Source organism: Streptomyces sp. NBC_01176 (assembly GCF_045039825.1).
Lineage (GTDB): Bacteria > Actinomycetota > Actinomycetes > Streptomycetales > Streptomycetaceae > Streptomyces.
Genome location: NZ_CP108600.1, coordinates 9,536,776 through 9,652,118, shown reverse-complemented (window position 1 = coordinate 9,652,118; position 115,343 = coordinate 9,536,776). Strand labels below are relative to the sequence as shown.

Annotated in this window: 93 protein-coding genes, 1 tRNA gene and 14 pseudogenes (1 of these 108 running past the window's edge); 63 read left to right on the top strand and 45 right to left on the bottom strand. The window is 69.2% G+C overall.

Annotated elements, in window-relative coordinates:
* Positions 1 to 32 precede the first annotated feature (32 nt).
* Positions 33 to 698, top strand: a complete 666-nt coding sequence (locus tag OG199_RS42060; RefSeq protein WP_356801594.1) for a winged helix-turn-helix domain-containing protein — start codon at positions 33 to 35, stop codon at positions 696 to 698.
* Positions 695 to 2,032: an MFS transporter gene (locus OG199_RS42055; RefSeq protein ID WP_405834205.1), complete on the top strand. Its 1,338-nt coding sequence runs from the start codon at positions 695 to 697 to the stop codon at positions 2,030 to 2,032. The genes OG199_RS42060 and OG199_RS42055 overlap by 4 nt, the downstream gene beginning before the upstream one ends.
* A gap of 144 nt (positions 2,033 to 2,176) precedes the next feature.
* Here the strand turns inward: OG199_RS42055 and OG199_RS42050 are convergent, their stop codons facing one another.
* Complete coding sequence (locus OG199_RS42050; protein WP_405834203.1) at positions 2,177 to 3,199, bottom strand: aldo/keto reductase; 1,023 nt, start codon at positions 3,197 to 3,199, stop codon at positions 2,177 to 2,179.
* 299 nt (positions 3,200 to 3,498) lie between these two features.
* Here OG199_RS42050 and OG199_RS42045 point away from each other — a divergent pair, with 299 nt between their 5' ends.
* Entirely contained in the window at positions 3,499 to 4,341 is an 843-nt protein-coding gene (locus tag OG199_RS42045) for a helix-turn-helix transcriptional regulator (RefSeq protein ID WP_405834201.1), read from the top strand.
* 296 nt (positions 4,342 to 4,637) lie between these two features.
* Here OG199_RS42045 and OG199_RS42040 read toward each other — a convergent pair whose 3' ends face one another.
* Both OG199_RS42040 and OG199_RS42035 read right to left on the bottom strand, forming a co-directional pair.
* Positions 4,638 to 5,000 carry a PASTA domain-containing protein gene (locus tag OG199_RS42040; protein ID WP_405834199.1) on the bottom strand — a complete coding sequence of 121 codons (363 nt, stop codon included), beginning with the start codon at positions 4,998 to 5,000 and terminating at the stop codon, positions 4,638 to 4,640.
* A 288-nt stretch (positions 5,001 to 5,288) separates the two neighbouring features.
* The gene (locus OG199_RS42035; protein WP_405834198.1) at positions 5,289 to 9,563 is read right to left on the bottom strand and encodes a discoidin domain-containing protein; all 4,275 of its coding nucleotides are present in this window, start codon (positions 9,561 to 9,563) and stop codon (positions 5,289 to 5,291) included.
* A 1,104-nt stretch (positions 9,564 to 10,667) separates the two neighbouring features.
* Here OG199_RS42035 and ctaD point away from each other — a divergent pair.
* A complete protein-coding gene (gene ctaD / locus OG199_RS42030) occupies positions 10,668 to 12,395 on the top strand; it encodes a cytochrome c oxidase subunit I (protein ID WP_401808264.1) in 1,728 nt (575 codons plus the stop codon).
* The gene (locus OG199_RS42025) at positions 12,392 to 12,736 is read left to right on the top strand and encodes a cytochrome C oxidase subunit I (protein ID WP_356800677.1); all 345 of its coding nucleotides are present in this window, start codon (positions 12,392 to 12,394) and stop codon (positions 12,734 to 12,736) included. Before ctaD ends, OG199_RS42025 begins: the two co-directional genes overlap by 4 nt.
* 86 nt (positions 12,737 to 12,822) lie before the next feature.
* On the opposite strand, the gene OG199_RS42020 is transcribed toward OG199_RS42025, so the two are convergent.
* The 5 genes from OG199_RS42020 to OG199_RS42000 form a co-directional block, all read right to left on the bottom strand.
* Positions 12,823 to 14,235 (bottom strand): PucR family transcriptional regulator, encoded by a 1,413-nt coding sequence (locus OG199_RS42020; RefSeq protein ID WP_401808268.1) that lies wholly within the window; start codon positions 14,233 to 14,235, stop codon positions 12,823 to 12,825.
* A 120-nt stretch (positions 14,236 to 14,355) separates the two neighbouring features.
* Positions 14,356 to 16,116: a LuxR C-terminal-related transcriptional regulator gene (locus tag OG199_RS42015; protein ID WP_405834195.1), complete on the bottom strand. Its 1,761-nt coding sequence runs from the start codon at positions 16,114 to 16,116 to the stop codon at positions 14,356 to 14,358.
* A 464-nt stretch (positions 16,117 to 16,580) separates the two neighbouring features.
* Positions 16,581 to 17,474, bottom strand: coding sequence for an alpha/beta hydrolase family protein (locus OG199_RS42010; protein WP_401808336.1), 894 nt, complete (start codon positions 17,472 to 17,474; stop codon positions 16,581 to 16,583).
* A 412-nt stretch (positions 17,475 to 17,886) separates the two neighbouring features.
* On the bottom strand, positions 17,887 to 18,234 hold the full coding sequence (locus tag OG199_RS42005) for a cupin domain-containing protein (protein WP_356800674.1): 348 nt from the start codon (positions 18,232 to 18,234) through the stop codon (positions 17,887 to 17,889).
* Between the two features lie 527 nt (positions 18,235 to 18,761).
* Entirely contained in the window at positions 18,762 to 19,748 is a 987-nt protein-coding gene (locus OG199_RS42000; protein WP_401808274.1) for an NAD(P)H-dependent flavin oxidoreductase, read from the bottom strand.
* A 337-nt stretch (positions 19,749 to 20,085) separates the two neighbouring features.
* Here OG199_RS42000 and OG199_RS41995 point away from each other — a divergent pair, with 337 nt between their 5' ends.
* Both OG199_RS41995 and OG199_RS41990 read left to right on the top strand, forming a co-directional pair.
* Positions 20,086 to 22,056 (top strand): LamG-like jellyroll fold domain-containing protein, encoded by a 1,971-nt coding sequence (locus OG199_RS41995; RefSeq protein WP_405834192.1) that lies wholly within the window; start codon positions 20,086 to 20,088, stop codon positions 22,054 to 22,056.
* A 500-nt stretch (positions 22,057 to 22,556) separates the two neighbouring features.
* Complete coding sequence (locus tag OG199_RS41990) at positions 22,557 to 22,763, top strand: hypothetical protein (protein WP_405834190.1); 207 nt, start codon at positions 22,557 to 22,559, stop codon at positions 22,761 to 22,763.
* Positions 22,764 to 22,804: 41 nt separating this feature from the next.
* Here OG199_RS41990 and OG199_RS41985 read toward each other — a convergent pair whose 3' ends face one another.
* On the bottom strand, positions 22,805 to 22,993 hold the full coding sequence (locus OG199_RS41985) for a hypothetical protein (protein ID WP_405834188.1): 189 nt from the start codon (positions 22,991 to 22,993) through the stop codon (positions 22,805 to 22,807).
* 561 nt (positions 22,994 to 23,554) lie between these two features.
* Here OG199_RS41985 and OG199_RS41980 point away from each other — a divergent pair.
* Both OG199_RS41980 and OG199_RS41975 read left to right on the top strand, forming a co-directional pair.
* Complete coding sequence (locus OG199_RS41980; protein ID WP_405834186.1) at positions 23,555 to 24,163, top strand: DUF4232 domain-containing protein; 609 nt, start codon at positions 23,555 to 23,557, stop codon at positions 24,161 to 24,163.
* 202 nt (positions 24,164 to 24,365) lie between these two features.
* Positions 24,366 to 24,936: pseudogene (locus OG199_RS41975) on the top strand (IS5 family transposase); the annotation flags it as partial.
* 48 nt (positions 24,937 to 24,984) lie between these two features.
* Here the strand turns inward: OG199_RS41975 and OG199_RS41970 are convergent.
* Positions 24,985 to 25,425 (bottom strand): hypothetical protein, encoded by a 441-nt coding sequence (locus tag OG199_RS41970; RefSeq protein WP_401803161.1) that lies wholly within the window; start codon positions 25,423 to 25,425, stop codon positions 24,985 to 24,987.
* Between the two features lie 129 nt (positions 25,426 to 25,554).
* Between OG199_RS41970 and OG199_RS41965 the strand changes: the two genes are divergently transcribed.
* Positions 25,555 to 26,486, top strand: a protein-coding gene (locus tag OG199_RS41965) for an IS5 family transposase (protein ID WP_393778048.1) whose coding sequence is annotated in 2 segments (ribosomal slippage) — positions 25,555 to 25,953 and positions 25,956 to 26,486 — 930 coding nt in all. Because the reading frame shifts where the segments join, the coding sequence is not laid out codon by codon here.
* 311 nt (positions 26,487 to 26,797) lie between these two features.
* Here OG199_RS41965 and OG199_RS41960 read toward each other — a convergent pair.
* The 5 genes from OG199_RS41960 to OG199_RS41940 form a co-directional block, all read right to left on the bottom strand.
* Positions 26,798 to 27,097 (bottom strand): hypothetical protein, encoded by a 300-nt coding sequence (locus OG199_RS41960; RefSeq protein ID WP_405834183.1) that lies wholly within the window; start codon positions 27,095 to 27,097, stop codon positions 26,798 to 26,800.
* A gap of 102 nt (positions 27,098 to 27,199) precedes the next feature.
* A complete protein-coding gene (locus OG199_RS41955) occupies positions 27,200 to 27,601 on the bottom strand; it encodes a tautomerase family protein (RefSeq protein WP_356805147.1) in 402 nt (133 codons plus the stop codon).
* A 150-nt stretch (positions 27,602 to 27,751) separates the two neighbouring features.
* Positions 27,752 to 28,513, bottom strand: a complete 762-nt coding sequence (locus tag OG199_RS41950) for an SDR family oxidoreductase (protein WP_401803169.1) — start codon at positions 28,511 to 28,513, stop codon at positions 27,752 to 27,754.
* A gap of 38 nt (positions 28,514 to 28,551) precedes the next feature.
* Entirely contained in the window at positions 28,552 to 30,162 is a 1,611-nt protein-coding gene (mdlC, locus tag OG199_RS41945) for a benzoylformate decarboxylase (protein WP_405834178.1), read from the bottom strand.
* A gap of 196 nt (positions 30,163 to 30,358) precedes the next feature.
* Positions 30,359 to 31,519, bottom strand: a complete 1,161-nt coding sequence (locus OG199_RS41940; RefSeq protein ID WP_405834176.1) for a lactate 2-monooxygenase — start codon at positions 31,517 to 31,519, stop codon at positions 30,359 to 30,361.
* 108 nt (positions 31,520 to 31,627) lie between these two features.
* On the opposite strand from OG199_RS41940, the gene OG199_RS41935 reads away from it, so the two are divergent.
* From OG199_RS41935 to OG199_RS41920, 4 genes are all read left to right on the top strand, one after another.
* Positions 31,628 to 32,662: an Lrp/AsnC family transcriptional regulator gene (locus tag OG199_RS41935; RefSeq protein WP_405834174.1), complete on the top strand. Its 1,035-nt coding sequence runs from the start codon at positions 31,628 to 31,630 to the stop codon at positions 32,660 to 32,662.
* 100 nt (positions 32,663 to 32,762) lie between these two features.
* On the top strand, positions 32,763 to 33,356 hold the full coding sequence (locus tag OG199_RS41930) for a TetR family transcriptional regulator (protein WP_356805155.1): 594 nt from the start codon (positions 32,763 to 32,765) through the stop codon (positions 33,354 to 33,356).
* Positions 33,357 to 33,881: 525 nt separating this feature from the next.
* Positions 33,882 to 36,080 carry an acyltransferase family protein gene (locus OG199_RS41925; protein WP_405834172.1) on the top strand — a complete coding sequence of 733 codons (2,199 nt, stop codon included), beginning with the start codon at positions 33,882 to 33,884 and terminating at the stop codon, positions 36,078 to 36,080.
* 280 nt (positions 36,081 to 36,360) lie between these two features.
* Positions 36,361 to 36,522 carry a hypothetical protein gene (locus tag OG199_RS41920; RefSeq protein WP_401803181.1) on the top strand — a complete coding sequence of 54 codons (162 nt, stop codon included), beginning with the start codon at positions 36,361 to 36,363 and terminating at the stop codon, positions 36,520 to 36,522.
* A gap of 66 nt (positions 36,523 to 36,588) precedes the next feature.
* On the opposite strand, the gene OG199_RS41915 is transcribed toward OG199_RS41920, so the two are convergent.
* On the bottom strand, positions 36,589 to 37,122 hold the full coding sequence (locus tag OG199_RS41915; protein WP_356805160.1) for a TetR/AcrR family transcriptional regulator: 534 nt from the start codon (positions 37,120 to 37,122) through the stop codon (positions 36,589 to 36,591).
* Positions 37,123 to 37,412: 290 nt separating this feature from the next.
* Here OG199_RS41915 and OG199_RS41910 point away from each other — a divergent pair, with 290 nt between their 5' ends.
* The 3 genes from OG199_RS41910 (at position 37,413) to OG199_RS41900 (ending at position 39,808) form a co-directional block, all read left to right on the top strand.
* On the top strand, positions 37,413 to 38,177 hold the full coding sequence (locus tag OG199_RS41910) for an SDR family NAD(P)-dependent oxidoreductase (RefSeq protein WP_405834169.1): 765 nt from the start codon (positions 37,413 to 37,415) through the stop codon (positions 38,175 to 38,177).
* A gap of 78 nt (positions 38,178 to 38,255) precedes the next feature.
* Positions 38,256 to 38,717 (top strand): zinc-binding dehydrogenase, encoded by a 462-nt coding sequence (locus OG199_RS41905; protein WP_405834845.1) that lies wholly within the window; start codon positions 38,256 to 38,258, stop codon positions 38,715 to 38,717.
* Between the two features lie 185 nt (positions 38,718 to 38,902).
* Entirely contained in the window at positions 38,903 to 39,808 is a 906-nt protein-coding gene (locus tag OG199_RS41900) for an SDR family NAD(P)-dependent oxidoreductase (protein WP_401803185.1), read from the top strand.
* A 90-nt stretch (positions 39,809 to 39,898) separates the two neighbouring features.
* Here OG199_RS41900 and OG199_RS41895 read toward each other — a convergent pair whose 3' ends face one another.
* Positions 39,899 to 43,102, bottom strand: a complete 3,204-nt coding sequence (locus tag OG199_RS41895; RefSeq protein ID WP_405834167.1) for a TIM-barrel domain-containing protein — start codon at positions 43,100 to 43,102, stop codon at positions 39,899 to 39,901.
* 469 nt (positions 43,103 to 43,571) lie between these two features.
* Here OG199_RS41895 and OG199_RS41890 point away from each other — a divergent pair, with 469 nt between their 5' ends.
* From OG199_RS41890 to OG199_RS41870, 5 genes are all read left to right on the top strand, one after another.
* Positions 43,572 to 44,189, top strand: coding sequence for a TOPRIM nucleotidyl transferase/hydrolase domain-containing protein (locus OG199_RS41890; RefSeq protein WP_405834165.1), 618 nt, complete (start codon positions 43,572 to 43,574; stop codon positions 44,187 to 44,189).
* A gap of 201 nt (positions 44,190 to 44,390) precedes the next feature.
* Complete coding sequence (locus tag OG199_RS41885; protein ID WP_356805169.1) at positions 44,391 to 45,359, top strand: sigma-70 family RNA polymerase sigma factor; 969 nt, start codon at positions 44,391 to 44,393, stop codon at positions 45,357 to 45,359.
* 85 nt (positions 45,360 to 45,444) lie between these two features.
* Positions 45,445 to 46,350, top strand: coding sequence for an alpha/beta fold hydrolase (locus OG199_RS41880; protein WP_405834162.1), 906 nt, complete (start codon positions 45,445 to 45,447; stop codon positions 46,348 to 46,350).
* A 284-nt stretch (positions 46,351 to 46,634) separates the two neighbouring features.
* A complete protein-coding gene (locus OG199_RS41875) occupies positions 46,635 to 47,042 on the top strand; it encodes a YciI family protein (RefSeq protein ID WP_405834161.1) in 408 nt (135 codons plus the stop codon).
* An 8-nt stretch (positions 47,043 to 47,050) separates the two neighbouring features.
* Entirely contained in the window at positions 47,051 to 48,235 is a 1,185-nt protein-coding gene (locus tag OG199_RS41870) for an RNA polymerase sigma factor (protein ID WP_401803777.1), read from the top strand.
* A gap of 11 nt (positions 48,236 to 48,246) precedes the next feature.
* Here OG199_RS41870 and OG199_RS41865 read toward each other — a convergent pair whose 3' ends face one another.
* From OG199_RS41865 to OG199_RS41855, 3 genes are read right to left on the bottom strand one after another with little or no spacing between them, the layout of a single operon-like run.
* Positions 48,247 to 48,495 carry a hypothetical protein gene (locus tag OG199_RS41865; protein WP_405834159.1) on the bottom strand — a complete coding sequence of 83 codons (249 nt, stop codon included), beginning with the start codon at positions 48,493 to 48,495 and terminating at the stop codon, positions 48,247 to 48,249.
* Positions 48,496 to 48,513: 18 nt separating this feature from the next.
* On the bottom strand, positions 48,514 to 49,782 hold the full coding sequence (locus tag OG199_RS41860) for a SpoIIE family protein phosphatase (RefSeq protein WP_401803196.1): 1,269 nt from the start codon (positions 49,780 to 49,782) through the stop codon (positions 48,514 to 48,516).
* On the bottom strand, positions 49,779 to 50,588 hold the full coding sequence (locus OG199_RS41855) for an alpha/beta hydrolase (protein WP_356806331.1): 810 nt from the start codon (positions 50,586 to 50,588) through the stop codon (positions 49,779 to 49,781). Before OG199_RS41855 ends, OG199_RS41860 begins: the two co-directional genes overlap by 4 nt.
* 296 nt (positions 50,589 to 50,884) lie before the next feature.
* Between OG199_RS41855 and OG199_RS41850 the strand changes: the two genes are divergently transcribed.
* The 5 genes from OG199_RS41850 to OG199_RS41830 all read left to right on the top strand — a co-directional run bounded on the left by OG199_RS41850 (position 50,885) and on the right by OG199_RS41830 (position 53,213).
* Positions 50,885 to 51,391, top strand: a complete 507-nt coding sequence (locus tag OG199_RS41850) for an SPW repeat protein (RefSeq protein WP_405834156.1) — start codon at positions 50,885 to 50,887, stop codon at positions 51,389 to 51,391.
* Between the two features lie 320 nt (positions 51,392 to 51,711).
* Positions 51,712 to 51,906, top strand: coding sequence for a hypothetical protein (locus tag OG199_RS41845; protein WP_405834154.1), 195 nt, complete (start codon positions 51,712 to 51,714; stop codon positions 51,904 to 51,906).
* On the top strand, positions 51,903 to 52,172 hold the full coding sequence (locus OG199_RS41840; RefSeq protein ID WP_356806335.1) for a DUF4190 domain-containing protein: 270 nt from the start codon (positions 51,903 to 51,905) through the stop codon (positions 52,170 to 52,172). Before OG199_RS41845 ends, OG199_RS41840 begins: the two co-directional genes overlap by 4 nt.
* 116 nt (positions 52,173 to 52,288) lie before the next feature.
* Positions 52,289 to 52,843 (top strand): type 1 glutamine amidotransferase domain-containing protein, encoded by a 555-nt coding sequence (locus OG199_RS41835; protein WP_405834152.1) that lies wholly within the window; start codon positions 52,289 to 52,291, stop codon positions 52,841 to 52,843.
* Positions 52,844 to 52,955: 112 nt separating this feature from the next.
* Positions 52,956 to 53,213 carry a hypothetical protein gene (locus tag OG199_RS41830; protein ID WP_356806339.1) on the top strand — a complete coding sequence of 86 codons (258 nt, stop codon included), beginning with the start codon at positions 52,956 to 52,958 and terminating at the stop codon, positions 53,211 to 53,213.
* An 89-nt stretch (positions 53,214 to 53,302) separates the two neighbouring features.
* On the opposite strand, the gene OG199_RS41825 is transcribed toward OG199_RS41830, so the two are convergent.
* From OG199_RS41825 to OG199_RS41815, 3 genes are all read right to left on the bottom strand, one after another.
* A complete protein-coding gene (locus OG199_RS41825) occupies positions 53,303 to 53,968 on the bottom strand; it encodes an HAD family hydrolase (protein WP_405834842.1) in 666 nt (221 codons plus the stop codon).
* Between the two features lie 25 nt (positions 53,969 to 53,993).
* Positions 53,994 to 54,959, bottom strand: coding sequence for an LLM class F420-dependent oxidoreductase (locus tag OG199_RS41820; protein ID WP_356806354.1), 966 nt, complete (start codon positions 54,957 to 54,959; stop codon positions 53,994 to 53,996).
* Positions 54,960 to 55,045: 86 nt separating this feature from the next.
* The gene (locus OG199_RS41815) at positions 55,046 to 55,399 is read right to left on the bottom strand and encodes a hypothetical protein (RefSeq protein ID WP_405834149.1); all 354 of its coding nucleotides are present in this window, start codon (positions 55,397 to 55,399) and stop codon (positions 55,046 to 55,048) included.
* 567 nt (positions 55,400 to 55,966) lie between these two features.
* Here OG199_RS41815 and OG199_RS41810 point away from each other — a divergent pair.
* The 3 genes from OG199_RS41810 (at position 55,967) to OG199_RS41800 (ending at position 60,140) form a co-directional block, all read left to right on the top strand.
* Positions 55,967 to 57,118 (top strand): FUSC family protein, encoded by a 1,152-nt coding sequence (locus tag OG199_RS41810; RefSeq protein WP_405834147.1) that lies wholly within the window; start codon positions 55,967 to 55,969, stop codon positions 57,116 to 57,118.
* Between the two features lie 373 nt (positions 57,119 to 57,491).
* Positions 57,492 to 59,156 carry a transaldolase gene (gene tal / locus OG199_RS41805; protein ID WP_405834145.1) on the top strand — a complete coding sequence of 555 codons (1,665 nt, stop codon included), beginning with the start codon at positions 57,492 to 57,494 and terminating at the stop codon, positions 59,154 to 59,156.
* A 492-nt stretch (positions 59,157 to 59,648) separates the two neighbouring features.
* A complete protein-coding gene (locus OG199_RS41800) occupies positions 59,649 to 60,140 on the top strand; it encodes an Asp23/Gls24 family envelope stress response protein (RefSeq protein ID WP_405834143.1) in 492 nt (163 codons plus the stop codon).
* Positions 60,141 to 60,209: 69 nt separating this feature from the next.
* On the opposite strand, the gene OG199_RS41795 is transcribed toward OG199_RS41800, so the two are convergent.
* From OG199_RS41795 to OG199_RS41785, 3 genes are read right to left on the bottom strand one after another with little or no spacing between them, the layout of a single operon-like run.
* Positions 60,210 to 61,223, bottom strand: coding sequence for an NAD(P)/FAD-dependent oxidoreductase (locus OG199_RS41795; protein ID WP_405834141.1), 1,014 nt, complete (start codon positions 61,221 to 61,223; stop codon positions 60,210 to 60,212).
* Positions 61,220 to 61,765: an isoprenylcysteine carboxyl methyltransferase family protein gene (locus OG199_RS41790; protein ID WP_401803215.1), complete on the bottom strand. Its 546-nt coding sequence runs from the start codon at positions 61,763 to 61,765 to the stop codon at positions 61,220 to 61,222. The genes OG199_RS41795 and OG199_RS41790 overlap by 4 nt, the downstream gene beginning before the upstream one ends.
* 42 nt (positions 61,766 to 61,807) lie before the next feature.
* Positions 61,808 to 62,866: a 3-oxoacyl-[acyl-carrier-protein] synthase III C-terminal domain-containing protein gene (locus OG199_RS41785; RefSeq protein ID WP_356807287.1), complete on the bottom strand. Its 1,059-nt coding sequence runs from the start codon at positions 62,864 to 62,866 to the stop codon at positions 61,808 to 61,810.
* Positions 62,867 to 63,259: 393 nt separating this feature from the next.
* Between OG199_RS41785 and OG199_RS41780 the strand changes: the two genes are divergently transcribed.
* Complete coding sequence (locus OG199_RS41780) at positions 63,260 to 64,129, top strand: UbiA family prenyltransferase (protein ID WP_405834139.1); 870 nt, start codon at positions 63,260 to 63,262, stop codon at positions 64,127 to 64,129.
* Between the two features lie 181 nt (positions 64,130 to 64,310).
* Positions 64,311 to 64,526 (top strand): hypothetical protein, encoded by a 216-nt coding sequence (locus OG199_RS41775; RefSeq protein ID WP_356807285.1) that lies wholly within the window; start codon positions 64,311 to 64,313, stop codon positions 64,524 to 64,526.
* Positions 64,527 to 64,551: 25 nt separating this feature from the next.
* Here OG199_RS41775 and OG199_RS41770 read toward each other — a convergent pair whose 3' ends face one another.
* A complete protein-coding gene (locus OG199_RS41770; protein ID WP_405834137.1) occupies positions 64,552 to 65,139 on the bottom strand; it encodes a TetR/AcrR family transcriptional regulator in 588 nt (195 codons plus the stop codon).
* Between the two features lie 100 nt (positions 65,140 to 65,239).
* Here OG199_RS41770 and OG199_RS41765 point away from each other — a divergent pair, with 100 nt between their 5' ends.
* Positions 65,240 to 66,193, top strand: a complete 954-nt coding sequence (locus OG199_RS41765) for an NADP-dependent oxidoreductase (protein ID WP_405834135.1) — start codon at positions 65,240 to 65,242, stop codon at positions 66,191 to 66,193.
* A 397-nt stretch (positions 66,194 to 66,590) separates the two neighbouring features.
* Positions 66,591 to 68,264: an esterase-like activity of phytase family protein gene (locus OG199_RS41760; RefSeq protein ID WP_405834133.1), complete on the top strand. Its 1,674-nt coding sequence runs from the start codon at positions 66,591 to 66,593 to the stop codon at positions 68,262 to 68,264.
* 121 nt (positions 68,265 to 68,385) lie between these two features.
* On the opposite strand, the gene OG199_RS41755 is transcribed toward OG199_RS41760, so the two are convergent.
* Complete coding sequence (locus OG199_RS41755) at positions 68,386 to 69,213, bottom strand: aldo/keto reductase (protein ID WP_356807279.1); 828 nt, start codon at positions 69,211 to 69,213, stop codon at positions 68,386 to 68,388.
* 170 nt (positions 69,214 to 69,383) lie between these two features.
* Between OG199_RS41755 and OG199_RS41750 the strand changes: the two genes are divergently transcribed.
* Positions 69,384 to 70,088: an endonuclease gene (locus OG199_RS41750; protein ID WP_401803229.1), complete on the top strand. Its 705-nt coding sequence runs from the start codon at positions 69,384 to 69,386 to the stop codon at positions 70,086 to 70,088.
* Between the two features lie 32 nt (positions 70,089 to 70,120).
* On the opposite strand, the gene OG199_RS41745 is transcribed toward OG199_RS41750, so the two are convergent.
* A complete protein-coding gene (locus OG199_RS41745) occupies positions 70,121 to 71,638 on the bottom strand; it encodes an MFS transporter (protein WP_405834131.1) in 1,518 nt (505 codons plus the stop codon).
* Between the two features lie 180 nt (positions 71,639 to 71,818).
* A complete protein-coding gene (locus tag OG199_RS41740) occupies positions 71,819 to 72,469 on the bottom strand; it encodes a TetR/AcrR family transcriptional regulator (protein ID WP_405834129.1) in 651 nt (216 codons plus the stop codon).
* An 82-nt stretch (positions 72,470 to 72,551) separates the two neighbouring features.
* On the opposite strand from OG199_RS41740, the gene OG199_RS41735 reads away from it, so the two are divergent.
* The gene (locus OG199_RS41735; protein WP_405834128.1) at positions 72,552 to 74,048 is read left to right on the top strand and encodes an FAD-dependent oxidoreductase; all 1,497 of its coding nucleotides are present in this window, start codon (positions 72,552 to 72,554) and stop codon (positions 74,046 to 74,048) included.
* A gap of 120 nt (positions 74,049 to 74,168) precedes the next feature.
* Positions 74,169 to 74,242, top strand: a tRNA-Met gene (locus OG199_RS41730).
* A 54-nt stretch (positions 74,243 to 74,296) separates the two neighbouring features.
* Here OG199_RS41730 and htpG read toward each other — a convergent pair.
* Positions 74,297 to 76,234 (bottom strand): molecular chaperone HtpG, encoded by a 1,938-nt coding sequence (gene htpG / locus OG199_RS41725; protein ID WP_405834126.1) that lies wholly within the window; start codon positions 76,232 to 76,234, stop codon positions 74,297 to 74,299.
* A gap of 137 nt (positions 76,235 to 76,371) precedes the next feature.
* On the opposite strand from htpG, the gene OG199_RS41720 reads away from it, so the two are divergent.
* A complete protein-coding gene (locus OG199_RS41720; RefSeq protein ID WP_405834862.1) occupies positions 76,372 to 76,506 on the top strand; it encodes a hypothetical protein in 135 nt (44 codons plus the stop codon).
* 39 nt (positions 76,507 to 76,545) lie between these two features.
* Here the strand turns inward: OG199_RS41720 and OG199_RS41715 are convergent, their stop codons facing one another.
* On the bottom strand, positions 76,546 to 77,445 hold the full coding sequence (locus tag OG199_RS41715; RefSeq protein WP_405834124.1) for a helix-turn-helix transcriptional regulator: 900 nt from the start codon (positions 77,443 to 77,445) through the stop codon (positions 76,546 to 76,548).
* A 305-nt stretch (positions 77,446 to 77,750) separates the two neighbouring features.
* On the opposite strand from OG199_RS41715, the pseudogene OG199_RS41710 reads away from it, so the two are divergent.
* A pseudogene (locus tag OG199_RS41710) lies at positions 77,751 to 78,024 on the top strand (DUF2637 domain-containing protein); the annotation flags it as partial.
* 129 nt (positions 78,025 to 78,153) lie between these two features.
* Positions 78,154 to 78,309 carry a hypothetical protein gene (locus OG199_RS41705; RefSeq protein WP_356809822.1) on the top strand — a complete coding sequence of 52 codons (156 nt, stop codon included), beginning with the start codon at positions 78,154 to 78,156 and terminating at the stop codon, positions 78,307 to 78,309.
* Here OG199_RS41705 and OG199_RS41700 read toward each other — a convergent pair.
* Positions 78,297 to 78,876, bottom strand: a pseudogene (locus tag OG199_RS41700) (transposase); the annotation flags it as partial. The gene OG199_RS41705 and the pseudogene OG199_RS41700 sit on opposite strands and share 13 nt — an antisense overlap.
* 261 nt (positions 78,877 to 79,137) lie before the next feature.
* Here OG199_RS41700 and OG199_RS41695 point away from each other — a divergent pair.
* The gene (locus tag OG199_RS41695) at positions 79,138 to 79,593 is read left to right on the top strand and encodes a hypothetical protein (protein WP_405834122.1); all 456 of its coding nucleotides are present in this window, start codon (positions 79,138 to 79,140) and stop codon (positions 79,591 to 79,593) included.
* A 227-nt stretch (positions 79,594 to 79,820) separates the two neighbouring features.
* Here the strand turns inward: OG199_RS41695 and OG199_RS41690 are convergent, their stop codons facing one another.
* Positions 79,821 to 82,028, bottom strand: coding sequence for a M4 family metallopeptidase (locus OG199_RS41690; protein ID WP_405834120.1), 2,208 nt, complete (start codon positions 82,026 to 82,028; stop codon positions 79,821 to 79,823).
* Between the two features lie 1,319 nt (positions 82,029 to 83,347).
* Here OG199_RS41690 and OG199_RS41685 point away from each other — a divergent pair.
* Positions 83,348 to 83,557, top strand: coding sequence for a hypothetical protein (locus tag OG199_RS41685; RefSeq protein WP_405834119.1), 210 nt, complete (start codon positions 83,348 to 83,350; stop codon positions 83,555 to 83,557).
* A 6-nt stretch (positions 83,558 to 83,563) separates the two neighbouring features.
* Here OG199_RS41685 and OG199_RS41680 read toward each other — a convergent pair.
* From OG199_RS41680 to OG199_RS41670, 3 pseudogenes are all read right to left on the bottom strand, one after another.
* Positions 83,564 to 83,917, bottom strand: a pseudogene (locus OG199_RS41680) (transposase); the annotation flags it as partial.
* Positions 83,865 to 84,089: pseudogene (locus OG199_RS41675) on the bottom strand (transposase); the annotation flags it as partial. The pseudogenes OG199_RS41675 and OG199_RS41680, both read right to left, overlap by 53 nt.
* Positions 84,058 to 84,435: pseudogene (locus OG199_RS41670) on the bottom strand (transposase); the annotation flags it as partial. The pseudogenes OG199_RS41675 and OG199_RS41670, both read right to left, overlap by 32 nt.
* A gap of 424 nt (positions 84,436 to 84,859) precedes the next feature.
* Here OG199_RS41670 and OG199_RS41665 point away from each other — a divergent pair.
* The 3 genes and pseudogenes from OG199_RS41665 to OG199_RS41655 all read left to right on the top strand — a co-directional run bounded on the left by OG199_RS41665 (position 84,860) and on the right by OG199_RS41655 (position 86,669).
* On the top strand, positions 84,860 to 85,300 hold the full coding sequence (locus OG199_RS41665) for a hypothetical protein (protein ID WP_356809917.1): 441 nt from the start codon (positions 84,860 to 84,862) through the stop codon (positions 85,298 to 85,300).
* A gap of 665 nt (positions 85,301 to 85,965) precedes the next feature.
* A pseudogene (locus OG199_RS41660) lies at positions 85,966 to 86,106 on the top strand (Ku protein); the annotation flags it as partial.
* Positions 86,107 to 86,516: 410 nt separating this feature from the next.
* Positions 86,517 to 86,669 (top strand): terminal protein, encoded by a 153-nt coding sequence (locus OG199_RS41655; RefSeq protein ID WP_356809481.1) that lies wholly within the window; start codon positions 86,517 to 86,519, stop codon positions 86,667 to 86,669.
* 934 nt (positions 86,670 to 87,603) lie between these two features.
* On the opposite strand, the gene OG199_RS41650 is transcribed toward OG199_RS41655, so the two are convergent.
* Positions 87,604 to 88,104: a helix-turn-helix domain-containing protein gene (locus OG199_RS41650; protein WP_356809482.1), complete on the bottom strand. Its 501-nt coding sequence runs from the start codon at positions 88,102 to 88,104 to the stop codon at positions 87,604 to 87,606.
* A gap of 102 nt (positions 88,105 to 88,206) precedes the next feature.
* Between OG199_RS41650 and OG199_RS41645 the strand changes: the two genes are divergently transcribed.
* Positions 88,207 to 89,304, top strand: coding sequence for a Glu/Leu/Phe/Val dehydrogenase dimerization domain-containing protein (locus OG199_RS41645; RefSeq protein WP_405834116.1), 1,098 nt, complete (start codon positions 88,207 to 88,209; stop codon positions 89,302 to 89,304).
* A gap of 188 nt (positions 89,305 to 89,492) precedes the next feature.
* Here OG199_RS41645 and OG199_RS41640 read toward each other — a convergent pair whose 3' ends face one another.
* Entirely contained in the window at positions 89,493 to 89,738 is a 246-nt protein-coding gene (locus OG199_RS41640; protein WP_405834114.1) for a hypothetical protein, read from the bottom strand.
* A 197-nt stretch (positions 89,739 to 89,935) separates the two neighbouring features.
* On the opposite strand from OG199_RS41640, the pseudogene OG199_RS41635 reads away from it, so the two are divergent.
* From OG199_RS41635 to OG199_RS41625, 3 genes and pseudogenes are all read left to right on the top strand, one after another.
* Positions 89,936 to 90,268 (top strand): annotated as a pseudogene (locus OG199_RS41635) (winged helix-turn-helix transcriptional regulator); the annotation flags it as partial.
* Between the two features lie 737 nt (positions 90,269 to 91,005).
* Complete coding sequence (locus OG199_RS41630) at positions 91,006 to 91,905, top strand: YceI family protein (RefSeq protein WP_405834112.1); 900 nt, start codon at positions 91,006 to 91,008, stop codon at positions 91,903 to 91,905.
* A gap of 857 nt (positions 91,906 to 92,762) precedes the next feature.
* The gene (locus OG199_RS41625; RefSeq protein WP_405834110.1) at positions 92,763 to 93,632 is read left to right on the top strand and encodes a HEAT repeat domain-containing protein; all 870 of its coding nucleotides are present in this window, start codon (positions 92,763 to 92,765) and stop codon (positions 93,630 to 93,632) included.
* Here the strand turns inward: OG199_RS41625 and OG199_RS41620 are convergent.
* Positions 93,624 to 94,674, bottom strand: a pseudogene (locus tag OG199_RS41620) (transposase); the annotation flags it as partial. The gene OG199_RS41625 and the pseudogene OG199_RS41620 sit on opposite strands and share 9 nt — an antisense overlap.
* Between OG199_RS41620 and OG199_RS41615 the strand changes: the two are divergent.
* On the top strand, positions 94,618 to 95,043 hold the full coding sequence (locus OG199_RS41615) for a hypothetical protein (protein ID WP_405834108.1): 426 nt from the start codon (positions 94,618 to 94,620) through the stop codon (positions 95,041 to 95,043). The pseudogene OG199_RS41620 and the gene OG199_RS41615 overlap by 57 nt on opposite strands.
* A gap of 27 nt (positions 95,044 to 95,070) precedes the next feature.
* On the opposite strand, the pseudogene OG199_RS41610 reads toward OG199_RS41615, so the two are convergent.
* Positions 95,071 to 95,912: pseudogene (locus OG199_RS41610) on the bottom strand (IS5 family transposase).
* A 424-nt stretch (positions 95,913 to 96,336) separates the two neighbouring features.
* Between OG199_RS41610 and OG199_RS41605 the strand changes: the two are divergent.
* Positions 96,337 to 96,786 carry an ATP-binding protein gene (locus tag OG199_RS41605; RefSeq protein ID WP_356806470.1) on the top strand — a complete coding sequence of 150 codons (450 nt, stop codon included), beginning with the start codon at positions 96,337 to 96,339 and terminating at the stop codon, positions 96,784 to 96,786.
* A 63-nt stretch (positions 96,787 to 96,849) separates the two neighbouring features.
* Here the strand turns inward: OG199_RS41605 and OG199_RS41600 are convergent.
* A pseudogene (locus tag OG199_RS41600) lies at positions 96,850 to 97,326 on the bottom strand (transposase); the annotation flags it as partial.
* 748 nt (positions 97,327 to 98,074) lie between these two features.
* Here OG199_RS41600 and OG199_RS41595 point away from each other — a divergent pair.
* From OG199_RS41595 to OG199_RS41565, 7 genes and pseudogenes are all read left to right on the top strand, one after another.
* Positions 98,075 to 99,091, top strand: a complete 1,017-nt coding sequence (locus tag OG199_RS41595) for a LacI family DNA-binding transcriptional regulator (RefSeq protein WP_356806472.1) — start codon at positions 98,075 to 98,077, stop codon at positions 99,089 to 99,091.
* Between the two features lie 186 nt (positions 99,092 to 99,277).
* Complete coding sequence (locus OG199_RS41590; protein WP_405834105.1) at positions 99,278 to 100,525, top strand: extracellular solute-binding protein; 1,248 nt, start codon at positions 99,278 to 99,280, stop codon at positions 100,523 to 100,525.
* A 21-nt stretch (positions 100,526 to 100,546) separates the two neighbouring features.
* A complete protein-coding gene (locus OG199_RS41585) occupies positions 100,547 to 101,524 on the top strand; it encodes a carbohydrate ABC transporter permease (protein ID WP_405834103.1) in 978 nt (325 codons plus the stop codon).
* Positions 101,521 to 102,348 (top strand): carbohydrate ABC transporter permease, encoded by an 828-nt coding sequence (locus OG199_RS41580; protein WP_356806477.1) that lies wholly within the window; start codon positions 101,521 to 101,523, stop codon positions 102,346 to 102,348. The genes OG199_RS41585 and OG199_RS41580 overlap by 4 nt, the downstream gene beginning before the upstream one ends.
* A gap of 81 nt (positions 102,349 to 102,429) precedes the next feature.
* Positions 102,430 to 104,190, top strand: a complete 1,761-nt coding sequence (locus tag OG199_RS41575; protein ID WP_356806479.1) for an MGH1-like glycoside hydrolase domain-containing protein — start codon at positions 102,430 to 102,432, stop codon at positions 104,188 to 104,190.
* 261 nt (positions 104,191 to 104,451) lie between these two features.
* Positions 104,452 to 105,248: pseudogene (locus OG199_RS41570) on the top strand (IS256 family transposase); the annotation flags it as partial.
* 684 nt (positions 105,249 to 105,932) lie between these two features.
* A complete protein-coding gene (locus OG199_RS41565; RefSeq protein ID WP_405834100.1) occupies positions 105,933 to 109,622 on the top strand; it encodes a S8 family serine peptidase in 3,690 nt (1,229 codons plus the stop codon).
* A gap of 151 nt (positions 109,623 to 109,773) precedes the next feature.
* Here the strand turns inward: OG199_RS41565 and OG199_RS41560 are convergent, their stop codons facing one another.
* On the bottom strand, positions 109,774 to 110,028 hold the full coding sequence (locus OG199_RS41560; RefSeq protein ID WP_405834098.1) for a transposase: 255 nt from the start codon (positions 110,026 to 110,028) through the stop codon (positions 109,774 to 109,776).
* Between OG199_RS41560 and OG199_RS41555 the strand changes: the two are divergent.
* Positions 109,972 to 111,030, top strand: a pseudogene (locus tag OG199_RS41555) (IS1380 family transposase); the annotation flags it as partial. The gene OG199_RS41560 and the pseudogene OG199_RS41555 sit on opposite strands and share 57 nt — an antisense overlap.
* A 265-nt stretch (positions 111,031 to 111,295) precedes the next feature.
* Here the strand turns inward: OG199_RS41555 and OG199_RS41550 are convergent.
* Positions 111,296 to 112,186, bottom strand: coding sequence for a LysR family transcriptional regulator (locus tag OG199_RS41550; RefSeq protein ID WP_405834096.1), 891 nt, complete (start codon positions 112,184 to 112,186; stop codon positions 111,296 to 111,298).
* A gap of 96 nt (positions 112,187 to 112,282) precedes the next feature.
* Here OG199_RS41550 and OG199_RS41545 point away from each other — a divergent pair, with 96 nt between their 5' ends.
* The 4 genes from OG199_RS41545 to OG199_RS41530 all read left to right on the top strand — a co-directional run bounded on the left by OG199_RS41545 (position 112,283) and on the right by OG199_RS41530 (position 114,619).
* Positions 112,283 to 112,648 (top strand): SgcJ/EcaC family oxidoreductase, encoded by a 366-nt coding sequence (locus tag OG199_RS41545; RefSeq protein ID WP_356809399.1) that lies wholly within the window; start codon positions 112,283 to 112,285, stop codon positions 112,646 to 112,648.
* A 260-nt stretch (positions 112,649 to 112,908) separates the two neighbouring features.
* Entirely contained in the window at positions 112,909 to 113,265 is a 357-nt protein-coding gene (locus OG199_RS41540) for a hypothetical protein (protein ID WP_356809398.1), read from the top strand.
* Between the two features lie 6 nt (positions 113,266 to 113,271).
* A complete protein-coding gene (locus tag OG199_RS41535) occupies positions 113,272 to 113,472 on the top strand; it encodes a hypothetical protein (protein WP_356809397.1) in 201 nt (66 codons plus the stop codon).
* Positions 113,473 to 113,836: 364 nt separating this feature from the next.
* Positions 113,837 to 114,619: a phosphotransferase enzyme family protein gene (locus tag OG199_RS41530; RefSeq protein ID WP_405834094.1), complete on the top strand. Its 783-nt coding sequence runs from the start codon at positions 113,837 to 113,839 to the stop codon at positions 114,617 to 114,619.
* 105 nt (positions 114,620 to 114,724) lie between these two features.
* On the opposite strand, the pseudogene OG199_RS41525 reads toward OG199_RS41530, so the two are convergent.
* Positions 114,725 to 115,343, bottom strand: a pseudogene (locus OG199_RS41525) (transposase) (its annotated part continues 116 nt past the right edge of the window); the annotation flags it as partial.

Genomic DNA, 115,343 nt, shown 5'->3' with positions numbered 1-115,343 from the left:
CGAAGAAGTCTTTGCGGTCTAGAGTGCGCGTTATGACTGACACACCTGCGGGGCAGGAGGGTCCGAAACCAGGGGCCGACTCGGTTGTTCTGGACGCCAAGGGACTGCGTGCCCTGGCCCACCCGGTGCGCGTGCACCTGCTCGGGCTGCTGCGGAAGTACGGTCCCTCGACGGCTACCCGCCTCGCGGAGCGACTCGGCGTGAACTCCGGCACCGCCAGCTACCACCTGCGCCAGCTCGGCGCGGCCGGCTTCGTCGAGGAGGACACGGAACGGGGCAACGCCCGCGAGCGCTGGTGGCGTTCGCTGCATCGGATGACGGAGCTGAACGACCCGGAACTGGCCGAGCGAGAGCCCGACGCCGCCCTGACCTACCTGCAGTCCGTCGCCGCCGCGTACACCCTTCGTACCCAACGGGCGGTCAACGAGCTGCAGACGCTGCCCCGTGCGTGGCGGGACACCTTCGACATGAGCGACTGGGCCCTGCGGCTCACACCCGAGGAGACCGCCGCCCTGCGCGAGGAGTTGCGGGCAGTCGTCGCCCGCTACCGGAGTGATACGCCGGAGGCAGCGGCGAGCGCGCCGGAGGGAGCCGAGCGGGTCGCCGTCATCACCCACCTCATACCCGAACTGGACGCGCCCGGCGCCCCGGAGCTCCTTCCCGGTCCTCAGGAGGCGGCAGGAACGGAGAGGTCATGACGGAAGTCGTCCCCGGCGCGGGCGGCATATCCGGCAAGCGGTCCTTACGGCCGCTGGGCGGGGTGCTGGCGGCCATGGCCGTGTCGCTGACGGGCACGCGCGTCTCCGCCGTCGCGCTTCCCTGGTTCGTACTCGTCACGACCGGCAGCGCCACCCAGACCGGACTGGTCGCCTTCTGCGAGATGACTCCCTACGTGGCGGTCAAGGCGTTCACCGGGCCGCTGGTGGACCGGATCGGGCCACGGGCCGTTTCCTGGACCACCGACCTGGCCAGTGCGGCCGCGGCCGCCGCGGTTCCCCTGTTCCACGTCCTGGACCTGCTCACCTTTCCGCTCCTGCTGGCCCTGGTCGCACTGATCGGCGCGGTCCGCGGCCCCGGAGACCTGGCCAAGGAGGTCATGGTCCCGGAGGCTGCCGAGCGCGGCCGGGTGCCGCTGGAGCGAGCCGCCGGTCTGTCCGGCGTGACCGAACGGCTCGCGTCCACCGTCGGTCCGGCGGCCGGCGGCTCCCTGGTGGCGCTGCTCGGCCCCATGACGGGTCTTGTCGTCAACGCGGGCTGTTTCGCTCTCGGATCACTGATCATCGGACTGGCGCTGCCTCGTGGCATGGGGCACGCGGTCGAGGAGGACCCGTCGCACGCCGGCGAGACGGAACCGGGTTACTGGCGACGGTTCGGCGAGGGCTTCACCTTCCTGCGTGGCGAGTTGCTGCTGCTGACCGTCATCGTCATGGTCGGGGTCACCAACCTGCTGGACGCGGGATTCGCCACGGTGCTCATGCCCGTCTGGGCCAGAGAGTCCGGCAACGGGCCGACCGCGATCGGTCTGATGGGCAGTGTGATGGGAGCGACGGCGGTAGCGGGGAGTCTGATCGCCTCGGTGGCGGCGCACCGCCTGCCGCGCCGGGTGGTGTTCTTCACCGGCTTCCTGGTGGCCGGGGCGCCGAGGTTCCTGATTCTGGCCTCCGGCGCGCCGTTGGGAGCGGTCCTTGCCGTGTTCGCCGTCAGTGGATTCGGGTCGGGCTTCCTCAACCCGGTACTGGGAGCAGTCCTGTTCGAGCGGGTGCCGCGCCGCATGCTGGGCCGGGTCAACGCGCTCGGTGACTCGCTGGCCTGGGCCGGTATTCCGCTCGGGGGACTGATCGCCGGCGCGGCGGTGGCCTCCGTCGGACTCGCGCCGGTGCTGCTCGCCGGCGGGACCGCGTACTTCCTCACCACGAACCTGGCTGGACTGCGGCCGGAATGGCGCGACATGGACCGTGTGGGTGGGCGAGGTGCCCCGAAGCCGGACTCCGAGGAAGCCGTTCGGTCGACGCGTGCGGATCTCACGACATGACAGGGTGAGGCGGTCGGGAAGAACTTCGAGTTGCCTACCTTGGAAAGGCAACTGCTCGGCCGAGAGAGCGATTTGATTTCGGAGCAGGACGATCCCCCCTGTCGATACGGTCGTTGTGCCGTCTTGCTCGAGAACCCTCACGCTTCACGCGGCGGTACGTTCGCTCACGGCGCGGCGGCGGAGACTCCCCTGCTGGAGAGCCTCAGGCACGTACGCCTGGTCGAGCGTGCCGACGTCGGTGCCCGGCGGGACGATCTCGTCGATCCGGTCGAGGATGTCGTCGGTGAGGGCCACCTCCGTACCGGCGAGGAGGTCGTCGAGGTGGCTCATCGTGCGCGGCCCGACGATCGCGGCGGTCACGCCGGGGTGAGCGATCGCGAACGCCATGGCGAGGTGGGTCAGGGGCAGGCCCGCCTCCTCGGCCAGCGAGATGAACTGCTCGACCGTGTCGAGTCGGCGCTCGTCGTTGAGGTGTGCGAAGAAGTCGGCGCGGCGGAGTCGGTTCGGCAGGCCCTTGCGGACCCGCCCGGTGAGCAGCCCCTGCCCGAGCGGGCCCCAGACCAGCGTGCCCATCCCAAAGCGCTGGGTGACCGGCAGCACCTCGCGTTCGATGCCGCGGTTGAGCAGCGAGTACGGCGGCTGTTCGGTGCGGAAGCGTTCCAGACCACGCCGCTCGGCGACCCACTGGGCTTCGACGATGTCGGACGCCGGCATCGTGGACGTCCCCGTCGCACGGACTTTCCCGCTCTGGATCAGACCGGAGAGAGCCGAGAGTGTCTCCTCGATGTCCGTGGTGGGGTCCGGCCGCTGGATCTGGTAGAGGTCGATGTGGTCGGTCTGCAGACGGCGCAGCGAGTTCTCGACCGCGGTCACGATCCAGCGCCGAGAGGCGCCCTGTCGATTGGGGTCGTCACCCATCGGGCGGCTCACCTTGGTCGCGAGGACGACGTTGTCCCGTCGCCCCTTGCGTGCCTTGCCGACGACCTCTTCGGAGTCTCCGTAGGCGTCGGCGGTGTCGATGAGGTTGATTCCCGCATCCAGCGCTTTGTGGATGATGCGGACCGAGTCGTCGGGGTCGGGGTTGCCGACGGACGTGGCGAACATCAATGCGCCGAGCGCATAGGGGCTGACCTTGATTCCGGTCCGGCCGAGCGTGCGGTACCGCATGGTAAATCTCCCTTTCGCCATGATGAGGATCTGCGTATGCGCCAACGCCGCCACACGGACGGGAGGCGGATGCGGCCGTCGTGCGGACACCGCGTGCGGACACCGCGTGCGGATGCCGCGTGCGGATGCCGCGTGCGGCACGCGACATTTCTTCGGTGCCGTCTCGTGGCACCCGCGGGGCGCCGGTCCGCCGAGCCGGTCTCCAGCGTGCCCCGGTGCGGGCGCCGGCGGGAGAGGCGTCCTTGTCCGGGGCAGGCAGTCCCTGGCTGCGCCGGGGCGTCCCGGGGCATGGTGGAGGTGTGGACAGAACCGAACTGGCCGACTTCCTGCGCCACTGCCGGACCCGACTCGCCCCTGCCGACGTGGGGCTCTCGCAGGGTGTCCGGCGCCGTACGCCGGGACTGCGCCGCGAGGAGGTGGCTCAGTTGGCGGGCATGTCCACGGACCACTACACGCGGCTGGAGCAGGCCAGGGGCTCACGCCCGTCCCGCCAGATGCTCGCCGCCGTCGCCCGCGCGCTGCGACTGACCGGCGACGAACGGGACCACCTCTTCCATCTGGCCGGCGAGGAGCCCCCACGCAACCGGCCGACCACGGAGCACGTGCGCCGCGGCCTGCTTCTCGTCCTCGACCGGCTCACCGACACTCCCGCCCAGGTGGTGAGCGACCGCGGTGACGTCCTCGCACAGAACGCGATGGCCAAGGCTCTCCACGGTGACGCGTCCGTCCGCCCCGAGGCGGAGCGGAACGCCACCTGGCGGTACTTCACGGACCCCTCCGCGCGGGAGCTGTTCCCGGTCGAGGACCGTGACCGTGCCGCCCTCGCAGCCGTGGCGGACCTGCGCGCCACCTTCGCCCGCCGCCCGGACGACGTGCGGCTGGCAGCGCTCGTACGCCGGCTCCGCGCCCGCAGCGAGGAGTTCTCGGCCTTGTGGGACGCCCACCACGTCGCCGTGCGCCGCACCGACGTCAAACGCTTCCTGCATCCGGTCGTCGGCCTGCTGGAGCTGGACTGCGAGGTACTGCTGAATCCAGAACACGACCAGCGGCTGATCGTCTACACCGCCCGTCCGGGCACCACCTCCTACGAACGGCTGGAACTGCTGCGCGTGGTCGGCCTTCAGGATCTGACCCGCGACTGATCCGCCCGGCCGGATCCGCCGGCGCCCGCAGCGGCGGTACCGGTCGACCCCGAGGTCGTCGTGCCGACAGCTTCTAAGAAGTCCCGGAGCCGGCCGGGCTAGCCTCCCCTTGCGGTGGGGGGACCGGCGCGGAGGAGGGTTTCGGCTTCCGCTTCGGGCCCGGTGACCTCCTCCAGAGGATTCCAGGCGTTTGCTGGTTCTCCGCGGAAGGGGCCCGGGCGGATCGGCCCGGGATGACGGCGACGATCCGCGATGACGGCGGGCACCCTTCGCCGAGCGGAAGCGGAAGCCGAAGGTCAGTCGCCGGGGACGGTGATGGTCACGGTGGCGCCCGGCTTCAGGGTGGAGTGGGGGGCCGGGGACTGGGCGGTCACATCGAGGGAGTCGTCACCGATCTCGGAGTCGTCGGTGAAGGCCATGCCGTAGTCCAGTTCGGCGAGTCGGTTGCGTGCGTCGGCGACGGTGAGCCCGGTGAGGTCGGGAACGATGCCCTTCGCGGCGGTGGGGCTCGGCTTGTCGTGGGACGTCGGGGAGACGGTGGCCGGTGCGGTCGAGCCGCCGTCGTCGTCCTGACAGGCGACCAGTGGGCCGAGCGCGAGCAGCAGCGTGGCGACGCGGAGGGCGGCGAGGCGGACAGGACGAGGGCGGACGTGGTGCATGAAGGACTCCCCGTGAATGACGCCCGTGGACGTTCCGTGGCGTGCCGGATCTCAGGGTGGCGGGCCGCCGACGCCCGGCGCCATACGCAGAGGTGCGTAGCCCCGCGACCGTGGAGAACAGCTGCTCGAACGGCGCTGTGATCGCCCGGCTCCTGAGGCAGAACAGCAACAGCGGCACCTGCCGACACCTCCGGTGGGGCCGCTCAGCGAGTCCCCTGTCCTCGGACACGACAGTACGGGGCCGCCCTCGCGGAGGGAGACCCCGTACCGTTCGTCACTGTTCGGAACTCACTCGATATTGATCTTGAACGTGCTGGTCGTGTTGCGGACGTCCTGCGCGTTGCCGCTCATCCGCAGGTTGCGGAAGGTGGCTTCACCGACGGCGGGACCCTGACCGGGCTCCGGCAGCTCGTTGGCCCAGATGCCGAATCCGGACTTGGCGTCGAAGGCGTCCCCGCTCTTCTTGGAGTTGGTGATGGAGATGTCGGTGAAGATCGTGTCCTTCACCGGGAACTGCGGTTGGCCCCCGACGTAGTTGGTCTGGAACATCACGCCTCCGTAGGTGGAGTCGTCGATGTCGACGTCGTTGACCCGTATCCCCTGGAACACCTTGGAGGCGGAGAACGCCCAGATGGCGGGGAAGACCTGCGAGCCCCAGAAGTGGCCGCCCGTCCTGTCCAGGGAGACGTTCTCGATCGTCGTGGGGTCGGTCCCGAAGCCGTTCATCGGGTAGCCGAAGTCCAGCGACGAGATCGTGATGCCGGAGTAGACCAGGGTGTCGGCGACGCGGATGTTGCGGAAGGTGTTGGCGTAGCCGCCGTAGACGGCGATACCGGCCGCTCTCCAGGTGAGCGTCGCCGTCAGGTTCTCGTAGAGGTTGTTCTTCTCGTCGGCGCCGCCGGCGTCGATCGCCGAGAAGAGCGCGAAGCTGTCGTCGCCCGTGGCCCGGGCGTCGTTGTTGACCACGTGGTTGTCCGTGGAACCGTTCGTCATGTTGATGCCGTCGGCGAACGTGTCACGGATACGGGAGTTCTTGATGGTCATGTTGTCGGTGTTGGCGCCCCAGTAGAGGCACACCATGTGCTCGACCCAGATGTTGTCGATGGTGATGTCGGAGACGTTGGAGAAGTCGAACACCTTGCCCGGGCCGTCGATCCGGGACGTGTAGTTGCCGAAGTAGGAGAAGCCGGCGAACGTCGAACCCTTGGCGCTCGCCTCGGCCCGGAAGCCGATGTCCGTGTTCTCCTGCGAGGAGGGGGCGTGGAAGCGGGTGAACCACGGTCCGGCACCGACGACCTGGACCGCCTTGCCGTAGACCTGGAACTTGCTGGAGGTCTCGTAGTCACCGGCGGGGAGGTAGACGCCGACGAGCTTGCCCGTGGTGTCCATGCGGACCTTGTCGAGCGCGTTCTGCACGTCCTGGTGCGCGAAGCCGGCCGGGACCGTGTAGGCGGCCGGGTCCGGGTTCGCGGCGGCGGTCGCCTGCTCCGTGTTGATGAAGTCGATGTTGTAGTAGGTGGAGCTGTTGGCGGCGTCCTTCTGGAGTCGGATCTTGGAACCGGCCGGCACGGTCTTGCCGAGCAGCAGGTTCGCCTCGTCGTAGATGTGGCGCGGAGCACCGGAGCCGGGCGAGTTGCCGGGCGCGGTCTCGTTGCCGTACAGCCAGGCGTACTTCGAGGTGAGGTCGATCGCCTTGAGGAACTGGCCGTCCACGTAGACGTTGAGCGTGCTGTCGGTGCCGTCCGGGATCGAGAACCGGGTCACCAGGCTGTTGGTCGCCGCGCGGGTGGTCCACTCGACGTACTGGCCGGTCCCGGTGAGGGTCACCGCCTTGCGGCCGCTCGCCTCGCCCGCCGCGTCGCCGATGGTCCGGTTCGGGCCGACGACCTTGGCGCCGCCGCCGACCGTGCCGTCCTCGGCCTCGTACATGTCGTACGGCATGTCAGCGCCGCGGCCGATGAACAGGGGTTGCGTGGTGGTGTTGTTGGTGCGCTTGACCGGCAGTTCGTTGGCGTCGTCGGCGATGACCGTCTTCACGGTGTACTTGCCGTTGGCGCCCGTCCACGAACCGAGGCTGACCGGAGCGGTCGTCTGCCCCGAGGCGATGACGCCGTTGTAGGAGCCGCTGAGCGTCTTGACGGTGGCGCCCTTGGAGTCCTGGATCGTCAGGGTGACGCCGTGGGCACCGGAGGCCGAGTCCGTCGTGCCCTGGTTCTTGATCGCGACGGTGAACTTGACGTCGTCGCCCGCCGAAGCGCTGGACGGAGTCCAGGAGACCGGCGCCGCGATCAGGTCGGAGCTGGAGACGGGCTTGACGACGAGTGCGTCCGAGCGGGTGAAGACGTTGTTCGCGTCGTTCTGCTCGATGACCTTGTTCGACGGGTCCACCTCGGCGCCGACCGGGTAACTGCCCGCGTCCCGGGCGCCGATGCTCGCGGTGACCGTCTTCGTCTCACCTGTGGCGAGGGCGGGGACGTCCGCCGTGGCGACCTTGGTTCCCCCGAGGGTGAAGTTCAGATCGGTGGCCTTGGACGCCTTGGTGCCGCTGTTGGTGACGGTCGCGGTGAGACTGATGGCGTCCGACTCGACGGGAGCCGTGGGCGTGTTCGTGATGCCGGTGACCTTGAGGTCCGGGTTGGCGGCGGGGGTGCCGATGACCTGGAACTCGGCGACCTGCGCGCCCGGAGCGCCGGTGTTGGAGGTGAACTTGAGCTGGATGTCGGCGGCGGAGCCCGAGACCGGGATGGTCACCGTGTTGCCGCTCGCCGGTGAGAACGTGTAGTCCTTCGCCGCGGCGAGGCTGGTGAAGGTCGTCGCGTCCTGGTCACGGCCGAGCACCTGGATGTTCTGCGTGCGCGTCGACCAGGCCGAGTCCGGGCTGAGCTTGACGACGATCTGGCTGAGATCGGCGTTGGCGCCCAGCTTGGTGGTGAGGGTGGCCGGGTAGGCGCCTCCCCCGCTTTCCCAATAGGTGCTGGTCAAACCGTCGTTGGCGTTGGTCGCGACGAACGTGAAGGTGGACGAGGAAGCGTCGATGGGCTTGCCCTGGGCCAGGTTGGAACCGCCGCCCGAGCCGGGCCTGGTGACGCTGTTGCTGGCCACCGACACGTTCCCGGCGGCGTCCTTCGCCTTGACGTAGTAGGTGACCGTGGCCGCCGCGGACGGGGTGTCGGTGTACGTCAGGACGTCACCCGCGACGGACTTGACGAGCTGGTCGTTGGCGTAGACGTCGTAGCCGGTGACCTTGACGTTGTCGCTCGACGCCTGCCAGGTGAGCTTCACGTCGCTGCCGGACTGTGTGTAGGCGAGGTTGCCGGGCGCCGTGGGAGCCTGCGTGTCGCCGCCCGATCCCTTGCGGGTGACGCTGTTGCTGTTGGAGGAGACGTTGCCCGCGGCGTCCTTGGCCCGCACGAAGTACGTGATGTCGCTGCCGGCCGGCTGGGTGTCGGTGTACGTCAGGACGTTCCCGGCGACGGTCGCCCGCAACTGGCCGTTGGCGTAGATGTCGTAGCCGGTGACACCCGTGTCGTCGCTCGCGGCGCCCCAGTTCAGCTTGATCTGCCCGGTGGCCGGCTCGGTGTAGCTCAGGTTCGACGGCGCGGTGGGCGCCTGGGTGTCGCCGGTCGCCGGCCCGTAGACCTCGAGTTCGGACAACTGCCCCGCCGGCCAGCCGGTGTTGGCCGTGATCAGCACGCGCACGTACCGGGTCGTGGTGGTGTCGAGGCTGATGGTCGCCGACTGGTCGTCGCCGCTGTCGAAGGTGTACGCCTTCGAGGCCGTCAGGTCGGTGAAGTTCTGGTTGTCGGTGGAACCCTGGACCTTGAGCGTCTGACTGCGGCTCGGCCATCCGCTGGGCAGCCGCAGCGCCACCTGGTTCACCTTGACCGAGGACCCGAGGTCGACCTGGAGCCATTGCGGAAAGGCGTTGTTCGTGCTCTCCCAGTAGGTGGCCCGGTTGCCGTCACCGGCGTTGCCCGCGCCGTAGACGTCGGCGTGCCCGCTCTCGCTGAAGGGCTTGCCCTGGGCGAGGTTGGGGGTCGAGGCGGCGGTCGTGAGGACCTGCATCTCGGCGAGCTGAGCGGTGGAGGCGACCGAGTTCTTGCTGAAGTCGGCTCGTACGTAACGCGCGAGGGTCGCGGGGAAGGAGACCTTCACCGTGTTGCCGTTGCCGGGGCTGAAGACGTACTGCGCCGACGACTTGAGCGTGGCGAAGCTCTTTCCGTCGGCACTGCCTTGAAGCGCCAGCGTCTGTTTGCGGGTCTGCCAGGCCTCGGGCAGACGCAGCACGACCTGGCGGACGCGCTTGGTCCGGCCGAGGTCGGTCTGCACCCACTGGGCGGACTTCTTCCCGGCTTGCCAGTAGGTGTCGGCGTCGCCGTCGGTGACGCTGGCGGCCGTGTGTGCGCCGAGGGCGCTGCCGGCCTTGGTCGCGGCGTCCGCGGCGGCGTTGGGCCCGCCGGCCGCATGGGCGCCGAGGGCGGGCATGCCTAGCACCATGACGGTGGAGGCGAGCACAGCGGTCGCTGCGCGCCGTCTCCAGGATCTGGGCTTGTGTCGAGTCATGCGGGGTCACTCCCTGCGGAGGTTCGCGCGCCGGAGGGGGCGGCGAGGTCGGCTCGTTCCTGGGCAGAGCGGTGGCACGGTGGCGCGGTACGACAGAACGGCGGGCACCGCCTGCGCAGAGATGGGTGATCTCCACACAGGGGTGCGCAGCTTCTTGCGCTCTTTCATCGCAATATTGCAGAGCACTGTGAGTCCGTCTACCGTCAGGACGCCACAAGTTTCACCGACCGCACCCGCGCCTCAGCAGTGGAGGCGCGGCGTGCGCGGCTTCCAGGCCGATGAACAGGGCAATGAGCGCGCCCTGAGGAGGGGCGGCGGAAAAATGCGGCCCGCGCGCTACTTCCTTTGGGGATCCGGCACTTGGCACATCGAGAGCGTTTCGGACGCCCTTTGAAGCCAGGCCGGTGCCCGAGCCCGCGCGGTTCGGTCCCGGCGTCGGACCCCGCCGATCGAGGCCTTGCGCCGCACAACGCAAGAGAACGCAAGAAGCGCAATTTCTTGCGCATACATGCGCCATCCTGAGCGACTACCTCACGCGGAACTGGCAGCGGTTGGTTGCGGACCTGGTCCGCCGCGAGCGGGATGACCTCGTACTGGTTCCGCGCAACCGTGACCGCCACCCCGGCGTGCGTGCCGCGAGGCGGGGACTTGCAGATCGCGGGCGGTCGCACTGGAAGGCGACTCCCGCACCGTGCGACGGTCGAGCCGATCCGGTCGGGCGAGCGCCCTGCGGATCAGGTTCCTCGCCAGGGCTGCCGCACGGCTTGCTGCGAGAGCCCGTTCAGTCCAGATGATCTTGCCTGATCCGGTGTACCGCGTGCTGCGGGCCGACAGCAGGACCGCGTCGGCCTCGGGCCGGTCGGCGCCCTGGAGGGAGTGGACGGCGTCGTCCACGGTAGTCAGCCCGTCATGAACACTGAACTGGATTCCGAATAGCCGCTACTGCACATTCACACTGCTGTCCAGCTCCTACGGTATTCGAGTTGGATACTGAAGCGATCGGTTGAATAGTGACCGCTCAGTGCGTAGCTCTTTGCTCCGGACAGCGAGGATGGCCGGCAGACGAGAGCCGTCGGTCCACTGTCAGCTGGGGAGCAAACCGCCTTGAGCATGCGCAACGAACCTCGTGGTGCCACGGCACCCGAGGACTCTTACGAGAGCGAGCTGCCGGTCAGGCGCGAGCAACCCGGCAATGTCGTGGTGAAGTGGCTGACCACCACCGACCACAAGACCATCGGCACGCTGTATCTGACCACCTCGTTCGCGTTCTTCCTGATCGGTGGTGTGATGGCGCTGCTGATGCGCGCCGAACTCGCCCGGCCGGGAATTCAGATCATCTCCAACGAGCAGTACAACCAGGCGTTCACGATGCACGGCACGGTCATGCTGCTGATGTTCGCGACGCCGCTGTTCGCCGGTTTCACGAACTGGATCATGCCGCTGCAGATCGGCGCGCCCGACGTGGCGTTCCCGCGGCTGAACATGTTCGCGTACTGGCTGTACCTCTTCGGCTCGCTCATCGCGGTGGGTGGCTTCCTCACTCCGCAGGGCGCGGCGGACTTCGGCTGGTTCGCGTACGCGCCGCTGTCGGACGCGGTGCGTTCGCCGGGGGTCGGCGCCGACATGTGGATCATGGGTCTGGCCTTCTCCGGCTTCGGCACGATCCTCGGTGCGGTCAACTTCATCACCACGATCATCTGCATGCGCGCTCCCGGCATGACGATGTTCCGGATGCCGATCTTCGTGTGGAACGTGCTCCTCACCGCCGTACTGGTCCTGCTGGCCTTCCCGGTGCTCGCGGCCGCGCTGCTGGCCCTGGAGGCGGACCGTAAATTCGGCGCTCACATCTTCGACGCGGCCAACGGCGGCCCCCTCTTGTGGCAGAACCTCTTCTGGTTCTTCGGCCATCCGGAGGTGTACATCATCGCCCTGCCGTTCTTCGGCATCGTCTCCGAGGTCATCCCGGTCTTCTCGCGCAAGCCGATGTTCGGTTACATGGGTCTGATCGGCGCGACGATCTCGATCGCGGGTCTGTCCGTGACCGTGTGGGCGCACCACATGTACGTGACCGGTGGCGTACTGCTCCCGTTCTTCGCCTTCATGACGTTCCTCATCGCCGTACCGACCGGAGTGAAGTTCTTCAACTGGATCGGAACGATGTGGAAGGGCTCGCTGTCCTTCGAGACACCGATGCTCTGGGCCACGGGTTTTCTCGTCACTTTCCTCTTCGGTGGTCTGACCGGCGTCATCCTGGCCTCGCCGCCGATGGACTTCCACGTCTCCGACTCGTACTTCGTGGTGGCGCACTTCCACTACGTCGTGTTCGGCACCGTGGTGTTCGCGATGTTCTCCGGCTTCCACTTCTGGTGGCCGAAGTTCACGGGCAAGATGCTCGACGAACGCCTGGGGAAGATCACCTTCTGGACGCTGTTCGTGGGCTTCCACGGCACGTTCCTGGTGCAGCACTGGCTGGGTGCCGAGGGCATGCCGCGCCGTTACGCGGACTACCTCGCGGCCGACGGCTTCACCGCCCTGAACACGGTCTCGACGATCTCCTCGTTCCTGCTCGGCCTGTCGATGCTGCCGTTCCTCTACAACGTGTGGAAGACCGCCAAGTACGGCAAGAAGGTCGAGGTCGACGACCCCTGGGGTTACGGCCGTTCGTTGGAGTGGGCCACGTCCTGCCCTCCGCCGCGCCACAACTTCCTCACCCTGCCGCGGATCCGCAGTGAATCCCCCGCGTTCGACCTGCACCACCCCGACATCGCCCTGGCCGAGGACCGAAGCCACGGCGGAGGAGGCCCGCTCCTGACCGAGCGAGGGCCCAGGTGAGCGATCTGCTGCGGCCTGGACCCGACGGCGAGCTGGGTAACGCGGCCGAGGGATACCTGCTCTGGCACGCCACCGTCACAGAAGCCGAGCAACGTGCACGTGAGTTCGTCGAAGCCATGGACTGGCTGACCACGTCGCAGCGGGAAGAGATCGAACGGTGCTACGTCGCCGACAGACTGAAACGTGCTCGCAAGGACATCGAACGGATCGCGGCCCGATGTCTTGAACTGCGTGCCGAGTACGAGCACCGCTACCGAGGGCTGCGGAGGCGCTGCGTGGGGCTGGCCCTGGCCGTCTGCGCGGCATCCACCGCGGCCGTCACCCTGTTGCTGCTTCTGTGACCCTCAGCAGCACACGCCCGGCCCAGACCCGGTCCAGCTCCTGCCGTTCGGTGTCGTTGGTGTCGTCGTTATGACGGTGCCGTCGGTCAGGGGTCGAGGAGGCTGTGTGCGGCGAGGGCGAGCGACAGCTCCACGACGTCGGACGGCCGGCTCAGCGAGCGGCCGGTGAGCTGCTCGCAACGGCGCAGCCGGTTCAGAACCGTGTTGCGGTGACAGTAGAGCCGGCCGGCGGCCCGCTGGGCCGATCCGTCGCAGGCGAGCCAGGCCGTGAGGGTCTCCAGCATGACGTCCCGGTCCGACGGGTCCAATCGCAGCAGCGGCCCGAGCACCCGCTCGGCCAGCGCCGCACCCAGGACCGGGGCGGAGACGACGAGCGCCGCGGGCAGGTGCTCCTCCAGCACGACGGTTCCCCCGGACCGCGGGCAGGCCCGAAGCGCCGTGTCCGCCAGGCGCCGGGCATCGCCGATCGCCGCGAGACCCTCCACCACCGGGCTCACCCCGATCCGGGCCACGGGCGGGGCGGTCAGCCGGCGGGCGATCTCCCCGGCGTCCACGTCGAGCCCGTACACCCGGGGAAGCTCCTCGCCCCGGGTGACGTCGTCGCCCGGACCGCCCCCGGCCGCCGCCATCGGGCCGGGGCCGGTGTCGAGGAGACCGCTCTCGTGACTGTGACCGGGTTCGCCCTCGTCGTGGGGGTGGCCGGCGAGCAGGACGATGCCGTAGCTTCCGCCGCCGTCCCGGTCACGGTCGCGGTACCAGAGGACCCGCAGGCCGGACAGGTGGACCTGCCCCCACGCGTCGGCGAACGTCCGCCCCGAGGGCAGTCGGGCCAGCACGACCGCGTACCGCCCCTGCTCGGGGAGGCCCAGGGCGGCCGCGGTGGCGGGCAGGTCGGCGATCCGCGCGGTGCCGTCGAGCAGCGCGGCCGTCATCAGCCGCAGCCGGTTCTCCCGGCGCCACATCAGCTCGCGTTCCGTCTGACGGTAGGCCTCGGCCACGACGGCACAGTGGTCGTCGACGAAGTTCCACACGTCGGCGGCGACATGGACGAGCAGACGCGCGTCCGAGGGCTGACGGCGGGTGGTCTCGTCGACGAGTTCCTGCCAGACCATGCCGCCGCCCAGCCGGAACGCGCGCAGCAGGGCGTCCAGCGGGAGCCCTCGATCGGCTCGTGCCCTGCCGATGGCCCAGGAGCAGCGACGGGCCGCCTCGCGCAGTTCGCCGGGCCGGATCAGCGATTCGACGTTGAGCCGCAGCGAACGCCGCACCTCGTCGCGCACGCTCTCCGCGTCGGCCTCCATGGCCGTGCGGTACGCGGGCTCGCGCTCCCGCAGCAGCGTCATCAGGCGTTCGGTGAGCTCGGGCAGCCCCGCCAGCAGCGCCCGCGCGGCCTGGTGCAGTACCGAGAGGGCCTCCGCGTCGACGGCGGTACGGGCGGCCGCCACCGGAGTCCGCGATCCCGGCAGGGGCCGGCCGTGGGCGGGTACGAGGTGCTGCATCGCTGTCCTCCACCGGAGTCGGCTCGGTCCGGCCGGTCCGGTCGGCCGACGCGCGGCCGCACGGGTGCTCCGGATCCGGACCTCCTGATCCCGCAGGATGACATACCGCCTGGTCGGTACCTAGGGGTGTGCGGTGGTCTTCTCCGCGCGGTCCAGCCAGCGGGAGAGTTCGACCCGGGAGCGGACCCCCAGCGCGGCGAAGACATTCCGCAGGTGGTGGTCCACGGTACGGGGGCTCACGGACAGGCGCAGCGCCACTTCGCGGTTGGTGGCACCCTCGGCCACGCAGCGGGCGATCCGAAGCTGTTGGGGCGTCAGAAGGCCGAGTGAACCGGTCGGTTCGCCCTGCCCCGCGTCCCCGGTCGCCCGTAGTTCGGCCCTGGTCTGCGCGGCCCAGCCGAGTGCTCCGCCCCGTTCGAAGGACACCAGCGCGTCCCGTAGACGGCCGCGCGCCTCGCCCGGTCTGCGCCGGCGTCGCAGCCAGGTTCCGTAGAGGAGTTGAGTGCGGCCGCGTTCGAAGTCCCCGGTGAGCTGGTCGTGGTGGGCGAGCGCGGCGGTGAACAGCGGCTCGCACTCATGGGGTTCGGTCAGCAGTGCACGGCAGCGGGCCAGTTGGGCCGGTGCCTGCGGATCGGCGCCCTGTGCCGCCCAGTGGGCGAACTCCGCCACCGCCGAACGGGCCGCGTCCGCCTGGCCGGTGCGGGCCGCCGCCTCCACGAAGCAGGGAACGGCGAGCATCCGCACCGCGAAGTGACCGCGGCGCGGGCCCGCGCCGACCAGCGGGCCGAGCCGGGCGGCGGCCTCGGGAAGTCGGCCACGGGCCAGGTCGGCACGGGCCCTGGCCCACTGGGACAGTGTGGCCGCCTGCGCGAGACCGTGAGGCGCGGCAACGCGCTCGGCGGCGGACGCGTGCTCCGCGACGGCCTCCTGTGACCCCTCGACCGACGCCACCAGCGCGAGGATCGCGTGATGGTGCGCCGCGAGGTTGTACTGACCGGCACCGAGCGCGGTGCGCAGGCCGTCCTCGGCGTGGGCCCGGGCGCGGGCGTGCCGGCCGGCGCGCAGTTCTCCGTACGCGAGGCGTTCCAACGCCTGGGCGACCAGGATGCGCGGGCCGGAGGCCCTGGCGACGGCGAGCGCGCGGGAGTTGGCCCGGCAGGCGGCGGTGAGGTCACCTGCGACGAGCGCCGCTCCCCCGGCTCGTAGGAGTGCCTCGGGACCGTCGGGGACTCCGGCCGCCCCTGCTCCGGCGACCACTTCCCCCAGCCGGTGCCGACCCGTGTCCAGGCGTCCTCGCATGACCGCGGACATCCCCGCCCGATACGCCGCGAGCCGCGGGTCGGGTTCCGGCCGGCCCGGAGCACGGTCCAGGGCCTCCCGACACGCTGCCGCGTCGCCCATCGCCCAGGCCGCCTCCATGGCGGCGAGCCTTGCGGCGAGGGCGCGGTCTCCGTCGGCCGGGCCCAGCAACTCGGCGGCGAGGAGCAGCACTTCGCGGGCGTCGGCGGCCGGACCGTCCTGGAGGGCGAGCTGCCCGATCACCAGTTGGGCCGCGCCGCGCACGGCGTCGGGCGCGCGCTCGTGACCGGCCTGCGCGAGCAGCTCCCGCGCTCGCTCCGGCAGCCCGGCCAGCCTGGCCTGGTCGGCGGCGTCGATCAGCCGGACGGCCGGCGGGCGTGCCCCTGTGGCGAGTTGGGCGGCCGGCGACGCGGCGACCGGGTCCCGACCGGTGTCGGACGGTGAGCCCTCCTGACGGCCGAGGTCGTATACGGCCGCGGCTCCGCCTCGGTCGTCCAGGGGCTCCTGACGTTCCGGAAGCCTCGATGCCTGCGAGCGGAGGGCGGCCGGCCCGGCAGCGGGATCGTCGGCGCGAAGGAGCAACGCCTCACCGGTCGGGGCGTGCGCAGCTGCCGTGGAACCCGGGGCAGCCGGCACGGGCAGGGGTGCCGAGGTGCACCGGGGACAGGGCGCCGGCCCTGGGTCGCCGCTTCGGCGCGGCTCGTTCGCCGCCGCTCGCAAGGCCGTCGGTAAGGAGCTCCGGCCTGCCGTCCGGAGTGGACTTCGCGCAGTCGCGTTTCCCGTCACGACCGTCACGTTACTTCCGCGTAAACGAAGGCGGAAGCCCCGCGTTCATCTGCCTGCACAGTCAAGGAAACCTCATGTGACCTGGGCGAACGAGGTCCTGGCGGGGGCGCCGGATGGGCGAGCTCCCAGGCCCGGCACGCAAGGCTTGTGAGCGCGCACAAGGACCACCGGCCGCGGCGGCACGCCCACGCGGGTGACGGCCGCCGGAACCGGTTCCGGCGGCCGTCACCCGCTTGCTCGGTCGTACGGTGCGGGACGGGTCAGGAGGTGTGCGGGCAGTTGCCGCGGTACTCGGCGATCGTCAGCGACGCCTGCGGCAGCGGGCAGAGGAACTGCTCGTAGCGGGTGTCATTGTCGATGAACCGCTTCAGCCACGAAATGCTGTACTTCGCGATCGTCGTGTTCGAGCTGTTGGGCGTGAAGTGGGTGGCGCCCCTGAGCTCCAGGTACGCCTTGTCGAGCGTGCTCGGCAGACTCCGGTAGAAGGGTTCGGAGTGCGTGGCCACCGGTGCGATCGTGTCCCCGTCGGCGCCCACGATCAGCGTCGGCGTCTGGATCTCCGGCCAGGTGGTGTCCAGGTTCCAGCCGGTGAGCGGGATGGCGGCCTGGAGCGAGGGACGGCTCTTCGCCGCCTCCAGCGTGCCGCCGCCGCCCATCGAGTGGCCCATGACGCCGAGCCGGGTGCTGTCGATCCTGGTCCGCACGGAACTGCGCTGGGTCAGGTAGTCGAGCGCGGCGAGCAACTGCCGCCCACGGCTGTCCGGTTGGTCCAGGGTGGTGAGAGTGTCGATGGTGAACACGACGAAGCCCTGCGAGGCGAGCCGGGGCCCGAGCCAGGCGATGGACGACTGGTACGCGGTGTATCCGGGCGAGATGACGACCGCGCCGAAGGTGCCGTCGCTGGTCGAGGTCGGGTAGTAGACGGTGCCTCCGCCGAAGCCGGTCGCCGAGAGCGAGGAGACGGTGGTCTGGGAGACGGCGTACGACCCGCGGGTCGCCTCGATGCTGGCAGTCGTGGGGGCGGGACCACGCTCGTACGGGTTCGCGGCGGCCTGCGCCGAGACGACCGGTGCTCCGATCGCCTGTGCTCCGGTGGCCTGCGCGGCGACAAGACCGCCCGCGGCGAGCAGCGCCGCGAGGCCGGCCCGCGCCAGACGGCTCGTGAGCCGGTGCGGGCGGCGCGCGGACGGGTAGGGGCCGACGGGTGCGGCGGGTGCGGCGGGTGCGGCGGGTGCGGCGGGTGCGGCGGGTGCGGCGGGGAATGCTCGGTTCGGCTGCTGCACGGCGGGTGCGTCCTCTCGGTGAGGGGTGACGGACCCGCGCCGCGATCGCGGCGCCGCCGGGGCGTGGGTGTCGGAAGGCGCACGCTGCGAAGCGGCGGGGTCCGTCTCGGTGGTTGCGGTGGCAACTGTCCGGCCCACCCCCGGCCCCGCACATCGGCAGAATCACCGGCCTTGGACTCCCGCCGGTCCGGCCTGCCTCCGCCGCACCGCACCTCCGCGTCCCTCAAAGGCGGCGCGCCGAGCGGTCGCACCTGGCCACAGGGCTCGGGACGCCACTCACCGGTCAACCGGCCTCGGGGTAGGTGATGACGAGCATCGTGACCCCTTCCTGTGAGGTCCAGGGCCCGTGGGGCATGCCGGGCGGGCGGCACGCGTACATCCCGGCGGTGAAGGTCGCGCCGAGGGTGAGGTCGTGCAGGGCCCCCTCCAGGAGATGGACCTCTTCCCAGAAGTCGTGCCGGGACACGCCCTGGGCGGAGGTGTCGGTGCCCGGCTCCCAGCGCACGAGCGCGGTGCGGGCGCCGGTGGCGGGATCCTCGGCCAGGACCTGTTCCCGAATTCCGGGGGCGGCTCCCGCGGGCGTGCTCCAGAGCCCGTCGGGTCGGTGGAACTCCAGCTCGGGCTTGCTCATCGCGACACCGCCGGGCGCCGCCCGGCCAGGACGCCGGTCCATTCCCCGGTCAGCCGCAGGTTCTTCTCAAGGTCGGGGCCGGTGGTGCGCCGGCGTGGCACGGTGCGCAAGGCGGGTTGCCTCCTTGTCGGTTCGGCGGACGTCGGTGGTGGGGCACGGTGGCCGCGACGGCGGGCCGGTCCTGGTCGGCCGCGACCGCGACGGGATCGCGGCCGCGGGACGGGCCGACCACGGTGACGGACCGCGGTCACGGCGATGTACGGCGCCGGCGGGAGCCGGCTGCCACCGCCGACGAGCAGTGCGGTGAGCAACACCGGGGCCACGAGCCGCCGATGATGGCGGCCAGGGTATCCGCGAGCGAGGAGACTGCGCAGCCCGGCGCGGGCGAGAACCGCTCGGCGTCATTAGCGCCGCCGGCCGTCGGAGAACGACGTGGATGGCGTGGGCCCGGGGCGTGGGGGCCGATGCGGACGTCCGTCGGAGTCTCGCCGCGCGCCGCGGCGGCGATTTCTTCGGTTGCCCACGGGTCAGTCCAGCAGCGAGCGGGGCCGCGAGGCCAGGATCGCCTCGGCCTCGTCGCTGATCGTCCGGACCACCTCAGCGGCGGGGCGGACCGCATCGACGAAGGACGCCGACTGACCGTAGAGAATCGCGCTGGTGTCGGGGTCGGGTGTCCCCTCAAGGGGGTTGACGTCTTCCGCAGGCGCGAATTCCTCTTTGCGGTTCCGCAGCGTCGCCTCACGCTCCGCCCACTCCTCGGTGAACCGATTGCGGCGGACGCGTTGGCCGATGGTCGCGGGCCACGGTAGGTCCGACACGATGTCGTAGGCCCGCGTCCAGACCGTGTCGCCGCCATCGCTCTCGACGATCAGGCGTTTGTGGACATCGTGCACCTCGACCGCTTCGGGCGTGGCGAGGAACGCCGTGCCCAACCAGGCGCCGTCCGCACCGGCGGTGAGGACCGCCGCGAGTGTCCGGCCGTCGCCGATGCCCCCCGCGGCCAGGACCGGAACATCGGGGTATCGCCTCACGATCCCGGCCAGGAAGGGCAGCAGACCCATCATCCCGGTGTGGCCCCCGGCCTCCGTGCCCTGCGCCACGAGCACATCGGCACCCGCGGCGACCGCCATCGCCGCGTCGTCGTGGTTCTGGACCTGGCACATCACCCGGGCGCCCGCGTCCTTGGCACGGGCAACCCAAGGCCGGGGGTCTGCGAACGACAGCGCGATGACGTCTGTTCGCTCCTCCAGCGCGGCGTCGAAATGCGCCTCGGTGAACGGGAGGAACGGCGTGATGAAGCCGACTCCGAACGGGCCGTCCGTCGTGGCGCGGATGGTCGCGATCTCCGCGCGGATCCAGTCGGGCCCTTTCCAAGGATGCGTACCCCCGAAAGAGCCGATCCCGCCGGCAGCGGAAACCGCGCCGGCGAGCGTCCCCCCGCTGTGCAGGCCCATGGGGGCCGACATGACCGGGTAGGCGATACCGAACATTTCGGTGAATCTCGTGTGCAACATGGCTCGACGCTAGCGACATCGACGAACCCGGCCCGCCAGCGACGCGGTGGGCGACCGGCTGCGTCCACGACACTCGGCCGCCCTGTGCCGTGCCCCAGACCGGTCGTTGCTGCGGTGGCGGTGGCGGTGGCGGTAGCGACGGAACACCGTGGCCGGAACTCGACTCCTTCTGTTCACCGTCCGCCCTTCAAGAGATCAGCGTCCGGATGTGACGTGGCGGCCGCTTTCAGTCCTGGACAGATGCCTGATCTTCTTTTGTCATCTCATGTCTGCCCAGCTCGGACCGCTCCTGACTAGCGTCGTCGCTGTTTGAACTATCGACCCGGGAAGAGCCCCTATGTCCAGTATCGATGACAACCCGTCACAAGAGCCGACCGAGCGGACTCGGCGTGGTTTTCTGCGCAACGCGGCCCTGGCCGGTGCGGGAGCGGCAGCCGTAGGAGTCGGCACGTCCGTGGTCGGCGCAACGCCCGCGTTCGCCGCGGACACCGCTGACACCGTGGACGCCGCCAAGAGCGGCAGGACCGGCACGTGGAGACCGGATCAGACCGCCCTCCAGTTCACCCTCGCGGTCATGCCGGACACCCAGTTCCTGTACTGGGGCAGCCAGGACAGCGTCAACCGGACGCCGCAGGAGGAGTCTTTCCGCTACATCATCAACAACAGCGGGGACGGCACCGACAACATCGTGTTCATGGCGCACCTCGGCGACCTGACGCAGGACGCCGACCCGTCGTCGTTCCAGCAGGTCGACAAGGCGTTCGCCCTGCTGGACTCGCACGGTGCCGCGTACAGCGTGCTGGCCGGCAACCACGACGTGACCGGCGACGACAGCCGTGGCGACACGCCGTACCTGCAGACCATGGGCCCGCACCGTTTCAAGCACGCGAAGACGTTCGCCGGCGCGGACCCGACCGGTTACAACACCGCGCACATCTTCCAGGCCGCCGGCCGTTCGTGGCTGGTGCTGGCCCTGGACTGGCGGACCACCGACCAGGGCTTCGCGTGGGCCAACGACGTCATCAAGGCCCACCCGAAGATGCCGGTGATCCTCACGTCGCACGACATCGTCGCCTCTCCGTACGATGACAACGTTTTCCCTTACGAGTCCGGCGACCCGGAGGACAACGCCGTACTCTCCGGCTACGGCCAGACGGTCTGGGACAAACTGATCAACGACAACGACCAGATCTTCCTGACCCTCAACGGTCACTACTGGCCGCCCGGGCGTACGACCAAGAAGAACGCCGCCGGTCACGACGTGGCCATGCACATCACGAACTACCAGAACCGCTACTTCGGTGGCGGCGGCATGATCCGGCTGTACCACTTCGACCTGGCCCGCAACACGATCGACGTCGAGACGATCAACCCGTGGATCCTGGCTCAGGACCCGGAGTCCCGCAACGAGTTGGCGGCCGAGCACGCGCGGATCACCGGCCCGGTCGACAACTTCTCCATCCCGATCGACTTCGAGAAGCGGTTCGCCGGCTTCATCCCGGTTCCGGTCCGGCCCGCCCGGCCTGCCTCCCGGGAACTGGTGAAGGGCACGCTGGCGTACTGGCGCTTCGACGGCCAGGGCGCGCCCGGCACCTCGCTCTCCGAGGGCCAGAAGATCCACGACCTTTCGGGCAAGGGCAACGACCTGACGGTGGTGACGGTGCCCGGAGCGGCCTCCGACGCGCTGACCTGGTCCGCCGACCACCACCCCGACCAGCCCGGGCACGCCAGCCTCAAGTTCGTCGGCGGCAGGAACCCGGTCCACGGCTCGTACCTGACCACCGGGCCGAAGGCGCCGCTGAACTCCGAGACGTTCAGATCCGGGTACACGATCGAGACGTTCGTGATGATGCCGCTGGACTGGGACGCCGGGAAGAACGGCAACGCGTCGATACTCAGCCGCCGCGGTTCCGCCGGGGCGGCCGGCAAGCACGGCAAGAACACCGACCCGAACGAGCCGCTGGCGCAGTTCGCCATCACGAACAACGGCCGTGAGGCGCAGTTCAACCACTACCCCATGAACGACACCTACCCGACGACCAACTGGGGTCACGGCATGGTGGAACTCAAGTGGTGGCACCTGGCCGTGGTCAACGACGGCCATTACACGAAGTTGTACGTCGAGGGCGCTCCGGTCGTCGACAACCCGAACCGGCTGTCGGTCGGCCTCACCTCGCTCGGGCTGCCCTGGCTGGTGGGCGGCCACGAGTACGCGGGCGCCGTCGACGTCGTCTTCCACGGCAACGTCGGTGACATCCGCATCGTGAACCGTCCTCTGTCCACGAACGAGTTCCTGACCGCCAAGTAGGGCGGCCCCTCCCGTCTCCGGCCCATATGCCGGAGACGGGAGACTCTCGTTCCAGGCTCGGCAGCATGGCGAGAAGTGCGTCACGGGGCCGTGCCGCCGGAACTCGACGGCACGGCCGGACCTCTCTCCCCCCTCTCCGCGCTACGCCCCGGGGGTGGCGACGAGCCAACTGGTGTCGTCGGACCATGCGTTCGCGTTGTCATACACATGGGAGCCGCCGTCGCCGGCGATGTACTCGGTGAAGTTGTGGTGCCGCAGGGACTCTTTCGGGATAGTTCACTGAAGGGAAGGCGACTCCCTGGCGGCTGTTGCCGGCCGGGGAGCTTCTCGCCCCCAGGCGTTGCGGGCCGCCACTCCAGCGATTGATGTGCTCGCATGTTCAGCCGACCTACAACGCCCCTCTCCGCAGCTGAGGGACCGCGGTGACCTGGGGGTACCCGCGCCAGTTGAAGGCACGAAAGTCACCAGCATCAACCCCCGGTCCCACTTACACTCCCCCGATGAACAACATGCGGTGCACCCAATGCGGTCAAGTCGGGCTTGAGCAGGGCTTTGTCAGTGACAGTGGCAGCGGCGCCCGCGGGTACGCGCGATGGTTCGGTAGCCTCCTCGAGCGGGGCACCATGGGCATAGCCAAGACACGGGGCTTGCCGCAATGGCAGATCGACGCCTACCGCTGCCCGAACTGTTCGCCGTCGAGCGATTGAACCTTCGAGGGTAACGTCTCCTGACGGTTCGTGATCTTCGGTCATGTTTTGGCTTGTTCGGCGACGCTGTGCATGGCGCGGATCACCTTGTGAACCCCATCTGCTTCACGTCGAGTTCGCGTCCCGGCGGTCTCTTGGCGGGCGTCGGAAGCCGGAGCCGACGTTGCAAAGTCGAGGTCGGCCAGGGTCGAGATGCCCAAGGTGGCGGCGAGTCGGTACAGCGCGTCCACGAGGCCGTGGGTGCGGGCGCGGGCGCGGGCGATGTCGTGCTCGCGGCCAGGGCGGACCGTGGAGACCCAGATCGGCCGGCCGTCCGGGGCGGAAGATGACCCCGACGTTGCCACCGTATGCCGGTGTTCTCCCGACCACCGGAGGTCTGTCCTGTTGGGGCCGGGGGCGGCGACGCGGCCGGTACGGATGACGATGCCGTCCAGGTTGAGGTGGGTGTACCCGGCGGCCGTCCCGCGCCCCCAGGGCCATGGACAGGTCTGGACCATGTCGGCGCCCGCGGTCAGGTCCTCGTGCAGGTAGCGACAGGTGGTCGGTGTCGGATGCCGTTGTCCGGGCCAGTTGGACGAGCCGCGTCCCGTCAATGAAGCACCGCGGCGCAAGGACTGCCGGACAGCGCCGGGACACCGCGCTCACTGCCCACCGTGCGCGATCGAAGTTTTTCGCGTCTGCCGTGAACTTTGTCGCCGCGCGGCGCATCGAACATGTGTAGAGGGCAAGAAGATGGCTCGCGGCCGCCGACAGCGGCCGTGCTGCCGGGACCCGAATGGAGTGTGATCGTCGTGAAGAACGCTTACTGGAACACCGACCAGACCGCCACTCGTCCAGTGGCCGGTGCTCGCGGCAGCCGCCGATTCAGCCGTGTGGTGCTCGCGGGCGCTGCCGTCGCCGGGCTGGGTCTGGCAGGTACGGCCGCCGCGCAGGCCGCAACCGGCAGCGGTGCGGCCGGCTCGAAGGCCACGCCCACTTGCTCCGCCTCCGCGCTGAAGGCGACCTTCGGCCAGAAGCTGGCCGGCGGCATGAACCACCAGGGCGTGGTCATAAATCTCCGCAACCTCAGCGGCAGGACGTGCGCACTGCGCGGCTTCCCCGGGCTGGGCCTGGAGAACTCGGCGCACAAGACGCTCGCCTCCCACACGTACTGGGGTGACACCTGGTACGCCGCCAGCCCCGGCAAGAAGACCCTTGCCCTCAAGGACGGCGAGAGCGCCGAAGCGGTCATCTCCTGGAGTCACGCCAACACCGGCACCTCCGGCGCGGTGCACGCCTCGTATCTCCAGGTCACCCCGCCCGCCGCCACCCAGCACAAGACACTGGCCTTTCCCGAGTGGGTCGACAACGGTGAGCTCAAGGTCACCGCACTGGCCAGGCACATCACGGTGAACGAGTAACCGCCTTCCCTCCCTGCGACGCCCAAGGGTTTCGGACACGGTTCCCGCGAGCCGCAGAACCGCCCTCGACACCGGCTGAGCAGGGCGTCGCGCAGCGGGACATCGGTCCCTGCGGACACGCCCGCGGGCCCGGACCGATCGGTCCGGGCCCGCGGGCCGTTCGGGGCACCGTCACGGACAGCACTTCCGGCTTCGCCTGTCGCGCGGGCATATGCACGTGGCTGGCGCCCGCAAGGCCAAGCCGCGGGTCCCGAAAAAGAACGACGCCCCGGCACCACCGCCCCGACGAGGGACTCGGACGGTCCCGGGGCGGCCTGACCTGCAAAACCCATCTCGCCGGGGAGGGCGGCCGCCGTCCCACAGCCCTCCTGCTCAGGCCGGGCCAGTGCGGCGACGCCCCACAGACGATCGAGGTCCTCGACCGGATCCGGGTTCCCCGACCGCTGGGCGGACGACCCCGGACCCGGCCCGAACACGTCAGCGGCGACAAGGCATACAGCTCTCGCCGCACCCGCCGTTACCTGCGAAGGCGCAACATCAAGCACACCATCCCCGAACCGAAGGACCAACGGGCCAATCGCCGACGCAGAGGCAGCGCAGGCGGCAGACCCACCGGCTTCGGCCCCGACCGCTACCGGAGCCGCAACGAGGTCGAACGGACCATCAATCGCCTCAAGAACTCCCGTGCCGTCGCGACCCGTTATGACAAGAGGGCCTACGTCTTCCACGGCACCGGCACCGCAGCGGCGATCCGCATGTGGCTCCGCCCATGATTTGCCGGCCGGTCAACGGTGGTACGCCGATTTGGGCACGGTCTGCCGTCAAAACCGCCATCGGCCGCAGAACAACCAGGTCAATCGCTGAGTGAAGTGGTGCCGCCAAAGCCACCACGGCAGCCGACGGTGGGCGACGAACGACCACAGGTCGTCATCGGCTTCGTTGCCGCGCGGGCAAGCGCGGAGTAGCGCGAGAGACGGCTGGTCAACAGTCCGATGCAGACGAGCGACGTGGGCCAGAGCGATCACACCTTGGCGGCGGATCTCCACATCCTTGGACCCCATCGCCTTCGTGACCCGCGGCAGAATCACGTCCGCGTCCGCGTGATTGAGGGCGAGAGCGATGATCGCCACCCCCACGAGCGGCTCACCCCGAACGAACGCGGCATCGACCTCCTCAGGCCGATCGATCCACCGCAACGTGGACCCGTCCTGCCAGTCGAGGACGGGCGTCGAATCGACGGAAGCGCTCTCATCGCGGTGCACGCCCCGACCTTACCGAGGCGCCCCACACCTCGATGACATCCCTTTGGCGTCACGATCCGCCGGACAGGCCTTAGGCGCTGTTTCTCGGATCTCCCTCCGTGAACGGGGTGTTGGGGGCAGGCTGGCTCCATGGGACGCGGAGACCTGACGAATGCGGAGTGGGACCGGCTGGAGTCGTTCTTACCTCGCGGTGGTGCGCGTGGGGGCCGGTGGAGTGATCACCGGCGGGTGATCAACGGGGTGCTGTACCGGGTCCGCACGGGGGTGCAGTGGCGGGATCTGCCCGAGCGGTTCGGACCGTGGGAGACGGTCTACAAACGTCATCGCCGCTGGTCGGCGGACGGGACCTGGCACATGCTGCTGTCGAAGGTGCAGGCCGCCGAGGACGCCGCGGGCCACATCGACTGGGACGTGTCCGTCGACTCCACGGCGGTGCGAGCTCACCAGCACGCCGCCGGCGCGCGGAAGGCACCGCCCACCGCGGCTGCTCAAAAGGGGGCCCTTCCGCGGACGAATCAGGGCGATCCGGTGCTTCGGAAACTGGCCGTCCGGCTGGAGGAGGTGGTCAGGTCGGCGAGTGCCTGGGACGTTCCCGGGGCGGCTTCACCACCAAGATCCACCTCGCAGCGGACGGGCGATGCCGACCGCTCACCGTTCTCCTGACACCTGGACACTTCGGTGACGGCCCCCAACTGCAGCCCGTCCTGGAGCAGGTGTCGGTACCCCGCAGCGGGGTCGGCCGGCCTCGCAGCCGGCCCGACCATGTCCTGGCCGACAAGGCCTACACATCCCGCGAGAACCGCCGCTACCTGCGACGACGCGGCATCTCGCACACCATCCCCGAACGACTCGACCAGCGCAGACACCGACGCAACCGCGGTTCCCAAGGCGGTCGGCCCACCGGATTCGACCGCGAACGCTACAAGAAACGCAACACCGTTGAGCGAGCCATCAACCGTCTCAAGGGCTTCCGCGCGGTCGCCACACGCTACGAGAAACGGGCCTACACCTACCTCGGCACCGTCACCGTCGCAGCACTCATCATCTGGCTCCGCACATGATCCGAGAAACAGCGCCTAGTACCCGCGGGTCCTGCGGCGCCCGGCCATGAGGAGGGCGGTGCCGACGGCGGCGACCGCGGGGGCGGCGATGCCGACGAGCAGGGTCGAGTCGTCGGTGCCGGTCGCGGCCAGCGACTGTGGGTTGTTGGGCGAAGGGGGCGGGGCCGGGGCGCACCCGGGTGCGCGTCGTGGACGTGGCCTGGTGGGTGGAGATGGGCGTGAGGGGCGGAGTGGGGGTGGGGGTGGGGGTGGGGTCCGCCTTCGAGACGTTGATGTCCTCGCCGAAGCTGCCGTCTTCCGGGGCGTCGACATCACTCGCGTCCGCGTCCGGGATCGCATGGGCCACGCTGCTCTTCTCCGTCGGCCGTCGCCGTGAACGTCAGGGCGAAGTGTCCGTCAGCCCTGGTAGTGGTCGTGCCCTCGAAGGAGGCCGCGGAGCCCGGCTCGGCGGGCTGGTAGGCGACCTTCACCGTGCCGCCCTTGAACGGCTTCCACGTCCGGCCGTCCTGCCGCTCCCAGTACCCCTCGGCGGTGACTTCGCGCGTGCCGCTGATTCTCGGGCCGACCTTGTAGTCCCCCCGGAACCGGGTCGCGCTCGCCGTGCATGTCACCGAGACGTCCGCGTCGGCCCTCCATGAACCGTAGGCGCCGGGCTCCGGAAGTCCGTTGCCCAGAGGCGTCGGCGTGGGAACTGCGGGAACCCCACCGGCCGTTCAGGCACCGGTCCGGCGCAGCCACTCCTCTTCCTGGCCCGGTTCGGGCAGTACGTGACCACCCTCGACGGCGGAGCGGGCAGGGCCGTCCTGGAGCACCACCATGATCCGGCTCTCGTCCAGGCCGGAGACCCGGGCGACCGCTGAGGACAGCGCCACGGCCAGTCGCGTCGCCTCCTCCTGGGGATGTCCCCGCCGTACCCAGCCGGTGAGGATCAAGGGCGTCGCAGGACGGCCGCCCGCGAAGACACTGTCCGGGGGCAGTTCGGAGAAGACCACGTGGACGTAGGCCGGAGGCACGTGGTTGATATCCACATGGATCCGGGTGATCTCGGCCGCCAGCAGAGCCTTCGACTCGCTGGTGAGCGATCCCCGGGCAGTGGTGCAGGTGTAGACGGGCATGACGCCTCCTCGACCGCCCGGCCCGTCGCGGCTGATGACGGTCGGACGAGTCATGGGCGGACAGTGGTTGACGGTGGCCCGGGCAACGGTTCTCGGTCACCGTCTCCTCGGGGTTCACGCGCTCGGTCGGTTCGTTCGCCGTGGTCTCGGTCAGAAGCTCTTGCGCACGCCTCCGTCGACCGACAGCATCACCCCCGTCAGATATGACGCGGCGGGTGACATCAGGAAGGCCGCGGTGCGGCCGAACTCGTCCGGGGTTCCGTAGCGGCGCAGGGGGACGCCCGCGGTGGCACGCTCGCGGGCGGCATCGGAGTCGCCGAAGCGCGCATCGAGTTCGCGTACCCGGTCTGTTTCGATGTGGGCGGGTACGAGGCCGACGACGCGGATGCCCCTCGGACCCAGCTCGTTCGCGAGGTTCTTCGCGTAGCCGGCCAGGCCCGGCCGGAGGGCATTGGAGATCGCGAGGCCTGGGATCGGCTCGTACACGGAGCTGGAGAGGACGAAGCCGATCACACCTCCCTCGTCCAGTTCCTCCGCGACCGCGCGGGACAGCCGCACCGCGCCCAGGAAGACCGACTCGAAGGCGGTGCGCCACTGGTCGTCGTCGATGGTGTCCGAGGTGCCGGCGGGCGGTCCGCCGACGCTGATGAGCACCCCGTCCAGCCGGTCGAAGGCATCGCGGGCCGCGGTGATCAGCCGGCTCGGGGTCCCTGTGTCGGCGTTGTCGGCCACGACCCCGACCGCCCGCCCCGCACCGCCGAGTTCGGCCTCGGCGGCGGCGACCGACTTCTCGTCGCGGCCGCTGATGACCACCCTCGCTCCGTCCGCCGCCAGTTCGCGCGCGGTCGCCCTGCCCAGCCCGCGAGTGCCACCGGTGACGATGTACACCCGGTCCTTCAGTCCACAGTCCATGGTTGCCTTCCTTCGTCCGATCGTGCGGGCCGGACGGCCTACAGCATCGCCTTCTGGGGCTGGGTGGGTACGACGATGACCGTGGTGGTGCCGGCGCTCAGGGCCGCCGTGAACTCCCGTTCCAGGTCGTCGGTGGTCTCCGCCTCGACCGCGCGGCACCCGAAGCCGCGGGCCAGGGACGCGATGTCGATCCCCGGCAGGTCGAGTCCGGGCACGCCCGGGGTCTCCTCCAGCACGGCGAACGACTTGAGGATCGAGTACTCGTGGTTGCGCATGACCACGTAGACGATCGGGAGGTCGTGCTGGGCCGCCGTGTAGATGGCCTGCACGGAGTACTGGAAGGAGCCGTCGCCGATCAGGCCGACCACCGGCCGCTCCACGCCCCTGTCCCGGTCGGCGAGCGCGACACCGACGGCGGCCGGGGTGCCCCACCCGATGCCCCCACTGGCCGTGGCGAAGAACGATCCGGTACGGGTGGTGGGGAGCCACTCGACCTGCTGGGCCAGCGTGGAGGTCGACTCGTTGACGATGACCGCCTCGGACGGCCGGACTCTGCTCAGCGCGGCGTAGACCTCGGGCGGGGTGAGCGGGCTGTTCGGCGTCCGGGGCAGCTCCCGGGGACGTGGCATCGGTTCCGGAGCGGTCCGCGCCGAGCCTTCCGTGACCATGTCCAGGAGCAGCTCGATCGCGATCGCGGGGTCGCCCAGGAGGCTGTCGCCCACACGTGCCGCCGCGGCGACCGCCGGATCGGCCGTGATCTGCAGGAGCTCCGTGTCCGGGGGGAGGTAGTCGCCGGGCACGTAGGGGTAGTACCGGAACACCTCCGCGCCGATCACGACCACCAGGTCGTGCCCGGTCAGCCGGTCGCTGATGGTCTTCACCGACATCCCGAGCGGACCGCCGAACTGGGGATGGTCCTCGGGGAACGACGCACGGTCCATGAGCGGGGCGCCGTAGACGGAGGCGCGCAGCTTCTCCGCGAGGGAGACGGCCGCGTCCCAGCCGCCGCTGCGGTCGACCTCCGGCCCGAAGACCAGTGCGGGGCGGCGGCTGGCGGAGATGCGGTCGGCGAACGCGCGCAGCCGCTCGGTGTCGGGGGCGACGCGGTTGCTCACCGTCCGCCTCCGGGTGAAGCCGGAAAGCGGCTTCCTCCAGTCGTCCATGGGAATCGACAGGTACACCGGTCCCGTGGGCGGCTGCAGCGCCTCCGCGTAGGCCCGCATGAAGGCCTCGGGGACGTCTTCGGCGCGCGCGGGCTCGTACGACCATTTCACCCACGGTTTCGGCATCGTGATGGCCTCACGGTTACCGAGATACGGATCCCCGATCACCAGTTCCCGGTGCTGCTGTCCCGACGTGATGATCAGGGGCGTGCCTCCGTGGTACGCCGCCACCACGCTGCCCATCGCGTTTCCCACCCCGGCCGATGAGTGCAGGTTGGCCAGCGCGGGACGGCCGGTCACCTGCGCGAAGGCGTCGGCCATCGCGACGACGGACGCCTCCTGGAGTGCCAGGACGTAGCTGAAATCCTCGGGGAACTCCTGCAGGAACGGCTGCTCGGTGGAGCCGGGATTACCGAAGACGGTGGTGAGTTCGAGGGTGCGCAGCAGGTCGTAGGTCACGCTGTGAACGGTGGAATGCTCAGTCATGGTCGCTGTCGACTTTCTTGCTGGGGGTCGGGCTTCGGGTCGGCGGGCCTCCGCCACGGGGTGAGTCCTTCTCCGCTGCTCGGCGGGGGCTCGAATCGCTTCCCCGGCGCGGTGAGAACCAGAAGCGGCCCGGGACCGGTTGCGCCCATCGGGTCCTGCCGGCGTGGGGATCCGCCCCGGGCTCGGATCGCAGGTGTCAGGTGAGGCGACGGAGGGAGTCGGGGGTGAGGTCGGCGAGGGCGGGGTAGCCGTCGACGGCCATGATCAAGTCGGCTTCGGCGAGCAGGGCCCGCAGGACGTGGACGACGCCGGCCTCGCCTCCGTGGGCGAGCCCGTACGCGTAGGGGCGTCCGACGCCGACGGCGGTGGCACCCAGGGCGACGGCCTTGACGATGTCGGCTCCCGTGCGGACACCGGAGTCGAACAGGACGGGCGTACCGTCGGCCGCCCCGACCACGGCCGGCAGGACGTCGAGGGCGGGCAGCCCGCCGTTGGCCTGGCGTCCGCCGTGGTTGGAGCAGTAGATGCCGTCCACGCCGCCGTCCTTGGCGCGGCGGACGTCGTCGGGGTGGCAGATGCCCTTGAGGATCAGCGGCAGGTCGGTGATCGAGCGCAGCCAGGGCAGGTCGTCCCAGGTGAGCGGGTTGCCGAAGATCTTCACCCACTCGGAGACCGCGGCTGCCGGGTCGTCCTCCGGGCTGCGGGCGAGGCGGGCACGGAAGACGGGGTCGCTGGTGTAGTTGGCCAGGCAGTGACCGCGCAGCTGCGGGAAGTTGCTGATCCCGAGGTCGCGTGGGCGCCAGCCGGTGATCCAGGTGTCCAGGGTGACCACGATGCCCTTGAAACCGGCCTTCTCGGCTCGGTGGACCATGCTCTCGGCCAACTCCCGGTCGGTGGGGGTGTAGAGCTGGAAGAAGCCCGGGGTGTCGCCCCACTCATCGGCGACCTGCTCCAGCGGATCGACGGTCAGCGTGGAGGCGATCATCGGCACGCCGGTGCGGCCGGCGGCGCGGGCCGTGGCGAGATCGCCGTGGCCGTCCTGCGCGCACAGCCCGATCACACCGACCGGGGCCATGAACAGCGGCGCGGGCAGGCGCATCCCGAACAGGTCGACGGACAGGTCCCGGTCCGTGGCCCCCACCATCATGCGCGGGACGAGACCCCAGCGTTCGAACGCGCCGACGTTGGCCCGCTGGGTGCGTTCGTCGCCGGCGCCACCGGCGACGTACGAGCGGAGCGACGGGGACATCGCGGCCTGAGCCAGTGGCTCCAGGTCGGCATGCGTCATCGGGAAGCGCGGCGTCACCCCGCGCAACCCGTCGAGATAGATCTCGTCCTGGTAGTCGGCGAAAGCCATGCTCCAACCCTTCTCCACGCCCGCCCGCCACGGGCTCGCGAAGTCCACAATGGGACAATGGTGGACACAAGCGGCCAAACGCAGGATTCTGTCTCACGAGGCGTGGAAATGCAGGATGCCGCTCCGCCACTGCTGACAGAAGACGAACTGGCGCTGATCAACGGCCTGCAACTGCGGCCGCGGGCCTCGTGGGCCGAGCTCGGACGCGTGCTGGAGGTCGACCCGGTCACCGTCGCCCGCCGCTTCGGCCGTCTCTCCGATCAGGGGGCCGCCTGGGTGGCCTTCTCCCCGGGTCCGCGCCTCTTCGAGCAGATCTGCGTGGCCTTCATCGTGATCGACTGCGTCCCGGGAGCCGCCGCCCAGGTCGCCCAGTCACTGAGCGCCCACCCTCACATGATCACGATCGAGCGGGCGGCCGCCGGCCACGACATCCTCTCCGTCGTCGCCACCCGAGACCTGCCGGCGCTCTCGTCCTACACCCTCGACCTGCTCCCGCGCTGTCCCGGTGTCACCGCGGTGCAGGCCCGGGTCGTCACCCACATGTTCACCGAGGGCGGGCGATGGCGCATCGCCGCCCTGGCCCCCGGCCAGCGCGCCCGGCTGGCCGACCGGACCCCGGCCCGAACCCCCGTCACCCCTGGCGAGATCACCTCTCTCGACCGGGCCCTCGTCATCCGGCTCGCCCACGACGGCCGCGCCCCCTACCAGACCCTGGCCCACGACCTCGGCGTCAGCCTCTCCACCGCCAAACGGCGCCTGGAGCAGCTCACCCGACGCGGCCTCTTACGGCTCCGGTGCGACTTCGCCCGCCCCCTCGGCGGCTGGCCCGTCTCGGTCACCTTCTGGGCCAGAGTCCCACCGGCGGCCCTCCCCGACATCGGTCACGCCCTCATCCAACTGCCCGAAACCCGCAACTGCGCCGCCGTCAGCGGACCGCACAACCTCGTGCTCCAGGCCAGCCTGCACTCCGTCAGCGACGTACTGCGCCTGGAGACCCAGCTCGCGACAGCCCACCCGAGCCTCGACATCGTCGACCGCGTCATCACCCTGCGACAGGACAAGCTGCTCGGGCACCTGCTGGATCCCCATGGCCGCTCCGTCGGTGTCATCCCGCCCGACCTCTGGGCGGAACCGGCCAGGTGACGCGCACAACTCCACTGCCGGGTCAGCCGGTTGCCAGGTCTCGGCGCCCGGTGACCGACCCATGTCAATAACCAGATAGTTACTTGCTAGGGTGAGCCGTATGCCACGGGATTCCAGCGCCACCAAGGCCCGGCTGCTCGACGCCGCCTTCAGCGAATTCGCCACCCACGGCATCGCCGGTGCCCGAGTGGACCGGATCGCCGAGGCCGCCGGAGCCAACAAGCGGCTGATCTACGTCTACTTCGGTAACAAGGAGCAGTTGTTCGACGAGGTGCTGCGACAGGCGATGACGGCGGGAGCCGAGTCCGTGCCCTTCGACGTCGAGGATCTGCCCGGTTACGCCGGAGCGATCTTCGACCACCTCGTCGCCCGGCCGGACCTCATGCGCCTGCGACTGTGGAAGCTGCTGGAGCGCCCCTCCACCACCGGACTCGAACCGGACGCCTTCCGGCACAAGGCCGCCGAAGTGGCCGTCGCCCAGGAGCGCGGCGGCCTCGCCCCGGAGATGCGGCCGGACGATCTCCTGACCATGGTCCTGGCCGTGGCCCAGGCGTGGTTCTCGGCCGCCGAGGATGTCGACCCCGGAGGGATCGACCAGTCCTGGTCGCGCGAACGTCTCGCCCTGCACCGCTCGGCGGTCGTCGAGGCCGCCCGCCGAATCAGCGAACCGAAGACCGCCGACGTACAACCATGAGGGCATGGGGACATGGGGACATGGGGACATGGGGCAGCCGACCTGAGGGAGTGAGGCGGCCACAGGCGCCCGCATCTCAGCACTGAGGTGTCCTGGCCCTCCGGGACGGTCCCGTCAGGACAGGCGACACCGTGCTCGACGTCGGCCCAGGTGGGCGGGTCAACCATCCGCCCGTACCGACAGCCGGCCGTCACTCGGGGCGACGACGGGCTGCTCGTATGCCCCCGGTTGCCGCCGACCGCTGTGGCCGGGCGGACAGGGCCGGTTGAGGCGTGCCTTCTGCTCACGCGACTGCGGGAATCCTCCGGTCGCACTCCCCCGCGATGCCCTGCAAGGCGTCGCGGCCAAGCTCCGTGGATTCGATCCGATGAACGGTTCGGGAACGGCGGGTAGGGCTTCGACGAAGAAAGGTGATGGGCCTGGTGAGCCGGGCCGATTTACCGCAACCCTTGCCGTTGATGGTCGGTCTGATCAGCGGCGCCGTGCGGTTCGGCGCTCATCCGCCATCATCCGGAGGAGATTCCCGTGGTTCGTGCTGCCTGGCCCGCAGAGGGTGCGACGCAGGCGCCGACATCGCCACCCCACTACCCGGGCGGCGGCGAAACGGCGGGTGGATCGGGGAGCGGAAGGCCGGCCCGGTCAGCGGCCGGAGCACCGCTTCGCCTCGACATCCAGGGTCTGCGCGCGCTGGCGGTCTCGCTGGTGGTGCTCGCGCACGCCGGCGTCCGCCATGTCTCGGGCGGCTACATCGGGGTCGATGTCTTCTTCGTGATATCGGGCTTTCTCATCACCTCGTTGCTCCTGCGCGAGCTGGCGCGGGACGGCCGCATCTCGGTGCGGAAGTTCTACGCCCGCCGGGCGCTGCGGCTGCTGCCCGCATCGACCGTCGTCGGGCTCGCCACGCTCTGCGGCGCCTGGCTCTACCTGTCGAAGATCCGCTTCGAGGAGTACGTGGGGGACGCGCTCAGCAGCACCCTCTACGTGGTGAACTTCCGGCTGGCGAACGCCGGCACCGACTACCTCAACGCGGACAGCCCGCCGTCGCCCTACCAGCACTTCTGGTCACTGGCGGTCGAGGAGCAGTTCTACCTGGTCTGGCCCCTGCTGCTGTGGGGCGGCTGGACACTCGCGCGGCGCAGGACCGGGCTGGTGGCGGTGCCGTTCGCGATCCTGTGCGGGATCTCCTTCGCGCTGAACGTGCAGGTGACTGGCACCTCGGCCTCCTGGGCGTACTTCGGCTCGCACACCCGCTTCTGGGAACTCGGCGTCGGTGCGCTGCTCGCCCTCTCCGTCGGCAGGCTGGAGCGGTTGCCCACGTGGGCAACCGGGCCGATGACCTGGATCGGGCTGGTCTCGCTGCTGGTCGCGGCGGTGCGGTTCGACGACAACACGCCGTTTCCCGGGTACTACGCTCTCGTGCCGGTGCTCGGCGTCGCCCTGGTGCTGGCGGGCGGATGTTCACCGGCGCGGTACGGCGCCGGCAGGTTGCTGTCGCTCCGGCCGGCCGTGTGGGTCGGCGGTCTCTCGTACAGCTGGTATCTCTGGCACTGGCCGGTGCTGATGATCCTGCCGATGGCGTTGGACAGACCGGCGACCGCACCGTTCGGGCTGGTGTCCGCGGCGATCGCCCTGCTGCTCGCCTGGGTCACGCTGCACCTGGTGGAGAATCCGGTGCGGTTCCACCGGGTGTTCCGCGGCCGTCCGGTACGGGCACTGGGGCTGGGGGCGGCACTGACGGCGGGCGCCGCCACGGCGGCGCTGGTCGCGACGGGTTTCCCGCCGCCCATAGCCTCGGACGTGGCGGCGCCGGGGCTGAGGAGCGCGCTCACCGGGGCGGCCGATCCGCAGGCGAGGCTGACCGAGCTGCTGGACGGACCGCATCACAGTCTGCCGAGCAATCTGACGCCCGGACTCACCAGGATCAAGGGGACGTTCTCCCAGATCTATCGGGACGGCTGCCACATCGGCTACGTGAGCACGGCGACACCTCCGTGTGTCTACGGCGACCGGTCCGCGTCGAAGGTGGTGGTGCTCTTCGGGGACTCGCACGCGGCCCAGTGGTTCCCGGCGCTCGACCGGCTGGCCAGGGAGCGCCACTGGAAACTGGTTTCGATGACCAAGTCGTCGTGCAAGGTCTCCGCCGTCACCACCGTCTACCAGGGCGAGCCGTACGTGTCCTGCGATCAGTGGCGCACCCGGCAACTGGCCAGGATCAGGTCTCTGCACCCCGCTCTGGTTATCACGTCCTCCTCGGACTCGGCCGACCTGGCCCGACCGTCCGGCGACCCGCGCCGCCAGTGGACCGACGGCTTCGAGCAGACCTACCGGGAACTGGTGAGGAGCGGCGCCGAGGTGCTGGCCGTCGTCGACACCCCCTGGCCGAAGGAGGACGCGGTCGACTGCGCGGGGACCCATCCGCTGGAGCTGGAACGGTGCGCGTCCGGTATCGCGGACGCGGTCAAGGACCCCGGCAAGAAGCGCGAGATCAGCGACGCGGCGGCGGCCACCGGAGTCTCGGTGGTCGACCCGGCCCCCTGGCTCTGCGGCACCGGTGGCTGCCCCGTGGTGGTGGGCGACACCTTCGTCTACCGGGACGACAGTCACCTCACCGAGTCCTACGCCGAGGCCATCGCACCTGTTCTCGGCCATGAGTTGACCGCGCTCTACGGCGCCGATCTGAGTCGGCACCCCGGACGGAGCTCCCGCCTTGCGGACTCTCGCTGACGGCCTGCGCCCGTGAGCAGGGTCCGGCCAACGACGGCCCAGGTGGGGGGATGTGGCGCCCGAGCTGGAACTCGAGCAGCTCCAGCTCGTCCTCGTCGCCGAGCGCCATGGGGTGCGTCTCCGTCGAAGCGGCGCCCCAGCGCCGGGATCAGCCCGGAGGCGTAGCATTTCTCCTGCGGGGCGGCGGCTTGTATTGCTGCCCAAGCCCCACATGGCCGCGGGAGACGCCCACGGCACGGCGATCCTTCGCAGGCCGCAGCGCCTGCGATCGGAGGCTGAGATGACCGAACCCAGTGATAAGTGGGTCGATCGGCTCAAGAATCTCACGGGTGATTCGCCCGGAGAGAAGAAGGCCGAGGAATTCGTTCATGACCTTTACACGACCGCCCAGAACGAACTCGATGCCCAGCGTGCCCAGGCGGAACTCGAGCGCGAGGAGTAGGCGCCGACAAACCCTCTCCCTCGACTTCCCGCCGATTCAGCACGGCCAGGTGGTGGCTCCGGATCGTCAGTCGAGGGCGTCCAAAGAGGCCTCGGCGATCGCCATGAGGGACGCGCGGTCGGGGTTCATGGCACCCATGACTCTGAGCCCGTGCATGGTCATGATGAGGTACCGGGCCAGGTCCCTCGCATCGCGCTTGTCGGACAGCTGACCGTCCGCCTGCGCTTCCGCCACGACCTGGTACAGCGCGTCCTCAAGCAGCTCCGTCGTCGACTGCACATGCGCGGTGACCTGCGGGTCGTAGGCCGTCCGGCCCACGACGGCGCCGACGATCAGGCATGCTCGTCGGCTGCCGTCCCGCACGATGTCGTCGATCGCCGCGACCAGGACGTCATGCAGCAGCTCACGGCCCGGGGCTCCCTGGCGAAGGATCTCGACCAGCGGCAGGGCGTAACGGTCCCGGTAGCGGTCCATCGCCGCCAGGTACAGGCCCTCCTTGCTGCCGAAGGCCGCGTACAGGGAGCCGCGGCCCACGCCCGTGGCCTCGACGAGGTCCTGGATCGATGTGCCGTCGTAGCCGTTGCGTTGGAAGGCGTTCATGGCCGCCTCCACAGCATGTTCTGTGTCGAACTCCCTGAGGCGCGCCATAGCGGCCGAGTATACACAGGTCAGAACGATCGGTACAGATTTTTCGAGGCTGTCGCCACCGTCACAGATTATTTAATGACCGATCGTTCCTGATACTGGTAAGGTCCGGATTCGGCAGGTCGGAGAGTCAGCCGGACGCACGGATCACAGGACGCTCCAGGTGGATCCGACCGCCCTTCCAGGCCATCACATACTCCCGGCAGGCCACGACTTCGGCCGTGCCGGGCAGGGAACGGAGCGACATGTCCGACCGACTGGAATCCAAGGTCCTCATCGTCACCGGAGGCACTTCCGGCATGGGTTCGGCCTTCGCGAGGCGGGCCGCGGCCGAGGGCGCGACCGTGCTCATCGGGGCACGTGACAAGGAGCGCGGCGAGGCGACCGTGGCGGAGATCGCCCGGGACGGCGGGAAAGCCCTCTTCGTCCCGACGGACGTCACCGCCGAGGAGGACATCGCCCACCTGGTCGACGTCGCGGTCGAGGAGTTCGGGGGTCTGCACGGCGCCTTCAACAACGCGGGCGGCGGCGACATCCAGGGAACGATCCGGAACACGGAGGCGTCGTTCTGGGACCGCGTCATCGCCCTCAACCTGACCAGCGTCTTCTACAGCCTCAAGCACGAGATCCCGGCGATCATCGCAAGCGGTGGCGGCTCGGTCGTCAACAACGCCTCCGTGGTCGGTGTGGCGGGCGATCCGACGGCCGTCGCCTACTCGGCCGCCAAGCACGGCGTCGTGGGCCTCACACGTTCCGCGGCGCTCGACGCCGTGAAGGAGAACGTGCGGGTCAACGCCCTGGTGACGGGCTTGGTGAACACCCCGCTCTGGCGTGGCTTCGCCGCGGACAACCCGGAAGCCGCCGGCAGCCTGCTCGGCCGGCAGCCGGCCGGCCGGGCCGCCGACGAAGCGGAGATCGCCGCGTTCGCCGCCTTCCTGCTCAGCGACGAGAGCCCGTTCATCAATGGCGCGGCCCTCGCGATCGATGGCGCGCTGACTGCCGGCTACTGAGCCTCGGCCAGCACATCCGGCCGCCGGTCCCTTCCCGGCGCACGACCACGATCCGGCGGCGGCGCCAAGGCGGACGGGCTGCGCGTCGTCGCGGACGCGGCTCCCGCCGACGAGGAGCTGGTTCGCTCGCTGGGCGCCGATCGGATCGTCCCCCGGGGAGCCGGTATCGCCGGGCGCGTCCGCGAGGTCGTTTCCGGCGGCGTGGATGCTCTCGTGGACGCCGCGGTCATGGGCGTCGAGGCGCTCCCCGCCGTTCGGCCAGGCGGTCAGATCGCGCTGGTGCGCAGCGAGGGGGAACCCGGTACCCCTCCCCCTCCCGGTACCCCTCCCCCTGACGAACACGGGGATGTGACGGTCCGACACGTGTTCGTGCCCGACTATCGCCATGCCGACGACAAGCTCGACGCCCTGCGCGTCCTCGCGGAGGAAGGCCGGATCACCCTGCGAGTCGCGCAGGCGTTTCCGGCCGAGCGGGCTGCCGACGCACATCGCCGTTTCGAAGCGGGCGGCGTGCGCGGCAGGCTCGTGCTCACCTTCTGATAAGGGAATTCACGTGTCTCCCCTGGACGCTCGATAAAGTCTCTCGGACTGCTGATGATGGTGGGTACGGGTCGGGTCGTCCTAGGGTCGGGGCATATCCAGCCCCCGCTTTTCCGAAAAGGCACCCTGTGAACACTGAACAACGTCTGGTCACCCCTTTCTCCGCGCAATCCACAGCCGCCGAAGTGATCGAAGGGATCGATCTCACCGGTCGACGCGCGATCGTCACCGGCGGCGCATCCGGCATCGGCACCGAGACCGTCAGGGCTCTCGCCGCGGCCGGAGCGGAGGTCACGATCGCGACCCGCCGTCCGGAGGTGGCGGAACCCCTTCTCCGGGAAGACGCGGGTGCCGCCGGGACCGGCTCCGTGCGGATCGCGCCACTGGATCTGTCCGACCTGGCCTCGGTCAGGGCCTTCGCGCAGGCCTGGAGGGGGCCGCTCGACGTGCTCGTGGCGAACGCCGGCATCATGGCCGTTCCTCAAAGGGAGGTCACCGCCCAGGGTTGGGAACTCCAGCTGGCCACGAACTTCCTCGGCCACTTCGCTCTCACCACGGCCCTGCACGGCGCCCTGTCGGAAAGCGGCTCCGCTCGCGTCGTGATGGTCAGCTCCGGAGCGCACCTGAACGCGCCCTTCGACTTCGACGACCCGCACTTCGAGCGGCGTCCGTACGACCCCTGGATCGCCTACGGTCAGTCGAAATCGGCAGAGGTTCTCTTCGCCGTGGGCGCTGACAGATGGTCCGGAGAAGGCATCACGGCCAACGCGCTCAATCCCGGCTACATTCTGACCAATCTGCAGCGGCACCTCGACGACGACACCATGCGTGCGTTCGGGGTCATGGATCCCGAAGGCAACCTCACTCCGCTGCCCTACTACAAAACTCCGGCTCAGGGAGCGGCGACGTCCGTGCTGCTCGCGGCGTCGCCCCTGCTCGACGGCGTGACCGGCCGCTACTTCGAGGACAACCAGGAAGCGGCCCTCGCGACGAACGACAGCACCACTCCGGGTGGCGTGGCCCCCCACGCCCTCGACCCGAAGGCGGCTGATCGTCTGTGGCAGTACGCTTCGGACGCGCTGCGGCTCTGATGCGCGCTGCCGGAACGGCGGCCGCGGGGGGCGCGCTTCGCGCCGGTCCGCCGCGGCCGCGACGCTCTTGCTCAGCGGTGATCCCGGCTCCTACCGGTAGGTCACGGTGATCGGTGCGTGGACGGTGTGCCGTGGGACGTTCACGGTCAGAATCCTGGTGGCGGCGTCCCAGTGGTACGCCTGCGGGGACAGGTGTACGCCCGTGGCAGTGACACGGGTCGGCTTGCTCGCTCCCATGATCGAGAGGGTCCACCGGCGGTGTTCGACCTGACCGCGGAAGGAGCCCTTCGTGGGGCTGATCGACACCGTGTGACGCCCGCCTGCTTCCTTGTACCGGATCTCCGTGGTGGCGCTCCGGCCCCGGCCCGCGGCCGTCGCGTCGTCCTCGTAGAGACTGGAGGACCCCGAGCCGCCCGCGGCGACGGTGAGCGTGACATCCGTCAGCGCGTTGTGGTCGTCGTGGGCGACGTTGTGCGTCCTGGTGGGCAGCACGCCACCGGCCTTGAGGAACACCGGCATGGTGCCCAGGTCGGTGGTGACCTCCTGGGTGGTCCCACCGGTGTACGTCCTTCCGGTGAAGTAGTCGGTCCACCGGCCGGGCGGGAACCACACCTTGGTCGTGGTGGAGGTCCCGGGCGTCGTGACGGGGGCGACCAGCACGTCGGGACCGTAGAAGTACTCGCTGTCGGCGGTCGCGTACGCCTGCTGCTCGTCCGGGTACTCCACGTAGGTGGGCCGGACGATCGGTACGCCGGTCCGGTTCGCCTCCTCGGCGAGCGTGTAGGTGTACGGCACGAGGTTCTCGCGCAGGTTGAGGAACTTCTCCGCCGACTCCTCGGCCGTCGAGCCGTACTGCCAGGGCAGCCGGTCACTGTGGTTGCTGTGCAGCCGGTCGACGGGCTGGAAGGTACCGAACTGGACCCAGCGCGCGTACAGGTCGTCGGGCAGCTTGTAGGTGGTGCGGGTCTGCCCGCCGACGGTGTACCGCTCCGAGCCCGTCAGCCCGGTGGTGTCGTTGTGGCCGCCGATGTCATGCGTGATGGCGGCCATCCCCGTCGCGGCCGACTCGCCCGGGGTGTAGCCCACTTCGAACTTCAGCGTTCCCCAGGTGGAGGAGGTGTCGCCGGTGAAGTGCACCGTGGTGCGCTTGTCCGCCCAGGGACCGGTGGGCAGCGCCTGCTGACCGCTGTATCCGCCGGCCTGGAGGGATCCGTAGGCGCGCGAGAGGACGAACCCGCGGCCGAGGGACTTGGCCGTGGCGGTGGCGTACTGCTGGTTGATCCACGCGTCCGGAGTCACCCCCGGCAGCGAGGACTGCGTCGCGTCACAGCACCAGTCGAGCCACCAGAAGTCGTTGCCCTGCTGGTCCATGGTCCGGTGCAGGTCCATGTACGCCTTGAGCTGGTCGGGATCGGCGAAGTCGAAGGTGTAGCAGTCGTGGGTGACGCTGGCGTCCGCGGCACAACCGCCCTTCTGCAGCTTGCCCTTGGCCGTGGCCATGGCCTGCCCGAACTGGGGATCCGAGGCGAGGATGCTCGGGTGGACGTTGAGGGTGTTGTGCAGGCCCTGTGACGCGGACCAGCCGAAGAAGCCCTTCGGATCGGGGAACTTGGCGGGGTCGATCTCCCAACCGCTCCAGGAGTTCACGGCTTTGAAGTCGGTGTCCGTGACCAGTACGTCGAGTGGGACGCCCTCGGACCGGAACTTCGGTAGGATCGTGTTCTCGTAGTCCGCCGCGGTGCGGTCGATGTACTCCGAGTACCAGACGCCGTACGCCCAGGCCGGCAGCAGCGCGGGGGGCCCGGTGAGCGTGGCCAGGTCGGTGAACGCCCGCTTGTAGTCGTGGCCGTAGCCGAAGACGTAGCCGTCCTGGTAGGGCTCACCACCGTGCCCCGGACGTGGGGTGACCTGCTGCGAGGCGATGTCGTACAGCGCCGAGGGAGTGTCGTCCAGCAGGTACCAGCCGTCCTGGTTGAGCAGTCCGGGTGTGGTCACGGGGGCGTCGCCGTTGCCGGTGACGCCGTCCAGGCCGCGGCGGTATCCGCCGAGCGCCAGGTGCGGCGGCGGCGCCGCGGCCGTGGGCGCGGCCACGGAGACGGTGTCCGCGTTCACGTGGCAGCTCGCCGCGTCGGGGCAGCTCAGGGTGATGTCGTTCGCACCGGCCTTCAACGCGACGGGCATGGAAGCGCTTTGCCACGTGTCCCAGTTCTCCGTTGCCGGGAAGGACAGGGTGCCGGTGGTCCCTCCGACGGACACGGACGCGGTGCGCGTGTCGTGCCGGCCGTCGGCGCCCACGCCGTTGGCGTAGCGGACTCGCAGGGTGTAGGTGCCGTCCGCGGGAACGTCCACCACGTGGGTGGTGAGGCTCGAGTCCTGGGTGAGCTCGGCGACGAAGCCGTTGCCGGCGTATCCCTTGTGATCGGTGGCGCCGACCGCGGTGCCGCCGATGCGCCCGGCCTCCGCCTCGCAACTCACGCCGAACCGGCAGTCCGCGATCGCGGTGCTGGATGCGGGCGGGTACGCGTCGCCCGGGTGGACCAGGGCGACGCTGTCGATGTTGACATCGCCCGAGTCCGACGCGGTGCGGGTCAGCGTCAAGGTGTGGTGTCCCGTGCCGAGTTGGACACGTGCGGGGACGAGATCCCAGGTGTCCCAGTTCGCCGTCGGCGGCAGACTCACCTTCTGCTGGGCGCCGCCGTCCACGGAGAGGGTCAGGGTACGGGTCTCGGACTGACCGTCGCCGCCGCGGGAGTTGGCGTACCGCAGGTCGAGCTGGTACGTGCCCGCACTCTTGACATCGATGTCAGCGGAGAGTGAGCTGCCGGTGCCCTCGAATCCGGCGGTGAAGCCGCTCCCGGTGTAGCCCTGGTGATCGGACGCGACGGAGACCCCGCTCGACCGAAGGTTCTCGGCCTCGCACAGGGCCTGGAGTGCGCAGGTCAGGTGTTGCCACGGGGTGGCGGTCACCGGGTTGGCGCCGGCCGTCGGTTGCACCGTGAGGTTCTGCGCGTCGAACTGCCCCGAGCCGATTCTGTACCGCAGGGCCATGGCGCTCGTCCTGACGGTGAGCCAGCCTCCGGAGGTCTGGGCGGTGTACGCGGTCGGGGTGAACCCGTCGCGGCCGATCGCGTTGAACGTCGGGGCGTCGGTGAATTTCCCGTCACCGGCGTACTCGGTGCGTATCAGGGTCGGTGAGAGGATCTGGAAGCGGGCGTCTCCTGCCGAAACGGTCGGTATCCGGGGGTGACCGTGCGATCCGTCCGCCGATGCCCTACCGGTACCGGTCGCTGTCATGGTGGCGGTGGTGCACAGGACCACGGCAAGACCGGTCCACCCGCGCAGGGATCTCAGCAGTCGCCTCGCTGACCGGGGTCTCATATGCGGCTCCATTCTCACGTCGTCCAGTTGGCTCGTCCAGCCCGCACCGGTCGCCCTCGGAGGATTCCCGAGTCGCCCGGGAGCACGGCCATGGCGCGGTGTCCCTAAGGATGATTTACATCGTTGGAGAGAACATGCGCGATGAAGACGACAGACGCTCGAGATGGTCCGACTGAGCCACCGCCGTGACCAACGCCTTTGACCGCGAGGCCTGTTGGCGGGGCGACAAGACGTCCGTCGACGCTCCCGGGACGACGTCCGTGCGGGATGCTCCTTCCAGGAGACGCACTTCACCGGCCGCCCGGCGGCGAGGGCACCGGGCGTCGCGGGCGGGGACGACGAACAATTCCGTGCCGTGCCGTCGGCGGGGGTGCAGACTCGCTCCATGACGGAGATGCGGGCGTTCAGGGACGCGGTCGATGTCTGGGCGACCGGCGGTCCCGACGGGCCGGCGGGCGACCTGGCCGTACGACTGGGGGTGCGGACGGCCGTACTGCTGGAAGGCCTGAGCGACCTCGCGGCCGTGGAGGCGCTGGCCGCCCGACGCGGCCGGGACCTGGCCGCCGAGGGGGTGTGCGTCGTACCGATGGGCGGGGCGATGAGCGTCGGCCGCTACGCCGGCCTCCTCGGACCGCCCGGCCTCGGTCTGCGCCTGACCGGACTGTGCGACGAGGGCGAGCGGGGCTTCTACGAACGCGGCCTGGAGCGGGCACGGGCGCCCTACCGGGGCTTCTTCGTGTGCGTGACGGATCTGGAGGACGAACTCATCCGCGCGCTGGGCGCAGCAAGGGTCGAGGAGATCGTCCAGGCCGAGGGCGACCTCCGTGCCTGGCGGACCTTTCTGCGCCAGCCCGCACACCACGGTCGGCCCCGGCAGCAGCAGTTGCGGCGCTTCCTCGGCACGAAGAGAGGCCGCAAGATCCGCTACGGCCGCCTCCTCGTCGAGGCCCTCGACCCCCAACGGATACCGACCCCGCTCGACGGCCTCCTGACGATCCTGTGAGCCGACGTGAGCCGGCGCATGAGCAAGGCCGCGGTGACGACAGTGCTCGAGCGCGGGCCGTCGGTCATGTGACCGGATGACGCGGCCCGCTCGGGCTCCGGCCCGCACGCCGACGCCTGTCCTGGTGTCCCTCGCACGGAGAGGAACTCGGCGATCCCGTAGTACGGTCACGCACGACGGCGGGCGCGGGAAGAGGAACCCATGAACCAGAACTCAGGTGAAGCCGGACGCCTCGAGGACGCGGTTCTCACGCGCGCCGCGCAGGCGGGGGAGGTCAGCGCCCTGGGGCTGTTGCTGGAACGGCACCGGGCGGGTATGCGCGCGGTGGCGCTGAGCATCCTCGGGCCGGGGCCCGACGTGGACGACGTGGTCCAGGACGCGGCCGTGACCGCGCTGCGCCGCGTGCGCGACGTCCGCGACCCGGCGGCCGTGGGCGCCTGGCTACGGATGATTGTGCGCAACGCCAGCCGGTCCCTGTTGCGCGCCTCCGTCCCCTCCCAGCCGATCGACGATCTGCAGGTGCCCTCCACGGACACCGCTCCGGAACGGTGGCTGGAGCACCACACGATGCGCAACTGGATCTGGGAGGCCATGGAGGAGCTCTCTCCCACGCTGCGCCTGCCCCTGATCCTGCGCCACTTCAGCACCACCGTCACCTCCTACGAGCGGATAGCCGACGCCTGCGGGGTCCCGGTCGGCACGGTCCGCAGCCGGCTCAGCCAAGGACGGGCCAGGCTCGCGACCGCCCTCGCCGCCACGGCGGACGCCCCGCACGGCGACACCGCACAGCGCGTCCGCGCCAGCCGTGCCGAGGCACACGAGACACTGGCCGCCGCCGAGAACGGACGCTTCGGCGCGCTGATGACGGAGCGCTGGTCGCCCGAGATCGCCCTGCTCAGGGGGAACGAGCCGGTGGGTGGCAGGAACGTCCTGGCGCGCGGCATGGACGGTGACCTCGAGGCCGGTGTACGCCAGCGCCTCGCCCACACCGTGGCCGGCCGCTCCCTCGTCGTCTGGGAGATGGACCTCCTCAACCCCGCGGACAACCCCGACCACTGCCCGCCCTCGGTGGCCTGGCTGATGACCCTGGACGACGCCGGTCGTCCGCACCGGCTGCGCCTCCTGCACCCCAGGCCGGTGCGGGCCCTCCAGTCACTCGCCCCGATGTGACGGGCATCACGTGACTCGGATCGAACTTCGTCCTCTCCCCCGCGTCCTGCCGGTGTCATCGACACCTGCCGGACACGGAGATCCCATGACCACCTTCGAGACAAGCCCTCTGGCCACCGGAACCCACACCGTCGAGATCGACGGAGTGGCTCAGCGCTATCACGTCCACGGCACGGGGCCGGTGTGCGTCGCGCATTCCGGCGGACCGGGCATCGACTGGGCGTACCTGCGCATGCCCGCGTTGGAGCGGCACCTGACGATGGTGTACCCGGAGCCGATCGGGAGCGGTGCCTCCGGCCGTCTGCCCTCCCACCCCCACGGCTACACCCGGCCCCGCTACAGCCGGTTCCTCGGCGCACTGATCGAACACCTCGGCGCCCCCGAGGTGCACCTCCTGGGCCACTCGCACGGCGGCTTCGTCGTCCAGTACCACGCTCTGCACCACCCTCAGCGCGTCGCCGGGGTGATCCTCTACGAGAGCGCACCGCTGACCGGGCCCGAACACGGCGCCGAGGCCATGCGCCTGGTGCAGTTGTTCGCGGCACGCCACGCCGACCATCCCGGACTCCCCGAGGTCCTGGCGGCTTTCCAGGCCATCCCCACCATCTCCGACGACGCACGGATGACCGCCGTCGCCAAGGGGCTGCTCCCCTCGTACTTCGCCGACTACTGGGGCCGGGAGGAGGAGTTCGCCCCCTTCCGCGCCTCCGTGCGGGCCGCCCACATCTCGGGGCTGGACGAGAACCTCTCCCCCGACGTCATCGACGACCGTGAGGACCTCGACTCGCTCTCCGTGCCGGCTCTCGTCGTCGTCGGCCGGCATGACGTCATCTGCGGGGTGCGGTGGGCGGAGGAACTGCACCGCCTGATTCCCGGATCCGACCTGCTGATCCTGGAGAACAGCGGGCACTTCGGTCATCTCGAGGAACCGGAGGCCTTCGCGCGGGCGGTGACCCGGTTCGTGACGGCCGCAGCGCCAAGCAGGGCCTGACCGTCCCGTCGGCCCTGCTTGGCGCACACCTGAGGGGCTGTTGAGGCGAAGCGTCCTGCCGGACGTGGCCGGCCGGGGACGACGGCACGGGCGCGGTGCGCACCTGTCGCGGGTGCGCATCGCGCCAGGCCGACCTCGCGGCCGGCCACCCGGACCGGACCACCGCCCCGTCAGGAAAAAAAGCGCTTCCCGGTCGGCTCGGCGATGTCGAGAATCCGTGGCCTGCTCCGTCCCGGCATCGAACGCGTCCACAATGGGTCGCACCAGCACCGAGGAGAACCACGATGGCCAAGTACCTGCTGCTCAAGCACTACCGCGGCGCCCCCGCTCCGGCCAACGACGTGCCCATGGACCAGTGGACGCCTGAGGAGATCTCGGCCCACGTGCAGTACATGCGCGACTTCGCGGAACGTCTCGAGGAGACCGGCGAATTCGTCGACAGCCAGGCGCTCTCGCCCGAGGGGACCTTCGTCCGGTACGACGGTGAGGGTCGGCCGCCGGTCACCGACGGCCCCTTCGCCGAGACCAAGGACCTCATCGCCGGCTGGATGGTGATCGACGTCGACACCTACGAGCGCGCCGTCGAGCTGGCCGGCGAGCTGTCGGCGGCCCCCGGGGCGGGCGGCAAGCCGATCCACGAGTGGCTCGAGCTGCGTCCGTTCCTGGGCGTGCACCCCACCGTCACGGAGTGACCTCCCAGGTGAACGAGGTTCTGCTCCGTAGCCTCACGCCGAGCGTGCTCGGGATCCTCGTCCGCCGCGGAGCCGACTTCGCGGCGGCCGAGGACGCCGTGCAGGACGCGCTGGTCGAGGCGGTCCGGGTCTGGCCGGACAACCCGCCCCAGGACCCCAAGGGCTGGCTGGTCACCGTGGCCTGGCGCCGGTTCCTCGACGCGACCCGGGCGGACGCCGCCCGGCGCCGGCGCGAGGAATCCGTCGACAGGGAGCCGGCGCCCGGTCCCGCGCCCGCGGCGGACGACACACTCCAGCTCTACTTCCTGTGCGCCCACCCGGCGCTGACGCCGTCGTCAGCGGTCGCGCTCACGCTGCGCGCCGTCGGCGGGCTGACCACCCGCCAGATCGCCCAGGCCTACCTGGTGCCCGAGGCGACCATGGCGCAGCGCATCAGCCGGGCCAAGCGCACGGTCTCCGGCGTCGGGGTATCCCCCACTCGAGGGAAGACGCGAGCTGGGGGAAGGTTCGACCAGCCCGGCGACGTCGCCACCGTGTTGCGGGTCCTCTATCTGGTCTTCAACGAGGGCTACTCGGGCGACGTCGACCTCGCCGCCGAGGCCATCCGGCTCACCCGGCAGCTCGCGGCCGCGATCGACCACCCCGAGGTGGCGGGGCTGCTCGCCCTCATGCTGCTGCACCACGCCCGGCGCGCCGCCCGGACCGCGCCCGACGGCAGTCTGGTGCCGCTCGCCCAGCAGGACCGCGGCCGGTGGGACACCGAGTCGATCGCCGAGGGTGTCGCGATCCTCCAGGCGGCCCTCGCCCGCGACCGGCTGGGTGAGTTCCAGGCCCAGGCGGCCATCGCTGCACTCCACGCCGACGCGCCCACCGCCGAGGAGACCGACTGGGTGCAGATCGTCGAGTGGTACGACGAACTCACGCGCCTGACCGACAGCCCGGTCGTCCGGCTCAACCGAGCGGTGGCCGTCGGCGAGGCCGACGGACCGCGCGCCGGTCTGGCGGCGCTCAGGGCGCTGGACGACTCGCTGCCCCGCCACACCGCGGTGGCGGCGTACCTCCACGAGCGCGTCGGCGACCTGGCGACCGCGGCACGGCTGTACGCCGAGGCGGCCCGGAAGGCACCCGACCTCGCCGAACGCGATCACCTGACACGCCAGGCCGCCCGGCTCAACGCCCGCGGACGTCGCTGAGGTCTCGTTCGTCATATGCGCCCGCCGGCCGATGAGTTGGTGGCGTCCAGGCCGTTGCGGGCGCGCGGCAGCCGGATCTTCCGCATGGTCCGGGTGGCGGGGGGCTGCTCCACCCACCGCACTTCGGGGGCCAGGCCGACGGCGACTTGCCGACCCGGTCCGAGGACCGGCTCGGCAAGCAGGCCGCCCGCCTCCGGAGCAGTGCGGCGGGTCAGGTCACCGGCGAGTTCGACGACCGGCGGCAGCGACGTCACGGCCACGGATGGCCGGTTCGCGGTTCAGGGCCCCTCGTCGCCGGTCGCTCGGGGGACGTTGAGGGCCAGTACGGCCGTGTCGTCGTCCACACCGGTACCGAAGGTGTCGAGCAGGTCCCGGATCGCGGCCACGGCGTCATGAGCCGTGGTGGGTGCCAGCTCCTGGGCGAACTCCAGGAGAGCGTCGTCGCCGTAGCGGCGGCCGGCGCTCGCGGAGTGGGCCTCGGTGAGGCCGTCGGTGTACAGGAGCAGCGTGTCGCCGGGGTCGAGGCGGACCGTGGTGGTGCTGATGTGGGCGTCCGACAGCACACCGATCAACTGGCCGCCGACCGTGGGCAGAAAGTCGGCCCCGCCGTCCGCGCGCAACAGCAGGGCCGGGGGGTGACCACCGCTCGCCAGGCTGACCCTGAAGCCGCGCTCCCCGCCGTCGGGGGTGAGCAGGCCGAAGATGACGGTACAGAACCGCGGGTCCTGGCCGTGATACTCGTGGTTCAGGACCGTGTTGAGGTTGGTGAGCACGGCAGCCGGGTCGGGGTTGTACACGGCGGCTGCGCGGAGTGTGTAGCGGGTCAGGGAGGTGACGGCCGCGGCTGCCGCCCCTTTGCCGCAGACGTCACCCAGGAAGAACCCCCAGGTCCCGGCGGACAGGGGGAACAGGTCGTAGAAGTCGCCGCCGACCTCGTCCGCGGAGGCGACGTGGTAGTGCGCGGCGACGTCGAGACCGGGCACGTTGACCAGGGTGGGTGGCAGAAGTGTCTTCTGCAGGGTGGCGTTGAGGCGCTTGAGGCGTTCGCGTTCCCGATCGGATTCCTGGCGGGCGCGCAGGAGCTCGACCTCGTACGCACGGCGGTCGCGGGCGTCGAAGACGGTGGTGCGGATCAGCAGGGGCTCCCCGCCGGTGCCCGTACGGATGGTGGAGGTCACCAGGACCGGCAGACGGCTGCCGTCGGCGGCTCTGAGTTCCAGGGCGACACCGCTGATCTCGCCCTGCATGCGCAGCAGCGGAGCGAAGTGGGTCTCGTGGTAGAGGCGACCGCCGACGGTGAGCAGGTCCGAGAACTTCCTGCGGCCCACCAGGTCGGCGCCGGTGTAGCCGAGCCAGTCCAGCAACGTGGTGTTGATCTTCGCGATGAGGCCGTCCAGCGTGGTGGAGAGGTAGCCGCACGGCGCGTGTTCGTACAGATCCTCGACGCTGTCCTCCAGCAGCGCCGAGAACATCGCGTGGTCGTCGCCCGGCCGACCCTGCGGGATCGAATTCTCGCTCCGTTCGTTGCCGCCGGGCCCGCATGTCATCGGCCGGCCCCGGCGAAGGCCGCGATGGCGGCTGCGGTCTCCTCGGGGGCGGCGAGCTGCGGGCAGTGCCCGGTGGCGTTCAGCGTGATGAGGCGACTGTCCGGAATCTGCGACTGCACGAAGACACCCACCTCCGGCGGCGCGATCGCGTCGCTGGAACACTGCGCGACCAGGGTCGGAACCCGCACCCGGGCGAGGTCCTCGCGATTGTCGGACAGGAACGTCACCCGGGCGAAGCTGCGGGCGATGTCCGGGTCGGTGCGGCAGAAGCTGTTGGTCAGCTCCTCGCCCAGTTCGGGGCGGTCGGGATTGCCCGCGATCACCGGGGCCATGGCACCCGACCAGCCCAGATAGTTCGCGTCCAGCGACTCGAGCAGTTCCTCGATGTCCTGGGAGCTGAATCCGCCCCTGTATCCGGAGGCCGGGTCGTCGATGAAACACGGTGACGGGGCGAGGAGGACGAGGCCGGCGAACGTGTCCGGCTCCTGTTCCGCGGCGAGAACACCCATCATCGCGCTCACGGAGTGGCCCACGAAGGTCACGGGCCCGAGCGCAAGATCACGGCAGATCTCGAGGACGTCCTCGGCGTAACCACGCATCGTCGAGTAGCGCCGCTGGCTCCACGACGACAGGTCCGAGCGGCCCGCTCCGACGTGATCGAAGAGCACCACGGTGAAATCGGGCGCCAACAGCGGCACCACGAGCCGCCACATGTTCTGGTCGCACCCGAATCCGTGCGCGAGCATCACCACCGGGGCATCGGGGCGGCCGGTCACCGTCACATGGTTCCTGCTCCGCACGTCCATACGGGACATCCTCGCAGACCGGCCCGTGGCCCCCCGGTGCCCAGCGCCTCCGCTCGCCGCGCCACCCGAAGCGGGGTCTGGCGATCATCCGCGTGCTGGGTCGTCGAGTCGGCGACGGGGCCTCGTACGGTCGCGGGGTGCAAAGGCAAGCCACGCCCGCGAGTGACGTGGAGTGACCACGCCGATACCCAAGATCACGGGCTCTCTCCTCGAAGCGAGAGATATGACCGTTTTAAGTATTTACGTGGACCTTATGGGTAGATGGTGGATGTATCCCCTCTCCCATGGAGGCCATCATGGCGTCAACCCATCACGCGCCCATCGAAGAACACCCCGACCTCATGGAGCTGCGCGCCCAGCACGACCGCGCCGCGACCACCCCACGCGCCCAGATGATCGAGGCGCTGGCCCTCATCACCGGCCTGTACCTCGCCGCGTCCCCCTGGATATGCGGCTTCAACGGCGCCACCACGCTCACCGTCACCAACCTCATCGTCGGCATCGCGTACATGCTGCTGCTGGGAGGCCTCGGCAGTTCCTACGAGCGCACCCACTCCATGGCCTGGGCCGCCGCCGTCATCGGCATCTGGACCTGTGTCGCCCCCTGGGTCGTCGCCGGCGACGTCGCCCACACCCGCTCCATCACCAGCAACCTCATCACCGGCGCCATCGCGACCGTCATCGCCGTCGCCGCCGCCGTTGCCACCACCTCCGCCGCCCGCGGCCACACCGAGGGCCGCCGCGGCAGCACCCGCGCCCAGGACGACCGCAGTGCCATGCCACTGGGACGCGACGACCGCTGAGTCCTCGGATCCCCGCATCACCGCCAGGAGGACCGCACGCCCGCCGCCTCCTGGCGGCCACGGCTGCCGTGGGCAGCGTCCACCGCCGTCGCGCGACGCGTCGGCGAGGCCATCGCGCCCGCTGCCGACGCGCAGGCCGCGCCCGCGGGGAGTCGTCAGGCCACCTGCACGCCGACCGGAACTGGCGCGCGACGTCGTGGAGTTCGGGCCGGCGGTGCGCCCGACAGGAGCGGCAGTGAGTTTCCTGGGTGGCACCCGGGGCACCCGTGACACCGGTGATCATTCGTCCGCGATGCCCTGCACCATCCGAAAGGAGACACATGCTCTTCCTCGTCGCCGCTTTCCTTCTCCTCGGAGTCGTGGTGGGTGCCGCGGCGCACCTGCCGCTTCCCGTCACGCTGGCGGCCGCCACGGCCATCGGCTGCTGGTTGCTCGTCTACGGTCTGCGAAGGCACCGTGGCGACAACGGCACGGCGCGGAAGCCCGCTTCCTACAGCGGTGAGGAGGCCCGGTGAGCCGGCCCGTTCCCGAGACCGCGCAGACGTCGTGGCGTCGCGACCCGTACAGCCTGGCCGCGGCATCCTTCGTTCTCGGCCTGGTCGGTCTGCTGGTCTTCAACCTGGTCCTGGGCCCGACCGCCGTCGTTCTCGGGCTTGTCGCCCTGCACCGCGGCACCACCCATCGCCATCGGGCGTACCTCGGGATCCTGCTGGGTGCCACGGATCTGATCGTGCTCGCCCTGGTGACCGCGGCCGACCACACCGTCGCGTGGCACATCTGAGCGCACGCCAGGCGACGGCACGACCATGTCGCGGGCATCGCCGCCGTGATCGGCACCCCCACGAAGTCGCCTGCGGACAAGGCCCGTTGACGGGCCGCGAAAGGAGACCAGCAACCATGCGCATCGCATTCTTGACGGCGCCGGAGGGCGTCGAGCAGATCGAGCTCACCGAGCCCTGGGAGGCGGTGACCGAGGCGGGCGGTGAGGCCGTTCTCGTGTCGACGAAGCCCGGCCGGATCCAAGCCTTCAACCATCTGGACAAGGCGGACACCTTCCCCGTCGACCAGGTCGTCGCCGACGTCTCGGCCGAGTCCTTCGACGGCCTGGTGCTGCCCGGTGGCGTGGCCAACCCGGACGCGCTGCGCCTCGACGAAGGGGCGCTCTCCTTCGTACGCGACTTCTTCGACCAGGGCCGGCCCGTGGCCGCGATCTGCCATGCCGCCTGGACGCTGGTCGAAGCGGGCGTCGTCCCGGGCCGCGTGCTCACTTCGTGGCCGAGCCTGCGGACGGACATCCGCAACGCGGGCGGCACCTGGGTCGACGAGCAGGTGCACGTCTGCGACCAGGGCCCGAACGTCCTGATCACCAGCCGCAAGCCGGATGACCTGGAGGCGTTCCGTGAGGCGTTCCTGACGGAGTTCGCGAAGGCGTCACCGAAGACGGCCTCGTGACGGGCGGGACGCCCCTCGGACACAGAGCCCGCCCAGCAGGCAGAACCCGTTTGCACGAGCCAGGCGTGCGCCTTGTCCACGGTCGGCAGGACAGGCGATTAAATACCGGAACATGACTACTGAGCCGCAGCGCTTCCACGTCCTGTTGGTCCCCGAACACGTCGAGAACAGCGGCGGCGCCTCGCTGGAGGAGTTGGCCGTGCGCTCAGCGGTGGTCGAGGCGACAGGCGAGAGGGGCGCCTCGGGCTACCCCCGCTACGCCGGCGAGGGGATCGTGGCCGACATCGACCCCCGAACACGGACGGTCGAGGCGGTGCTGGTCGACGGTGCGGAACTGGACTACGGGCTGAACGTCAGGGTCGCCCCCTGACCGGTCCCGTTCTCCCGATGACGCGGGCGTTCCTCGTGGGGCCTCCCGCCGGATGACACTTACCCACCCCATGGTGCTTCCCGCCGCAGTCACTCCTGGTCGGCGAAGACGCTGGTATCCAGGTGTTCGAGGAGGTCGACGGGGTCCCGGTACACCGCGCGGGCACCCGCCGCCTCCAGGTCCGCGCGCGGGAGCCCGCCGGACAGTACCGCCACGGGGGTCACCCCGTCGCGTACGGCGGCCTTCATGTCCCAGACGGTGTCGCCGACGAACACGGCCCTTCCGCTCGGGACGCCCGCCAGGGCTCTGGCCTCGGCGACGGGATCAGGGGCGGGCTTGCCGTCGGCGACGTCGTCCGCGCTGGCCGACCCGAGGATGACGTCGTCCGCGTCGATGGCCCTGCGCAACGCAGTGAGTTCCGCGCCACCCGCCGAGGTGGCCAGTACGATCTCCCACCCGCGCGCGGCCAGGGCGCGCAGCAGGTCGGCCGCCGAGTCCAGTGGCGGCAGCCGGTCGAAGTACGTGCCGTAGAGGGCGTGGTGGGCGGCGGTGAGTTGCTCGTCGCCGTCACGGTCGCGGTCCTCGCCGAGCAGATGCTCGATCAGGTCGCCTCCACTGAGGCCCACGGCCCGGTGGATCTCCCGCATGGGAACGCGGTGGCCCGCCTGCCGGAAGGCCTCCCACCAGGTGACGACATGCAGGTGATTGGTGTCGACCAGCGTTCCGTCGACGTCGAAGATCGCGGCACGTTTCATGGTCATCCCGGTCGGCCTCGGCCTTTCACAGAGCGCGCAGGGCGGGGAGCAGCTTCTGCTGGGCCCACTCCAGGTACGGTTCCTGGTGGTCGCCGCCGATCTGGACGAGGGCGACCTCGGTGAACCCCGCATCCACGTACGGGGCGACGGCCTCGACGACGGCGTCCACGTCGTCGCCGCAGGGAATGGACCGGGCCACGTCCTCGGGCCGTACGAACTGGGTGGCGCCGGTGAATCCGGCAGGCCCGGGGAGTTCGGAGTTGACCGGCCAGCCGCTGCCGAACCAGCGGAACTGGTCGTGGGCGCGGGCGATCGCCGCGTCGCGGTCGGTGTCGTAACAGATCGGCAGCTGACCGACCTTGGGCTTGCCCGCGCCGCCGTGCCGGTCGAACGCGGAGATCAGGGCGGGTTCGGGTTCCGTGGCGATCAGAAGATCCGCGAGGTGGCCCGCCAGTTCGCACGAGCGGTCGCCGGAGACGGCGACACCGATCGGCGGGGGCGCGTCGGGCAGATCCCACAACCTGGCGTTCTCGACGTCGAAGTGGGCACCGTGACGGCTGACGGATCCCCCCGCGAAGAGCGAGCGGATGATCTCCACCGCCTCCTCCAGCTTCTCCAGCCGCACCTGCGCGGCGGGCCATCCGCCTCCCACCACATGCTCGTTGAGGTTCTCCCCGGAGCCGAGTCCCAGGCGGAAGCGCCCCTGTGAGAGGAGCTGCACGGTGGCGGCCTTCTGGGCGACCACGGCCGGGTGGTAGCGGGTCGTCGGGCACGTCACGTAGGTCATCAGGGGAATGCGTTCGGTGGCCTGCGCCGCGGCACCGAGAACGCTCCATGCGTAGGGGGCGTGCCCCTGGGACTCCAGCCAAGGGAAGTAGTGATCGGACGTGACCGAGAAGTCGAATCCGGCGCGTTCGGCTCCGACCACGTGGCCGACGAGCTCTCGCGGACCGGCCTGCTCGGTCATCATCGTGTAGCCGATCTGGACCATGACGCTCTTCTCCTCGTGGGTCGTCCGTGCGAGCGGTGCCGCCGAGGGGCGGGCCCGGCAGCGCGCCGCGATGTCGGAGTCCTGCCTCACTGCGGCTTCGTCCGCAGCTGCAGATCGACCTCCTTCTCCTGGTCACCCGACGCCGTGCCCTGCTCGTGCACGGCGAACGCGGCACTCAGGGCTTCACAGACTTGGTCCACGGCGACGTACCCGCCCTGCAGCGTGGCGGTGAGCGAACCCTCGAGCGGGGTCGGCCCGGCGGGCACGCTCAGGCGCTCCCGCGTCGGCTCGAACTCCGCGGTCCACACGACGGAGTGGCCGGCCTCCTGCTCCTGGGGCATGTCGCCGGCGGCCCGGTCGGTGGGAAAGGCCGTCCGCAGCACCTCGAAGACGGCGGCGGCGTCCTCCTGGGACGCTCCGGTGAGAGACACGGTGACCATCGGAGTCACACTCCTTCTCGCTGGGGTAGGACGGTGTTCTGCTGACGTACGACGGTGTACTCGGGCCTCCCCGGAGGTGATCCGGTCCGCCGGTCAGGGCCGACCGCGCAGTACGCGCAGCCCGGGCGAACGGACTCGCGTCCACAATCACCACCGTCCCTTCCAGCCTCCCCCGCCGGAGCTCCCGGGGCACGCGGAGCGCGACGGGCGGTCGCGCACACCGGGTACGACGACGTCCACTGCCGCGGGACGAGACACTCCTGCGGCCGGTGCCGCCGGCGTCCGCACCAGCGGTCACCCGAGGCGCAGGTACCCCGGCAGTCGGCGATGATGCCGCCGGTCGAAGCCCCCTCGGGGCCGGCCGGTGGCTGCGCGGGGCCCCGGGGCTCCACTTCGGCCCTGTGCGACCGCCGCTTCCGGGGCGCGTAGGCGCAGCCGCCTCGCGCCGCCCGGAAGGCGCACCTCACCTGTTCTCCACTTCCTTTCCCTCTCGCTCACGGCAGGGGACGCTCCGACACGTTTGTGACCCGGCGGCCGGGCAAACGGCACCGTGGAGGTGGTGCCCCCGTGCCGAAGTGGGATTGCGGGCCCGGAAAAGTGAAGGTGGCCGTCCTGGGGGCAGCCGGTTACGTTCGGCAGGCGGTACGGGCCCCGGGCGGTGAGCGGGACGACCTGCTCCTCAGTGTGAAGACCGTCGTCGCGGCCATGATCGCGTGGATGCTGACCCGCCAGTTCCTGCCGCCGGCGGTCGCGACATTCGCTCCGTTCACCGCCATGGTGACGTTGCAGGCGACCTTGTACCGCTCGCTGCGCGACTGTGTGCAATACCTGGTGGCGATATCGGTCGGAGCCACTCTCGCCGCGACGCTGGCGGCCGTCGCGGGCATTCACGGCTGGACGTTCGGCCTGCTCACCCTCGTCGCGCTCTGGCTGGGCCGGGTGAAGCGGCTTGGTCAGCACGGCACACAGGTCGCCGTCGTGGGCTTCTTCGCCTTCTCCTCAGGGGCAGGGCGCATCGGCTACATCGGCCATCTGGCGGCGTCCGTCGTCATCGGCGCGCTCTGCGGACTCGTCGCCCATCTCGCCCTCGTTCCCGCCCGCCACACCCGTCATCGCCAGGAGGCCGCCGCCGACCTGTTCACCGGCATGAGCCGACGCGTCGACAGCCTGGCCGACGCCTTCGACGGGGAGACCCCTGGTCGGGACCAGGTGCGGCAGTGGCGCCAGGCCTGGCTCAGCGCCTCCGGCGACTGCGAGGCCCTGCACCGCAGCATCGAGGCGGAGGAGGAGAACGGTCTCCTCAACCCGCGCCAGAGTGTCGGTGGCGCCGCCGAAGCGCTTTCCCGGGCCCGCGACGCCGTCACGGTCGCCCAGCAGTGCCTGGACCATCTGCGTTCCATCACGCGCACCCTGGACTACGCCATCGACAGCCAGGAACTCGAGAAGCTGCCCGCGTCCTTCCGCTCCGGCCTCGGCGCCCTGCTGCGAACGGTGGCCACCGCGATGGAGGAGATGGGCAGGACCTCCCTCACCGACCCGGGCCGTCTCTCCGAGCTGATCGACGAGGCGGCGGACGAACTCGACATCACCCAGCAGGGGCTTCTGTCGGGCCCGCAACCCCAGCGGGCGGCACCCACGCTGCAGGGCACCCTTCTCACGGACGCCGCACGCCTCCTGGCCGAACTCCGCTCGGACCGTCCGGCGCTGCGCCTGCGCTGAACCCTCCCGGCCGGTCGTCGCCGTGTGCGCGAACGCCTGCCGTCGCCCCCGCATGATGCCCGGACGGAGGGGTACTCGCCGGTCTCAACCAGTTTCAGCTCCTCACCTTTCAGGGCTTGTCCTGGCCATCCAGTCGTGGCCATTCAGCGCCAAGTGATCGAACGGCCTCCCACCGCCGTCCGGCCGGCAGCGGTCGCCCGGGACCGGCACTCGTCGCCATGGACACGGCAGCCGGTGGCTCCACCACCAGGTCTCGCCACTCCGACCGCCCCGTACGAAACCCTTCCCGCCCCGCCCACTCCCCCGGGCTTCAGCCGACGCGCACGCACAGCACGCGTGCCGACCGGCGCCACACATCTACCGGAGGTATTGCATGTCTGACTCCACCGTGTCGGATCCGCTCGCCGAGCTGTCCGCAGCAGGCGTCTCGGTCTGGCTGGACGACCTGTCCCGTGAGCTGCTGGCCGGCGGTGAGCTGGAGAAGCTGATCGCGGACAAGCATGTCGTAGGGGTCACGACGAACCCCACGATCTTCGCCTCCGCGCTCTCCAAAGGGGACCGCTACAACGAGCAGCTGCGCCTGCTGGCCGGCAAGGGCGTGAGCGTCGACGACGCCGTCCTCGCCCTCACCACCGACGACGTACGGGCCGCCTGCCAGACGTTCGGCCCAGTGCACCTGCGCACCGGCGGGACCGACGGGCGGGTCTCCATCGAGGTCGACCCCCGCCTGGCACGGGACAGCGATGCCACGATCGACCAGGCACGGAAACTGTGGGAGACCGTCGACCGGCCGAACCTTCTGGTCAAGATCCCGGCCACCCGCGAGGGACTGGCCGCGATCACCGCCGTCGTCGCCCAGGGCATCAGCGTCAACGTCACGCTGATCTTCTCCCTGGACCGCTATCGCGCGGTGATGGACGCCTACCTGACCGGACTGGAGCAGGCCCGGGCCGCCGGCCACGACCTGGCGGACATCCACTCCGTCGCCTCGTTCTTCGTCTCCCGCGTCGACACCGAGGTCGACCGCCGCCTCGACGCCCTCGGCACCCCCGAGGCCCAGGCGCTCAAGGGCAGGGCCGCGATCGCCAACGCCCGGCTCGCCCACCAGGCCTATGCGGAGATGACCGCCGGGTCCCGCTGGCAGGCCCTCGCGGCGGCCGGCGCCCGCCCGCAGCGGCCTCTGTGGGCGTCCACCGGGGTCAAGAACCCGGCGTACCCCGACACGATGTACGTCAGCGAACTCGTCATCGCGGGCACCGTGAACACCATGCCCGGCAGCACGCTGACGGCGTTCGCCGACCACGGCACCGTGGCCGCCGGCACGCCGTCGGCGGATGACTACGCCGCCTCGACCGCCCACTTCGAGACGCTGCGGCGTACGGGCGTCGACTTCACGGACGTCACCGACACCCTCGAACGCGAAGGGCTCGGCAAGTTCGAGGACAGCTGGAGCGAGCTCACCGCCTCGGTGGACCGCGAGATGCGTGCCGTCTCCACCGACGAGCCGGGTTCCTCCCGACCGTCCCCGAAGAAGTCCGCGGGCGCCGACCTGCTGGCGATCTACCTCAACGACCACCTGTCCGGCGCCACCGCCGGCCTGGAACTCTTCCGACGGGCCGCACAGACGCAGAAGGGCCAGGAACACGGCACCACGCTCGCGGAACTCGCCCACGCGGTGGAGCAGGACCGTGACTCGCTGACGCAGATCATGACCGACCTGGGAGTGTCGACCGACCACGCGAAGGTGGCCCTCGGCTGGTTCGCCGAGAAGGCCGGCCGCATCAAGCCCAACGGCCATCTCTTCTCCCGCTCCCCGCTCAGCGACGTCCTGGAGCTGGAGTCCATGCTGCTGGGGGTCCAGGCCAAGTCGGCATGCTGGCGGGTCCTGCGGGCCCTGGCGGACTCCGACGAGCGACTCTTCGTCGAACACCTTGACGAACTTCTGGAGCGCGCCGAGCGTCAGGCCGCCACACTGGAACAGTTGCGTCTCACCGTGGCCGGACCCGTCTTCCGGTCCGCCCAGCCCTCCTCCGGGTGACGCACCCCAGGCTCCGGTCCGCCCAGCCCTCCTCCGCGTGACGCACCCCAGGCTCCGGGCCGTCCGGCGCGGGGGCGCCCTGCGCGCGGTCGGCCCGGCCTGCGCCCGCCTCGCATCTTCACGTCCGGGGGCAGTCGCCCCCGGTGAGTCCACGCATGGCAGCGTGCTGGAAGAGTCGCCCCCCTGTCGATCCCTTCGGCGTCGAGGCCGCCGCTCTCGCCGACCTGTTGAGCAATCAATCGAAGCTCGATGTTGCGCTCCTGGGAGAGCTGACGCACGACCACGCGGTGCGAGGCACTCCGGGGGCCGGAGACCACGCCCCTCCGCGGTGCCCGAACGGCTGGCCGCACGGCCGACGGCCCCTGCCCGGGCAGGGCGCACGATCGACCGACGGGACCCCAGCGGCTTCGACCATGACGGCACCGTCAGGAAAACCGGCTTAATGTGGAAACTCGGACGGCAGGTTCCTCTCTCGGAAAGGGACGACCCGCTATGACCGACACCGGAGAGCCCGAGGCCTCCCGTGGCATATTCACGGGAAACGCCTTCAGCAAGGACGCCAGCGCGACGCGTGACGACGACCGCGACCACGGTGCTCAGGGCCGGACCACCATCGCCGACGGTGTGGTCGAGAAGATCGCTGGAACGGCGGCCCGTGAAGTGATCGGCGTTCATGCCTTGGGCAGCGGGATCGCCCGGGCCTTCGGTTCCGCGCGGGAGCGCGTGCCCGGCGCGGCGAAGTCCGTCTCACGTGGGGTCAAGGTCGAAGTCGGCGAGACACAGACGGCCATCGATCTGGAGATCGTCGTCGACTACGGCGTCTCCATCCACGACGTGGCCGGCGCCGTGCGGGAGGACGTGATCTCCGCCGTCGAATGGATGACGGGTTTGGAGACCGTCGAGGTCGACATCGCGGTGAGCGACGTGAAGCTTCCCGACGAACCCGATGAGGACCAGGAGGAGGAGCCGTCGCCGCTGCGGTAGCCGGGCGCCGGCCGGCGACACATGCGGCGCGAGCGGCACAGGAAGGGCCCGGTCGCGGCGCGGGCGCTCCTATTGCAGCGCGTGGACCGCGGCCGAGAACAGCAGGGGCATCCGGGATGCCGCGGGGACGATGAGGCGGGCGGTGCCGGGACGGCGGCTCGCGGCCAGCAGGGCTCCGGTCAGCAGTCTGTGACGCCGGGTCAGTCGCACCCAGGCCCGCTCGTACGCGCCCGGTTGCCCGGCGGCCAGGCAGCGGACGGCGGCCCCGGCCGACGCCAGCGCGAGGGCGACGCCCTCACCGGTCAGCGCGTCCAGGTAACCCGCGGCGTCGCCGACGAGCAGGACACGGCCGTCGACTCTGCGCCGCACCCGCTGCAGCAACGGTCCGGCGCCGCGCACCTCCGTCGCGGCCGGCCCGTGCAGCGACGCCGTGAGAGCCGGAAAGCCGGCCAGGTGATCGTCGTAGCCGCGACGGCTGTCGCTGAGGACCGCCACGCCCACGAGGTCGTCGCCGACCGGGGTCACGTACGCCTCGCCGTGCCGCGACCAGTGGACCTCCACGAAGTCCGTCCACGGCTCGGCGCGGTAGTGCCGACGCAGCCCGTAACGGCCGCGGGGACGGCCCGGCAGTTCCAGCCCCAGGCTGCGGCGCACCGGGGAGTGCAGGCCGTCGGCGGCGATCAGCCAACGGGCCGTTATCCCGGCGGCGGTGACCGTGTCCGCACTCTGGTGAACCTCGCCGACCTTGCCGGGCAGGATGCGCACGCCGAGAGCGAGGGCGCGCCGGTGCAGTGCGGCGTGCAGCGCGGTACGGCGGATCCCCAGCCCGCCGAGGCCGCGGAAAGAGGCTTCGGCCCGGGCGGTGCCGTCCAGGTACCGGATGCCGCGCAGTTCGCGGCCGGTGACCTCGACGCCCAGCCCTCGCAGGGCGGCGACACCACCGGGCATGACACCTTCTCCGCAGGCCTTGTCCACCGGCGCTGTCCGTGGTTCGACCACGACGGCCTCCAGCCCGGCGAGCGCGGCGTGGATGGCGGCGGCCAGACCGGCCGGCCCGCCGCCGCCCACGAGTACGTCGATCACGCGGACGCGGGCGCGGCCGGGGACGGTGTGGTCGCGGCGGCCAGCGCGCGGTTCTCGCAGCGGATGCGCACGGTGAGCAGCGCGGCGTTGAGCACGGTGAACGCGGTCGCGGTGACCCAGGCGGTGTGCACCAGGGGCAGCGCCACGCCCTCGGCGACGACGGCCACGTAGTTCGGATGCCGCAGCCACCGGCGGCGGTAGGGGCCGCTCGTCACCAGCGGCAGGCCGGGGACGACGATCACCCGGGTGTTCCAGCGGGGTCCCAGGGTGTGGACGCACCACCACCGCAGTCCCTGGGCGGCCAGCAGCAGGGCCAGCATCGGCCAGGCCAGGGCGGGCAGAAAGGGGCGGCCGGCCAGCCATACCTCGGCCAGGCAGCCGCCCAGCAGACCGGTGTGGAGGGCGACCATCGCCGGATAGTGACCCTGCCCGGTCACCGTCGCACCGCGGGCGGTGCTCCAGCGCGCGTTGCGGCGGGCGACGACGAGTTCGGCGACACGCTCGGCGGCGACGGCGGCCACCAGTAGCCCGTACCAGATCATGTGTCCTGTGCCCTCCTGTCCTTTGGGTTCGACGGGTCGGGCCTACCAGCGCAACAGGACGAGTTCACAGGCGAAGCCGGGCCCCATCGCCAGCAGCACACCTGGCGTGCCCGGCGGCGGGCGGCGTTCGGCCAGGGTGTCGCGCAGTACGTGGAGCACCGAGGACGAGGACAGGTTGCCCACGTCCGCCAGGTGACGCCAGGTCACGTCGAGCGCGTCGTCGGGAAGATCGAGGGCCTCGGTGACGGCCTCCAGGACCTTGGGACCGCCGGGGTGGCACACCCAGGCGGTCACGTCCTTGGGCTTCAGACCGTGGTCGCCGAGGAATCCCTCGACGTCGTCGGCGAGGTATCGGCGCACCACATCGGGGACCCGCGGGTCGAGGACCACCTGGAAGCCGGAGTTCTTGATGTCCCACCCCATGACGCGCCCGGTGTCCGGATACAGGTGGCTGCGGGTGTCCACGATCGTGGGGCCGTCGGTCCCGGCCGGACGGTTCGCGCCGTGGGCGACGACAGCGGCGGCGCCGTCGCCGAACAGCCCGGTGGCGACCATGTTGGCCATGGAGGCGTCGTCGCGCTGGAAGGTGAGCGAGCACAGCTCGACCGAGAGCAGTACCGCCACGTCGTCGGGCCGGCCCTGCAGGTGGTCGTGGATGCGGGCCAGGCCCGCGGCGCCGCCGGCGCAGCCCAGACCGAACAGCGGAAGTCTCTTGACGTTCGGCCGCAGCCCGACGCGGCCGGCCAGCCGCGCGTCGATCGAGGGTGTGGCGATGCCGGTGACGGAGGTGAAGACCAGCAGGTCGACGTCGGCCGCGGACTGGCCGGCCAGGTGCAGCGCGTCTCGCAGGGCCTTGGCGCCCAGGTCGGTGGCGGCGGCGATGAAGACGTCGTTGGCGGCGCCGAACCCGTCGAGTTCGCCGTACCGTTCGAGCGGCAACGTCATGTGACGCGAGCGGACCTTCGCGCTGCGGTGCAACCGGTCGAGGACCCGGCGGTCGGTGCCCGTGGGCAGACAGGTGCGGGCCACCATGTCGGTGATCTCGGACTGGGTGCGACGGTGCGGTGCGAGGGCACCGTGAACGGCGGCGATCCGCGTCATTTGCTTCCCGTCCGGTTACCGACTGGGCTGGTCTGTTCTGCACGTGTTCCCCGGACCGGTGCTCCGCCACCACGGATCGCCCGTCCGGCCGTCCGGCCGTCCGGCCCCTGGCGCGTGCGCAAGCCGGACGAGATGACGGTCCGCCGCGCGGGCTCGTCGTGCGCCCGCGGATCAGGTCAGGTCCCCCCGCCGATCCTGCTCCAGGAAGCGGCGGCGCTTCCTGGCCACGGGTTTCCTGGCCACGGGTTTCCTGGCCACGGGTTTCCTGGCCACGGGTTTCCTGGCCACGGGTTTCCTGGCCGCGACTTCCTGACCACGCCGTACCGGGGCACCGTCCGCGGGCCACGGCAAGGACACTGAAGCAACGGGTCCGGGACCCCTACGATCGGGCGGATGGGCACTTACGAGGAGCCGACGGCCTGCCGCGCGGCCGCGAGTTGGACCGACCGGGCGGGTGGCCTGGCCCGGGCATGCCACCCCGGTCCCGTGGTGGCGGTGTCCGCCCTGACGGCCGCGCTGGCCGTGACCGCGGGTCAGGGTGCCGCGCGCTGCGTCCTGACCACCACCGCGGTGGTGACCGGGCAGTTGTCCATCGGCTGGTGCAACGACGCGTTCGACGCGCGCCGGGACATCGCCGCAGGGCGCCGGGGCAAACCTGTCGTCGACGGCACGGTGGGCGTGACGGGAGTGTGGGTGGCCGCGTATGCCGCGCTGGCGCTGTGCGTGCCGTTGTCGTTCGGCTGTGGCCTGCGGGCGGGCGTCGCGCACCTGGCCGGAGTGGCGGCCGCGTGGGCGTACGACCTGCGGCTCAAGGCGACGGTGTGGTCCTGGGTGCCGTACGCGGTGGGTTTCGCCGCGCTCCCCGCGTTCGTGACACTGGGGCTGCCGGGGCAGCCGTGGCCGGCCTGGTGGCTGGTCACCGCCGGGGCGCTGCTGGGGGTCGGTGCCCATCTGGGCGATGTGCTGCCGGACATCCGCGGAGACCTGGCGACGGGTGTACGGGGGTGGCCGCAGCGGCTGGGTCCGGACGGCGCGCGGCTGTTGCTGCCGGTGCCGCTGGTGGCGGCGTCCGCGGTTCTGGCGCTGGGACCCGCCGGACCGTCCGGCAGGTGGGGAGTGGCGGCCCTCGCGGTGGCGGGCCTGGTCGCGGTGGCGGGGACGGCGCTGGGGCGCCGTCGGGAGCGGGCGGCGTTCGCGGCCGCGGTGGCCGTGGCGGTGGTGGACGTGGCGTTGCTGCTTCTGCGCGGCACCGGGATCGCGTGAACGGGCACGCGCCCGCCATCACCCCGGACGCGGCCCTCTCACGCGGCGCAGGCCGGCACCACCCGCTTCGAACGGTGACCCGCACGGGTGGTGTCAGGGGGGATGGAGGGACCCCCCGCCCCGGCCTGTCGAGGAGCAGCCCGGCGTGCGGCCCAGGCCCGCGCCCCACACGCTGGGAGACATGGCCTCGTCCCAGCCCGTGATCGTGTATCCGCCCGGAGAAGACGGCGGTCGACGTGTCCGCGTGGGCGAGCAGTTTCTCGGCATGGCGTACGGGCTGCTGGACGTCGCGGACTTTCTGCGGCGAGCGGGCCTGGAGGAGGCCGACAAGCAGTTGGTCGCGACGTCCGGGTTGATCGAGTGGCGGGGCGGCGGCCCGGACATGTGGGAGCCCTGACCTGCCCTGCGCCCTCAGCCTCCGTTCACGTCACCCGGACTGTTCGCTCTCCGGTCCGCGCCGAGGTCTCCCAGGGACGGAGGCCGGTCAGGAGGAGGTCGACGAGACGGTGGAGCGCGGTGGTGGGGCGGAAGGAGGCGATGGCGGCGAGGCAGACGCGTACGTCGTCCACGGAGACGTCCGAGCGGACGACACCGGCGGCGCGGGCGCGGTCGACGAGTTGCCGCAGCGCTCGCGCCTGCTCCCGGCGATCGGCGGCGAAGGCGGTCGCCGCCGGGTGGGGCCCGAACAGGGCCTCGTTCAGCCCGCGGTCCCGCAGCCGGTGCTCCGCGAAGCCGCGGACGGTGCCGCTGAGCGCCTGCCAGGGGTCCGGCTCGTCGAGGGCGGCCCGCATGTCCGCACGGCACGTCGCCACGTGCTCGGCGAGTGCCGCCGTGACCAGGTCGGCGCGGGTCGGGAAGTGCCGGTGGACCGTGGCGACGCCCAGCCCGGCGCGGCGGGCGATCTCCCGCATCGGCAGGTCGAGTCCTTCGCCGGCGAACGCGGCGCGCGCGACCGCGACGATGTGCCGGCGGTTGTGCGCCGCGTCCGTCCGCGTTTTCCGAGTCACCATGGTTCCCGCACCTCTCACTTCGGACCTATCCGGAACACCCGCTCCACATCCATGTCTACCGTGAGGCGGCGCCCGGGAGGTCCGGGCCGGAGAGGTGATCATGCGCGCAGTGCAGTTCGACCGGTTCGGCCCCCCGGAGGTGCTCGGCGTCGGATCCGCGCCCGAGCCGCACGCGGGTGCGGGCGAGGTGCGGATCGCGGTCCGGGCCAGCGGGGTGTCGCCGGTCGACCTCGCGCTGCGGGCCGGCACCTCGCCCTCGCGTGACGGCCTCGGCCTGCCGCACATCCCCGGCGTGGACGCGGCCGGGGTGATCGACGAGGTCGGCGCGGGCGTCCGGGGCTTCGCGGCCGGCGACGAGGTGTTCGGCGCGGTCGACGTCGCCCGACTGGGCGGGGGGAGCGCGGAGTTCGCCGTGCTGGCGTTCTGGGCGGCGAAGCCGGCCGCCCTGCCCTGGGAGCAGGCGGGCGCCGCGGCGACGGGCGTCGAGACGGCGACCCGGTCACTTGACCTGCTCGGCGTGGGCGAGGAGCAGGACACGACACTCCTGATCGACGGTGCGGCGGGCGGCGTCGGGAGCATCGCCGTGCAGTTGGCGGCGGCGCGCGGGGCTCGCGTGATCGGGACCGGTCGCCCCGACAGCCACGACTTTCTCGCCGGGCTCGGCGCGATCCCGGTCGCCTATGGATCCGGCCTGGCCGAACGGGTCCGCGCGCTCGGCATCCCACGGATCGACCGCGCCCTCGACGTCGCCGGAGCCGGCTCGCTCGACGACCTCATCGCCCTCACCGGCGGCCCGGAGGCGGTGGTCACGCTCGCGGACTTCACAGGTCCGGGCCGCGGGGTACGCCTCTCGCTCGGTCGCTACGGCGGCCGGCCGGACGGGCGCCACGGGCTCGCGCTCGCCGCGAACCTCGCCGAGCGGGGGCGTTTCCGCGTACCTGTCCAGGCCGTCTTCCCCGCCCGCCGTGCGGCCGAGGCGCACGCTGCCGCGGCGACGGGCCCGCGCCGCGGCAAAACCGTCCTCGATCTCGCCGGCCTCACAGCCGACGCCTGACACCGACTCCGGAGCCGACGTCCGACACCGACTCCGGAGCCGCTGTCCGGCACCCGATGTCCGACACCGGACCGCTGCCAGGCACCCGACACCCGGCGTCCGACACCGGTCCCCGGGCAGACGTCCGACACCGCCCCCGCGGCCGGTGTCCGACACCGGTCGCCAGGCCGGCGTCCGACATCGATTCCCGGGCCGACGCTCGGCCCCGCGGACCAGCCGTCAGCCCAGGGCTCCCTCGGGGCATCAACGCACCGCCGTCGGAGGGCTCTTCCGCGGGGGGCGCCACGCCCCCCGTCGTCCGATTCGATCAAAAGGTTGCGAAGAGCCGGTTCTTTCTGAATCGAGGTTTCACCAAATGCCCCCTCAGAGTTCATCATTGACCGACAAGTTCTGCGGTGTGACTTCAAGACCCTTCTCCCGCAAGCCCACCCGAATCGCCGTAGCGATCGGTGCCACCGTCGCAGCCGTAGGCGCAGGCACGGTCGCGGCCCAGGCCGGTGGCTGGCTCTCGGCCCCGTCCCACGACTTCGGCACGGTCTCCGACTCCTTCTCCGGTCACGGCACGCTGACCGGCAACGTTCTGCGGAACGACAACGGCGCGACCGCGGTCGTGCGGCACACCGACCCGTCCAACGGCAAGGTGACGGTCAACGCGGACGGCACGTTCTCCTACATCCCGAAGTCCGGCTTCAAGGGCACGGACACCTTCACCTACACGGCCACCGACGCGGTTGAGCTGTTCAAGGACACTCAGGCGAACGGGACTCCCATCCCGTCGCTGGCGCAGGTCGCCGGTCCGGGCGGCACCACCACCAAGATCTCCGGTGAGGGCTTCGGCTCGTCGCTCACGCCGGTGCCGGGCAGGTCCGGCCACTTCTACGGCCTCACCGACCGCGGCCCCAACGCCGACGCCCCGGACGGCAACAAGTCCGAGATGGTGCTCGACTTCACGCCCGAGATCGGCGAGTTCAAGCTCGTCGACGGCAAGGCCCAGCTCATCAGGAAGGTCACCCTGAAGGGGCCGAAGAGCCTCGGCGGCGTGTCGTACAGCGGTCGCCCGCCGCACGACACGAGCGAGACGATCGACGACGTCGCCGCGACGAACGCCAACGGCGGTACCCCCACCCCCGTGGCCAGGGACCCCTACGGCTACGACTCCGAGGGCCTGGTGGCGCTGCCGGACGGCACGTTCTGGGTGTCGGACGAGTACGGCCCGTACATCACGCACTTCGACGCGCACGGCTACGAGTTGGGCCGGCTGACCCCGTACAGGAACAGCCCGGACAACGCGTACCACAAGATCCTCGGCTACCTGCCGGCCGAACTCGCCAACCGGTCGAAGAACAAGGGCATGGAGGGCCTGACGGTCACGCCGGACGGCTCGACCCTGGTGGGGGTCATGCAGGCCGCGTTGCAGCAGCCGGATCTCGGCAGCACCAAGGCCGGCAACGTCGCCGCCACGCGTATCGTCACGATCGACCTGCGCTCGTACAAGTCCAAGCAGTACCTGTACCTGCTGGACAACCCTGCTACCACGGGCGCGGCCAACAGCGAGATCACCGCGCTGTCCAGCACGAGGTTCCTGGTGGACGAACGCGACGGCAACTTCGAGCCGTTCGCCCAGAAGACCCTCTACGAGGTCGACATCAACGGCGCCACCGACGTCAGCGGCCTGACGATCGGCGGCAAGTCGCCCGAGGCCCTCGTCGGGACGGCCGGCACCAACGCCGCTCTCACCTCGCTCACCGGCGCCGGCGTCCACGTCGCGCAGAAGCAGCCGTACCTCAACGTCGGCACGCTGGTCAGCCAGCTCGACCCCAGCGGTGCGTTCTTCGGCCACGACAAGGTCGAGGGCGTGGCCACCGCGAACTCCGGCAAGACGCTGTACCTGTCCAACGACGACGACTTCGGCATCGACACCATCGCCGTCGACCCCGACGGGAAGTGGACGGTGCACCAGAAGGTGCTGCCGCCCACGGGGCAGGAGGACAACGGCGAGATCCTGAAGGTGGACACCACCAAGCTGCCGGCGGTCCTCAAGACCGTCACGGTGACGGTCCACGTGCGCTGACGCACTTCACGGCCGTCGGGCTCGTCCACTCCGGTGGACGAGCCCGTCCCATGACCTGGGATCGTCACCTCCTGGACACCGCGCGGGAGATGACGGTCCGGACCGCCGGATGCGCCTGTTCTCAGCCGTTGAAGCGGTCCGGGTCGGGGCCGGTCCGCTCGTCGCGGTTCAGCGCGGAGATCTCACCGATGTCGCCTTCGCCGAGCTCGAAGTCGAAGAGGTCGAGATTCTCCTCGATGCGCTTCCGGGTCACCGACTTGGGGAAGACGATGTCCCCGCGCTGGATGTGCCAGCGCAGGGTCACCTGGGCGGGCGACTTGCCCACCCGCTCCGCGATGCGCCTGATGGTCGGGTCGTCGAGCACCTTGCCCTGCGCGATGGGCGACCAGGCCTCGGTGGCGATGTCGTGTTCGGCGCCGAAGGCCCTGACGTCGTCCTGGGTGAGGTAGGGGTGGACCTCGATCTGGTTGACCGCGGGGACCACGTCGCTGGTTTCCAGGAGTCGACGCAGGTGGTGGGGCTGGAAGTTGGAGACCCCGATGGCCTTGGTGCGGCCGGACCGGTAGATCTCCTCCAGGGCCTTCCAGGTCTCAGCGAAGTCGCCCTTGCCGGGCAGCGGCCAGTGGATGAGGAAGAGGTCCAGGTAGTCGAGGCCCAGCTCCTCCATGGTGCGGTCGAACGCCTGTAGCGCGTCGTCGTGCGCGTGGGCGTCGTTGTCGAGCTTGCTGGTCACGAAGACGTCGGCACGGTCGAGACCGGAGTCGCGGACCGCTTGCCCGACCTCCTTCTCGTTGCCGTACATTTCCGCCGTGTCGATGTGCCGGTAGCCGGCTTCCAGCGCGGTCAGCGTCGTCTCCCGGGTCTCCTCCGGCGGGATCTGGAAGGTGCCGAAGCCGAGCTGGGGGATCCGCACTGCGTTGTTGAGGGTGATCGCGGGGACTGCAGTCACGATGACTCCTGATATCGCTGTTCTCACGGACCGAGCGGATGCACGTCCACGCTGCTCCCCTTCCACCTCCGCCGCAAAACATACGTATGGTCGACTTTGTACACGGGAGACACACGACGCATCGGGAAAGCCTTTCGACCCACCTCGACACGTTCTGAAGCGAGAGACCCATGACCGCGAAGACCGACGCGAAGACCGACACGAAGACCGACCGGAAGTCCGCCGCGAAGACGACCGGCGCGACGGACGAAGCGGTGGTGCGCGCGCTGTTGGACCGGCAGCGGCGCACCTACACGGCGCAGGCGGGCATCCGGCTGCGCAACACCCCGGCACCGCTCTATCAGACGCTCGTACTCGCCGTACTCCTCAGCGCCCGCATCAGGGCCGACACCGCGGTGGCAGCGGCCAAGGCACTGTTCGGCGCCGGAATGCGCACCCCGAAGTCGATGGCGGACGCGTCCTGGCAGCAGCGCGTCGACGCCCTCGGCGAGGGCGGTTACCGACGTTACGACGAGCGGACGTCCACCCTGCTCGGCAAGGGCGCCGAGCTGCTGCTCGAACGCTACGGCGGCGATCTGCGCCGGTTGCGCGAGGAACCCGATCCGAAGAAGGCCCTGATGGACACACCCGGGATCGGACCCACGGGGGCGGACATCTTCCTGCGCGCCGTGCAGGGCGTGTGGCCGGAGTTCGCGCCGTACATCGACGCCAAGGCCCTGGAGGGCGCCCGACGGCTCGGGCTGCCGGCCTCCCCCGGGAAACTGGGCCGCCTCGCCGGGAGCCGCGAGATGCCCCGGCTCGCGGACGGCCTGGTCCACGCGGCCCTCGACAGCCCGCTGGCCGACGAGGTGCTCGTCGCCGCCGAGGGAGCCTGAAGGATCCCGTTCCCCGGCACCGGCCACAGGAGTCAGTTCTGCCGGGCGTGCACAGGGTTGTTCGCGACCTCGTCGGGGCACTTGCCGCGCCGGTGGCGATGCCGCCGGTCGCGCCGCCAGTCGAACGTGGCGAGGGCCAGGCAGGCCACCATGCCGACGAGCGCGGTGACCAGCGCGGCGACGAGGGCGCCGCGATAGTCGTCGCTCCTGTGCAGCCTCAGGTAGAAGAGGCCGGGCAGGGCGGCGGTGCCCACCGCGGCGCCGAGCCGCTGCCCCGTCTGCAGGGCCCCGCCCGCGGCACCCGCCATGCGCACGGGTACGTCCCGCAGGGTCATGGTGATGTTCGGAGAGACCACGAAACCGCCGCCGACGCCGCCGAGGAACAGGGCCGGGGCGGCGACCCAGGGCGCGATGTCCAGGGAGACGAAGCGGAGCAGCAGCGCCGTGGTCCCCAGGCCGACGATGACGCCCGTCAGACCGGCCACGGTGAGGAGGCGGCCGTACCGTTCCACCATGCGGCCGGCGACCACCGCCGCGACCGCCGAGCCGAGGGCGAAAGGGGTCACGGCGAGGCCGGAACGGAGCGGTGAGAAGTGGAGTCCGTGCTGGTAGAAGAGAGCGAAGACCAACCAGATACCGCTGAAGCCCACGAAGTAGAGCGTGGCCACGCCGGCGCCCACGGCGTAGCCACGCACGGTGCTGAACAGACGCAGATCGAGCAGCGGCTCGTTGCCGGAGGCGACCAGGCGGCGCTGCCACAGGACGAAGCCGACGAGGACCACGACGCCGACAGGGAACAGCCACCACACGTGACCGATGCCGCCGGAGTCCGCCTGCACCAGCGGATACATGAGCGCGAGGACGCCGAATCCGAGGAGCAGGACGCCGACCACGTCCACCCGCCCACGCCCGGAGCGCTGGATCCGGGGCAACAGGCGACGGCCGAGCAGCACGGCGAGAATTCCTATGGGGACGTTGACATAGAAGATCCACCGCCAGCCCGTGGGCCCGGATGCCAGGGCGAGGATGGCGCCGCCGGTGATGGGGCCGGCGGCGGAGGAGATGCCGACGGTCGCGCCGAAGAAACCGAAGGCCCGACCGCGTTCGGCGCCGCGGAACATCTGCTGGATGAGCGCGGAGTTCTGGGGGGCCATGAAACCGGCCGCCAGTCCCTGGGCGAGACGGGCCACCACCAGCAGCATGATGCCGGGAGCCGCGCCGCAGGCCGCGCTGAAGATCACGAAGCCGCTGAGGGCCAGCAGGAAGATGCGACGCCGGTCCAGGGCGTCGCCCAGGCGCCCAGCGGTGACCAGGGCGAGGGCGAAGGTGAGGGCGTACCCGGACACCACCCACTGCACCTGCGCGGGTGAGGCGTGCAGATCACGTTGGATGGTGGGGAGGGCGACGGCCACGATGGTCACGTCCAGCAGACTCATGAAGCCGGCCACCAGCGTGACCCACAGGGCCCGCCATCGCCGCGGATCGGGCTCGAACCCGGCCTCCCCGGATCCCGGCTTCCGGCCGCCGGCCGCTGACGTGGACGGTGTCACCTGGGCTCCTTTCACCTGGGGGATGCGAGTTCCCCCAGCGGCGCACGAGCACATACCCAGTGTCTATCCCGAGCCGCTTGCGCGCGTAGGCCGAGAGCCCGTCGAGGTGACCACGTCAGGAGCGGCGACGGCGTCGCCAGGGTCCGGCGACGGGATCGTGGGCCGTCCTGGCGCCTTGGCTCAGCGGGCCTGGCCCAGGTGCCTCAACCCGTTCTCCAACAACGCGAACGCATGTTCCGCGTCCGCCACCGCACCCGCGTGGCGCGCGTCGGCCGGCTCTCCGCACGCGACGCGCTCCGCGTTGTCCTGCGCCAGCGCCCAGTGGACCCCGACGATCTGGACGGCGGCCAACCGCGCGGTGAGTTCCGGAGTGTCCGCCGTTTCCCGCAGTGCCTGAGCGAGTGCTCGTTCGGAACCGGCCTTGAACCGTTCCATCCGGGCGACCAGCGAGGGCGCGTCGAGGATCATCTGGTGGACCCTCCGCACCTGGGGGTGATCGTTGAGTCCGGTGATCGGATCCCGCTCGCGCAGACCCCGCAGGAAATGCTCGCGCAGTGCGGTCAGCGGGGCGGTGCCGGGCGGGCGGGCCCTCACGACTCTTGCGATCTCGGTCTCGTGGTCGGCGAGGCGGTGCACCACGAGGTCCTCCTTCGCCGGGAAGTAGGCGAAGACCGTGCGTTTGGACACCTCGGCCGCCTCGGCCACCTGGGCCACCGAGACCTGGTGGAAGCCGTGCTCCAGGAACAGCGTGATCGCCGCGTCGGAGATCGCCGCGTGGGTCCGCTGCTTCTTCCGTTCCCGTAGCCCTGGCTTGTCGTCCACGGTCCCCACCGTAACAGATTGCTGCCCCGGGACTATTTCTGCACCTGGTATACATTTACTCCGAGTCGAGAAATGGGATGGAGTGAGGGCGTTGACGGTGAGCGAGACCGAGGTCGTGGTCGCGGGCGCGGGACCGACCGGACTGATGCTGGCGTACGAACTGACCCTGGCAGGGGTCGAGACGCTGGTGATGGAGAAGCTGCCCAGGCGCGTCGAGCAGGTGAAGGGCGGCGGGATTCAGCCCCGTACCGCCGAACTACTCGATTCGCGTGGGCTGTTGGAGCCGTTGCTGGAGCGGGCGACGCCGCGTGATCCGGTCGGCGGGCACTTCGCCGCCCTTCCCGTACCCCTGGACTGCTCTCCTTGGAACACCAGGCACCCCTTCCCGATCGCGATTCCCCAGTGGGAGATCGAGGAACTGCTCGAAGAGCGAGCGGTCGCGGCCGGCGCGCGGGTCCTGCGCGGCACAGCCGTCTCGGGTGTGGAGCCCGACGACGACGGGGTGGTCGTGACGGCGGACGGTCTGCGGGTGCGGGCTCGCTGTCTGGTGGCGTGCGACGGCGGACACAGCACGGTACGGAAGCTGCTCGGACTGCCGTTTCCCGGCAGGCCGGGGACCCATCAGGCGGTGTTGGCGGACATCCGGCTCACCACCGCTTCGTCGTCGGTGCCGCGGCAGTTGGAGCACATGAGCGCCCTGATGCGCCGGGCGGGCGAGTACTGGGCCATGCTGGCGCCCCTCGGCGGCGACCGGTACCGGTTCACCTTCGGGCGCGCGGACCAGTCGGACACCTCACGCGACACCTCCGCCGTCCCCCGCGAGGAGATCAGTGCCGCGCTGCGGACCGTGTACGGCCCCGAGACCACCCTCGGCACCGTGGACAACTCGTCCCGGTTCACCGACGCCACAAGGCAGTTGGAGCACTACCGTGCCGGCCGCGTCCTGTTCGCCGGCGACGCCGCACACATCCACCCCCCGCTGGGCGGCCAGGGGCTCAACCTCGGCATGCAGGACTCGTTCAACCTCGGCTGGAAACTGGCCGCGGTCGTCCAGGGCCGGGCACCGAGCAGTCTTCTGGACACGTACCACGCCGAACGGCATCCGGTCGGAGCCCAGGTCCTGCACCACACCTCGGCGCAGCGCGTCCTGGCGGACCCGAACCCGAGCGAGGACGTGGCCGCCCTGCGCGACATCTTCGTCGACCTGCTGAGACTGCCGGACGCCAACCGCCACGTCGCGGGACTGATGTCCGGCCTCTCGCTGCGTTACGAGTTGTCCGGCGGGCATCCGCTCACGGGGCACCGCATGCCGGATGCCGACCTGGTCACCGACGCCGGCCCCACCCGGCTGTCGACGTTGTTCGGCGCGGGCCACGCCGTCCTGCTCGATCTGGCCGGTGCCGTCCCGACGGACCTCGGCCTTCCCCCGCGAGTCGACCTCGTCCGCGCCACCTGCACGGACGATCTGGGCGCCGCTGCCCTGCTCGTGCGTCCCGACGGCTACATCTGCTGGGCCACGGACGGCTCCGCCGCCCACGACGACACCCTGCTCGCCGCCATCGCCGACAACCTCGCGACGGCGCACTGAGCCCGGGTGTCCATCCTGGCCGGCCGCAACGAGCTGATCTGGTCCTCTGCCGTCCCCTGTCCCTGGGGAAACAATCATGGTCTCGGCCTCGGTGGAGTTGCCGTAGACTGATCCTACCGACGCGGGGTGGAGCAGCTCGGTAGCTCGCTGGGCTCATAACCCAGAGGTCGCAGGTTCAAATCCTGTCCCCGCTACTGAAACGTGAGGGGCCGGCACCATGTGCCGGCCCCTCACGTGCGTCCGGTCGCCTAGAAGGAGAGACGGTCCGCCATCAGTTTGGTGAAGCGGGCCGGGTCCTTCAGCGCGCCGCCTTCCGCGAGAAGTGCCATGCCGTAAAGAAGTTCCGCGATGTCGGCGAGCCCCGCCTCCGCCCCGTCCTCTCGCTCGGTGTGGGCCTTGTTGAGCCCGTTGACCAGGGAGTGGCCGGGGTTGAGTTCGAGGATGCGCTTGGTGTGCGGGATGTCCTGCCCCATGGCGCGGTAGATGTTCTCCAGGGCCGGAGTGATGTCGTGCGTGTCCGATACGAGGCAGGCCGGCGAAACCGTGAGTCGGGTGGACAGCCGAACCTCCTTGATGTCCTGGCCGAGTTGCTCGGTCATCCAGGTCAGGAGCCCCGAGTACTCTCTCCGCCGGCTCTCGCGCTCCTCCTCGGTCTCGTCGGTGTCCGGTTCCCCGCTGCCGAGGTCGACCTCACCCTTGGTGATGGACCGCAGCTGCCTGCCGTCGAATTCGGGGACCGCGGTGACCCAGACCTCGTCGATCGGGTCGGTCAGAAGCAGTACCTCGACGCCCTTGGCTCGGAAGGCCTCCATGTGAGGGGAGTTCTCGATGGCTTCCCTGGAGTCACCGGTCAGGTAGAAGATCTCCTCCTGGCCTTCCTTCATGCGTTCGACGTACTGCGCCAGGGTGGTCGGTTCCTGCGCGGAGTGGGTCGAGGGGAACGAGCACAGGGCGAGGATGGCGTCGCGGTTCTCGTGGTCGTCGAGCAGGCCTTCCTTCAGGGCCCTGCCGAACTCCCGCCAGATGGTCGCGTAGCTCTCCGGGGCGCTGGCCCTCAGGTCCTTGATCGTGGACAGGACCTTCTTCGTCAGGCGCCGGTGCATCCTCTGGATGTGCCGGTCCTGCTGCAGGATCTCGCGGGAGACGTTCAGCGAGAGGTCCTGTGCGTCGACGATGCCCTTGACGAAGCGAAGGTAGGGCGGCAGGAGTTGCTCGCAGTCGTCCATGATGTGCACGCGCTTGACGAACAGTTGGAGGCCGCGGCTGTGGCCTTGTGTGAACAGGTCCTGCGGAGCGTGTGAGGGGATGAAGAGCAGGGCCTGGTACTCGAAGGTCCCTTCCGCCTGCAGGCGGACGGTCTCCAGCGGGGGGAGCCAGTCGTGGCTGATGCGCTTGTACAGCTCGTGGTACTCCTCGTCTGACACCTCCTCCCGCGCTCGGGCCCACAGCGCCTTCATCGAGTTCACGGTCTCGAACGCGGCCGAGGCCGGCTCGGCGTCGGCGCCTTCGTCGGCCTGTTCCGCGGCCGCGGTGGTCTGGGCGGCCATTCGGATCGGCCAGGTGATGAAGTCCGAGTACCGCTTGATGATCTCTCGGATCTTCCAGGCCTGCGTGTAGTCGTTGAGCTGGTTCTCGACATCCACGGGCTTGAGGTGCAGGGTGACCGTTGTCCCCTGGGGCGCCTCGTCAAGGGCCTCGACCGTGTACGTGCCTTCGCCACGGGAGATCCAGCGGGTGCCCTGGCTCTCGCCCGCGTGCCGGGTCAGCACGGTGACCTCGTCGGCCACCATGAAGGCCGAGTAGAAACCGACACCGAACTGGCCGATCAGGCCCGCCGCGGCATCCGCGTCGTCGGTCTCCTTCAGCTCCCGCAGCAGTCTCGCGGTACCGGAACTGGCGATCGTGCCGATGAGCTGGACGACGTCCTGGTGCGACATGCCGATACCGTTGTCCCGCACCGTCAGCGTCCTCGCCTGCGCATCGGCCTCGACGCTGATGTGCAGATCGGACACGTCCGCCCCCAGCGCCTCATCACGCAGGGCCGTAAGACGCAGCTTGTCCAGCGCGTCCGAGGCGTTGGAGATCAGCTCCCGGAGAAACACATCCTTGTTCGAGTAGATCGAATGGATCATCAACTGCAGCAGTTGACGGGCTTCCACCTGGAACTCGTGGGTCTCGGCCGACATAGCGTGCGAATCCTCCAAGGTCATTGACGGCACTACGGCTAGTGCACTCTAACCTCGCCGTTTCCGTCGACGCGCCGAGACGTACCGATCGCCAACTGCCGTGCGGACAAGGTGATTCCCCCGCGTACGCCGCCTCCGTGCGACTACGGGTCTTCACCCGGACCCACGGCGCCTGGAAGGAATCCGACCGGGTCACCGTGGGCGAGGCCGACGGATGGTTCTGGTACCCGATCACGGGCAGCGGTGCCGTCTGCGCGTTCGGAGTTCGGTGACGGCGACCGCGGTGGGTCTGCCGGGTTCGGCCTGGAGGGTCAGGCGGCGGTGTCCGGTTCGTTGGGTGCGGAGGTGCGGGCCTGGTCGGTGAGGGGTTCGGTCGACCACGTCGCCAGGAACCGTAGGGCGGTTTCGGAGGAGGACCCCGGTGCGGTGCTGTAGATGAAGAGGGTCTGATCGCTGTCGCCGGGCAGAGCGAGGGCTTGGTAGGTGACGGCGAGGTCCCCGGCGACGGGATGGTGGTAGCCCTTGGTCCCCTCGGTTCGCTCATGGACCCTGCGCTCTGCCCAGTGCGCGCGGAAGTGCTCGCTGCGGACGGCGAGTTCACCCACCAGGACGCCCAGCCGGGGGTCATCGGGGTGCCGGCCCGCGTCCATACGCAGCATGGCGGCGGTGTCCGCGGCGACGGTCTCCCAGTCCGCGTACAGCTCGCGGGCGGCGGGCGCGAGGAAGACGAACCTGGCCTGGTTGCGTTCGTCCGCGGGCATGGCGTCGAAGTCGGCGATCAACGCACGAGAGAGCGGGTTGGAGGCCACCACGTCGGTGCGCCGGCCCAGGACGAACGCCGGGCAGTACGCGGCATCCAGGGTGGTCAGCAACTGGCGCACGGCCGGGCTGACCTGCTCGGCCGGTGAGGACCCGGACCGCCGCGCCTGGACGGGACGCCTCCGCGCGAGATCAAACAGGTGCTCACGCTCGGTGTCGTCCAGACGCAATGCTGTCGCCAGGGACTCGAGGATCTCCGGCGAGGCGGTTCGGCTACGCCCCTGTTCCAGGCGCGTGTAGTAGTCGACGTTGACGCCGGCCACCTGGGCGAGCTCCTCACGGCGCAGTCCCGGGACGCGACGCCGGGTGGTCTTCGGCATGCCCGCGTCCGCGGGATCGAGTCGTGCCCGGCACGAACGGAGGAACTCTCCCAGCTCCACGATCTGGTTCATACCGACATCCTCCGCGACTTCTCCGGGCAGGGGGAGGCGCGAGGGTGGCCGTGATGCACCCAGGAAACAATGGGCCTGCCTGCTCAGCGGCTGTATTCGGCACATTCGGTTCACCGACGACTCGATCGGCCGCGGTCCGTCGGGATCGACCCCGGCTGAACCGTCGAGATCCCGGTGACGGGCCGAAAGGGGATGCCCTTCCCCGGGAATTCCGACCCCCAGCCGAATCGCAGCTCGAGCTCCCCTGATGGCGCGCGACGAAGGCTCTTTTCGCCAGGGCGCGCCGCGTGCTGTGTACGCGGCCGATGAATTCGGTGTCGTCGCTCCGTGTAGTCGGCCGAATCGCCGACATCACCGCCGACAAGCACATGGAGGGCGTCCGCCTCACCCGCTGGATGCTCTCCCCGCTCCCCACCTTCCTCCTGTGGCGCCGGATGAAGCTGTGGGAACTGCGCTCCTACGAACAGGTCATCAAGCTGGAACAGGAGCGGCTGGTCTACCAGGCCCGGCTGCGCTCCCGCTTCGGCCGGGCCTGGCGCCGCAAGGCCCCGGTGGAGTCCCTGATGCCGCTGCGATGCGGCGGCGAGCATGTCCTGTTTCACCGGCTCGGAGGCCTGAGCTCGAAGCCACGGCCCGACGGTGTTGACGAGGAACGCGGCAGCCATCGGGCGCGCGTGCCCGGCCCCGAACTCGTCGAGGATGTCCGCGATGCGCTTCGTCATGGACCGGAGGCGGCCCAAGGTGGACCTGGACAGTGGCGTCGAGGACATGACGCTGTCCGTCCTGGAGTGGCTTGGCGAGCAGGGGGTCGGTGCCATGATCCGGGTTGATGCAGAGCGCATGCGTGACGGTCAGCCAGCGTAGACACTCGCCGCTCTTGGTGGGCCGCTGGACGGTGGGCGCCTGGTGGTCTTGCTCACGTCGTAGTGGCAGGCCCGCGGTTTTTCGAACCAAGCGGCCCTCTAGGTGCGGGAGTTGATGGCTTCGGTACACGGGTCGGACAGTGCAGGTGCGGTCGGAAGTTCCAAAACCCCCGGCGGACGGGGGCCGGGGTGAGCCGGCCAGGCTCGGCGGGCTTCTCCCATGGCCGCCGCATGTCAGCGACGGCCCCGCGCAGGAGGCGGATCTGGGTGTGCGCGGCGATAACAGCCAGGTCCAGCGCTCGCTGGCCTCGGGGGTTCGCAACTTCGGAGGGGACCACCCGAGGGTCTGTTTCATCAGCCTGAAGAGGTGCTCGATGTCAAACCTCCTCAGGAAATCCCGCCAGCGCACATCGACGTCCTCACTGTTCAGGCTGGTGGCGGACGACCACAGCCACAACGGGAGCGGGTCGCCTCCGCCGGGCAGGCGGTCGACCTGGAGGCGGATCAGCGTGCCCGCGACGACGGGGAGTTCGCCGGTGTGGTCGATCCATGCGGAGCGGGTGGTCAGGCCTCGGCATTCCGAGACCTCAACGCCGTGACAGCGGGGCTCACTCTCAACCGGAGATCCGGAAGCATCGAGAGCACAGTGAACCGCATCAAGAGGATCAAGAGGCAGCTCCACGGCCATGGCGGATGTGAACTGCTCCGCAAGATAATCCTGCTCCAGTAGCACTCCGAGCCCGTAGAAGACCTCCGCCAGAACCGAGACCGACAGCGGCCAGAGAGGCCGACCGGGGGCGTGTCGGTGCCGACGGACATAATTCGAGCTGTGGACCTGAGACCAGAGTTGCTGCCGCCGCCCGTGAGCCGGCAACGGCTGGACGAGCTGTGCGCCGAGGTAGAGCGGATCACGGAGCTGCTGGTCGCCCGCCCGGAGGCGGCAGGCGAGGCGATCACGGGCTTCAACGCGATGACGGGTCACGACTACGTGGCCCTCGACTTCGCCGAGTACGACGGAAGCAGGAGCCTGGAGGAGTTCGCGAGGGAAGCGGCCCGGCCGGCGCGCCCCGTGGTTGCGGACATCACCCGGGACGAGCTCATTGAGATCGTTCGCAGACTCCTTACTCTTTCTGAGGAGAGCGCCTACTATCTGCGGCTCTTGGAGGCAAACGTGTCGCATCCGCGAGTGAGTGACCTGGTCTTCTGCCCCTCGGGCGGCCTTCAGGACGCGTCTGCGGAGCAGATTGTCGATCAGACCCTGAAGTACCGGCCGATCGCGCTCTGAGCTGCGCGGGAACTCAACTGGCCGTGGCATGTTGTTCGGCGCGGACACGGGTGCTGACGCGGTGGCAGGTGCCGGTGCCCGTTGCGGCCAAGTTCTTCATTTTCCCTTTCGAATCGAAGACCAAAGGCCACCGCATGATCTCCCGGGGCACAGCCCTTGGCGACCAAGCGGTGGCCGTTACGCTATCTGCCTGCCTGGCTTCGGCTACGACCTTTGGGGTCGGATCGTCAGAAGGTGAGGCTCCAGCGCTGGAGATGGCCCGGGTCCCAGGAGCTGTAGATGCCCGGGGTGCCGTCGGTGACGCGCAGCTTCCAGGTGCCGACCTTCGTGACCGCCGAGGCGTCGACCGTGTAGGTCTCATGCAGCTCGGGCACGGGCTCCCAGCCCGGTCCCCAGGGCTTGACGGGAATGACGGTGCCGTCCGGGCCGATCAGGTCGATGATCATGAAGTTGCTGAACGGGTGGTCGAGGTCGACCGCGACCTTGAGGTCACTCGGGGCATGGCCTGGCTTCCCCTGGACGATCAGCGGGGACTCTGCCTTGCTCTCGAAGGGGATCAGATATGTGCTGGGGTTGACGAAGAAGCGCCCGCCGGATTCAAGCGAGGTCCAGGTGAACGAGAGCTTCCGGGTGTCCCCGACCGCGTTCCTGATGACGATGGCCGTCTTGTAGTCGCCGGCCTTCTTGGGCGTGCCGGTGATCAGGCCGGTGGTGTGGTTGATCGACAGGCCGAGGGGGAGCTTCTTGGCGGAGTAGGTCAGCGGCCCCGGCTGGGTGCTGGAGGCGCTGAACTGGCGGCTGACCGGCTGGCCGACAGCCACCGGCTCAGTCGGCGGCGGCTCCACGGCGATGTGGTTGACGAAACGGTTTCCGACGTTGGCGGCCGCCCAGGCGTTGGCAACGGCCTCGTAGGCGTGGCTTTGCGAGCCGTAGAGGTCGGCGGCGGCCTGGAGCGTCGCGGTCCGGGCGCCCGCATAGTCGCTGGTGCTGGTCATGTAGACGGTGAGAGCGCGGTACACCACGTCGGCTGCGGCGGTCCGTCCGATCCCCGCCACCGGCAGATTGTCGTATGTGGGGCTGTCGTAGTCCACGCCGTTGATGGTCTTCTGCCCGCTGCCCTCGGCAAGCAGGTAGAAGAAGTGGTCGCCCACCCCGGCCACCATGTGTGGTTCTTGCGACTTCGCCTGCGGCGTCCAGTAGTCCAGGGGCGCGTAGCCGACGGAGCTGATGCCGGCCTTGGAGGGACGGTCCATGTAGCGGATGGGCTTGCCGTCGCCGTGCAGGTTGTCGAGCTCGGCCATCGTGTAGTCGGGTACGTCGTTCGGGTTGTCGGCGTAGAACTCGACGGCGGCGGCCATCATGTCGCTGATCGCCTCGTTGAGGCCCGGAGATTCACCGAAGTCGCCCAGACCGGCTGTGGAGGAGGTGACTCCGTGCGTCATCTCGTGCGCGGCGATGTCCAGGGACGTCACCGGATGCTGGCCGTCCGCGCCGTCGCCGTAGCTCATGCAGAAGCAGCCGTCCTGCCAGTTGGCGTTGGCGAGGGGGACCCCTTGCTGCGATTCGTAGTGGACTCGGGAGGAGCTGCCGCGGCCGTCGTCGGCTATGCCGTTGCGGCCGAAGCGGTCGTTGTAGAAGTCCCACGTCGTTTGCGCGCCGTATGCCGCGTCCACCGCCGCGGTCTGGGGATTCGCCACCGTCCCGTCGCCCCAGACATCGTTGTCAGCAGTGAACAGCACCCCGTTGGAGTTGACGCTCGAGTCGAGTGTCCGGTGGCCACCGTGCTCCGGGTCGATCAGGGCGTAGGTGCCGTCATCCTGGCGAGTGGAGCCGATCGTGACCTGCCCGCTGTAGAGGCTGTTGCCCTGCGCGGACTCGACGTGTTCGGAGTTCTCAAGGGTGGTTCCGCTCGCGGCGTCGGTCACGACGTGACGTTCACTCGGGGATCCGTCCTGCTGCACGCCGGTGACGACGGTCTCCCAGGCCAGCTTCGGCCGGCCGTCCATCATCCAGACGACCTGTCTGGGGGCCGTGTGCGAACCCGCTCTGCGGGTGCCCTTCGAAGTCGCCTTGCTCAGGGCCGACTTCTTCGCCGCGGCGGCCGGCACCTTGGCCGTGGTCGTCGGCAGGGTCAGCTTCGTCTTGGTTGCGTAGGTGACGGTGCGGGCCCCTTGCCTCTGATGGACCACCAAGTCACCGCCGATCGCGGGCAGGCCGGCGTAGGTTCGCTCGTAGCGGGTGTGAACCGTTCCGTCGGCGTCCCGGATCACGTCCTTCGGGATCAGTTCCTCGTGGGGGCCGAGATTCAGTGAACGGGCGGTGTCCGGTGCCGCGTTGGCCGCCTGGTCGAGCAGCTGCCCACGCTGTCCGGGCGACAGGTGAACGGTCCTGGCCTCAGGCCTGGGTGTCGCTTTGACCTGTGGGAGCGCTCCCAATTTCCGAGTGTTCCCGGATGCGTTGGCAGTGGACTCGGCGCCCGCCGAGGCGGGCAGGGCTGAGAACGCAAGTGCTGCGGTCGTGATCGCCACGGTGGCGGCCAGACGCCGTCTGCGTCGGTGCGAACCCTGTGGGGACGCAGCCCTGTTGCTGGTGGAATTCAATCCCGGGTCCTTCCGTTCGGCCGTCGGTCGATGTCGACGGCCGTTGAACAAGGAGGCTGGAGGCCACGGTGCCTCCGACTGCGGTTGCAGCGGGAGTGATCGTGACAGCAGGAAGGGCCTCTGCAAAAGATTCGTATGGATCATGAACAGATCTTTACCTAGGAGACTTTGATCATTTTCGATCAGTTTCAGATGTCATGTCAGTCCTGTCTGACGTCCTGTCCGTCAGGTGGCGGCTCGAACAGCCGATTCCCCCGAGCCACGCACGAGCCATCTCAAGGTCTGCCCCGTAATTGCTGGTCAGGGGCGAGATACTCGTGTCATGACAGGAGTCGTCAGGATGTCGGGCCACCCCGGAAACACCCCCAGCGGCCTCTCTGTCGGTCTCGTTCGACTGCTCGGCGAAGCGGCGGATCAACTCCTCGAAGATGTAGCAAGCACCGACAGGTCGTCGTGTTCACCCACGACACCCGGCTCCAGCGGGCCTTCACGAGCCAGGAGTTGCCGGTGGCGGTGTTCCAGGTCGAACGGAGCAAGGCCTCGAAGGTGAAGGTCGAGCGAGTGACCGACCCGGTCGCGCAGGCAATCGCCGACGCGATGGCCATCGTCCGCACTCCGAACCTGCCGCTACCGGCCCGGACCCATGTGCTGCCCAGCCTGTGCCGGATCGCCCTGGAGAACGCCTTCGTCGAGGCGGCCGGGATCCAGCACCACCGCACCGGGGGCTCCGAGCATGATCTGCATGCCGCCGTAGCCAGCGCCGACAAGCTGCTGAAGATGGCCGCACTGGCCCTGTTCGCCGACGCCGACCGCACCGACAAGGTGTATCGGGAACTCCGCACCCGCTGCGGACCGCGCGCGCGGCGGACCTCCTCAGACAGTGCCAGAACGGCGCCCACGCGACGGGAACGCGGATCGCCGATGCTCACCGCTTCGTGGACGAGATCGAGGATCTCGCGCAGATGGTGCGTACGGCAGGGGTGGCCAAGTGACGACGAGCCCAGGCACCACCGTCGAAGAACTGCTGCTGACAGCAGACCTGTTGCTCTCCGACCCCAGCGTCGGGGCGACGGCGGCCGGCCGGTACCGCGGCGCCTCCCTCGCGTTGCGGACCGCCCTCGAGATCGCCGTCGACCGCACGCTCGACGCAGCCGGTGCCCGGGCTTGCCGGCATCACCACGCGGGCCAAGGTGCTCTGCCTGCGCTGTTACACCGTCGCGACGACCGCCCGCCGCACCAACGCCGTCTGGTCGCATCTCTGCCTGGGGTGTCACTACCACCAGTACGAGATCGGTCCCACCCGGGACCAGGACCGCGCGTGGCGGGCGGAAGTCGGCCCACGGGTCGAGGAATTGAGCCGCTGACCAGGATTACTGAGCTTGTAGGTGTGGTGTCGTCAGCTTGAGCCTGGTCTCGGTGAGGCAGCCGTCGATGATGTCGCTGCGGTATTGGATCTGGCGGAGACCGTGTCGGAGCGCGCGGATGAGGTGCTCGGGGTCGGTGAAGGCGGTGTTGGCCTGGCTGCTGCGGCGGAGCAGTGACCAGATGCCCTCGACGGGGTTGAGGTCGGGTGCGTAGGGCGGCAGGCAGTAGACGGTGATCCAGTCCGTGGCGTCGATGAAGGCCCGCATGCGGTGGTCTTTGTGGACGCTCAAGTTGTCCCAGATGAGGACGATCGGACCGTCGAGCTGCTGGTGGGCGGCGATAAGAAGGTTCAACCGCCAGCACGAGCCGACCGTCCGCTGCCCGTGGCAACGGCACCCCAGCCAGGTCCCGGCGCAGCCGGGCCACGTCGATCCGGCCCTGGTTGAGTCCGCCGTACAGGGCTCCGTGCCCACGGCGGTGCTCGGGAGCGAGCGCTAGATCGACCAGCGTTCGCACCGGCCCGTCCGTGCAAGGCGAGCACGCTGGCGGAGGTCTTCACGCTCTGCGCGTCGATCAAGCAGGCCGACGGTTCAGCCTCCCGGCCCTCCTACTGTCGTAAGAGTTGCCCGAGCAGGCCATTGAGCTGGGCGAACACACCTTCCTGCTTGGCGAAGTAGCCGTAGACCGTGTTCCAGTGCGGAAAGTCATACGGGAGGTAGCGCCATTGAACGCCGGTGCGGTCCACATACAAGATCGCGTCCATGATGTCGCGCAGGTCATGCTCGGGCGGCCGGCCGAAGCCCAGAGCTCTGCCACGGCGCTCGAAGCGCCAGGCCGCCAGGACCGGCTCGACCAACTCCCAGCGGGCATCGGACAGGTCACTCGGCTACGCACGACGTTCCGTCATGGCCTGGGCATATCGCGGCCCGGGGGCGTGCGCCCAGGCGTGCATCCTGCCGCGTCGAAGCACGGAACAGACCCGGGCGTCCTGGAATGAGACTGGCGCAAAGCGACCTCGGTCCCATCGGTCACACCGTCCGCCCCGCCAAACAGAAGCGCCACCACAGCCTCACCAGCAACACATCGACAGACAGAGCAAACCAACCCAGAGCGCCGTACTCAAGATGAAAACGACCTCTCAGTACCTGTTTTGAGACACCAGAACGCCGGGATGGCTGACACCAATATCAACCTCGCGCGACCGCGCAATATACGGTCGTTGCCCAAGGACACCATCGAAGTTCAAACCCGGAGGCGCCCGTCCCGGGGAGGCCGGGCCACCGGCAACAGGGGGAGACAGCATGGCGTACAAGATGCGGCGAGCAGTTCTCTGCGGGGCAGCGCTCATGTTGGCCTCGGCGGGGCTGGCAACGGGGGCTGGCAACGCGAGCGCTACGACCGCTGCAGTGACGGTCTTCCATCAGAAGTGCGAATTGCCGATCGCCGGGGATTACGAGAGCGTTGTCTACGACCAGGACAATCACTACGTCGGCCTTGCGGAGTTCGTTGCAAACGGGGACAAGATGGAGGCTGTCGACCCCCGCAGCGACGGCTACTACGTAGTCGCCCACCTCGGCACCGGAGGCACCGGGCGGACCGCCAGCACGCAGGGGAAGGGCACCTACTCCGGTTGGGCCACCGGCGACCTGCCGGAAAACCACACTTACTACATGTATGTCGAAATGCACGAGGCCAACGGCTCCGCCTCCACGAGCCTGCCCTCCTGCAAGGTCACGTCCTAGCCATACAACCACCAGGTTCCGGCGTGCCACTCCAACGGCGGGGCGCGCTGGAACGCCCTTGAGTCGGAGATCTGGCGCAGGGCCTGGACTTGATCGCCATTACGAAGTGTCGGTCTACGGTCTCAGGAGATGCTTGACCCTTTGTGCTCTGGAGACGCTTGACACGTTCGGCTGAACCTTCGCCGCCTCCCAACTGCTGGTGCGTCAGTGTGCTTCTGTCGGAATCGTGAATGTGCAGCAGTTGGCCGAGTACCGCTACCGGGCTGTCCGCGAGGTGCTCGGCGGGTCTCCGAACGGTGAGGTCGTGCACATGCCCAGCACCCCGACCGCCACGTACAGGAGCGAGTCGCGTGCGAATTTCATGTCCAGGATTATCCCCATCCGGGTCGTGACGCACGGACTGATCACAAGGTTGCATACGGCAGCGCCAGACCGTCTCCCACCGAACGGCGCGCGAGCCGGGCCCCTGATCCGACCCCGGGGTCCGGCTCATCACCGGTCGAACTCGATGTGCTCGACGCCGGTGAACTCCACCTCAGGCCGTGAACGTGCGCAGACCCTGCTGCACGAAGACAACGGCTACAGTCACCGGCTCGCCGTGCAGCTCGCGCGGGAACACGGCGGCATCGCGCACGGTCGGCAGCGCGCCGTCGACAACGCCTGCGGAGGTGTCCGCGGGAGAGATCGGCAAGGGCTTTGAGGTCTCGAAAGACACGCTGGTCGCGGTCACGGACGCGGAGCTGGAGTCGATGCCGCTGCCGACCGCGAAGGCGATCGAGAGCGTCGCGTTCGAGCCGGCCAACGCGCGCGGGTTCCCAGAATCCTGAACGTTGGTAGGCCGGAACCTGCGTGCCGGTCGATGGCTGCGACGGTCCCGCGCGCGGGTTCCGGCTTAGCTGACGGAATCTGATTTTCCGAGCGTTCGCCGCCCGCATCCAACTGGCTAGCCCGCAACTCTTCAGGTATCGCAGTGCAGCGGTGGGTGACGAAGAAGCCTGGAGCGCGGCGCTCGCCAGGGCCTGCGCAGATCCGGGTGATCGAGGAAGCGGTCCTGGCTCGGTGGCACCCCGGGTCCGTGCTCGCCGACGGGCCCGAGCCGAGGCGGAGGGCTTCGTCTTGCACACCAGGGCGCGGTTCGAATTCGCCGCGCCAGCAGGCTCGTCGGACGATCCGCGGGTGCCATGGATCAGCCAGCATCTGCCGGAAGAGGTGGCCCGTGAGCTGTTCGCCGCCCGCGGGCGAGCAGCAGCAGATGGTGATTCTCGCCCGCGCGCTGAGGCACTCCTACTTCCGCGACGGGGCCTGGCGCGGCCATGGCCTGCATATCGCCTTCACCGACGCCGAGTTCGCCGACTTCTCGATCGGCTGACCTCCCGCCGGGAAGACGCCGGGCAGATGGCCGATCCTGCCAGCGGGGCCGTTCAGCCCCGTGAGGGCTTCTCGGGTATACCCAGCATTGCGTCGCACTTCCTGGCTTCCTGCTGCTCGCGCCAATCCCACTCCACCCGGCTGGCCGGGCCCCTGTCGGCGTGAGGTGGGAGGCTGCGGTGGGCGCAGCCTGGCCGTCTCCGCGGGCGCAGCAGGTGCGTACGGTCTCCGGGCGCGGTGAGCAGTTCCCGGTTCTGGCCGGCCAGGAGGCGGGCGAAGCAGGCCACGGCCCGCAGGAAAACGCGCGTTCAGCCGGGTACGGGTTAGATGGCGCAACCGTCGGTGTAGCGGGCGCGGTCGTGCGGGGCGAGCGTGGGCGCGGCGTCGTCGCAGTCGCGGAGGCGGGCGGTGGCCAGCTGCTGGAGGGACGCGCCGGTGCACAGCGCGGCGGCCGGGACTGCGGCGAGGCGGGGTGGGAGGTCGCCTGCATCACCGAGCCCGGCGACAAACCGCCGCAGCCGGACGGACGCGCCCCGCCATGCGGCGGCCGGCTTCCCGGGCGGTGCGCGGGGCGAGGGGGCCAGGTGGCGGCCGGTGCCGCCAGGCGATCGGCGGCGGCGTGCAGGCAGCAGGCGAGGGGGCGGGGCTGTCGTAGGAGACGAAGCGGTCCAGCGGCGGTGATGGCGTGGTCGGCCGTCTGCAGTGCTTGGTGCAGGGCGGCGGGCAGACGGAGACGGTGGCAGACCACGGTCAGGTGAATGCCGCTTTAACCGCACCCCACGAGTGAAGCCGTCCCAGTGCCCCGCGGCGCGCGAAGGCCGTCCGCGCGGCGGTCCAGAAGCTGAGCTGATCCCGGCTACGAATGGAGCCGATCAACGTCGCCAGGGCGCTGCCGGGACGAATCGCGTACACGGGGCGAGTGGCCGTCGGAGGGATCAGTCTGCCGCCCCAGTCTGCGACAGTCCCGGGGCTGGAACGACCTCGAGTTCGCTGGGGGCGAGCGTGTGGCCGTCGGAGCAGGAGAGTTCCACGTGCACGGGAGCATCGCAGTCTCGGTGCCGCAAGCGAACCGGACCGCCTTCCGTTCCCGGCGTGGCGTGGCGGTCGCCCCACTCCATCAGCGCGAAGTAGGCGATCAGGAGCTCCTGGCCGGGTCCGGTCAGTTCGTAGCGGTCGCGTGTTCGCTGACCCGGCGCCTGATAGGGGGTCCGCCGCAGGAGTCCGACCTCGACGAGTTCTCGTAGGCGCTTGGCCGTGGCGGGTGCGCTCAGCGGGGTGTGGCGGACGAAGTCGTTGAAGTAGGTCGTGCCGTAGAAGGCCTCGCGCAGCACGAACAGATTCGAGGGCGTCCCCAGTACTTCCAGAGCCCGAGCCGCTGAGCAGCGGTGTTCGCTCCAGCTGTCCCGGTCGGTCAGCGAGCCAGTGAGTGCCGACATCACACCATCCCGTCTAGCGAAGCAGCAGACTTATGCTAGCTTAAGCCAGCCCTGACTTGCCTACTGTTAAGTCAGCCCGTATCTGAGCTGGAGGGACTGGCCATGCCGTCACGCACTCTGGAGACCACGCTCGATCATGAGGGGTTCCTGGTCCGGCAGGGACATCGCTCCGGCCTGCCAGTGGTCATCGCCATTCACTCCACTCGCCTCGGACCTGCCGTCGGTGGCATGCGGATCGCTCGATACGACTCCCCGGCCGACGCGCTGGTGGACTGTCTCCGACTGAGCCGCGGGATGACCTACAAGGCTGCCGCGGTCCGCAATGGCACGGGCGGAGGAAAGACTGTCGTCCCGCTCCTGCCCGGGGGCCCTCAGCGCCTGGACGGCCAACTGCGGGAAGCCCTGCTGCTTGATGTCGCCGAACTGGTCCACGATCTGAACGGCGCCTACTACGTGGCCCCCGATGTCGGCACCAGCTCCGCCGACATCCAGCTCATGCGCCGCCGCACCCCTTACGTGGGCGGCTATTCCGCCACAGACGATGGCCTCGGCGCCACCACCTTCGGAACCGCCGCCGGGGTCGAGCACGCGATGAACGCAACCGCCGCACACCTGTGGGGAGCACCCCATCTGCGGGGGCGTGACGTGGTGGTGATCGGATTCGGCGGCGTCGGGCAGGAGCTCACCAAGCGCCTGCTCGCACAAGGCGCTCACGTACGGGCGACCGACGTCGACCCCGAGCGACGCTCGGCCGTAGAAACGTCCGGAGCGCAGTGGGTAGAACTGGACGGTGCCTACACCCTTCAGACCGACATTCTGGCGCCCTGCGCCCTGGGCGGCGCTTTCACCTCCGAGCTGGCCGACTCACTCCGGTGCCGGGCGATCGTCGGCTCGGCCAACAACCAGCTGGCCCACGACGCCGTGGCACAGGACCTGGCCAAGGCACAGATCACCTGGGCACCGGACTTCGTGGCAAACGCCGGCGGGGTCATGTATGCGTCCGGCCTGGAGCTTCACCAACTCACCCCGGCTCAGTCCCTGCAGCGGCTCGCCTCCATCGAGGAAGCCACCACACGGATACTGGAGGACAGTGCGAATGAGGAAACAACACCCCTGGCCGTCGCCTACCGTCTCGCCGAAGACGCCCTGACCGCCGCAGGAGCCCACCAATCGAACGGAGACACCCTCAGTACCACTTGATGCGATACCGAGGAACCCCGGTACGAAGGCTCCACCCGCATCGGATATTTCTCGTTGCACTGTTCATTTCTCTAGCGATATCAGCGTGTGGGATTCCCTCCACCAGTGTGGTTCAGGTGGGCGAGCCTGCGACCGGGATAGATATGCGGAAGATTCGCGTCTACTTCTGGTCGGGCGGGAACCTGACATCACTGCCACGACTTGTCGACACCACAGGAAACGTACAGACCGCGGTCGAGTTGCTGTTCGCTGGGCCGATCGAGGACGAAGCGGCCCGGGTCTCCACAGAGCTTCCTCGACTGGCGGTCGATCCTCTGGCCTTGTCGAGCCATGGCGCCGTGACGATCGCCCTGCCTGAACTGTCCGTTCCTTTGAGTCACGCCGCCATGGACCAACTGGTACGCACCGCTGCGCGCGCCGAGGAAGACATCCATGCACCCAGGACTCGCGAGCCCACGATGAACCACGGCCCAGGAGAAGTAAAGAAGCGGATGAGAGTCCATGTCACAGGCTCAGGTTGGAGTTTGACGCAGACAGCATGTCCGATGCGCTAGCGCAAAACATCCTTCTCTGTGCACGATCGCTGGCTGGCCACCTGTTTTTCTCTCCACCAAAGGAATGTAGTACGCACATGTCAGCGCTGGGAGCACACGACGCAGGGCCGTGCCAGAAGGTCGACGACGGTATGGCCCGGGTCTTCCAGCTGTTCGGAAAGCGCTGGACGGGCCTGATCGTGGCCGTGCTGCTGCCGCATCCCGTCCGCTTCGCCGACCTGCGCCGGGCGATCCCCGGCATCAGCGAACGGATGCTCTCCGACCGCCTCACGGAACTCGCCGCGGCGGGACTCGTCGTGCGCGAGGTCGACGAAGGCCCCCCGCTGCGGGTCTCGTACGGTCTGACGCAGGCCGGCGCCGCACTGGAGCCCGCGCTGAAGGAACTGGGCAGCTGGGCGGAGAAGCATCTCCGAGCTCAAGAAGTGATCCGGGCTGAGCAATATGCTCCGGAGAGCCGAAGAGCCTCTCACTCGAAATCCCGAAGTGGTGAGCCAGACAAGGATCACCTCCTCGCTCGGCTCGCGGACACCTCCAACGCTTCCAGCTTCGTCAACGGCGCCGACTGTCTCGCCGACGGCGCCCAGGTCTGACACCCACGTAGCGGACATCTGCACACCCAGGCTCCCCGAACAACTGTCACCTGCTGGGCTCGCCGCGAGGGGAGACCGCCTGCGCCCAGTTCGCCGCGAGCCGCATGCGGGGTTCCATAAATGCCATTCCGCTCAGCCATCGAGGAGACGTGAAGAGATTGTCAAGAGTTTCGGATGGCGTCACTCACCCCGCCCCCCCCCAACTGAAGGGGCAAAACGGATTTAGTGCAATAACCGCCGTCCAGATTCGCCGCCGTTGGCAACCGCTGCCGCGGAGGACCTCGTCCCAGCTAACACGCCCCCCCCCGCACCAGGAGGTGGGTCGCTGCGCGGAGCATTGGTCGGTTACGTCCATTCGGGCTGCGGTTCACCAGGTGTGAGTGTGAGTGTCACGAACGTCAGGTTGCATGCAGGTTGCATGCATGAGCACCTCTCCCTGCCGGCCCGTTTGCATCGAATGGCGCCAAGTGATCGAATAATGTCTCAAACAGCGGCCCGTTCGACGACCAGTCGAACCGTAAGAGCCGCGAGCTTCATTGCACAGGGGTACATACACCATGATCCGTCGTCTTCTCGGCCGCCCGGTGGCCGCGAACGGGCAAAACTCTATATCTGGACTTTCCGTGCCGTCCGACGCAGGTCTTCTCGCGTGCCGCGTTCTCGATCCTGCGACCCAGCCGGTCAGGCACGCCGAATTCACTGTGAGCGACAGAAACGGTCGTAAGATTGTGGGCGGGGAGACTGACCCCTTCGGTATGATCTTGGCGATGGTTCCCGTTGGAGAATACCGGCTCGCCGTCTCGTCAGAAAGTTTCAGCCCGTACCGGGGAAACGAGTCTGTCGTAGAAGAGGGAAAGTGCACCGGGGTGAAAGATATTCTGCTTCAGGCAGCACCGTTGACCCCTTTGCCAACCCCCGGCGAATGGGAAATCGAACGAGCTCATACCCGAATTTCCTTCGCAGCCCGGCACATCGGACTGGGCCGCGTCTTTGGCCATTTCAGCAACTTCTCCGGGGCGATTCGGGTCGGAGAGTCGATGGAAGAGACGGCAATGCATGTCGTTATCGACGCCGCCTCGATCGACACCAATGTAAAGATGCGTGACGAGCATCTGCGGTCCGCGGATTTCCTCGACGTGGACCAGTACCCGACCATGGAGTTCTACAGCGACCGTTTCGTTCATCGTGGCGGAAACAACTGGGCGATCACCGGCGGACTCACGCTGCACGGAGTCACGCGCACGGTAACCCTCGACGCTACATACGGCGGTCTGCGCGTCGGTATGGAAGGTGAGACCCGTGCGGCAATCCGGGCCACCACCGAGCTGCACCGCGAGGACTACACCATCAACTGGCAGTCGATGCTGGCCCGCGGCATCGCAGTCGTTGGCTCCAACATCAATATTGAACTCAACGTCCAGATCGTCCCCAGGGGCACCGAGCTGGAATTCAAGTGACACCTCTTGCATGTAGTCAGCCCGCTGTTCGCCGATCGATAGGTCCACGGCCGGGCCTGCGCCACGCCCTCAATCGGCGGCAAGGTTCACCTTCGCGGTTGCCCACGCCTACGGGCAGTTCCTGGACAACCTGCGCGAAGGCACGTCACGCGTACCCGATTTCGCACACGCGTCGCCGGGCACCACAGCATCGCATCCGCCATTACGGCAGCGTGACCGGATGTGGGCCTCGGGCGGCGGGGCGGTGTGAGCGGGTGGAGCGAGCCGAAGACCACCCACACCCCCAGGTCTCCGGCGAGGTCGGCAATGGACTGCGCCTGAGCGCGCATGACGCTCCAGTCGTCACGGTTCCAGTCCACAGCCGTGAGGGTGCCTGCAGGGCCCGCGGCGATCCCATGCTTGCTGGGATAGGTGACCGAACTTTCCGGGAACTGCACCAGCTGCGCGCCAGTGGCACTCGCTTCGCGCATCAGCTGCCGGATCTCGGATCCACTCGCAAGAGGGTTTTCCGGTTCCGTCGGATCCTCGGGCACCGTGCTCTGCGCGACGGCCACCCACAAAGTCCTACGCATGACACTCCCTGACGTGCGGAAAAGAGACTGGTTGGCGTAGCTCTCACACGATCAAGAGTTCCGGCGAGCCGGAGAGGCTGTTGATGTGACTGATTCCCAATCGTTCTTGTCAAGGTCACGGAGTCCTGTGGAGACGTTGGGAAGGTCTGGGCGGCTGCGTGAGTCGGCCACCCCGAACACTGTTGGCAGAGGCCTGCTGGACAATTCGTTCGGCAGAAGCAGGGGCCCCGCCGGAGGCCCGCTGGGGCAGATCGGTACGGTCTGAAGGATTACGAGGAGGACGGATTGGAAGACCAACGGGCAGCGTGCGATCTCACCCTGCGCCTTGATGAGCTGGCGGCCGGCCTCATGGATCCGGACTGCGACCTCGATGACCTTGCAGGAATCGAAGAGGAGCTCGTAGCTGCCCAGCGGCGGGAGCTGATTCCGCACGTGGAGGGGCATCTCGCGGCAGCCGTGGAAGCAGGCAACTGGTACGCCCGTCATGCCCTCGCTCGGATTCTTGCCGAGACTGCCGGCCGCACGTCCCTAGCCGCCCTGTTGCGGGCCTACTCCCGCAATCTGGGTGACGACCAGGACTCGCTCTCAACGACGCTCTACGTACTCGCGCAGGAAGACCCAGCCACCGCGCGCAAAATCCTCCTGCCCTGCGCCGATGGCAACGATGAGGACCTTCGCAGGTCGGCGATCTGGCTGCTCGGTTTCGTCCCCGAACCCTCTGATCTCAATCTGCTGGCCCACGCTGCGCAGGACTCAAACGAAGGAATCCGCAGCGCGGTCGTGGGCACACTCGGCAGTCACGGAACAGAGCCGGCAGCCATCGACCTGCTGTTGAACCTGCTGAACGATCCCTCCCCGCAGGTGCGGGTCTCCGCCCTCAGTTCCCTCGGCTTCCTCCAACAACCCAGAACACTGCGGAAGATCCGCCTGCTCGCGAACGACGACAACCCCCGTGTCCGAGCCTGGGTCGCGATCGCCTTGGGCCACTTTTCCGCCCTGGAGCCCGCAGACCCCGCGACCTCGTCCGTGCTCGACCAGCTGGCAGCGGACGCCGACCCGTACGTTCGTGACCAGGCAACCGAGGCCCGTCAGCGCAAGCCCCTCCGCGGCACGACGAGCGGCCGTGGGGAAGATTCGGGATCCGCATCACCGTGAGGTAGGCGTGCGCTTCATACGGCGGCCAGTGCCGGTACTGGTGGCTGGGCTGTCCATTGGCGTTGGTCGCGGATGACTGCCCATAGGACGTCGAGGCGGCGGCGGGCGAGGGCAAGGATCGCCTGCTTGTGGCTCTTGCCCTCGGCTCGCTTGCGGTCGTGGAAGGCCGTCGGCGTAGGGCAGAAGCGGGCGGCGATCTGGGCGGAAAGGTAGAGGCCCCGCAGGAGCCGACGGTGGTAGCGGTGTGGTCGACGCATGTTGCCGCTGATGCGACCGGAGTCCCGCAGGACCGGTGCGAGACCGGCGACTCCGGCGAGGCGGCCGGCGCTGCCGAAGGCGTCCATGTCCCCGCCGGTGCAGGCGATGAACTCCGCCCCCAGCAACGGGCCCAAGCCAGCTGAGGATCACCTTGGCATCCCGGTGCTCTCGGAAACGGGCCGCGATGCGTGCGTCGATGGCGGCGATCTCTTCGTCCAGAGCCAGGACCGACCGGGCCAGGGTGTTCACCACGGCGGCGGCTGTGCTCTCCCCGGCCACGGCGGTGTGCTGGGCCTGCGCCGCGGCGACCGCCGCATCGGCCATGGCCTGGCCCCACGGACCTTGCGGTTCTTCAGCCAGGCCGCGAGCCGGCTCGGTCCGATCCGGCGCAGGCCTGCCGGTGTTTGCTAACCGGTCAGCAGGATGAGGGCGGCTTTGGATGCGGCGTAGTCGAAGGTCCGTTCCAAGGCAGGGAAATACTCCAGGAGCTGTGCTCGCATCCGGTTGATGGCGCGGTGCCGTCGGCGGCGAGGTCGTAGCGGCGGGCGGTGAGGATCTTCAAGTCCACCGCGATCTCGTCCCACTCCTGCAGAGGCTGCAGATCCCGGCGCATCCGTGCCTGGTCAGCAATGACGTAGGCGTCCTTCGCATCGATCTTGCCGTCTCCGCGGTAGCCACGGGAGGCGTGGTCGACGGTTCGGCCAAGAATGTAGAGGAGCCGCTGACCATGGCTGGCCAGGAGAGCGATAAGCAGAGCGCCGCCGCCGGCATTCAGGTCAACCGCCAGGACACTCCCGTCGGATCACCGCACCAGAACGCCGCAGCGGCACCCACCTCCGAGCGCACCCGAACCGTCGCGCGCCCGTCGGCGACCTGCCCCATGGAGTGGACCGTTGAAGAGGACGTGGCCTGGGGCGGCAACACTCGACCGGCCACTTCATTTTCACCCGGGGTGGATGAGGAGGAAGGCGGTCGGATCGTCTTTCGGGGGCGGCTGGGCCTGACGGGCGATGGCGGAGCCATATTGGAAGTAGCTGGAACCTGCATCCTGTTCGACCTCGCCGACCCGCCGCCATCGACTGCTGTCGATGGAACGTGGGTCGAGATCAGTGTGGAGCGGAACAGCGTCAGCCTGTGGCCCTACCTGCTGTGATTCGCAGGAGCCCAACAGTGCCGCCGTTCAGCTGTCGCGCCAGTTGTGGGTCGATTCGGGGGTGAGTCTGCGGCTCATGAGGTCGATCATCGCTATGTTGACCATGGCTTCGGAGCGGTGTGGGTGGGTTTCGTAGTCGCGGGCGAGGCGGCGGTGGTGCATGAGCCAGCCGAAGGTCCGCTCGACGACCCAGCGCCGCGGAATCACCTTGAAGCCCTTCTGGGCGGGGTCGCGGCGGGTGACTTCGACGTCGATGCCCAGGCGGGCGCCGTGGTCGATGGCCTTGGTGTGGTAGCCGCTGTCGGCCCACGCCTTCGTGATGCGAGGGTGGCCTTCGGCAATGTTCGAGAGCAGGCGGATTCCGCCGGCGTTGTCGGAGACGCTGGCGGCGGTGACCAGCACGGCCAGGAGGAGGCCGACGGTGTCGACGCCGATGTGCCGTTTGCGGCCCGAGATCTTCTTGCCGGCGTCGATGCCCTGGCCGGCCGCGGGCACGTTGGCCGAGGTCTTGATGCTCTGGGCGTCGAGGATGCAGGCGCTGGGCTCGGCGTCTCGGCCCTCGGCCTTCCGGACCAGCCGTCGCGGGAGTCTGTTGAGCTGGTCGAAGACGCCGTCCTTCTGCCAGGCGGCGAAGTATCCATAGACGGTTTCCCACGGGCGAAGTCGTGTGGCAGGTACCGCCATGGGATCCCGGTCCGGTCGACGTAGAGGATGGCGTCCATGATCCGGCGCAGGTCGTGTTCGGGTGGCCGCCCGATGTCCAGGCCCTTCCCTCTGCGTTCTACTCGCCAGGCCGTCAGGGTTGGTTCGAGCAGTCCCCAACGGGCATCGGACAGGTCACTCGGGTACGGCCGCTGTCGGCGAGGCATGTTTCCGTAGTACCGATGGCAGCCGTCCCGCCACAGGGCGCAAACAGGCGGGCCCGGGGGCGTGTTGGGATCAGACAGGAGCGAAAGAACCGAAACGGGCCCTCGGAGGCCGTCACCCGCCCCATCTGCCACAACAAGCGTCTACCGCCTCAGCCGGCCCGAAGCGGTCCGCCATCTGAACGGCTACGGAGCACCCCTGTCGCGACAAAACGCTCTTTCAGTGCGTGTTTCTAAGCCCACCCGTTCGTAACGGGCCTGGTGAAGAGATCGTTGAGCCGGTATGGGTGCGGTAAACGAGTGAGTGCGGGCGAAGCTGGTGAACGCTCGGGCAGCGCGGTCACTGACTCGGAAACCATTTCTGTTACCCGGAGCGGTTGCGCGAGCATGCTGGCATGACCTTGCCGCGGTGCTGTGGAGGCGCCTGATGGATGCGAGTCCAGAGCCCAGGCTGATCTTGCTGTGTGGGCTTCCTGGCTCTGGGAAGACCACGCTGGCCAAGCGCCTGGCGAGAGAGATTCCAGCGGTGCGTCTATGTCCGGACGAATGGCTGGCAGATCTTGGTGTCGACCTGTTCGATGAGCGGATGCGTGACCAGCTTGAGGGGCGGTTTTGGGCTCATGCCCAGGATCTGCTGAGGCTCGGACAGACTGTGATCTTGGAGTTCGGCTTCTGGGGCGCGCTGAGCGGGAGGAGAAGCGTTTGGCGGCGCATGCACTCGGGGTTTCCGTTGAGCTGCACCACCTTGCTGCGTCGGTCGATGAGTTGTGCCGTCTCGAAGCCCGCAGCCAGGAGGGTGGGCCGGGGACCGTTCCAGTCAGCGGCGAGTTGCTGGAGGAGTACGCGAAGTTCTTCCAGGCGCCCGACGACGAGCTGAGTCGTTTCGCTAACCCACCTCCGGAACGGCACGGTTGACCGGACCCATGCGATGCGGGCCCGGTCAACCGTCGGCTGGCGCCGATTCCTTCGGCCAGCTGGGGGTGGTTCCCTTCCGGCCTAGACGCCTGGTCATGAGAGTGATGGCCACCCAGGTGATCAGCGTCTCGGAGTGCTGGATGAGGCGTTCGTAGTCCCTCGCGTGGCGGCGGGCGTGCATCATCCACGCAAGACTGCGTTCGACGACCCAGCGGCGGGGCAGCACGACGAACCCGGATGCGTCCTTGGGAGGCTGACAGGCTTGATCGTGAGGTTGAGGTGCTGTTTCGCCCAGTCGACGAAGCTTCCCGGCGTAGGCGGAGTCGGCCCACACGATCGTGATCTCGGGGTGCATCAGGCGCAGACGGAAGAGGACTTCCTTCGCGGCTGCGGCGTCGTGCAGGTCGGCGGGGGTGACCATGACCATGAGGGGTAGGCCGCGGGTGTCGACGACCAGGTGGCGCTTGCGGCCGTTGATTTTCTTGCCCGCGTCGTAGCCGCGGGTGGCCTTGGAGACGGTCGCTCGCGGTCTACTGCTCCCGCTTCTCCTCGATGACCGCTTCGACCTCTTCGATGATGCGGTTACGGTCTTCGCCCGGCTGCTGGGGCAGTTGCGTCGAGGGCCATACCGAAGATGACTTCCATGATGTTCCCGCCTTTCGGGTCCGTTCCTGACCGCCCCCCACCATGGTCCTCACACACCCCACCCCCTTCACCAACAGCCGCACAGCTATGAGTGAGGATCTTTTAGGTGACCCAGGCTGGCAACCGAGCGTCTCTGACCGGTCGCGGGTCGACTCGGTGCAGGGAGTGGATGCCCTCTTGGTCATTCGTTCACGGCACCGTCGACCCGGAGGGTGAAGCGTCACTGATGGCCAACTGGGCCGGGTCGAAAGGCCTGACGCGGCAGGATCCAGGACGGCGTCGACCTGCTCTTCGGCGAGGAGGAACACAGCCTGGGGCCGCAGGGGCGAGGCCAGCATCTCGCCTCCTGGGCCCGCTCCCGCCTCCGGAAGGATCACTTTCATCGAACCGGTTCGCAGGAACCTAGCACCGAGGAAATCTCGCAGCAATACCTCTGGCACGAGCGATGCAGGCAAAACCCGTGCAGCGTTGGGGTTGTCATGCTTTTGCAAGAAGTGCCGTTGCCGGTGTTGACAGCCGTCCGGCTTGTTCCTAACTTCACTTCACGCGAACCGGTTCGACGACCGGGCTGGTTCTCTCGGACCGGTTCGAAGAAGGAGTTCCTCGTGAACATCGGTGAGATCGCCCGGCGGGCCGGTGTCTCACGGAGCACCGTGTCCTACGCGCTGAGTGGCAAACGCCCGGTCTCGGACGACACCCGCCGGAAGATCCAGCAGGTCATCGACGAGTTGGGCTACCGCCCGAACGCCAGTGCCCGCGCTCTGGCCAACGGCCGGACCAGCACGATCGGCCTGGTCTTCCCGCCGGCAGGCAACCACTACACCGGCATGCAACTGGACTTCATCGGCAGCGTGGTCGAGGCCGCCGCGGCCCACGACTATGACGTGCTGCTGTCTCCCAGTGGCGTGGACAGCGATCGTTCCTTCCAGCGACTGCTGGGGGAACGGCGAGTCGACGGCGCCATCCTCATGGAGATCAGGCTCGCGGACGACCGGGTCGACCACCTGGCCGAGCTGGGCTTCCCCTCCGTCGCCATCGGCCGCACCGCCAACCCGGAGAGCGGCTGGTGGGTGGGCCTGGACCACACCGCGCTGGTGGAGGCGTGCGTCCACCACCTGGCGGACCTAGGCCACCGCAGGGTCGCCTTCGTCAACCGTCCCGAGCAACTGCTGCGGGCCGGATACGAGTCCGCGCACCGTGGCCTGGACGGCTTCACCAAGGCCGCGGCCGAACGCGGGCTGAGCGTGCGGACGTACAACTGCGGGGACGACGCCGCGTCGGGGCAAGCGTGCCTGGAACGGATCCTACGGGAAGCCCCGTCCACTACGGGGCTGGTCACGTTGAACGAGGCCGCGCTCGGCGGTCTCTACCGGGGGCTCGCCCAGGCGGGCCGTCATGTACCGCGCGATTTCTCCGTCACCGGGGTCGTTGCCGGCCGGTGGGCGGAGACGGTGACTCCGCAGCTCACCGCCGCCAACGTGCCGGCGGAGGAGATGGGCCGTCTCGCCGTCGACCTCCTCGTCGAGCGGCTGGACGACCCCGGCGCTTCGGCCCGGAACCACCTGCTCGCACCGCCGATCTCCCTGCGGGCCAGCACCGGGCCCGTCCTTGGTACCGCCTGAGCCCGGCCTCCCGACTCCACCACACTCCCGACCACGACCCACGGGCGCACCGCCCACCACGCTCACGGACACCTCGTTCCAGCGCACCGAGCACCCGCATCCTTCACAGACGGCTTCAGCGTGCTCAGGCCTTCCCCCGTCACCCCCTGTCACGGCACACCCGTGCTAACAAGCAAAGGACCTGCCATGCACAGCACCTTCAGACAACGCCGTCTGACCGCCGTGGCCCTGACGACCCTGGCACTGGCCGTCAACGCGACCGCCTGCTCCTCCGGCTCGGACAGCTCCGGATCGAAGGACGCCGCCGGCGGTACCTACACGGTCTGGGACCCGTACCCGCAGTTCGCCAAAGGCTCGGACTGGGCGAAGCTGCTGGACCAGTGCGGCACCAAGGCGGATGTGAAGATCAAGCGGACGGCCTTCGACACCAGCGACCTGGCCAACAAGACTCTGCTGGCGGCCCAGCAGGGCAACTCCCCGGACATCCTCATCGTCGACAATCCGGTGGTGTCGACCCTCGCCGAGGCGGGTGTGCTCACCACGGCCGACGACAACAAGCTGGACACCTCCAAGGCCGATGCCAACCTGCTCGCTGCCGGCCAGTCCGGCGGCAAGACGTACGGCACACCGATCGGCGCCAACACCCTGGCCCTCTACTACAACAAGGAGGTGCTGAAGAAGGCCGGCGTGGACGCCTCCTCGGTCAAGGACTGGGAGTCGCTGACGGCGGCGCTGGCGAAGGTCAAGAAGGTGGGCAAGAAGGGCATCACCTTCTCGGCGATCGGTACCGAGGAGGGCAGCTTCCAGTTCCTGCCGTGGTTCTGGGGTTCAGGTGCGAAGCTCACCGCACTCGACTCCGCGCAGGGCGTCACCGCACTGTCCCTGTGGAAGGGCTGGCTCGACAACGGCTACGCTCCGAACTCGGTGCTCAACAACACCCAGACCACCAGCTGGCAGGAGTTCGCCAGCGGTGACTATGCGTTCAGCGAGAACGGTACCTGGCAGCTCGCCAATGCCAAGAAGGTCGGCTTCGACTACGGGGTGATTCCCATCCCCGCCGCCGAGGGCGGCAACGCCGCGGCCCCCACCGGTGGCGAGTTCGTGACCATCCCGGTCCAGAACGACTCCGCCCGCTACGGCACATCCCAGAAGCTTGTCACTTGCCTGACCAGCGGCGATGCCCTCTACAACACCGACACCACGCTGTCCTATGTGGCCCCCACCCGTGAAGTCCAGGACAAGCAGGTGGCCGCAAACGCCGACCTGAAGCCGTGGGCCGACGCGGTCCGGGCGGCCAAGGGCCGTACCAGCGACGACCTGGGCACCAAGTACCCGAAGATCTCCGAGCAGATGTGGAAGGCCGTCCAGGCCGCTCTCAGCGGCTCCAAATCGCCCAAGGATGCGCTGTCCGAGGCGCAGTCGGCCGTCAAGTAACCAGGGATTCGCGGTCCGCAGATGAACGACACGAAACAGCTCTCGGACCGCCGGTCCGCGCTCGACAGGGTCGGGGCGGTCGCCGCCTCGACCCGAGCCGCGCGGGATCGGCGCCGTCCGACCTCCCCGCAGTGGGCAGCCTGGGGCTTCCTCGCCCCGGTCACCGTCTATCTCGCCCTCTTCTACGCCTATCCGCTCTACCGCAACCTCGACCTGAGTCTGCGCGACTACACCGTCCGCTCCTTCGTCCAGGGCGACGCGCCGTTCACGGGCCTGGCGAACTACCGTAAAGTTTTCGACGACCCGGTCTTCGCGCCGGCCCTGCTGCACACCGCGGCCTTCACCGCCGTATGCCTGGTCTTCCAGTACGCCATCGGGCTCGCCCTCGCGGTCTTCTTCAACCAGAACTTCCGGCTTTCGGCCACGCTCCGGGCGCTGTTCCTGGTCCCCTGGCTGCTGCCGCTGATCGTCTCCTCCTCCACCTGGTCGTGGATGCTCAACAGCGACTCGGGGGTGGTCAACGCCGTTCTGCACGCCGTTGGCATCGGGCCAGTGAACTGGCTGACCTCGCCGTCCTGGTCGCTCACCTCGGTGATCATCGCGAACATCTGGATCGGCGTCCCCTTCAACCTGGTGGTGCTCTACAGCGGTCTGCAGTCCATCCCCGGGTCACTGCACGAGGCCGCCGCCCTCGACGGCGCGAACGCCTGGCAGCGCTTTTGGCGCATCACCTTCCCGCTGCTGCGGCCGGTCTCCGCCATCACGCTTCTGCTGGGCCTCGTCTACACCCTCAAGGTCTTCGACATCATCTGGATCATGACCAAGGGCGGCCCGGCGGACTCGTCGACCACCTTCGCCACTTGGTCCTACCAGCTCGGTTTCGGCAATCTCCTGCCCGCCTTCGGCCCGGGTGCTGCCGTCGGCAACCTGCTCGTGGTCGCCGCTCTGGTGTTCGGCCTGATCTACGTCCGTGTCCAGCGAAAGCAGGCGCTGTCATGAGAACGGACGCTGTCACGAAGAGAGGCTGGAAGACGGCCGTCGGCCTGCTGCTGACGGGAGTCATGCTCTTCCCGGTCTACTGGATGATCAACGTGTCCCTCACCCGCGACCAGGACATGCGCAAGAGCCCGCCGGACCTGTTCCCCACCCACGGCACCCTGGCCGGCTACCGCACCGTCCTCGACGAGCAGTTGCCTTACCTCGGCACCAGCCTGGTGGTCGCCCTCGGTACCGTCGTGCTGACCGTGGCGCTGGCCGCGCCCGCCGGCTACGCCCTGGCCAAGCTGCGCCCGCGCGGCGGCGGCCTGCTGAGCTTCGTCCTGCTGGCCGCCCAGATGATCCCCGGGATCATCATGGCGATGGGCTTCTACGCCGTCTACCTCCAGCTCGGCCTGCTCCAGTCCGTGCCCGGCCTGATCGTCGCCGACTCCACTCTAGCCGTCCCCTTCGCGGTGCTGATCTTCACCGCCTTCATGGCGGGTATACCCGGCGAGCTGCTCCAGGCCGCGCAGATGGACGGAGCGAGGGCGCTGCGGACCTTCTGGTCGATCGTCCTGCCGATGAGCCGCAACGCCGTCGTCACGGTCTCGTTGTTCGCCTTCCTGTGGTCCTGGTCCGACTTCGTCTTCGCCAACATCCTGGTCAACGGCGGCGCCCGGGAACCGATCACCCTCGGCATCTACCACTACATCGGCAACAACAACCAGGAGTGGAACGCCATCATGGCCACTGCGGTCGTGGCGTCATTGCCCGCCGCGGTCATTCTCGTCCTCGCCCAGCGCTATGTGGCGGCTGGCGTGACCACCGGCGCCGTCAAGGACTGAGCCCCCGGACCTGCCACGCCGACCGGCGCCCTCCCGCGCCGGCCGGCCGGAACCCCCTGACCGAGAAACGAGTCACACCACATGACCGCCGCACTGTCCGGCCCGGTATTCTCCGTCCACGACATCCCGTTCAGCGCGTACGGGTCCTGGTTCGACATCTCCCCCGTGATCGCGGAGAAGACGTATGCCGAGGACCTCCACCTCGTCTCGCACCAGAACGGCATGCACGGTGTCCTGCGTCTGGTCCCCCTGGAACCGGTGGGAGGCGGGCGGGCCGAAACCCGCGTCGAGGCGATACCGGGCCTGCTCAGCTGGGTCGGCGAGAGCGGGCGCGTCGAGCTCGCCTATGAGGCCCCGGACGCCGTACGCCTTCGGGGCAGCGGCCTGGACTTCGGCGTCCTCGCCGCCGTACGGACCCTCACCCCGTTCAGCGGAACGTACTTCTTCCACGATCCGGCCGCGAACGCGCACGTCTTCACCTCGTACGAGACCGGCCGCCGCTACCGAGTCACCGTACTGTCCGGCACCCTCGCGGACGCGCCCGGAGACCAGGCCCTGGGCAGTAGCGATCGCGGTGTCACTGTGACAGCGGAGGCAGACGGCGACTGGGAGGTCGCGGTCGAGGAACTCGACACCGCTCGCCCGCCCTACGCATCCTCGGCGCCCTTCGACGACATCGTGTCGGCCGCGCAGGGAGCCTTCACGGCTTTCGTGGACGCGGTGGCGCCCTGGCGTTCAGAAGCCACCCCCGCCGCCGAACTCGCAGCCTACGTCGTCTGGTCTGCGACGGTGGCGGCAAATGGCCTGGTCACCCGGCCGGGCGTGCTGATGTCCAAGCACTGGATGGACAAGGTCTGGAGCTGGGACCACTGCTTCAACGCACTCGCCCTGGCGTCGGGCGCGCCGGAGCTTGCCTTGCACCAGTTCCATCTGCCCTTCGACCACCAGGACGAGAGCGGCGCCCTGCCGGACTCGGTCACCCACTCCGAAGTCCTCTACAACTTCGTCAAGCCGCCCATCCACGGATGGGCCTTCCGCCACCTGCGGCGCAGTCTGCCAACCCACCTGGGCCGGACCGAACTGACCGAAGTATACGAGCGCCTGGAGCGCTGGACCGGCTTCTGGCTCACGGTGAGGCGCGCGCCCGGCGCCGAACTGCCCTACTACCAGCACGGCAACGACAGCGGGTGGGACAACGCCACCACCTTCGACCCCGGGCGGGTGGTCGTCACCGCGGACCTCACCGCCTTCCTCGTCCTCCAGCTCCGCGAACTCGCGGCACTGGCACGAGAGTTGGACAGACCGGACGAGGCGAGCCGGTGGGTCGGGGCAGCCGAGGAAATCCAGGCGGCGCTACTCGACCAGCTCTGGACCGGAGAGAGGTTCGTCGCGCGCTCGGCCGGGACCGGGGAGACCTGGAGCAGCGCCAGTCTCCTCGACCTGCTGCCCATCGCGCTGGGCGAGCACCTGCCCGCCGAGGTCACCAGCGCGCTGGCCGACCGCATCAAGGCCCACCTGACCCCGTACGGCCTCGCCACCGAGCTGACCACCTCCCCGCACTATCGGGCCGACGGCTACTGGCGCGGCCCGATCTGGGCCCCCGCCACTGTCCTTATCGAGGACGGCCTGCGCCGCGCCGGCCACCTCCGGCTGGCGGACGACATCAGCGCCCGCTTCCGCGCCCTGTGCGAGACCCGTGGTTTCGCCGAGAACTTCGACGCCCTGACCGGCAGCGGCCTGCGTGACCGCGCGTACACGTGGACCGCGAGCAGCTACCTCCTCCTCGCCCGTGACCACCACCTCCGCCTTGCGGGCACCGGGACCGACGACACCGTCGCCTGACCTGCGGGCGAGAGCTCAGGGCCGAGTGGGCTCCCATGGCCGGCAAGGGGAGTGTAAACCTAACGGCGGATCCGACGATCATGGGAGAGACGTCAAGTGCCCGACACTGTTGTGGAGTTGGAGACCGTGGAGCCTGTCGAGAGTGCTCGGTCCGGGCAGCCTGCGCCCGTGTCCGACGAGCAACTGGTCGCGATGCTGGTGGAGCGGGCCCGGTCGGAAGGGCTGCAGCTGACCGGACAGGGTGGGCTGCTGCAGCAGCTGCAAGTGCTGGAGGGCATGGCCGAATGGCAGAACCGGCCGCTCGACCGCGGCTATCCGGTCCTGTTCGTGACGCCATCAACGTCAAGAACAGGGACGGGCAGGTCGCGAACCGTCCGGTCTACGTCGTGATGGCGGTGACTGTTGACGGCACCCGCGACATCCTCGGCATCTGGGCCAGCGCCGGCGGCGAGGGTGCCAAGTACTGGCTGAACGTGTTCACTTGAGCTGAAACCGCAGCCTGGACGACGTGCTGATGCTGGTCTGCGACGGGCTCAAGGGCCTTCCCGAGGCCGTGGAGAGCGTCTGGCCTTGCACGATTGTCCAGACGTGTGTGGTTCACCTCCTGCGGAACTCATTCCGATACACCGCCCGTCAGGACTGGGACAAGGTCGCCAAGGCCCTCAAGCCCGTCTGCACCGCACCCAGCGAGGACGCGGCGACTGAGCGGTTTTGGAGTGGAGTTCCAGGAAGCGTGGGGCCAGAAGCATCCGGCGATCGTGAAGCTGTGATCGGACGCCTGGGCCGAGTTCGTGCCGTTCCTCTCCTTCGACGTCGAGATCCGCAAGGTCATCTGCAGCACGAACGCGATCGAGAGCATCAACGTCCGCATTCGCTAGGCCGTCCGTGCCCGCGGACACTTCCCCAACGAGGCCGCCGCCCTCAAGTGCATCCACATGGTGCTGATGAGCCTGGACCCGATGGGGAAGGCCCGCAAGCGGTGGACCAGGCGCTGGAAAGCACCCCTGAACACGCTCCAGCTCGCTTTCGAGGGCCGCCTGACCTCGAGCAACAACTGACCACTCAACAACCAAGATCAGCCGTTAAATTGACACACACCACGCCGGCTCACCATCGTCCAACTGCCCAGCTATGCTCCCGGCCTCAATCTCGTCGAGGGCATCTGGTCGCTACGTCGTCGCAGCGCTACCGCCAACGTCGTCTTCCGCGACCGTGACCATCCTGTCGACGCCGTCCGCAGCGGCCTGCGCCGCATCCAACGACGCCCCGACCTCATCGAGGGCTGTTTCGCCGAAACCGGACTTTCGCTCGACACGACAACTCAACGGAAAGGTGAGTGGGAACAGTAGGGTCTTGCGGACAGGGGCCGTTCGAGGGACCGACCGTCCAACCCGTAGTTTCGGGCGGTCGGGGACATCTTCGTCGATAACAGGTAACTGCCCTTGTTTTACGAGATATCCAGCCGGTGACCTGCCCCGTGGCTGCCGAATGCGCTGCACGTACAGGCAGATAGTCGGGAATTCAAGCACTTACATTTCCTCTGCGGAGGTGGTCGGATTTAGACGATCACTGACTCTGGAGGAAATGTGCTGCTTCCTTTTGCCCGAAGATCTGCGGCGTCGGTTGCCGCAGCTCTCGTCGCCACCTTGGCGGTGCCGGCGACGGCTCACGGCGTCACTCCTTCACCGCCTCCGCACGTCACTTCGCACGAACTCGGTGGTGCACGGCGCGCACCGGTCGTTGTGACGCTGATCACCGGCGAGAAGGTGACGACAACTCAGGAACCGGGCGGAACGGTGTCGGTGGATGACGTCGCGCGCGTGCCGGGAGCCGAGGGGTCGGTACGCATCGCCAGCGAGGGCGGGGACACCTTCGTGTACCCCGACAGGGCCATGCCCTACGTCGCGACCGGCCGGCTCGACAAACAGCTCTTCAATATCACCCAGTTGATAGCCCAGGGTTACGACGACGCCCACGCGGGCGCGCTCCCCTTGATCATCACTCACTCTCCGGGCGTGTCCGCTCTCAAGAGCGGAGTTTCCGGCGAAGACCTGCCGTCCGACGCCAGGTTGCCGGGGGCGAAGACAACCCTGGGTCTTCCGTCCGTCCACGGTGAGGCGGTCGAAGCCCCACGGTCGAAGGCCGCCGCCTTCTGGTCCGCCCTTACCGGCGCCCACGGGCAGGATGCCCGGCGGTCGACGGCGAGGACCGGCACGAGCCCGGACAAGGAGACGGGGCCGTCCTTCGCCGCCGGTGTCGACAAGGTGTGGCTCGACGGCAAGGCGCAGGCGGACCTGGCGGACACCACGGCGCAGATCGGCGCCCCCAAGGCGTGGGGCGCGGGCGGCACGGGCGCGGGAGTCCGGGTCGCGGTACTGGACTCCGGAGCGGACACCACTCATCCGGATCTGGCCAACCGTATAGTCGCGTCCCGCAGTTTCGTCGCGGGTGAGGACGTCATCGACCGCAACGGACACGGAACACACACCGCCTCCACCGTCGTAGGAACTGGCGCCGCCTCGGACGGAAAGGAGCGCGGAGTCGCCCCCGGCGCCGATCTGCTGGTGGGCAAGGTCCTCGACGACAACGGATCCGGTCCGATCTCGGGAATCATCGCCGGCATGGAGTGGGCGGCGCGGGCCGAGCACGCCAAGGTCATCAACATGAGCCTGGGCACACCGGCTTGGCACACCCAGGACGATCCTCTGAGCCAAGCGGTCAACCAACTGAGTTCGGAGACAGGCGCACTCTTCGTCATCGCCGCGGGCAACTCCGGCAACAACCCCTACAGCGTCAGCGCGCCGGGAACCGCGGACGCCGCCCTCACCGTCGGCGCGGTGGACGCCTTCGACCACCTCGCGGACTTCTCCAGCGCCGGGCCGCGCATGAACGACGACGCGCTCAAGCCCGACCTGACCGCGCCCGGCGTCGACGTACTCGCCGCGCGCTCGCAGCAGATGAGCTGGGGCGAGGGCTATTACCGCTCGGACAGCGGCACTTCCATGGCGGCGCCCCACGTCGCCGGGGCGGCGGTGCTACTGGCCCAGAAGCATCCGACGTGGACCGGGCAGCGGATCAAGGACGCTCTGATGAGCACCAGCGTCCTGACCCCCGCCTACAGCCCGTACCAGGCCGGCGCCGGTCGGCTGGACGTGGGCACCGCGTACCTGCAGGATCAGGTCATCGCGAGCGGATCGGTGGACGCGGGACTCGTCCCCTGGTCGGCCGGCCGGAAGCCGAAGCCGGTCAAGCGGCAGGTCACCTACACCAACACCACCGACCGGCCCATCACGTTGCAGCTCTCCGTGGCCCGCGGCGACTCTCCCGCGGGAGTGTTCGCCCTGGCAGCCGATCACATCACCGTACCGGCGCGCGGAACCTCGACGGCCGCGCTCGTGGCCGACCCCGAGGGGCTTGCGCCAGGCCGGTACGCCGCCCAGGTCACCGCCCGCTCCGCAGCCGGCGCCGTGCACACCGCAGTGGGCCTGTCCGTCGAGTCCGAGAAGTACGGTCTGACGGTGCACCTGAAGGACCGGTCGGGCAAGCCCGTCAGCGGCGAGGTCGAGATCACCGGCACCGACGGGAGGACCACCGTCATGTGGGTCCCCGACGGCACACTCACCAGCCGCTGGGCACCCGGCTCCTACACCGTCGTCTCCACCCTGGACGTGAAAGGCCGCCACGGGCCGCACTCCCTGGGCTACGCGGTCCTCACAGTCCCCGAGCTCGACCTGACATCCGACAAGGCCGTCGCCCTGGACGCGTCCCGCATACGCCAGGTCAAGGTGGCGACACCCCGGCCCACGTCCGTCACAACCAGCAGGATCGACCTCTTCCGCTCCTTCACCTCCAGCGAGCCCACGCCCAGCGACGGGCAGGCTCTGCACGAGATCCTCATGCCCTCCGCCGCCTACGACAGTCTCTGGGCCCTTCCCACCAAGGGCAAGGTGAACAAGGGCAGCTTCGTCTTCACCACCCGGATCCGCGCCAAGCAGACTCCGCTGAAGATCACCTATGCCGGGCACGACCTCGACGACACCCTGCTGGTGCAGCCAGGATCTGCTCGGTTCCACGACGGCAGCACGCGCGTCGACGCGGTCTTCGCCGGCAGCGGCGCACCATCGGACTACGCCGGTCTGAATGCCCGGGGCAAGGCCGTGGTCGTCCGTAGCAGTGCCACTTTGGTGCCGGCGGAACAGGTGGCGGCGGCGCACGCCGCGGCGGCGTCCATGCTCCTCGTGGTCAACGACGGCGACGGCCGCAAGAACGACTGGTACGGCGACTCGGACGAGAAGACGACCGGGCCCGTCCCGGTCACGTCGGTCACCCTGGACGACGGCGAGGAACTGATCCGGACCATCGCAGCCGCAGGAGGGAACAAGACGACGCTGACGGTCGAAGCCCATCCCGCGCCGGGGTACTTGTACGACCTGGCCGACTACCACCAGGGAGGAGTGCCGGACGACCCGTCCGCCGCGACGGATCCCGGCAGCCTCGCCCGCATCGACAACACCTTCGCCCCGCCCGCCGGCAAACAGATCCTCGAAAGCCGGGAGGACAGCCCCTCTTACGAGAACTGGCCGGCCGCCTACCCCTACGCCGTGTACGGCGGGACGCGCGTTCCCCCGTTCCCGAGAGAGCCCGTCGCCCCCGGACACCGCACCGACTGGGTCTCTGCCGGGAACGGCGTCAAATGGCAGCAGTACGCGGCCATCGACGGCTGGGCGACCTTCACCGACATCGCTGGTTACCAGCCGCGCAGCGTGCAGAGCGAACACTGGTTCGGCCCCATCACCCGGCCGCGCATGGTCAGCTTCGAGGTTCCGCACCGGGTCGGGGACGCCATGGGTGGCACACTTGCGGGATTCGGTGACGGAGGATCCGCCCACAGCGGCGACACCGGCCTGATGTCCCGGAGCTTCTCGCTCTACCAGGGTGACAAACTGCTGATGCAGAACGGGCCACGGCCCGATTTCGGCGTGGGCGACCTGGCCCCGCAGAAACTCCCGTACCGGCTCGTCGTCGACACGAAGGGGAACACCGACCTCACCCCTTACTCCACCACCACGCACACCGAGTGGAAGTTCATCTCCGGCAACGTCGACGATCAGGCCATCCCGCTGGTCCAACTCGACTACGGAACAGACCTCGACCTCGCCGGGCGGGCGGAGCGCGCGTCGGCCCTCTCGGTCGAGCCCGTTGTCGTCGGCAGTTACGCCGCTCAGGACGCAGTGGCGTCGGTCAAGCTCGAGGTGTCCTACGACGACGGCGTCTCCTGGCAGCCGCAGACGATGAAGGACAACAAGGGCACTTGGCAGACCCGGCTCCACGCCCCCACCCGGGCCGGCTACGTATCGATCCGGGTCACCGCCGAGCAGCGCAACGGCGGCGGCGTCACCCAGACCATCAGCCGGGCCTTCGGCCTTAAGTAACTCTCGCGAGCGGCCGGAGCCCACGCCCATTCACGGCACCCGGCACCGGCCGCTCCCGGGGACCACAGAGATCCGGTGCAGGGAACTCGGCCCGTGCCGGGAATCGCTCGCTGCACCCGCCGGGATGGCGGCGTCCGACGGCTTACTGTTCCTACTGACCTTTCCGTTGAGTTGTCGTGTCGAGCGGAAGTCCGGTTTCGGCGAAGCAGCCCTCGATGAGGTCGGGGCGTCGTTGGATGCGGCGCAGGCCGCTGCGGACGGCGTCGACAAGGTGGTCACGGTCGCGGAAGACGACGTTGACGGTAGTGCTGCGACGACGTAGCGACCAGATGCCCTCGACGAGATCGAGGCCGGGGCCGGTGCCTGGGCACTGGCGGCGATCCGTCGGGCGAGGGCCGATGTCCACGAGCGGGTATGGAAGCCGGCCGGACCCGACGCCTCCGATGTGAGTAGCCAGGTCATCGTGAACATCGACAGCGTGCTGGTGCTGGCGCACTCCGAGAAGCAGGACGCCACCGCGACGTGGAAGCGGGCCTTCGGTCACCATCCGCTGGTCGCGCCCGTCGACCACGGAGCGGCCAGGTCCGGCAGCCGGGGGCCGGGCTTCTGCGGCCGGGCAACGCCGGAAGCAATGCCGCCGCCAACCACATCACCACGACGAGGATGGCCCTGCCAGTTGCCGAAGCAGTACCGACGCGGTCGGCAGACCCTGATCCGCGCCGACTCTGCCCGCGCGGCACCACGAGTTCCTCGACTGGCTCACCAGGCGCGGCCGGTGGCTGTCCTACTCGGTCGGGATGACGATCACCGACGCGGTCTACCACGCCGTGCTGCGGGTCCCGGAGTCGGCCGGGACGGTGGCGGTCGAACCCGACGGCCAGGTCCGCGACGGTGCCCGGGAGGCCGAACTGGCCGGTGACGTCCCAAAGGCTGGCCAGCCGGGATGCGGTTGATCGTACGCAAGGAACGAACCCACCCCGGCGAGCAGTTGAGGTTCACCGACACCGACGGCGTGCGTCTGACCTGCTTCGCCACCAACACCACGGGCATCGCGATCGCACCCTTGCAACTGAGGCACCGCCAGCGCGCCTGCGCCGGGGACCGGATCTGCGCCGGTCGCGACACTGGCCTGCGCAACCTGCCACTCCACCGCACCGCCCACAACCAGATCTGGCTGGAGATCGTCCAGCTCGCCCTGGAGCTGCTGGCATGGATGCCGATGCTCGCCCTGACCGGCCGAGCCCGCCACCGGGAGGCCAAGCGCCTCCGGCTGCGGCTGTTCACCGCCGCCGCCCGCCTGGTCACCACCGGCCGCCAACGCATCCACTGCTTGGCCCGGCACTGGCCCTGGACCGACGTGATCACCACGGCCTTCACCCGGCTCCAGGCCCTGCCACACCCCGACTGACGAGCGAAACGATCCACCCCGACGAGCAGCAGAACGCCCCCAGGGCCATGGAACCCGACGCCCACCCGACGCGAAAGTCGGGCTGCCAACATGTCCACCACCGCCCCGACAAGCCGAAACGGACCACGGAAGGGCCGACCGATCGTCACGAGACTTCGAGGCTGGGGAGTGACAGGGTCGCTTGCTGGACAATCGGACTCGAACGTCCGCGCGGGGAAGCCGAAGATCCCGGTCGTTCGGTATCGGATCTTGAAGGGTTTGCCTGCTACCCAGGGTCGCGCTTGGTGAATGCTTGTCGGCTGTGCACGAGCAATTCACGCACCGCAGGGCTGTGCGTGCCCTTCCAGATCAGGGCGAGCAGGGCGGGTGTTTCGACGTCGTCGATGGTGCGGCTGATAATTCGGTCGCGATAGCTCGCGGCCATCGAGTCGCTGAGGATGGCGACGCCGAGTCCGCGAGCGGCGAGGTCGGCAATGGCATCCGCGGCGCTGGCTTGCAGCGCGATCGCGGGTTGGAGGCTCTGTGCGGCGCAAGCACGGTCGAATGCTGTGCGCAGGCCGGTGCCGGGTGGCATGCACACGATCGGGTAGATGGCCAGTTCATGCAGAGTGACCCGCCGCTGCTTCGCCAAAGGGTGCCCGGCGGGCACTGCTACGACGAGCCGCTCACTGATGATCGTCAGCGCCTCCAGCCCGTCGGGGGTGGCGGTTGCGGTCCCGATAAGGGCCAGGTCGAGGGTGCCAGCACGCACCCCCTCGACGAGGCGGTCGGAATTGTCCTCCAACAGTGAGATCTCCACCCCAGGATGCGCCCGGTGGAACACAGAGAGTGCGTCAAACAGCGGCGTGAGGGTGCAGCCGATGACCATCCCAACCGTGAGCCGCCCCCGGATCAGGTCGGTGACATCACCCACCGCCTGGCCAACCGCCCCAGCAGCGGCGAGCGCTGCGCGGGCGTGTTCGAGCGCAGCCTTTCCCGCGACAGTAAGGGTGGCGGTGCGCGCCGACCGGTCAAACAGCTCGGCACCGAGTTCACGTTCCAACTGGCGGATCTGAGCACTGACGCCGGACTGGCTGATGTGTACCCGCTCGGCAGCCCGGGTGAAATTCTGTTCTTCAGCGACCGCAACGAAGTATTCCAGCTGCCTCAGCTCCATGACTGGAAATTCTAGCTTCCAGTAGATGCATCTGTTGGACTTCTGGTCAGTGGCCAACCACGCTGGGAAGCACCAGCCCGACGTCAGGAGGAACCCATGCCGGAATACGAGAAGGCCATGCGCCCCGAAGACATCACCCGCTTGTTCGTGGAGCGATCCAACGCAGGGGACGCAGCCGGGGTCGCCGCTCTCTACGAAGAGGATGCAGTGATGGCCTACCCGCCGGGCGACCAGACGGTGGGCCGGGAAGCGATCCGTGAACTATGGGAGAAGGTGCTGGCCAACCGTCCCCGCTTCAAGCCGGAACAACCACTACCGACGTTGGTCAGCGGCGACATCGCCCTCACCTCGACCCCGCCGAAGGACGGGGCCGGCGCCCGGGCGCAGGTCGTCCGGCGCCAGCCTGACGGGAGCTGGCTGCGCCTGCTCGACCAGCCCGAGTTCGTCCCGCCGACCCGCTAAAACCTGTCCACCGTCCCAATGGATAGGCCATCCCATGGGAAGTCACCGGGGAGTTACAGCAACGGCCCCAACTCCCCGCCGCGGACATGTATTCTACGAGTCGTCGCAGTTCAGAGGCGGTTCACGAGCTCCTGCGGTCGGTAAAATTGAGCTCAGGCGGATCATTGACGACCCGGTCCACGGGGGAACTGCACCAGCTCATGCGGGCAGCCGGGTTCACAGGGATTGAAGACACGGAAGCGTTGTCGAAGGGCTGGCAGGTGACGGACTTCGCCGACGCCGGACGGCGCAGCCTGGCGAACCTCGTCCAGAGCACAGGGACACCGGCGATCATGGTGTCCTTCCTCGACAGCGACGTGGGGTTTGTCGAGGCCCTCACGCCGGACGGCAGCAGCTGGGACTGCCTGCTCAACCGCGAGATGGCGAAGAGCTACGAGATTCCTTTGGAGCACTTCCCCATCGAACCCGCCGTGGCCGGCGCACTCGCCTGGTCGGCCGTCGCCGGACTGGCTCCCGACGAGGAAGCCATCCGGCAGACGCTGACCGGGTCGGCTCTGTTCGCGGAGCAGCTCTCCTCAGCCCTCCTGGTCGCCCTGGGGCTGCCCGGCGCACCCTAAAGCGCGTTGCAGAAGGCCGTGATCTGGGCATTTTCCCGGGCCGCGGCGGCCCAGGCTGGACGGATGTGGGAAGAGAAAGCACCGAAATCCCTGCAACACGCGACGGCTCAATACGCGCAGCGAGCACGCGACAACCGCACCATGCTGCTCGTGGCTGCCGCGGGCCTCGCCGTAGTGTGGCTGGCCGCCCGCCGCCCGAAAAGCTGAAGGTAGAGGGAAACGGCCAGGGGGCCGAATCCTCACAGGATTCGACCCCCTGGCCGTTTCTGCTGCCGGGAAGAAGGTCAGGTCCGGCGGAGCCGAGTTCTCAGCCCTCGCGTCCCGGTTCACGGTCGGGGACGCGAGCGGTGTCCTGTGCAACGACGCCCGCAGCCGGACATGATGCACCGCGCGGCCGGACACGACCTCGTGCACCGGGACGTGTCTGTCTCTGTAGCGGATCGATGTGGCGGTCCGTGGACGGCTGTTCATAGACGGCGTGCGGTCAGCTTGTTCTTTTAACCTCCGCCCCTACTCTGACGCTCCCCCTCATTGGGGTGACCATGGCGAGCTGGTCCGACACACTGGTTCGATGCAGCGCGATGATGAACAGCCTTTGTCCGGTGGCAACGTGAGTGAGGGTGTCGTTCGCGTCGGGGACACCGTTCGCCGTCCGGCCGGACCGTGGACTCCCGCTGTGCATGCCCTGCTTGCCCACCTGCACGGGGTGGGATTCGGCGCGGCACCTCGTCCGCTGGGCATTGACGATCAGGGGCGTGAGGTCCTGACCTTCATGCCGGGAGACGTGGTCTGGCCCGACCGGTTTTCGCTGATGGACCCGGCTCGACAACTTGCTCGCGTTGCACGGCTGATCCGGGGCTTCCACGATGCCGTGCAGGACTTCACGCCGCCTTCCGATGCGCGGTGGCAGACGCCGATCCCCGCTGAGAGCAGTGACATCATCGCCCATAACGACCTGGCCCCCTGGAACCTCGTGGTCGCAGACGAGACACGGTGGGCCTTCATCGACTGGGACGGTGCAGGTCCCGGCTCGCGCCTGTGGGATGTCGCCTACGCCATTCACGGGTTCATCCCGCTGTCCGCGCATCCGGACTGGCAGCGCCCGGACGCGGCGAGCCGACTGCGAGTCTTCGGTGACGCCTACGGTCTCGATGAGTCCGAACGTCGTCGGTTGGTCCCTATGTTGGGGCGCCGTACGCGTTCCATGCACGACTTCCTGCGAGATCAGGCAGCCCAAGGTGTCCAGCCCTGGGAAAGGCTGTGGGCTGAAGGTCACGGTGACGCCTGGCGAAACGACGCCGAATACATCGAGCAACGCGAAGACCATTGGGTGCACGCCCTCCTCGCCGGATGAGCTTGTTCTTCATGGTCTGAAGTCGAAATGGGGCCTCGAACTCGTCCACTCACCTGGGGGTTCATCGGACGCTGGCGTGGCCTCGTCTGATCATGTGCCCCGACCTTACTTTGAACTGGTTCGTCGGGGTTTGGTGCCGACTTTGTGGTGGGCTGGTCGTTGGTATGCCTCACCGCCGGCGAGGACTCGTCCCACGTCGTGGCGGGTTGCGGGTCGCCGGATCTTCGAGCCCGGCGGGCGTCCAGGGCCCGGTGTGGTGGGTTTCGGCGCACCGGCCGGAGAGCCCGTCGTCGTGCGGAGGTTCCGGAACCCGCGCCGGACGCGGGCCGGGGTGAGTTTGTGCGGCGGTGCCGGTTTCTCCCACGGCCGCCGGAGGTCGGTGTCGAGCAAGGCGGAGCTGAGTATGGGCGGCGATGACCAGCCAGGTCCAGCGGTCGGCAGCCGCCGAGTCGCGCAGGCGGGGCCTGGTCCAGCCGAGCGTCTGCTTGAGCATGCGGAAGGTGTGCTCGATGTCGAAGCGGCGGAGAAACGCCTGCCGGCAGCGGTCGACGTCGGCCGGGGTGGCGCCGGTTCGTGACCACCACAGCCAGACCGGCTTGTTCACTCCGCCGGAGGGCAGGTGTTCGACGGCGAGGCGGATGACGGTGCCCTCGATGATCGGTAGCGCCTGTCGTGGTCGAGCCAGGCGGCTCGCTGAGTCAACCTGGGGTGTAGCCGGTCCCAC

Coding starts and splice junctions, on each gene's coding strand:
- OG199_RS41770 (WP_405834137.1), bottom strand. CDS start 65,139: ATGGTGACTCGGAAAACGCGGACGGACGCGGCGCACAACCGCCGGCAC.
- OG199_RS42060 (WP_356801594.1), top strand. CDS start 33: ATGACTGACACACCTGCGGGGCAGGAGGGTCCGAAACCAGGGGCCGAC.
- OG199_RS41930 (WP_356805155.1), top strand. CDS start 32,763: ATGCCACGGGATTCCAGCGCCACCAAGGCCCGGCTGCTCGACGCCGCC.
- OG199_RS41630 (WP_405834112.1), top strand. CDS start 91,006: ATGATCCGTCGTCTTCTCGGCCGCCCGGTGGCCGCGAACGGGCAAAAC.
- OG199_RS41955 (WP_356805147.1), bottom strand. CDS start 27,601: ATGCCCGTCTACACCTGCACCACTGCCCGGGGATCGCTCACCAGCGAG.
- OG199_RS41715 (WP_405834124.1), bottom strand. CDS start 77,445: ATGAACCAGATCGTGGAGCTGGGAGAGTTCCTCCGTTCGTGCCGGGCA.
- OG199_RS41750 (WP_401803229.1), top strand. CDS start 69,384: ATGACCGCGAAGACCGACGCGAAGACCGACACGAAGACCGACCGGAAG.
- OG199_RS41940 (WP_405834176.1), bottom strand. CDS start 31,519: ATGGCTTTCGCCGACTACCAGGACGAGATCTATCTCGACGGGTTGCGC.
- OG199_RS41880 (WP_405834162.1), top strand. CDS start 45,445: ATGACCACCTTCGAGACAAGCCCTCTGGCCACCGGAACCCACACCGTC.
- OG199_RS41895 (WP_405834167.1), bottom strand. CDS start 43,102: ATGACAGCGACCGGTACCGGTAGGGCATCGGCGGACGGATCGCACGGT.
- OG199_RS41550 (WP_405834096.1), bottom strand. CDS start 112,186: ATGGAGCTGAGGCAGCTGGAATACTTCGTTGCGGTCGCTGAAGAACAG.
- OG199_RS42020 (WP_401808268.1), bottom strand. CDS start 14,235: ATGCAGCACCTCGTACCCGCCCACGGCCGGCCCCTGCCGGGATCGCGG.
- OG199_RS41935 (WP_405834174.1), top strand. CDS start 31,628: ATGCAGGATGCCGCTCCGCCACTGCTGACAGAAGACGAACTGGCGCTG.
- OG199_RS42050 (WP_405834203.1), bottom strand. CDS start 3,199: ATGCGGTACCGCACGCTCGGCCGGACCGGAATCAAGGTCAGCCCCTAT.
- OG199_RS41885 (WP_356805169.1), top strand. CDS start 44,391: ATGAACCAGAACTCAGGTGAAGCCGGACGCCTCGAGGACGCGGTTCTC.
- OG199_RS41790 (WP_401803215.1), bottom strand. CDS start 61,765: ATGATCTGGTACGGGCTACTGGTGGCCGCCGTCGCCGCCGAGCGTGTC.
- OG199_RS41850 (WP_405834156.1), top strand. CDS start 50,885: ATGGCGTCAACCCATCACGCGCCCATCGAAGAACACCCCGACCTCATG.
- OG199_RS42005 (WP_356800674.1), bottom strand. CDS start 18,234: ATGAGCAAGCCCGAGCTGGAGTTCCACCGACCCGACGGGCTCTGGAGC.
- OG199_RS41615 (WP_405834108.1), top strand. CDS start 94,618: ATGGCTGGCCAGGAGAGCGATAAGCAGAGCGCCGCCGCCGGCATTCAG.
- OG199_RS41800 (WP_405834143.1), top strand. CDS start 59,649: ATGACCGACACCGGAGAGCCCGAGGCCTCCCGTGGCATATTCACGGGA.
- OG199_RS41950 (WP_401803169.1), bottom strand. CDS start 28,513: ATGGACTGTGGACTGAAGGACCGGGTGTACATCGTCACCGGTGGCACT.
- OG199_RS42040 (WP_405834199.1), bottom strand. CDS start 5,000: ATGCACCACGTCCGCCCTCGTCCTGTCCGCCTCGCCGCCCTCCGCGTC.
- OG199_RS41765 (WP_405834135.1), top strand. CDS start 65,240: ATGCGCGCAGTGCAGTTCGACCGGTTCGGCCCCCCGGAGGTGCTCGGC.
- OG199_RS42035 (WP_405834198.1), bottom strand. CDS start 9,563: ATGACTCGACACAAGCCCAGATCCTGGAGACGGCGCGCAGCGACCGCT.
- htpG (WP_405834126.1), bottom strand. CDS start 76,234: ATGTCGGCCGAGACCCACGAGTTCCAGGTGGAAGCCCGTCAACTGCTG.
- OG199_RS41575 (WP_356806479.1), top strand. CDS start 102,430: ATGACCGCCGCACTGTCCGGCCCGGTATTCTCCGTCCACGACATCCCG.
- OG199_RS41785 (WP_356807287.1), bottom strand. CDS start 62,866: ATGACGCGGATCGCCGCCGTTCACGGTGCCCTCGCACCGCACCGTCGC.
- OG199_RS41890 (WP_405834165.1), top strand. CDS start 43,572: ATGACGGAGATGCGGGCGTTCAGGGACGCGGTCGATGTCTGGGCGACC.
- OG199_RS41815 (WP_405834149.1), bottom strand. CDS start 55,399: ATGGTCACCGTGTCTCTCACCGGAGCGTCCCAGGAGGACGCCGCCGCC.
- OG199_RS41855 (WP_356806331.1), bottom strand. CDS start 50,588: ATGGACGTGCGGAGCAGGAACCATGTGACGGTGACCGGCCGCCCCGAT.
- OG199_RS41705 (WP_356809822.1), top strand. CDS start 78,154: ATGCGCTTCGTCATGGACCGGAGGCGGCCCAAGGTGGACCTGGACAGT.
- OG199_RS41775 (WP_356807285.1), top strand. CDS start 64,311: ATGGCCTCGTCCCAGCCCGTGATCGTGTATCCGCCCGGAGAAGACGGC.
- OG199_RS41645 (WP_405834116.1), top strand. CDS start 88,207: ATGCCGTCACGCACTCTGGAGACCACGCTCGATCATGAGGGGTTCCTG.
- OG199_RS41825 (WP_405834842.1), bottom strand. CDS start 53,968: ATGAAACGTGCCGCGATCTTCGACGTCGACGGAACGCTGGTCGACACC.
- OG199_RS41665 (WP_356809917.1), top strand. CDS start 84,860: ATGGCGTACAAGATGCGGCGAGCAGTTCTCTGCGGGGCAGCGCTCATG.
- OG199_RS41995 (WP_405834192.1), top strand. CDS start 20,086: ATGTCCAGTATCGATGACAACCCGTCACAAGAGCCGACCGAGCGGACT.
- OG199_RS41820 (WP_356806354.1), bottom strand. CDS start 54,959: ATGGTCCAGATCGGCTACACGATGATGACCGAGCAGGCCGGTCCGCGA.
- OG199_RS41860 (WP_401803196.1), bottom strand. CDS start 49,782: ATGACATGCGGGCCCGGCGGCAACGAACGGAGCGAGAATTCGATCCCG.
- OG199_RS41990 (WP_405834190.1), top strand. CDS start 22,557: ATGAACAACATGCGGTGCACCCAATGCGGTCAAGTCGGGCTTGAGCAG.
- OG199_RS41585 (WP_405834103.1), top strand. CDS start 100,547: ATGAACGACACGAAACAGCTCTCGGACCGCCGGTCCGCGCTCGACAGG.
- OG199_RS41835 (WP_405834152.1), top strand. CDS start 52,289: ATGCGCATCGCATTCTTGACGGCGCCGGAGGGCGTCGAGCAGATCGAG.
- OG199_RS41580 (WP_356806477.1), top strand. CDS start 101,521: ATGAGAACGGACGCTGTCACGAAGAGAGGCTGGAAGACGGCCGTCGGC.
- OG199_RS42000 (WP_401808274.1), bottom strand. CDS start 19,748: ATGTTGCACACGAGATTCACCGAAATGTTCGGTATCGCCTACCCGGTC.
- OG199_RS41780 (WP_405834139.1), top strand. CDS start 63,260: ATGGGCACTTACGAGGAGCCGACGGCCTGCCGCGCGGCCGCGAGTTGG.
- OG199_RS41605 (WP_356806470.1), top strand. CDS start 96,337: ATGGATGCGAGTCCAGAGCCCAGGCTGATCTTGCTGTGTGGGCTTCCT.
- OG199_RS42055 (WP_405834205.1), top strand. CDS start 695: ATGACGGAAGTCGTCCCCGGCGCGGGCGGCATATCCGGCAAGCGGTCC.
- mdlC (WP_405834178.1), bottom strand. CDS start 30,162: ATGACTGAGCATTCCACCGTTCACAGCGTGACCTACGACCTGCTGCGC.
- OG199_RS41640 (WP_405834114.1), bottom strand. CDS start 89,738: ATGGATGTCTTCCTCGGCGCGCGCAGCGGTGCGTACCAGTTGGTCCAT.
- OG199_RS41830 (WP_356806339.1), top strand. CDS start 52,956: ATGACTACTGAGCCGCAGCGCTTCCACGTCCTGTTGGTCCCCGAACAC.
- OG199_RS41530 (WP_405834094.1), top strand. CDS start 113,837: ATGCAGCGCGATGATGAACAGCCTTTGTCCGGTGGCAACGTGAGTGAG.
- OG199_RS41915 (WP_356805160.1), bottom strand. CDS start 37,122: ATGAACGCCTTCCAACGCAACGGCTACGACGGCACATCGATCCAGGAC.
- OG199_RS41910 (WP_405834169.1), top strand. CDS start 37,413: ATGTCCGACCGACTGGAATCCAAGGTCCTCATCGTCACCGGAGGCACT.
- OG199_RS41545 (WP_356809399.1), top strand. CDS start 112,283: ATGCCGGAATACGAGAAGGCCATGCGCCCCGAAGACATCACCCGCTTG.
- OG199_RS41920 (WP_401803181.1), top strand. CDS start 36,361: ATGACCGAACCCAGTGATAAGTGGGTCGATCGGCTCAAGAATCTCACG.
- OG199_RS41875 (WP_405834161.1), top strand. CDS start 46,635: ATGGCCAAGTACCTGCTGCTCAAGCACTACCGCGGCGCCCCCGCTCCG.
- OG199_RS41650 (WP_356809482.1), bottom strand. CDS start 88,104: ATGTCGGCACTCACTGGCTCGCTGACCGACCGGGACAGCTGGAGCGAA.
- OG199_RS41845 (WP_405834154.1), top strand. CDS start 51,712: ATGCTCTTCCTCGTCGCCGCTTTCCTTCTCCTCGGAGTCGTGGTGGGT.
- tal (WP_405834145.1), top strand. CDS start 57,492: ATGTCTGACTCCACCGTGTCGGATCCGCTCGCCGAGCTGTCCGCAGCA.
- OG199_RS41590 (WP_405834105.1), top strand. CDS start 99,278: ATGCACAGCACCTTCAGACAACGCCGTCTGACCGCCGTGGCCCTGACG.